114 protein-coding genes and 1 pseudogene (2 of these 115 running past the window's edge) are annotated in these 112972 nt (G+C 57.3%); 42 read left to right on the forward strand and 73 right to left on the reverse strand.

Features of this window, described 5'->3' with window-relative positions; genetic code table 11:
• Positions 1 to 1017: the end of an efflux RND transporter permease subunit gene (locus NI40_RS05290; protein WP_039264029.1), read on the forward strand. The gene continues 2139 nt to the left of window position 1, outside the view; only the last 1017 of its 3156 coding nucleotides appear in the window; the start codon falls outside the window, past its left edge; it ends in the stop codon at positions 1015 to 1017.
• On the opposite strand, the gene NI40_RS05295 is transcribed toward NI40_RS05290, so the two are convergent.
• On the reverse strand, positions 947 to 2068 hold the full coding sequence (locus NI40_RS05295; protein ID WP_039264031.1) for a YbdK family carboxylate-amine ligase: 1122 nt from the start codon (positions 2066 to 2068) through the stop codon (positions 947 to 949). The two genes, NI40_RS05290 and NI40_RS05295, sit on opposite strands and share 71 nt — an antisense overlap.
• A gap of 105 nt (positions 2069 to 2173) precedes the next feature.
• Here NI40_RS05295 and NI40_RS05300 point away from each other — a divergent pair, with 105 nt between their 5' ends.
• The gene (locus NI40_RS05300; RefSeq protein WP_039264032.1) at positions 2174 to 3064 is read left to right on the forward strand and encodes an oxidoreductase; all 891 of its coding nucleotides are present in this window, start codon (positions 2174 to 2176) and stop codon (positions 3062 to 3064) included.
• Here the strand turns inward: NI40_RS05300 and NI40_RS05305 are convergent.
• The gene (locus tag NI40_RS05305; protein ID WP_039264033.1) at positions 3061 to 3855 is read right to left on the reverse strand and encodes an AraC family transcriptional regulator; all 795 of its coding nucleotides are present in this window, start codon (positions 3853 to 3855) and stop codon (positions 3061 to 3063) included. The two genes, NI40_RS05300 and NI40_RS05305, sit on opposite strands and share 4 nt — an antisense overlap.
• A gap of 76 nt (positions 3856 to 3931) precedes the next feature.
• Here NI40_RS05305 and NI40_RS05310 point away from each other — a divergent pair, with 76 nt between their 5' ends.
• The 3 genes from NI40_RS05310 to NI40_RS05320 are packed head-to-tail and all read left to right on the forward strand — an operon-like array spanning position 3932 to position 6982.
• Complete coding sequence (locus NI40_RS05310) at positions 3932 to 5914, forward strand: FUSC family protein (protein ID WP_045142935.1); 1983 nt, start codon at positions 3932 to 3934, stop codon at positions 5912 to 5914.
• Positions 5907 to 6122 (forward strand): DUF1656 domain-containing protein, encoded by a 216-nt coding sequence (locus tag NI40_RS05315; protein ID WP_039264034.1) that lies wholly within the window; start codon positions 5907 to 5909, stop codon positions 6120 to 6122. The genes NI40_RS05310 and NI40_RS05315 overlap by 8 nt, the downstream gene beginning before the upstream one ends.
• A complete protein-coding gene (locus tag NI40_RS05320) occupies positions 6119 to 6982 on the forward strand; it encodes an efflux RND transporter periplasmic adaptor subunit (protein ID WP_039264035.1) in 864 nt (287 codons plus the stop codon). Before NI40_RS05315 ends, NI40_RS05320 begins: the two co-directional genes overlap by 4 nt.
• Before the next feature lie 16 nt (positions 6983 to 6998).
• Here the strand turns inward: NI40_RS05320 and NI40_RS05325 are convergent, their stop codons facing one another.
• The 9 genes from NI40_RS05325 to NI40_RS05355 form a co-directional block, all read right to left on the reverse strand.
• Complete coding sequence (locus tag NI40_RS05325) at positions 6999 to 7424, reverse strand: VOC family protein (RefSeq protein ID WP_039264037.1); 426 nt, start codon at positions 7422 to 7424, stop codon at positions 6999 to 7001.
• A gap of 1 nt (position 7425) precedes the next feature.
• Positions 7426 to 8019 carry a hypothetical protein gene (locus NI40_RS05330; RefSeq protein ID WP_039264038.1) on the reverse strand — a complete coding sequence of 198 codons (594 nt, stop codon included), beginning with the start codon at positions 8017 to 8019 and terminating at the stop codon, positions 7426 to 7428.
• A 111-nt stretch (positions 8020 to 8130) separates the two neighbouring features.
• Complete coding sequence (locus tag NI40_RS05335; RefSeq protein WP_039264103.1) at positions 8131 to 8541, reverse strand: Imm63 family immunity protein; 411 nt, start codon at positions 8539 to 8541, stop codon at positions 8131 to 8133.
• A 69-nt stretch (positions 8542 to 8610) separates the two neighbouring features.
• Positions 8611 to 9030, reverse strand: coding sequence for a helix-turn-helix domain-containing protein (locus tag NI40_RS05340; RefSeq protein ID WP_039264039.1), 420 nt, complete (start codon positions 9028 to 9030; stop codon positions 8611 to 8613).
• The gene (locus tag NI40_RS05345) at positions 9027 to 9338 is read right to left on the reverse strand and encodes a type II toxin-antitoxin system HigB family toxin (RefSeq protein ID WP_039264040.1); all 312 of its coding nucleotides are present in this window, start codon (positions 9336 to 9338) and stop codon (positions 9027 to 9029) included. The genes NI40_RS05340 and NI40_RS05345 overlap by 4 nt, the downstream gene beginning before the upstream one ends.
• A gap of 394 nt (positions 9339 to 9732) precedes the next feature.
• Positions 9733 to 11280, reverse strand: coding sequence for a hypothetical protein (locus NI40_RS22500; protein ID WP_071884814.1), 1548 nt, complete (start codon positions 11278 to 11280; stop codon positions 9733 to 9735).
• A 252-nt stretch (positions 11281 to 11532) separates the two neighbouring features.
• Positions 11533 to 11988, reverse strand: coding sequence for a hypothetical protein (locus tag NI40_RS05350; RefSeq protein WP_039264041.1), 456 nt, complete (start codon positions 11986 to 11988; stop codon positions 11533 to 11535).
• Between the two features lie 27 nt (positions 11989 to 12015).
• On the reverse strand, positions 12016 to 12123 hold the full coding sequence (locus NI40_RS24460; RefSeq protein ID WP_157843315.1) for an ash family protein: 108 nt from the start codon (positions 12121 to 12123) through the stop codon (positions 12016 to 12018).
• A 304-nt stretch (positions 12124 to 12427) separates the two neighbouring features.
• Positions 12428 to 13312 carry a LysR family transcriptional regulator gene (locus NI40_RS05355; protein WP_039264042.1) on the reverse strand — a complete coding sequence of 295 codons (885 nt, stop codon included), beginning with the start codon at positions 13310 to 13312 and terminating at the stop codon, positions 12428 to 12430.
• Between the two features lie 109 nt (positions 13313 to 13421).
• Here NI40_RS05355 and gstA point away from each other — a divergent pair, with 109 nt between their 5' ends.
• The gene (gene gstA / locus NI40_RS05360) at positions 13422 to 14057 is read left to right on the forward strand and encodes a glutathione transferase GstA (protein WP_039264044.1); all 636 of its coding nucleotides are present in this window, start codon (positions 13422 to 13424) and stop codon (positions 14055 to 14057) included.
• A 47-nt stretch (positions 14058 to 14104) separates the two neighbouring features.
• Here gstA and NI40_RS22510 read toward each other — a convergent pair whose 3' ends face one another.
• The gene (locus NI40_RS22510; protein WP_071884815.1) at positions 14105 to 14371 is read right to left on the reverse strand and encodes a hypothetical protein; all 267 of its coding nucleotides are present in this window, start codon (positions 14369 to 14371) and stop codon (positions 14105 to 14107) included.
• Positions 14372 to 14620: 249 nt separating this feature from the next.
• Entirely contained in the window at positions 14621 to 15502 is an 882-nt protein-coding gene (locus tag NI40_RS05365; protein ID WP_038417608.1) for a LysR family transcriptional regulator, read from the reverse strand.
• A gap of 105 nt (positions 15503 to 15607) precedes the next feature.
• Between NI40_RS05365 and budA the strand changes: the two genes are divergently transcribed.
• From budA to NI40_RS05385, 4 genes are all read left to right on the forward strand, one after another.
• A complete protein-coding gene (gene budA / locus NI40_RS05370) occupies positions 15608 to 16387 on the forward strand; it encodes an acetolactate decarboxylase (RefSeq protein ID WP_039264046.1) in 780 nt (259 codons plus the stop codon).
• Positions 16359 to 18080, forward strand: coding sequence for an acetolactate synthase AlsS (gene alsS / locus NI40_RS05375; protein ID WP_198922085.1), 1722 nt, complete (start codon positions 16359 to 16361; stop codon positions 18078 to 18080). Before budA ends, alsS begins: the two co-directional genes overlap by 29 nt.
• A gap of 20 nt (positions 18081 to 18100) precedes the next feature.
• Positions 18101 to 18871: a (S)-acetoin forming diacetyl reductase gene (locus NI40_RS05380; protein ID WP_024906954.1), complete on the forward strand. Its 771-nt coding sequence runs from the start codon at positions 18101 to 18103 to the stop codon at positions 18869 to 18871.
• Positions 18872 to 19127: 256 nt separating this feature from the next.
• A complete protein-coding gene (locus NI40_RS05385; RefSeq protein ID WP_023310683.1) occupies positions 19128 to 19601 on the forward strand; it encodes a cold-shock protein in 474 nt (157 codons plus the stop codon).
• Positions 19602 to 19671: 70 nt separating this feature from the next.
• Here NI40_RS05385 and NI40_RS05390 read toward each other — a convergent pair whose 3' ends face one another.
• The 5 genes from NI40_RS05390 to NI40_RS05410 form a co-directional block, all read right to left on the reverse strand.
• Complete coding sequence (locus NI40_RS05390; protein WP_039264047.1) at positions 19672 to 20376, reverse strand: ABC transporter ATP-binding protein; 705 nt, start codon at positions 20374 to 20376, stop codon at positions 19672 to 19674.
• Positions 20363 to 21199 (reverse strand): ABC transporter ATP-binding protein, encoded by an 837-nt coding sequence (locus NI40_RS05395; RefSeq protein ID WP_039264048.1) that lies wholly within the window; start codon positions 21197 to 21199, stop codon positions 20363 to 20365. The genes NI40_RS05390 and NI40_RS05395 overlap by 14 nt, the downstream gene beginning before the upstream one ends.
• A complete protein-coding gene (locus NI40_RS05400) occupies positions 21192 to 22025 on the reverse strand; it encodes an ABC transporter permease (protein WP_039264049.1) in 834 nt (277 codons plus the stop codon). Before NI40_RS05400 ends, NI40_RS05395 begins: the two co-directional genes overlap by 8 nt.
• Positions 22025 to 23038, reverse strand: a complete 1014-nt coding sequence (locus tag NI40_RS05405; protein WP_033144875.1) for an ABC transporter permease — start codon at positions 23036 to 23038, stop codon at positions 22025 to 22027. Before NI40_RS05405 ends, NI40_RS05400 begins: the two co-directional genes overlap by 1 nt.
• Before the next feature lie 150 nt (positions 23039 to 23188).
• On the reverse strand, positions 23189 to 24757 hold the full coding sequence (locus tag NI40_RS05410; RefSeq protein WP_039264050.1) for an ABC transporter substrate-binding protein: 1569 nt from the start codon (positions 24755 to 24757) through the stop codon (positions 23189 to 23191).
• A gap of 201 nt (positions 24758 to 24958) precedes the next feature.
• Here NI40_RS05410 and NI40_RS05415 point away from each other — a divergent pair, with 201 nt between their 5' ends.
• Positions 24959 to 25657: a GNAT family N-acetyltransferase gene (locus tag NI40_RS05415; protein ID WP_039264051.1), complete on the forward strand. Its 699-nt coding sequence runs from the start codon at positions 24959 to 24961 to the stop codon at positions 25655 to 25657.
• Between the two features lie 33 nt (positions 25658 to 25690).
• On the opposite strand, the gene NI40_RS05420 is transcribed toward NI40_RS05415, so the two are convergent.
• The 8 genes from NI40_RS05420 to betI all read right to left on the reverse strand — a co-directional run bounded on the left by NI40_RS05420 (position 25691) and on the right by betI (position 34583).
• Positions 25691 to 27385 (reverse strand): thiamine pyrophosphate-binding protein, encoded by a 1695-nt coding sequence (locus NI40_RS05420; RefSeq protein ID WP_039264052.1) that lies wholly within the window; start codon positions 27383 to 27385, stop codon positions 25691 to 25693.
• 33 nt (positions 27386 to 27418) lie between these two features.
• A complete protein-coding gene (locus tag NI40_RS05425; RefSeq protein ID WP_039264053.1) occupies positions 27419 to 28159 on the reverse strand; it encodes an SDR family oxidoreductase in 741 nt (246 codons plus the stop codon).
• Between the two features lie 276 nt (positions 28160 to 28435).
• Positions 28436 to 29083 (reverse strand): anti-sigma factor, encoded by a 648-nt coding sequence (locus NI40_RS05430; protein ID WP_039264054.1) that lies wholly within the window; start codon positions 29081 to 29083, stop codon positions 28436 to 28438.
• Complete coding sequence (locus NI40_RS05435) at positions 29080 to 29634, reverse strand: RNA polymerase sigma factor (RefSeq protein WP_039264055.1); 555 nt, start codon at positions 29632 to 29634, stop codon at positions 29080 to 29082. The genes NI40_RS05430 and NI40_RS05435 overlap by 4 nt, the downstream gene beginning before the upstream one ends.
• Positions 29635 to 29677: 43 nt before the next feature.
• The gene (locus NI40_RS05440; protein ID WP_023334833.1) at positions 29678 to 30241 is read right to left on the reverse strand and encodes a fasciclin domain-containing protein; all 564 of its coding nucleotides are present in this window, start codon (positions 30239 to 30241) and stop codon (positions 29678 to 29680) included.
• Positions 30242 to 30831: 590 nt separating this feature from the next.
• Positions 30832 to 32496, reverse strand: coding sequence for a choline dehydrogenase (gene betA / locus NI40_RS05445; RefSeq protein ID WP_039264056.1), 1665 nt, complete (start codon positions 32494 to 32496; stop codon positions 30832 to 30834).
• A gap of 13 nt (positions 32497 to 32509) precedes the next feature.
• Positions 32510 to 33982 carry a betaine-aldehyde dehydrogenase gene (betB, locus tag NI40_RS05450; protein ID WP_039264057.1) on the reverse strand — a complete coding sequence of 491 codons (1473 nt, stop codon included), beginning with the start codon at positions 33980 to 33982 and terminating at the stop codon, positions 32510 to 32512.
• A gap of 13 nt (positions 33983 to 33995) precedes the next feature.
• Entirely contained in the window at positions 33996 to 34583 is a 588-nt protein-coding gene (gene betI, locus NI40_RS05455; RefSeq protein ID WP_032662864.1) for a transcriptional regulator BetI, read from the reverse strand.
• A 128-nt stretch (positions 34584 to 34711) separates the two neighbouring features.
• On the opposite strand from betI, the gene betT reads away from it, so the two are divergent.
• Positions 34712 to 36745, forward strand: coding sequence for a choline BCCT transporter BetT (gene betT, locus NI40_RS05460; RefSeq protein ID WP_039264058.1), 2034 nt, complete (start codon positions 34712 to 34714; stop codon positions 36743 to 36745).
• A 114-nt stretch (positions 36746 to 36859) separates the two neighbouring features.
• Here the strand turns inward: betT and entD are convergent, their stop codons facing one another.
• Both entD and NI40_RS05470 read right to left on the reverse strand, forming a co-directional pair.
• Entirely contained in the window at positions 36860 to 37516 is a 657-nt protein-coding gene (entD, locus tag NI40_RS05465) for an enterobactin synthase subunit EntD (protein WP_039264059.1), read from the reverse strand.
• 81 nt (positions 37517 to 37597) lie between these two features.
• Positions 37598 to 39838: a TonB-dependent siderophore receptor gene (locus NI40_RS05470; RefSeq protein WP_039264060.1), complete on the reverse strand. Its 2241-nt coding sequence runs from the start codon at positions 39836 to 39838 to the stop codon at positions 37598 to 37600.
• Between the two features lie 146 nt (positions 39839 to 39984).
• On the opposite strand from NI40_RS05470, the gene fes reads away from it, so the two are divergent.
• The 3 genes from fes to entF are packed head-to-tail and all read left to right on the forward strand — an operon-like array spanning position 39985 to position 45258.
• Complete coding sequence (gene fes, locus NI40_RS05475) at positions 39985 to 41181, forward strand: enterochelin esterase (RefSeq protein WP_039264062.1); 1197 nt, start codon at positions 39985 to 39987, stop codon at positions 41179 to 41181.
• 10 nt (positions 41182 to 41191) lie between these two features.
• Complete coding sequence (locus NI40_RS05480; protein ID WP_039264064.1) at positions 41192 to 41404, forward strand: MbtH family protein; 213 nt, start codon at positions 41192 to 41194, stop codon at positions 41402 to 41404.
• Positions 41401 to 45258 carry an enterobactin non-ribosomal peptide synthetase EntF gene (entF, locus tag NI40_RS05485; RefSeq protein ID WP_039264065.1) on the forward strand — a complete coding sequence of 1286 codons (3858 nt, stop codon included), beginning with the start codon at positions 41401 to 41403 and terminating at the stop codon, positions 45256 to 45258. The genes NI40_RS05480 and entF overlap by 4 nt, the downstream gene beginning before the upstream one ends.
• Positions 45259 to 45346: 88 nt before the next feature.
• Here entF and fepC read toward each other — a convergent pair whose 3' ends face one another.
• From fepC to fepD, 3 genes are read right to left on the reverse strand one after another with little or no spacing between them, the layout of a single operon-like run.
• Positions 45347 to 46147, reverse strand: coding sequence for an iron-enterobactin ABC transporter ATP-binding protein (gene fepC, locus NI40_RS05490; protein WP_039264066.1), 801 nt, complete (start codon positions 46145 to 46147; stop codon positions 45347 to 45349).
• The gene (gene fepG / locus NI40_RS05495; protein WP_127353338.1) at positions 46144 to 47133 is read right to left on the reverse strand and encodes an iron-enterobactin ABC transporter permease; all 990 of its coding nucleotides are present in this window, start codon (positions 47131 to 47133) and stop codon (positions 46144 to 46146) included. Before fepG ends, fepC begins: the two co-directional genes overlap by 4 nt.
• Positions 47133 to 48137, reverse strand: coding sequence for a Fe(3+)-siderophore ABC transporter permease (fepD, locus tag NI40_RS05500; RefSeq protein ID WP_039264069.1), 1005 nt, complete (start codon positions 48135 to 48137; stop codon positions 47133 to 47135). Before fepD ends, fepG begins: the two co-directional genes overlap by 1 nt.
• Before the next feature lie 108 nt (positions 48138 to 48245).
• Between fepD and entS the strand changes: the two genes are divergently transcribed.
• Entirely contained in the window at positions 48246 to 49493 is a 1248-nt protein-coding gene (entS, locus tag NI40_RS05505) for an enterobactin transporter EntS (protein WP_039264070.1), read from the forward strand.
• Between the two features lie 45 nt (positions 49494 to 49538).
• Here entS and fepB read toward each other — a convergent pair whose 3' ends face one another.
• On the reverse strand, positions 49539 to 50498 hold the full coding sequence (gene fepB, locus NI40_RS05510) for a Fe2+-enterobactin ABC transporter substrate-binding protein (protein ID WP_039264072.1): 960 nt from the start codon (positions 50496 to 50498) through the stop codon (positions 49539 to 49541).
• A gap of 188 nt (positions 50499 to 50686) precedes the next feature.
• Between fepB and entC the strand changes: the two genes are divergently transcribed.
• From entC to NI40_RS05545, 7 genes are all read left to right on the forward strand, one after another.
• Positions 50687 to 51862 (forward strand): isochorismate synthase EntC, encoded by a 1176-nt coding sequence (entC, locus tag NI40_RS05515; protein ID WP_039264074.1) that lies wholly within the window; start codon positions 50687 to 50689, stop codon positions 51860 to 51862.
• A 9-nt stretch (positions 51863 to 51871) separates the two neighbouring features.
• Positions 51872 to 53482 (forward strand): (2,3-dihydroxybenzoyl)adenylate synthase EntE, encoded by a 1611-nt coding sequence (gene entE, locus NI40_RS05520; protein WP_039264076.1) that lies wholly within the window; start codon positions 51872 to 51874, stop codon positions 53480 to 53482.
• A gap of 10 nt (positions 53483 to 53492) precedes the next feature.
• Positions 53493 to 54347, forward strand: a complete 855-nt coding sequence (locus NI40_RS05525; protein WP_033144898.1) for an isochorismatase — start codon at positions 53493 to 53495, stop codon at positions 54345 to 54347.
• A complete protein-coding gene (gene entA / locus NI40_RS05530; RefSeq protein WP_039264077.1) occupies positions 54344 to 55099 on the forward strand; it encodes a 2,3-dihydro-2,3-dihydroxybenzoate dehydrogenase EntA in 756 nt (251 codons plus the stop codon). Before NI40_RS05525 ends, entA begins: the two co-directional genes overlap by 4 nt.
• A 1-nt stretch (position 55100) precedes the next feature.
• The gene (entH, locus tag NI40_RS05535) at positions 55101 to 55514 is read left to right on the forward strand and encodes a proofreading thioesterase EntH (protein WP_023310710.1); all 414 of its coding nucleotides are present in this window, start codon (positions 55101 to 55103) and stop codon (positions 55512 to 55514) included.
• 149 nt (positions 55515 to 55663) lie between these two features.
• A complete protein-coding gene (cstA, locus tag NI40_RS05540; RefSeq protein WP_033144900.1) occupies positions 55664 to 57769 on the forward strand; it encodes a pyruvate/proton symporter CstA in 2106 nt (701 codons plus the stop codon).
• 96 nt (positions 57770 to 57865) lie between these two features.
• Positions 57866 to 58063: a YbdD/YjiX family protein gene (locus NI40_RS05545; RefSeq protein WP_006809671.1), complete on the forward strand. Its 198-nt coding sequence runs from the start codon at positions 57866 to 57868 to the stop codon at positions 58061 to 58063.
• On the opposite strand, the gene NI40_RS05550 is transcribed toward NI40_RS05545, so the two are convergent.
• From NI40_RS05550 to NI40_RS05560, 4 genes are all read right to left on the reverse strand, one after another.
• Positions 58060 to 58464 (reverse strand): helix-turn-helix domain-containing protein, encoded by a 405-nt coding sequence (locus NI40_RS05550; RefSeq protein WP_039264079.1) that lies wholly within the window; start codon positions 58462 to 58464, stop codon positions 58060 to 58062. The genes NI40_RS05545 and NI40_RS05550 overlap by 4 nt on opposite strands.
• On the reverse strand, positions 58445 to 58741 hold the full coding sequence (locus NI40_RS22525; protein ID WP_039264080.1) for a type II toxin-antitoxin system RelE family toxin: 297 nt from the start codon (positions 58739 to 58741) through the stop codon (positions 58445 to 58447). Before NI40_RS22525 ends, NI40_RS05550 begins: the two co-directional genes overlap by 20 nt.
• A gap of 183 nt (positions 58742 to 58924) precedes the next feature.
• On the reverse strand, positions 58925 to 59668 hold the full coding sequence (locus NI40_RS05555) for an SDR family NAD(P)-dependent oxidoreductase (protein ID WP_039264081.1): 744 nt from the start codon (positions 59666 to 59668) through the stop codon (positions 58925 to 58927).
• 57 nt (positions 59669 to 59725) lie between these two features.
• Complete coding sequence (locus NI40_RS05560) at positions 59726 to 60814, reverse strand: oxidoreductase (RefSeq protein ID WP_039264082.1); 1089 nt, start codon at positions 60812 to 60814, stop codon at positions 59726 to 59728.
• Positions 60815 to 60973: 159 nt separating this feature from the next.
• Between NI40_RS05560 and NI40_RS05565 the strand changes: the two genes are divergently transcribed.
• The 4 genes from NI40_RS05565 (at position 60974) to NI40_RS05580 (ending at position 65884) form a co-directional block, all read left to right on the forward strand.
• Entirely contained in the window at positions 60974 to 62476 is a 1503-nt protein-coding gene (locus tag NI40_RS05565) for a sugar ABC transporter ATP-binding protein (protein WP_039264083.1), read from the forward strand.
• Positions 62473 to 63468, forward strand: coding sequence for an ABC transporter permease (locus NI40_RS05570; RefSeq protein ID WP_023334863.1), 996 nt, complete (start codon positions 62473 to 62475; stop codon positions 63466 to 63468). Before NI40_RS05565 ends, NI40_RS05570 begins: the two co-directional genes overlap by 4 nt.
• Positions 63469 to 63488: 20 nt before the next feature.
• Positions 63489 to 64553, forward strand: coding sequence for a sugar ABC transporter substrate-binding protein (locus NI40_RS05575; RefSeq protein ID WP_023310718.1), 1065 nt, complete (start codon positions 63489 to 63491; stop codon positions 64551 to 64553).
• Between the two features lie 89 nt (positions 64554 to 64642).
• Positions 64643 to 65884, forward strand: coding sequence for an LVIVD repeat-containing protein (locus tag NI40_RS05580; protein WP_039264084.1), 1242 nt, complete (start codon positions 64643 to 64645; stop codon positions 65882 to 65884).
• 103 nt (positions 65885 to 65987) lie between these two features.
• Here the strand turns inward: NI40_RS05580 and mtnK are convergent, their stop codons facing one another.
• Positions 65988 to 67187, reverse strand: coding sequence for an S-methyl-5-thioribose kinase (mtnK, locus tag NI40_RS05585; RefSeq protein ID WP_039264085.1), 1200 nt, complete (start codon positions 67185 to 67187; stop codon positions 65988 to 65990).
• Between the two features lie 104 nt (positions 67188 to 67291).
• Between mtnK and mtnA the strand changes: the two genes are divergently transcribed.
• Together mtnA and NI40_RS05595 are read left to right on the forward strand one after the other, a co-directional pair.
• On the forward strand, positions 67292 to 68308 hold the full coding sequence (gene mtnA, locus NI40_RS05590; RefSeq protein ID WP_039264086.1) for an S-methyl-5-thioribose-1-phosphate isomerase: 1017 nt from the start codon (positions 67292 to 67294) through the stop codon (positions 68306 to 68308).
• A gap of 42 nt (positions 68309 to 68350) precedes the next feature.
• The gene (locus NI40_RS05595; RefSeq protein WP_039264087.1) at positions 68351 to 68830 is read left to right on the forward strand and encodes an SRPBCC family protein; all 480 of its coding nucleotides are present in this window, start codon (positions 68351 to 68353) and stop codon (positions 68828 to 68830) included.
• 36 nt (positions 68831 to 68866) lie between these two features.
• On the opposite strand, the pseudogene NI40_RS22530 reads toward NI40_RS05595, so the two are convergent.
• A pseudogene (locus NI40_RS22530) lies at positions 68867 to 69128 on the reverse strand (helix-turn-helix domain-containing protein).
• Between the two features lie 106 nt (positions 69129 to 69234).
• Here NI40_RS22530 and NI40_RS05600 point away from each other — a divergent pair.
• The 3 genes from NI40_RS05600 to NI40_RS05605 all read left to right on the forward strand — a co-directional run bounded on the left by NI40_RS05600 (position 69235) and on the right by NI40_RS05605 (position 70630).
• Positions 69235 to 69462, forward strand: coding sequence for a helix-turn-helix domain-containing protein (locus NI40_RS05600; protein WP_039264088.1), 228 nt, complete (start codon positions 69235 to 69237; stop codon positions 69460 to 69462).
• 62 nt (positions 69463 to 69524) lie between these two features.
• Entirely contained in the window at positions 69525 to 69647 is a 123-nt protein-coding gene (locus tag NI40_RS24385) for a hypothetical protein (protein ID WP_257721157.1), read from the forward strand.
• A 131-nt stretch (positions 69648 to 69778) separates the two neighbouring features.
• Positions 69779 to 70630, forward strand: coding sequence for a hypothetical protein (locus NI40_RS05605; protein WP_039261211.1), 852 nt, complete (start codon positions 69779 to 69781; stop codon positions 70628 to 70630).
• 52 nt (positions 70631 to 70682) lie between these two features.
• On the opposite strand, the gene NI40_RS05610 is transcribed toward NI40_RS05605, so the two are convergent.
• From NI40_RS05610 to NI40_RS05620, 3 genes are read right to left on the reverse strand one after another with little or no spacing between them, the layout of a single operon-like run.
• Positions 70683 to 71225: a 1,2-dihydroxy-3-keto-5-methylthiopentene dioxygenase gene (locus NI40_RS05610; protein ID WP_015571163.1), complete on the reverse strand. Its 543-nt coding sequence runs from the start codon at positions 71223 to 71225 to the stop codon at positions 70683 to 70685.
• A complete protein-coding gene (mtnC, locus tag NI40_RS05615) occupies positions 71222 to 71911 on the reverse strand; it encodes an acireductone synthase (protein WP_033144912.1) in 690 nt (229 codons plus the stop codon). Before mtnC ends, NI40_RS05610 begins: the two co-directional genes overlap by 4 nt.
• A complete protein-coding gene (locus tag NI40_RS05620; RefSeq protein WP_039261214.1) occupies positions 71908 to 72522 on the reverse strand; it encodes a methylthioribulose 1-phosphate dehydratase in 615 nt (204 codons plus the stop codon). Before NI40_RS05620 ends, mtnC begins: the two co-directional genes overlap by 4 nt.
• A gap of 122 nt (positions 72523 to 72644) precedes the next feature.
• Between NI40_RS05620 and NI40_RS05625 the strand changes: the two genes are divergently transcribed.
• The gene (locus NI40_RS05625) at positions 72645 to 73805 is read left to right on the forward strand and encodes a pyridoxal phosphate-dependent aminotransferase (RefSeq protein ID WP_039261217.1); all 1161 of its coding nucleotides are present in this window, start codon (positions 72645 to 72647) and stop codon (positions 73803 to 73805) included.
• Here the strand turns inward: NI40_RS05625 and NI40_RS05630 are convergent, their stop codons facing one another.
• From NI40_RS05630 to citR, 3 genes are all read right to left on the reverse strand, one after another.
• Positions 73806 to 74432 carry an IbrB-like domain-containing protein gene (locus NI40_RS05630; protein ID WP_039261219.1) on the reverse strand — a complete coding sequence of 209 codons (627 nt, stop codon included), beginning with the start codon at positions 74430 to 74432 and terminating at the stop codon, positions 73806 to 73808.
• Positions 74417 to 75640 carry a phosphoadenosine phosphosulfate reductase gene (locus NI40_RS05635; RefSeq protein WP_039261221.1) on the reverse strand — a complete coding sequence of 408 codons (1224 nt, stop codon included), beginning with the start codon at positions 75638 to 75640 and terminating at the stop codon, positions 74417 to 74419. Before NI40_RS05635 ends, NI40_RS05630 begins: the two co-directional genes overlap by 16 nt.
• Before the next feature lie 172 nt (positions 75641 to 75812).
• Complete coding sequence (gene citR / locus NI40_RS05640) at positions 75813 to 76712, reverse strand: DNA-binding transcriptional repressor CitR (RefSeq protein ID WP_039261223.1); 900 nt, start codon at positions 76710 to 76712, stop codon at positions 75813 to 75815.
• Between the two features lie 622 nt (positions 76713 to 77334).
• On the opposite strand from citR, the gene ahpC reads away from it, so the two are divergent.
• Positions 77335 to 77898: an alkyl hydroperoxide reductase subunit C gene (gene ahpC, locus NI40_RS05645; RefSeq protein WP_008501015.1), complete on the forward strand. Its 564-nt coding sequence runs from the start codon at positions 77335 to 77337 to the stop codon at positions 77896 to 77898.
• Positions 77899 to 78025: 127 nt separating this feature from the next.
• Positions 78026 to 79591 carry an alkyl hydroperoxide reductase subunit F gene (gene ahpF, locus NI40_RS05650; RefSeq protein WP_039261227.1) on the forward strand — a complete coding sequence of 522 codons (1566 nt, stop codon included), beginning with the start codon at positions 78026 to 78028 and terminating at the stop codon, positions 79589 to 79591.
• A 60-nt stretch (positions 79592 to 79651) separates the two neighbouring features.
• On the opposite strand, the gene uspG is transcribed toward ahpF, so the two are convergent.
• The gene (uspG, locus tag NI40_RS05655) at positions 79652 to 80080 is read right to left on the reverse strand and encodes a universal stress protein UspG (protein WP_023310731.1); all 429 of its coding nucleotides are present in this window, start codon (positions 80078 to 80080) and stop codon (positions 79652 to 79654) included.
• A 180-nt stretch (positions 80081 to 80260) separates the two neighbouring features.
• Here uspG and NI40_RS05660 point away from each other — a divergent pair, with 180 nt between their 5' ends.
• On the forward strand, positions 80261 to 81499 hold the full coding sequence (locus tag NI40_RS05660) for a zinc-dependent alcohol dehydrogenase (RefSeq protein ID WP_032661072.1): 1239 nt from the start codon (positions 80261 to 80263) through the stop codon (positions 81497 to 81499).
• Between the two features lie 8 nt (positions 81500 to 81507).
• Here the strand turns inward: NI40_RS05660 and yldA are convergent, their stop codons facing one another.
• Both yldA and rnk read right to left on the reverse strand, forming a co-directional pair.
• A complete protein-coding gene (gene yldA, locus NI40_RS24420; protein WP_272481390.1) occupies positions 81508 to 81597 on the reverse strand; it encodes a small membrane protein YldA in 90 nt (29 codons plus the stop codon).
• A 139-nt stretch (positions 81598 to 81736) separates the two neighbouring features.
• On the reverse strand, positions 81737 to 82147 hold the full coding sequence (gene rnk / locus NI40_RS05665; RefSeq protein ID WP_023310734.1) for a nucleoside diphosphate kinase regulator: 411 nt from the start codon (positions 82145 to 82147) through the stop codon (positions 81737 to 81739).
• A gap of 267 nt (positions 82148 to 82414) precedes the next feature.
• Between rnk and NI40_RS05670 the strand changes: the two genes are divergently transcribed.
• Positions 82415 to 83032, forward strand: a complete 618-nt coding sequence (locus tag NI40_RS05670; RefSeq protein WP_039261229.1) for a flavin reductase family protein — start codon at positions 82415 to 82417, stop codon at positions 83030 to 83032.
• Here the strand turns inward: NI40_RS05670 and rna are convergent.
• Both rna and dcuC read right to left on the reverse strand, forming a co-directional pair.
• Positions 83026 to 83835 carry a ribonuclease I gene (gene rna, locus NI40_RS05675; protein ID WP_039261231.1) on the reverse strand — a complete coding sequence of 270 codons (810 nt, stop codon included), beginning with the start codon at positions 83833 to 83835 and terminating at the stop codon, positions 83026 to 83028. The genes NI40_RS05670 and rna overlap by 7 nt on opposite strands.
• 94 nt (positions 83836 to 83929) lie before the next feature.
• Entirely contained in the window at positions 83930 to 85297 is a 1368-nt protein-coding gene (gene dcuC / locus NI40_RS05680; protein ID WP_039261233.1) for an anaerobic C4-dicarboxylate transporter DcuC, read from the reverse strand.
• 392 nt (positions 85298 to 85689) lie between these two features.
• Here dcuC and pagP point away from each other — a divergent pair, with 392 nt between their 5' ends.
• Positions 85690 to 86307 carry a lipid IV(A) palmitoyltransferase PagP gene (pagP, locus tag NI40_RS05685; RefSeq protein WP_045142917.1) on the forward strand — a complete coding sequence of 206 codons (618 nt, stop codon included), beginning with the start codon at positions 85690 to 85692 and terminating at the stop codon, positions 86305 to 86307.
• A 190-nt stretch (positions 86308 to 86497) separates the two neighbouring features.
• The gene (gene cspE / locus NI40_RS05690; RefSeq protein WP_002439184.1) at positions 86498 to 86707 is read left to right on the forward strand and encodes a transcription antiterminator/RNA stability regulator CspE; all 210 of its coding nucleotides are present in this window, start codon (positions 86498 to 86500) and stop codon (positions 86705 to 86707) included.
• A 219-nt stretch (positions 86708 to 86926) separates the two neighbouring features.
• Here cspE and crcB read toward each other — a convergent pair whose 3' ends face one another.
• Entirely contained in the window at positions 86927 to 87310 is a 384-nt protein-coding gene (crcB, locus tag NI40_RS05695) for a fluoride efflux transporter CrcB (protein ID WP_033144922.1), read from the reverse strand.
• 67 nt (positions 87311 to 87377) lie between these two features.
• On the opposite strand from crcB, the gene NI40_RS05700 reads away from it, so the two are divergent.
• Positions 87378 to 88166, forward strand: coding sequence for a deaminated glutathione amidase (locus NI40_RS05700; protein WP_039261239.1), 789 nt, complete (start codon positions 87378 to 87380; stop codon positions 88164 to 88166).
• Positions 88167 to 88291: 125 nt separating this feature from the next.
• Entirely contained in the window at positions 88292 to 88495 is a 204-nt protein-coding gene (tatE, locus tag NI40_RS05705) for a twin-arginine translocase subunit TatE (protein WP_023310742.1), read from the forward strand.
• 81 nt (positions 88496 to 88576) lie between these two features.
• Here tatE and lipA read toward each other — a convergent pair whose 3' ends face one another.
• The 14 genes from lipA to leuS all read right to left on the reverse strand — a co-directional run bounded on the left by lipA (position 88577) and on the right by leuS (position 103540).
• Positions 88577 to 89542 (reverse strand): lipoyl synthase, encoded by a 966-nt coding sequence (gene lipA, locus NI40_RS05710; RefSeq protein WP_028019480.1) that lies wholly within the window; start codon positions 89540 to 89542, stop codon positions 88577 to 88579.
• A 207-nt stretch (positions 89543 to 89749) separates the two neighbouring features.
• Positions 89750 to 90703: a YbeF family transcriptional regulator gene (locus NI40_RS05715; protein WP_032665064.1), complete on the reverse strand. Its 954-nt coding sequence runs from the start codon at positions 90701 to 90703 to the stop codon at positions 89750 to 89752.
• 291 nt (positions 90704 to 90994) lie between these two features.
• Positions 90995 to 91636: a lipoyl(octanoyl) transferase LipB gene (lipB, locus tag NI40_RS05720; RefSeq protein WP_033144925.1), complete on the reverse strand. Its 642-nt coding sequence runs from the start codon at positions 91634 to 91636 to the stop codon at positions 90995 to 90997.
• A 95-nt stretch (positions 91637 to 91731) separates the two neighbouring features.
• Positions 91732 to 91995: a DUF493 family protein YbeD gene (ybeD, locus tag NI40_RS05725; protein ID WP_006177135.1), complete on the reverse strand. Its 264-nt coding sequence runs from the start codon at positions 91993 to 91995 to the stop codon at positions 91732 to 91734.
• Positions 91996 to 92101: 106 nt separating this feature from the next.
• Positions 92102 to 93313 (reverse strand): D-alanyl-D-alanine carboxypeptidase DacA, encoded by a 1212-nt coding sequence (gene dacA, locus NI40_RS05730; RefSeq protein ID WP_032638844.1) that lies wholly within the window; start codon positions 93311 to 93313, stop codon positions 92102 to 92104.
• Between the two features lie 139 nt (positions 93314 to 93452).
• On the reverse strand, positions 93453 to 94565 hold the full coding sequence (gene rlpA / locus NI40_RS05735) for an endolytic peptidoglycan transglycosylase RlpA (RefSeq protein WP_039261252.1): 1113 nt from the start codon (positions 94563 to 94565) through the stop codon (positions 93453 to 93455).
• A gap of 16 nt (positions 94566 to 94581) precedes the next feature.
• Positions 94582 to 95694, reverse strand: a complete 1113-nt coding sequence (gene mrdB / locus NI40_RS05740; RefSeq protein WP_023310746.1) for a peptidoglycan glycosyltransferase MrdB — start codon at positions 95692 to 95694, stop codon at positions 94582 to 94584.
• 2 nt (positions 95695 to 95696) lie between these two features.
• Positions 95697 to 97598 (reverse strand): peptidoglycan DD-transpeptidase MrdA, encoded by a 1902-nt coding sequence (gene mrdA, locus NI40_RS05745; protein WP_032638848.1) that lies wholly within the window; start codon positions 97596 to 97598, stop codon positions 95697 to 95699.
• A 28-nt stretch (positions 97599 to 97626) separates the two neighbouring features.
• Positions 97627 to 98094 (reverse strand): 23S rRNA (pseudouridine(1915)-N(3))-methyltransferase RlmH, encoded by a 468-nt coding sequence (gene rlmH / locus NI40_RS05750; protein ID WP_023310748.1) that lies wholly within the window; start codon positions 98092 to 98094, stop codon positions 97627 to 97629.
• A 3-nt stretch (positions 98095 to 98097) separates the two neighbouring features.
• Positions 98098 to 98415 carry a ribosome silencing factor gene (rsfS, locus tag NI40_RS05755; RefSeq protein ID WP_023334893.1) on the reverse strand — a complete coding sequence of 106 codons (318 nt, stop codon included), beginning with the start codon at positions 98413 to 98415 and terminating at the stop codon, positions 98098 to 98100.
• Between the two features lie 269 nt (positions 98416 to 98684).
• A complete protein-coding gene (nadD, locus tag NI40_RS05760; RefSeq protein ID WP_029740134.1) occupies positions 98685 to 99350 on the reverse strand; it encodes a nicotinate-nucleotide adenylyltransferase in 666 nt (221 codons plus the stop codon).
• Entirely contained in the window at positions 99343 to 100374 is a 1032-nt protein-coding gene (holA, locus tag NI40_RS05765) for a DNA polymerase III subunit delta (RefSeq protein ID WP_039261258.1), read from the reverse strand. The genes nadD and holA overlap by 8 nt, the downstream gene beginning before the upstream one ends.
• On the reverse strand, positions 100374 to 100943 hold the full coding sequence (gene lptE / locus NI40_RS05770) for an LPS assembly lipoprotein LptE (RefSeq protein ID WP_039261260.1): 570 nt from the start codon (positions 100941 to 100943) through the stop codon (positions 100374 to 100376). Before lptE ends, holA begins: the two co-directional genes overlap by 1 nt.
• 14 nt (positions 100944 to 100957) lie before the next feature.
• Complete coding sequence (leuS, locus tag NI40_RS05775) at positions 100958 to 103540, reverse strand: leucine--tRNA ligase (protein ID WP_033144930.1); 2583 nt, start codon at positions 103538 to 103540, stop codon at positions 100958 to 100960.
• Positions 103541 to 103754: 214 nt separating this feature from the next.
• Between leuS and NI40_RS05780 the strand changes: the two genes are divergently transcribed.
• Complete coding sequence (locus tag NI40_RS05780) at positions 103755 to 104237, forward strand: zinc ribbon-containing protein (RefSeq protein ID WP_032661386.1); 483 nt, start codon at positions 103755 to 103757, stop codon at positions 104235 to 104237.
• 149 nt (positions 104238 to 104386) lie between these two features.
• On the opposite strand, the gene rihA is transcribed toward NI40_RS05780, so the two are convergent.
• The 9 genes from rihA to NI40_RS05825 form a co-directional block, all read right to left on the reverse strand.
• The gene (gene rihA, locus NI40_RS05785) at positions 104387 to 105328 is read right to left on the reverse strand and encodes a pyrimidine-specific ribonucleoside hydrolase RihA (protein WP_039261262.1); all 942 of its coding nucleotides are present in this window, start codon (positions 105326 to 105328) and stop codon (positions 104387 to 104389) included.
• A gap of 120 nt (positions 105329 to 105448) precedes the next feature.
• The gene (locus NI40_RS05790) at positions 105449 to 106174 is read right to left on the reverse strand and encodes an amino acid ABC transporter ATP-binding protein (protein WP_029740140.1); all 726 of its coding nucleotides are present in this window, start codon (positions 106172 to 106174) and stop codon (positions 105449 to 105451) included.
• The gene (gene gltK / locus NI40_RS05795) at positions 106174 to 106848 is read right to left on the reverse strand and encodes a glutamate/aspartate ABC transporter permease GltK (protein ID WP_014883002.1); all 675 of its coding nucleotides are present in this window, start codon (positions 106846 to 106848) and stop codon (positions 106174 to 106176) included. Before gltK ends, NI40_RS05790 begins: the two co-directional genes overlap by 1 nt.
• Positions 106848 to 107588: an amino acid ABC transporter permease gene (locus NI40_RS05800; protein WP_023310756.1), complete on the reverse strand. Its 741-nt coding sequence runs from the start codon at positions 107586 to 107588 to the stop codon at positions 106848 to 106850. The genes gltK and NI40_RS05800 overlap by 1 nt, the downstream gene beginning before the upstream one ends.
• A 155-nt stretch (positions 107589 to 107743) precedes the next feature.
• Positions 107744 to 108649 carry an amino acid ABC transporter substrate-binding protein gene (locus NI40_RS05805; protein ID WP_008501049.1) on the reverse strand — a complete coding sequence of 302 codons (906 nt, stop codon included), beginning with the start codon at positions 108647 to 108649 and terminating at the stop codon, positions 107744 to 107746.
• A gap of 352 nt (positions 108650 to 109001) precedes the next feature.
• Positions 109002 to 110540, reverse strand: coding sequence for an apolipoprotein N-acyltransferase (gene lnt, locus NI40_RS05810; RefSeq protein ID WP_039261266.1), 1539 nt, complete (start codon positions 110538 to 110540; stop codon positions 109002 to 109004).
• A gap of 5 nt (positions 110541 to 110545) precedes the next feature.
• A complete protein-coding gene (gene corC / locus NI40_RS05815) occupies positions 110546 to 111424 on the reverse strand; it encodes a CNNM family magnesium/cobalt transport protein CorC (RefSeq protein WP_021242574.1) in 879 nt (292 codons plus the stop codon).
• Positions 111425 to 111513: 89 nt separating this feature from the next.
• A complete protein-coding gene (gene ybeY, locus NI40_RS05820; protein WP_008501052.1) occupies positions 111514 to 111981 on the reverse strand; it encodes an rRNA maturation RNase YbeY in 468 nt (155 codons plus the stop codon).
• A protein-coding gene (locus tag NI40_RS05825) for a PhoH family protein (protein WP_008501053.1) crosses the window boundary here: on the reverse strand, positions 111978 to 112972 show its 3' portion. It continues 52 nt past the right edge of the window; 995 of the gene's 1047 nt are visible here — the last part of the coding sequence; its start codon lies beyond the right edge, outside the window — the gene reads right to left on this strand; it ends in the stop codon at positions 111978 to 111980. Before NI40_RS05825 ends, ybeY begins: the two co-directional genes overlap by 4 nt.

The following is a 112972-nucleotide window of genomic DNA, read 5'->3' on the forward strand; positions in this document are numbered from 1 at the left end:
GTGCCGCAGCTGACGCTGACCGTTGACCGCGAGCGCGCCGCGCGCCTCGACGTGCCGGTGTCGCGCATTTTCAGCAGCCTGCAAACCGCCTTCGGCGGCACGCGCGCCGGGGATTTCAGCGTCAACAACCGCGTCTACCACGTGGTGATGCAGAACGAGATGCAGTGGCGCGAGCGCGCCGGGCAAATCAGCGAGCTGTTCGTGCGCAGCAACAGCGGCGAGCGGGTGCGCCTGAGCAACCTCGTCACCATCACGCCGACCGTCGGCGCGCCGTTCCTGCAGCAGTACAACCAGTTCCCGTCGGTGTCGGTGAGCGGCTCGGCGGCGGACGGGGTGAGCAGCAGCACTGCGATGGCGGCGATGGGCGAGCTTCTGGCGCAGAATCTGCCTGCCGGGTACGACTACGCCTGGAGCGGCATGTCGTACCAGGAGCAGCAGACCGGCAACCAGGCGATGTGGATCGTGCTGGCGGCGGTGGTGATGGCGTGGCTGTTCCTCGTTGCCCAGTATGAGAGCTGGACGCTCCCGGCGAGCGTGATGCTCTCGGTGCTGTTCGCCATCGGCGGGGCGCTGGTCTGGCTGTGGCTGGCGGGCTATGCCAACGACGTGTACGTGCAGATAGGTCTGGTGCTATTGATAGCCCTCGCCGCCAAGAACGCAATTCTTATCGTGGAGTTCGCCCGCGCGCGGCGCATGGACGGAATGGCGATTGTCGATGCCGCGCGGGAAGGGGCATCGCGCCGCTTCCGCGCGGTGATGATGACCGCCGTGTCGTTCATTATCGGCGTATTGCCGATGATGCTGGCGACCGGGGCGGGTGCCCAGAGCCGCCGCATCATCGGCACCACGGTGTTCAGCGGCATGCTGGTGGCGACCGTGGTGGGGATTGTGTTTATCCCCGCGCTGTTCGTGCTGTTCCAGCGCCTGCGCGAGTGGGGCCACGGCCTTACGGACTCGTCGCCCACAGCTCGCAGTGCTTCTGAACCAGAGAAATCAGCGAGCCGCCGTCGGCGATAAACTCCCGCATGCGCTGCGCCTCGCTCTTGCCCTGCTTTAACAGCAGGGCAATTTCATTGATTGCGCTCGTCGCGCCGAGCTTCTCGGCCGACGGCGCAACCTGCTCCAGCAGCCACGCAATGTCTTCCGCCACGGTTTTGTGCTCGCCGGTGTGCACGTCCGTCAGGATCCCCTCCAGCCCGTAGCGACAGGCCTGAAAACGGTTAAAGCGGTACAGCAGAAAATCTTTTTCCTGATGCTTATAGGGCCGCGCGGTCAGCAGCCAGTGCGACGTCGCCTGGATAAGCCCGGCGATGTTAATGGCGTGGCCGAGCGTCAGCGGCGTATCCATCACCCGCACCTCGACGGTGCCGAAGTGCGGGCTGGGGCGAATATCCCAGTGCAGATCCTTAATGCTGTCGATCATGCTGGTCGAACTCAGGCGGCGGAACAGCCCCTCGAACTCCTGCCAGCTGTTGACCCACGGCATCTGGCCGTTATCCGGAAATCCCGAGAAGATGTTGAGCCGCGACGAGGAGAACTTCGTGTCCGTGCCCTGCATGTACGGCGAGGCCGCCGCCAGGGCGATAAAGTGCGGCACGAATCGCGACAGCCCGTGCAGCAGGTAAATCGCGTCGTCCCCGGTTCGGCAGCCGACGTGCACGTGCTGGCCGAACACCGTCGCCTGCAAAATCAGGTAGCCAAAGCGCTCCAGCGTGACGTTATAGCGCTCGTCGTCGCACACCTCCTGCCGCTGCCACTTCTGGAACGGGTGAGTCCCGCCGCCGCAGATCTGGATATGCTGCTCCGCCGCCGCGCGCAGGATGCTCTGCTGCATCACCGAGAACTGCGCCGCCGCCTGGTCGATGTTCTGGCATACGCCGGTGGCGATTTCGAGCATGCTTTCGGTGATATCGTGTTTGACCTCGCCGCCTTTGATGTCGTCTTTGACGGCGGCGATGAGCGCGGAGGAGTCCTGGCTCAGATCGTAGCCCGGCGGGTTAACCACCTGCAGTTCGAGTTCGATGCCGAGGGTGAAAGGTTCAGAGGACTTAAAATAGGGTAAAGGCATGGCGCACTCCGTTGTCTGTAGTGTGTTGAGTATAGACAACGACGTGGCGCTCACTTTTCAGGGTGGTATAACTGTTAGCAGGCTTAGCGAAAAGGGGAGTTAACCATGTCTGACAATCCAGTGATTGCGCTGATTGGGCCTGGCGCAATTGGTACCACCATCGCCGCGGTGCTGCATGACGTTGGCCGCACGCCGCTGCTGTGCGGGCGCACCGCGCACGCGGAATTACGCCTGCGCCACGACGAGGGTGAAACCGTGGTGCCCGGTCCGGTATTAACCGATCCGGCCGTCATCAGGCAGCCAGTGGATCTGGTTTTCATCGCAGTGAAAACTACCCAGAACGCCGACAGCGCCGGGTGGCTGCGCGCCCTGTGCGATGAAAACACCGTGGTCTGCGCCCTGCAAAACGGCGTGGAGCAAAAAGCCCAGCTTGAGCCGTGGGTTAACGGCGCGACGGTGCTGCCGTCGGTGGTCTGGTTCCCGGCCCAGCGCGAGCCGGATGCCTCCGTCTGGCTGCGCGCCAAACCGCGCCTGACCCTGCCGGACGTGCCGCAGGCGCAGCGGGTGGTGGAGGCGCTTCGCGGTACGCGCTGCGCGGTTGAGCTCTCGACAGATTTCGCCTCCGTCGCCTGGCGCAAGCTGCTGCAAAACGCGGCCGCCGGGCTGATGGTGCTTTCTAACCGCCGCGCCGGGATGTTCAGGCGCGAGGATATCAGCGAGCTTGCGCTGGCCTACCTGCGCGAGGGGCTTACCGTCGCCCGCGCCGAAGGGGCGAAGCTGGATGATGACGTGGCGCAGGAGATCCTGGCGAACTTCCAGCGTGCGCCTGAGGACCTGGGCACGTCGATCCTGGCCGACCGCCAGGCCGATCGCCCGATGGAGTGGGATATCCGCAACGGCGTGATCCAGCGCTACGGCCGCAAGCACGGTATTGCGGTGCCCATCAGCGATGTGGTGGTGCCGCTGCTGGCGGCGGGGAGCGAGGGGCCGGGCTAACGGCCGCTGTTTTTCCGTTCGGCAAAATAATGGGCGGGCGTGCTGCCCATCGCTTTTCTGAACATGGTGATAAACGCATTCACCGATTCATACCCGAGCGTTGCCGCCACGTTCTGGACGGGCACGCCGCTTGCCAGCTCCCGCAGGGCAATAATCAAATGCAGCTGCTGACGCCATCGCCCGAAGCTCAGCCCGGTCTCGCGCTGCATCAGGCGGGCAAACGATCGCTCGCTGAGGGCGAGCCGTTTCGCCCAGTCCTTCAGGGTGCTTCTGTCCTCAGGACGGCTGACCAGCGCGTCCGCCATGGCGCGAATTTTCGGATCGGTTGAGACCGGCAGGCTTAGCTTCTGCTGCGGCATGCTGGCGAGCTCGTCAAGCGTGACCCGGGTCAATCTGGCGACGTGGCCGTCGGGGGGATAATCCACGCCCTCGCGCGTCAGACGATCGACCAGCTCCTTAATCAGCGGCGAGATCGCCAGCGTGCAGCATCTCTCCGGCAGCGCCGCCGCGCCGGGCTCAATAAACAGATAGTTGAGATGCGCGTTCCAGGTCGCTTTGGCGCTGTGCGGGATCCCGCCGGGGATCCAGACGGCGCAGTCCGGCGGCACGATCCAGATGTCATTTTCCGCGTAACAGCTGACCGCGCCGTATCGGGCAATAATCAGCTGGCCCTTGCGGTGGGTATGCACCGGCACTTCCGCGGCGTAGTCCACGAAGTCCAGATGACGCGCCACCGCCGGGCTGGCGGTAGAGTCGGGGTCATACAGCGTAGTAGCGGGTTGAGGATTCACGTTTCTGGCAACATTTAGGTATTTTTTGACAGAATAGAGTATTTAAGCGGGTCTGCAAGCCGGTAATAATCCCGGCATGAAAAACATCTTCTCTCATCCCGTGCGTCTCCCCGCCGCGCTGCGAAACGATGCGGGCGCGCTGATCTACTCTGCGAAGAGTTTTGCCGCGGCGATGCTGGCTTATTACATTGCGCTGTCGATCGGCCTCGAACGCCCCTCGTGGGCCATTATTACGGTTTACATCGTGTCGCAGACGTCAGTCGGCGCATCGCTGAGCAGAAGCCTCTACCGGCTGGCCGGTACCGTGGCGGGTGCCAGCGCGACCGTTGTGATTGTGCCTGCCTTCGCGAATACGCCAGTCCTTTGCAGCGCGGTGCTGACGGGCTGGATCGTATTCTGCCTGTGGCTCTCCCTGCAGGAACGCACGCCCCGGGCTTACGCGTTTGTGCTGGCGGGCTACACCGCGAGCCTGATTGGTTTTCCGGCGGTGTCCGATCCCGGCGGCATTTTTAACGTCGCCATCGTCCGCGTGCAGGAGATCGCGATTGGGATTTTCTGCGCGGCGCTGATCCACCGCTACGTGCTGCCCGCGCGCGTATCGGGCCAGTTCAACGCTAAGCTATCCCAGACGCTACAGGCCGCGCGCGGGCGGGTGGCGGATACCTTAGCAGGTAAACCTGACGCGGCTTCCGGCCCGCTGCATCTGGCCCTGGCGCTGCAGTTCCTGCAGGGCATCAGCCACCATATTCCGTACGATTTTGCCCTTTCAGCCCCGGTGCGGCAGGACAGAAAAGCGATCCACGACCGGCTGGCGCGGCTGGTTATCGTCAACTGTGAACTGCACGATCGCCTGCCAGCGAGCGGAACCCTGCCCGCCGACGTGCAGGCGTTGATGGGCGACGTTCAGGCCTGGCTTACCGCTGAAGGCGCTGATGCCGGCAGTACGGCAGAGTCGCTGCGGCTCCGCTGTGCGCTTCTCATCGATCGGTATGCCGCGCAGGCGCAGACCTTTGACGACGCGCTGCAGGTCAGTTTTATCCGCTACCTCTCGGAGGCGATCGCGCTTCTGCAGCAGTGCGAACGTCTTTCCGGGGCCATCCACCGTGCAAAACCCGTGTTTGGGGAGGTGCAAACCCGCGCGGTGAAAGGATACGTTTTCCACCGCGATCCTCTTACTGCCGCCCGCACGGCGCTGGGGGCTTTCGCCATCATCCTGAGCGGCTGTCTGGTCTGGATCTTCTCGGCGTGGCCGGATGGCGGTACGGCGGTTTCGATACTCGGCGTCTGCTGCACGCTGTTTGGCAGCTTCGACACCCCGGCGCCGCATATCGTGAAATACATCATTGGCTCATTCTGGGGCGTGGTCATTAGCCTGTTCTACAGCTTTGCGCTGCTGCCGCAGGTAAGCGATTTCCCGGTGCTGGTGGCGGTGCTTGCCCCGGCGTATCTGCTGGCCGGGTCGCTTCAGGCGCGCCCGCCCACCACGTTTATGGCGATGGGCATCACCCTGACGCTGCCCATTCTGTGCGAGCTGGGGGCGCACTACAGCGGAGACTTCGCCGTTGCGGCCAACACCGCCATCGCGCTCTTTGCCGCCACCGGCTTTGCCGTCGTCAGCATGAGCCTTCTGCAAACCGTGCGGGCGGACGGCGCCATCGCGCGTCTGCTGAACCTCTGCCAGCGCGACATTCGCCGCAGCGTGAAGGGCACGCTGCGGGTTGATGAAACGCACTGGATCAACCTGATGATGGACCGAACCGCCCTGTTACTGCCGCGCCTGCCGCGCAGCGCGCGCGCGCCGGAGCAGGCGCTGGATCGACTGTTACACGCGCTGCGTCTGGGGCTGGCGGTCATGCATTTACGCCGCAGTGACGCACCGCCCGGCAGGGAGGTTGACGCGCTTTTTCATCGGTTAAACGCCGCGGACCGCCACGCCTTACGCGAACGCATCGCTGCCCTTATCGCGCGCCATCTGCCTGCGGCAGATGAACACGCGCGCCAGTTGGTCTTCAGGCTGGTGGATCTGCACTGTGCATTACGGGGGCCAGACCATGGTTAACGATCTCAATATCGGCGGCGTTTTTATTCCGGGGCTGCTGATGGTCGCCCTCGCGGCGCTGGTCTGCACGCTGGGCCTCGTCGCGCTTTTCTCGCTCAGCAGGCTCTACCGGCGCTTGCCGTTTCGCCCGCTGATGGATATTTCAACCTGGATTGTCACCTTTTTCCTGCTGATGCAGGGTCTGATCGCGTTGGGGTTATTGTCATGAAATCACTGCTCTCTTTACTGGCTCGCTATGCGCTGACGTTGAGCGCCGTCGCGGCGGCCACGCTTCTGGCGTTTATGATGTGGAAACACTACGCACAAACGCCGTGGACCCGCGACGGCCGCGTGCGGGCGGACGTGGTGCAGATTGCGCCGGACGTCTCCGGGCCGGTCATCAGCGTGGCCGTGCGGGACAATCAGTGGGTGAACCGGGGCGATGTGCTTTACACCATCGATCCGCGCTGGCTTAAGCTGGCGGTGGTCAGCGCGCAGGCGGACGTCGAGTCGAAACGCCATGAGATGCTGATGCGCCAGGACGCGGCCCACCGACGCACGCTGATTAAAAACGCCATCTCGAGCGAGGATTTACAGCAAACCGGCAGCGCGGCGAACGTCGCGGCGGCCAATTATCACGGCGCGCTGGCCGCGCTGGATCTGGCAGAGCTGAATCTGGCGCACGCCACCGTGCGCGCGCCGGTCTCGGGGTACGTCACGCACCTGCGGCTTCGCCCCGGAGACTACGCGACGGCGGGGGAGACGAAGGTCGCCATTGTTGATGCCCACAGCTTCTGGGTAGTGGGGTACTTTGAGGAGACCAAGCTGCGCCATATTCGCGTCGGGGATGCCGCGCAGGTGGTGCTGATGGGTTACGAGCCTGTCATCACGGGCCATGTGGAGAGCATCGGGCATGGGATCGGGGACAGCAACGATGAGGCGGGCGGGCTGGGCCTGCCCGACGTCGAGCCCACCTTTAGCTGGGTGCGCCTGGCGCAGCGCGTGCCGGTGCGCATTCATATCGACAGGTTGCCGGAGGGGGTTGAGCTGGTGGCGGGGCTGTCGGCGAGCGTGGCGGTGGGGCGGTAGATAAGGATTGAAGCGACTATTCCTTTTCTACAAACTTATCGGCTTCAGGAGAGTAATGCTGATAAACGCATGCGAGCTTATGCCCGTCAGGATCGCGCAGATAGGCAACATAAAAGTCGGGGCCGTACGCGCTTCGCGTACCAGGCTCGCCTTCATCCGTTCCTCCCGCAAGGAGGCCAGCTGCATGGAACCGTCTGACAAGATCCGCGTTATCTGCACTGAATGCGAACATTGTCCCGTTTCCCGCCGTCGCGGGCTGCTGGTCAAAAGGAGGACAAAGACAGAAGCTGAAGCCCTCGCCGGGATTATTTTCATCTCCCCACATTGCCCAGCTTTCAGTCCATGCCGGCAGACGTGAATAGCCCAGAACGTTAAAAACTGCGTCATAAAAATTCACGGAGCGCTGAAAGTTGTTTGTACCTATTGTGATATAAGCCAGCATCTTATGACTCCCGTCCTTCAATATTCGATTTAACAGCCTTCAGCGTCCTTTTACGGATCCAGCCGCTTCCCGCCCGTATTATCAGCCAGTAAGCCGACATTTTTAGTCGAGTGCGTCTGTCCGGACAATAGATGAATGTTTCCGTAGAGAGCTCATGTTTGCCGGGCGCCAGCTCCGTTACCTTGTAGCGCAGCAACAGTTTCGCGCTGCCCGGCTCGGCTGGGGTCTGAAAAGCACTGGCATCCGGCACGTTTTCAAGACCGAAATCGGTACGCCAGAATTGCCCTCTTAAGCCATAGCAGAGCTCAGATGCAGAGTTCTTCAAAAGGGTAAAACTGTGCAAACCAAAGTTGCCGATCGACTGTGGCTTCTGGTTGCGCAGAAATTTTTGCGGTATTTGACGCAATGACATTAACCGCTGAATCACGGCATCTTGCCGGACGTCAAAGCTGGCAATCATCGGCAGAATATTTTCAGGGCGGCTAGTGTGAATGACCGTCAGGTGTTTTTCATGAAACTGGAACTGGGGGAGAAAAGCGGGAACATCCTTCCACTGAGCAAGCGCTTTGCGGGTAACGAATCCTGGGTTAAGCATCTCTCTTCCTTGTCATCCCTTGCGTCCTGCCAGAGTAACAGATGGTGTGTTGCAGGCAATTACCAGGAAAAGAGAGGGCAACAGGGAAGTAAATGTAACGAGCCGGTTGGGTTAACCACGTTCGCTTCTTTGCGAATGGAGGAGCTCAGTGATTTCTTTGCGCTTTCTTGTTGCCCATTCAGGTTTGATAGAGAGCATTAAACTGTATTGCCTTCTGAAATAAACCTCTCTAAATTCTCGTTCAGATGAATGGCTTGCTGCATAGGTTGAGGCCATCCCCGCCACAGCACTATCCACAAACCAATACAGAATTTCATCGTCACTGAGCGTTACTTTTCGCTGTATCTCAAGGCCTCTTTCACTGACGATAAAATGATATTCTTTGCCATGAATTTCAAGATAGGGAGTTGCAACCCCATCGGGTTGGTCAGGGATAAAGAAGTAATGGTTTGACCTTGTGCCTCCCCCTAGTTGCTCACCTATTTTTAGAAGCTCGTTTCGTAGTTCTTCAATTGTTTTCATAAACAGCTCTTTGTTCTTGTATGTAAACGACGCATTATCGCGGATTGGGTACAAAGCGCCTGCTCTCGATCACTTCCCGACAAACGCACTCACCGGCAAACCAAAACGCTTCGCCAGCGCACGCATATGATCCAGCGTTAACGTGCGCTGTCCATTAAGGATTCGACTCACCAGAGACTTCTTGCCAATTTCGTTCTCGAAGTCGCTCTGAGTGAGTTGGTATTGATCCATCAGCGTTCGCAATAACGCAACGCCTGACGGAATGCGGGCAACACGCGCGTTAAATTCCGCAAACTCCGGAGACTCGTTTTCGTACTTATCGATTTTTGCGGTGAGCATATCTACCAGCGGGCTATCGGGTTCGTGTTCGACCAGATACTCCACCAACGCCAGCGCATCCTCGTAATCATGCCGCGACGGGCTTGAGCCCAGGAAAGGGAGCGCGTTTGTCAGATCGTTTGCCGCTTTGATGGCTGTTGCATAATTCATTCTTTCGTTCTCCGGTAGAGGTCCGTGAGCTTGTCATATTCTGCGTGTGTGCTGATGTGTTTGATGAAAATCTTTCCTCGCTCAAAATCAGCAAAAAACATCACTCTTAAATGCCCGCCACCCACATCAATGACCCACCATTTCTCCCGGTACTTCATCCTGTCCAGGCTGGGGAAGCGTTTTCGCATATCGTCCGGTGACGGGTAATGCTCCTTTTTTAGTACCCGGTAAAGATCGTCCAGGGCTTGTGCTTGATTAGGAAATTGTCTGGTAGCCGCGTCGAAAGGCGCTCTTGAGACGACGTGCATCCTTGCCCCTTGTTTCCAGGATGGAAACATTATAGATGGTAGGTGGTGAGTTGACAATGTGGAAACTCCAATGGGCTGCAGTTTCAACATGCTCGTGATTACGGCGCTCATGTATTGAGTACGAACACTTTAAGAGGTGGTGGTGAGAGATTAAAGTGGATGGTATGGATCGGCTTTGGGTATTTGTTTGATTTGCGTAGCGTATTCAGGAATTGTTTGGTGAGAAGGATTTCTGCGGGTGATGGTTTTTCTTATAGCAGTGTATGGACGTGTGTGGAAGATGCGCCCGCTTTGTGCCAGAAGCAGACGCTTTATTATTGATGAAAAGATTATCTGACATAGATCTTATGTTGTTAGGATAATATATTTACTGCTGGCTTATTACCTCCTTTGATTAATTTTTTCGGAAGTAATTTAAATCACCTTTAAGCCAGCGTTTGTCAATAATGTTATTTCTAATTCTTTCAATATAATCACATTCAAATTTTGATAGTCTGAGTGAAATATTATCACTTACAACACCATCAACAATAGTAACATAGCAGCACTCATATAAATAATCGCACCCGTATTTACATAAAGGCATAACAATATGAGGATCCACTCGCTCATTGAAAGAACAAATCGATCTTGGTTTCTTGTGTGCGGCGACCAGAGAATTCACTGAAAATACATTCGAGCAAATAGCGCAAGTTTCACTTTCTTTATTTTCAAAAAGCCAACTTCTCAATAATCGCTGCTCTTTTCGCGATATGCTTGTAGTTTCAGTATCCGTTCCCTCGGCACATGCTGCTAATAATTTGCATTTATACTCCTCATATCTATCCAGGGCGATTTCACTTGCAAAATATTCATTTTGCAACAAGGTGTATGTGTAACTTTTCCGAATGGATTTATCAGCAAAAATAAGTGGTGAATTTAGTATTGCTTTATCTATGTTGGGTTTGCTATAACCCCTCCGCTCAAGAAAAGACTTGACCTCTACGAAACTAATGGCCTCTTTATTTTGCATGTAATTAATAATATCGATTTCTATATCTCTTAAGTTAGCAGCTGCTAATGTTAACTTTACAGCATAGCCATCAAACTCAGTGAACCGAGACGATTCAATATATTTTTTTAAAACATTTGCGGGAGGATATATAGCACCTTTAGGTGGGGTTCTTCGTTTAAAAGCATTCAATAGTACAATAGAAAGCGTGTCAATATTAACAACATCAGCGATGTTTTTAATTTTCCCTAAATTGTTAATTAGAGTGTTTTCTCTTTCTTCTACGATATACCAATAGTCGCCATTAATATTCGATAACCAAATGTCATCCCGAGAACGAATTATATCTAATAATATTTCTTTGTAAGTCACGCACTCTTCATTATTTTTAAGGAAAGTTGAAAAGTTTGATATGCCAACCAGCCCTGGGGAAGTTCTTATTTTACGTGTGGCTTTTTTTATATAAGGGAGTTCTGATGATTTTAATATATAAAGGTTTGTTTCAGAATCAATTGATTGCCTGCTTGAAGGAAGAAGTTTGTTAGTGTATATATTATATTCTTCACAGACGTTCAGGTGATGCAGTAAATTTAATATTCCCTTTATGCTAAATGAGGTTGGGACTAAATTTCTCTCCCTTAGTTTTATTGTTGTATCTTCTACAGTGGAACATCTGTTTGACTCAATTATTGTATAAACCTCATGCGTTATAGGTAGGTCAGATATAGTTACTTTACTTGTGAATTTTTCTTTGATTATTTGCCTTGGTCTTTCCGAACGACGTTTGTCAGAGTCGCCAACATTAAATCTGATTGCAGCATCATCTAATGTTGGCCACATTTCCTCTCGGAAACCAAAATAAAATAAAATTAACTCAATATCTCTATATTTAGTGTCATTGTCACGCATCGTCCGGTGTAAAAAATTCACCAATTCATCTTCAATGTTCATGGTTTATTACTATAATGTGTTGAAAATATAACTTTATCAAATATTTAGCCTGTGTCAACTCTAATGCTTTTATCGTGTAATGTTATCGACATTGTTAAAAAATGAACTATATAATTATCTGCGATAATACTTAAAATGTTTTTGCAGTCCATTCTTTGCTCTTAACGGAAATCCAACAAACAACATTGTATTTTGCACAAGGCCAAAATCCTGCTCTTTACGCAGCAGAACCCCGGCCTCCCATCACCCGCCTCAGTGCGCTGTGATATACGGCTCCTTCACAAACTCCGCCAACAGCCAGACCATATCATGCAGCAGTCCGGTGAGTTCTTTCGCCACGCTCACAGGCAACGTCCCGCCCATAACCGCCAACGTTAACGCTACGGCATAGTCCACCTGTAGCGTTGTCTCTTGCCAGCAGTCCGGCACGCAGGAGGCAATCTTTTCTCCCGCAATCAGTTGTTCAACCAGATGCGAAGGCAGTTCGACATTGCAGCACTCCCGCAGCCGCTTAAGCGCAGCCAGTAATCGCTTACAGAGTGTGGCAAACGTCACCGCGTCGTCAGTTTCCACCAGCACGCTGACATACGCAGTGCAGGCGTCAGCCAGTTCGAAGAGATTCGCAGAATCGGGAAGTTGCAGGTGGATAAGGTGATAAACAGCGCTTTCTTCAGTGAGCGCGTAAGAAAATCCAGGGATAGTAGCCATAAGGCATCCTCTTTATGCAAAAAAATATTAACCGCCCGATGAGTTCCTACGCTCAGAGGGGGTAGCGCTGACGGAGGTAGGAATACCGTGCATAAAGAAAAACGGCCAGCCTTTCGGCTGCTCCGTCAGCGCCACCGTGATTCTAACGGGATATGCGCTGTCGCGACAAAAAATATCGCTTTATGCTAACGGGTTCCTACGCCCGGTTACGGATGTGCCGCAACGCAGGCACTTTACGGCGGCGAAAAAGGGAAGGAAAGGGATCACCCTGAATTACATAAGGTTGCTTGAAAGTTTGCGAGGCGGCTTCCAGAAGGGCATTGCCGGGAGGCGGCTACGCCTTACCCGGCCGGCAAAACCGCCAACCAACCCGCGACACAACCCGTAGGCACGCGCAAGCGCAGCGCCGCCGGGCACAGTTTGCACCGCCGTTACTCCTTCACGCAGACCTTTTCATTTTGAGCAATCCTTCTAATAACGCCTGCGTCGCGCGGGAGGATTTGCCAGCCTGCGAACAAACCAGCCCAAACTCCCGGTACAGCGAAGGCGTCACGGGCACGACGCACAAGCCGCGTAATTCACCCGGCAGGGCGGATTCAGGTATCAGCGCGACGCCCATGCCTTCGCGTACCAGCAGGCAGGCGCTGATCCAGTCGCGGACGGTCACCCGCACGTCAGACAGCTGTAAGCCAGCCAGTTCCATCAGGCTTTTTCCATTGACGGCACAACCGCCCGTTGCGAGCACGAAGGGCTGGTCTGCCAGTTCCTCAAGGGTGATGCCGCGCGTACGTGCATAACGAGCCTGACGGTGGCTGGCTGGCAGCACCGCGACCCATGCATCCTGCCCTAAGATCGCTTCAGCACGCCCGGGAACAGGGTTCATGACCACGCCCACATCAGCCGTATCTGCTGCCAGCCACTCTTCGACCTCCTGGTCCGTCCCTTCCAGTACGATCACCTCGATTTCAGGATGCAGGCGCTTAAAATCCCGCAGCAGCCCGGGCAAAAATGTGGATGTCACCGAAGGAAAACTGGCAAGACGAATGCGTCCGCCGCTCAGCCCCCGGCTCTCATCCGCCAGTGCACGGATGGCATCCAGCCGTGCCAGCATACTCCTTGCTTCTTTGACAACCCGTTCACCCAGCGACGTTACGCCGATGTGGCGCCGCTCTCGCGTGAATACCGCAAATCCTAATGAGGCCTCTAACTGAGCGATCGCCTGGCTGGCGCCCGACTGCGTCATACCGACCTCTTCAGCGGCACGGGAAATATTACTGGCATCGGCCACTGCAACCAGCAAGCGCCAGTGTAAAAGATTCATCATGGATATCAGTAGCTCAGCTAATAGCTATTTTATGAATCATTAATTTTACAGTGAGAATGGCTTTAAGCACAGTGTATGTAAATCACACAACCGCATTAACGGAGAGATCATGAAACTCTATTACGCCCCGGACACCTGTTCACTCTCACCCCATATCGTGCTGCGCGAACTGGCGATTGAGTTTGAACTGGTTAAAGTGGACAACAGGAGCAAGCTTACCGCTGACGGGCGCGACTTCCTGACCATCAATCCTAAAGGTTATGTCGCTGCGCTTGAACTGGATGACGGGAAAATCCTGACCGAGGGGCCAGCCATTTTGCAGTACCTGGCAGACCTCAAGCCAGAAAGTGGGCTGGCACCGCGAGCAGACGGCTGGGAGCGGGTACGGCTTCAGGAATGGCTTAACTTTATCACCAGCGAAATACACGCGGGATCGGCACCTCTTTTTAATCGTGCGCTGCCCGAAGAGGCCAAATCGATTTTTCGTGAGAAGCTGTTCAGGCGGTTCGATTTTCTTCAGGAAACGTTCTCCGCAAGCGCTTATCTGACGGGAGCATCTTTCAGCGTGGCGGATGCCTATCTTTTCACCGTGCTGGGATGGTGCACGTTCTTCTCAATTGAACTCAACGACTGGCCCGCGCTACTGGCGTACAGGGATAAAATCAGTGCCCGACCCGCGGTGCAGGCCGCATTACGTGCGGAGGCGTCTAGGTCTGCGTATTCCGGCGCAGGTATTCATGCCTGAAGCTCGAGGCAAGTGAGGATGTGGAGCCAGGATGCGTTAGCATACTGTCACTCTGCATCTGATTGCCTGGCGCTTTTCACGGCATCCTGCTTCCCCGGATTGCATTGCTGTTTTGTTCCTGGAAGATAAAATTTTCCCGACGCGTCCGGATTTGTTCCGCCCGGACAACCCGCACGGCCCGGAGCTGAGACGGTGCCATCCGAACCGTTTCCTCCATCAGAACCGTTTCCGCCATCCCCACCATTGCCGCCATCGGCAGCATTTACAGCAAATGCGCCCAGTAGGAGCAAAAATGCAATAACTCGTGTAGTCATCAAAACCTCCATTGTTCAGGGTATTTCAAGGCATCTTGCCAGCCTGGATTCAGCATCTCTCTTCCTTGTCATCCCTTGAGTGCAGCCAGAGTAACAGATGGTTTGCGGCAAACAATTACCAGGAAAACGTAGTACCGAAGCGTGCATCAACATGACCTTTACCGTTCCAGGAACCGACAGAGGCTGGCATTGCCGGGTGGCGGCTGCGCTTTACCCGGCCTACAAAAAACCAAAACCCCTGTACTGCCGTCACCCCTCGCTCATCATCATCAAAAACCGCTTCACCGTCCGCGAGCGTTCAAAGCGTCGCCAGCAGAGCGCGATATCGGTATAAAGCTCCGGCGAGCTCAGCGCGTGATAGGTGACATTCGGCGGTGAAATGGCCGCCATGGATTTCGGCACCAGCGCGAACCCGCCGCCCGCGGAAACCATGCTCAGGGAGGAGGAAAGCTGCGACGACTGCAGCGCGTGCTGCACGTCAATCCCGGCCCGCTCGCAGCAGCCGTGAACCCGTTCGTACAGCCCCGGCGCGACCTCCTGCGGGAACAGCACCACCGGCGTATCCCTAAGCTGCTCTAACGCCAGCGAATCGCACGCCGCCAGCGGATGATCGCGATGCAGCGCCACCACCATCGGCTCCCGGTCGAGGATTTTTAACTCGAACGCCTTGCTGCTCTCGCACGGCAGGCGCACGAAGGCGATATCCAGTTCACCCTCCGCCAGCATCGTCGTCAGCGACGACATATTGGCTTCCACCTGGTGAACCTGCACCGCCATGTTCTGCACCTGAAACTGGCGGATCAGCGCGAAAATTTTGGGATGAAAAGCGTCGGAGCTGGTGATGCCAATCGACAGGTTGCCGTTCAGCCCGCGCGCGATGCCGCGGGCTTTTTCCAGCGCGGCATCGCTCAGCGCCAGAATTTTGCAGGCGTCCTCGTAGAAGGCTTCTCCCGCCTCGGTCAGCTCCACGCCCCGCGTCAGGCGTCTGAACAGCGGCGTGCCCACTTCCTCTTCGAGCCGTTTGATCTGCTGACTCAGAGGAGGCTGTGAAATACCCAGCGCTTCGGCCGCCCTGGTGAAGTGTCGCTCGCGTGCAACCGCGACAAAATACCGCAGATAACGAAGTTCCATATCTAAAACGTCTCAAACCAGCATGGTTTCTATATTGGAACTCTCTGCTGAATCGGGTCAACATTTATTTAACCTTTCTAAATAAAGTTGAAGAGGACGAGCACGATGATGCATTCATCTGCCTGCGACTGTGAGGCCAGCCTGTGCGAGACCCTGCGGGGGTTCTCCGCCCAGCATCCTGACAGCGTGATCTATCAGACATCGCTAATGAGCGCCCTGCTAAGCGGCGTGTACGAAGGAGAGACCACCATCGCCGATTTGCTGGCACATGGTGATTTTGGTCTGGGCACCTTCAACGAGCTGGACGGTGAAATGATTGCCTTCAGCAGCCAGGTGTACCAGCTGCGCGCCGACGGCAGCGCCCGGGCCGCGAAGCCGGAGCAGAAAACGCCGTTCGCGGTGATGACCTGGTTCCAGCCGCAGTACCGCAAAACCTTCGATGCACCGGTCAGCCGTCAGCAGATCCACGACGTCATCGACCAGCAGATCCCCTCCGACAATCTGTTCTGCGCGCTGCGCATTGACGGCAACTTCCGCCACGCCCATACCCGCACGGTACCGCGCCAGAAGCCGCCGTACCGCGCGATGACCGACGTGCTGGACGACCAGCCGGTGTTCCGCTTTAACCAGCGCGAAGGGGTGCTGGTCGGGTTCCGCACGCCGCAGCACATGCAGGGCATCAACGTGGCGGGTTATCACGAGCATTTCATCACCGACGACCGTCAGGGCGGGGGCCATCTGCTCGACTACCAGCTGGAGAATGGCGTGCTCACCTTCGGTGAAATTCACAAGCTGATGATTGACCTGCCCGCCGACAGCGCGTTCTTACAGGCCAACCTTCACCCCAGCAATCTTGATGCAGCGATCCGTTCCGTCGAAAACTAACAGGAGAACTACCGTGAACAGTGAGAAACAGTCACGTCAGTGGGCGCACGGCGCCGATATGGTTGTCGGCCAGCTGGAAGCGCAGGGCGTGAAGCAGGTGTTCGGGATCCCGGGTGCGAAAATCGACAAGGTCTTTGACTCCCTGCTGGACTCCTCCATTGAGATCATCCCGGTACGCCACGAGGCCAACGCGGCGTTTATGGCGGCGGCGGTCGGGCGGCTGACCGGCAAGGCCGGGGTGGCGCTGGTCACCTCCGGGCCGGGCTGTTCTAACCTGATCACCGGCATCGCCACCGCCAACAGCGAAGGCGACCCGGTGGTGGCGTTGGGCGGGGCGGTGAAGCGGGCGGATAAAGCCAAGCTGGTGCACCAGAGCATGGACACCGTCGCCATGTTCAGCCCTGTCACTAAATACGCCGTGGAGGTCAGCTCACCGGACGCGATTGCCGAGGTGGTATCGAACGCGTTTCGCGCCGCCGAGCACGGCAGGCCGGGGGGCGCGTTCGTCAGCCTGCCGCAGGATATCGTCGACCAGCCCGCCACGGGGGCGATTTTACCCGCCAGCGGCCCGGCGCTGATGGGCCCGGCACCGGAGTCAGCGATTAACGACGTGGCGAAGCTTATCGAAAACGCCAAAAATCCGGTCATTTTACTCGGCCTGATGGCCAGCCAGCCCGCGAACAGCGCCGCGCTGCGCAAGCTGCTGGAGAAAAGCCGCATTCCGGTCACCAGCACCTATCAGGCCGCCGGGGCGGTAAACCAGGAGCACTTCACCCGCTTTGCCGGACGCGTCGGCCTGTTCAATAACCAGGCGGGCGACCGGCTGCTGCATCTGGCGGACCTGATTATCTGCATCGGCTACAGCCCGGTGGAGTACGAGCCGTCCATGTGGAACAGCGGTGACGCGACGCTGGTGCATATCGACGTGCTGCCCGCCTATGAAGAGCGTAACTACGTGCCGGATCTGGAGCTGGTGGGGGATATCGCCGAAACGCTGAACCTGCTTGCTAACCGGATCGACCGTAAGCTCGAGCTGAGCCAGCGGGCCTCCGAAATTCTGGTCGATCGCCAGCATCAGCGGGATCTGCTCGACCGCCGCGGCGCCTCGCTCAACCAGTTTGCCCTGCACCCGCTGCGCATCGTGCGCGCCATGCAGGACATTGTGAACAACGACGTGACGCTCACCGTCGACATGGGCAGCTTCCACATCTGGATCGCCCGCTACCTCTACAGCTTCCGGGCGCGTCAGGTGATGATCTCCAACGGTCAGCAGACCATGGGCGTTGCCCTGCCGTGGGCGATTGGCGCGTGGCTGGTGAACCCGGGCCGCAAGGTGGTTTCAGTCTCCGGTGACGGCGGCTTCCTGCAGTCGAGCATGGAGCTGGAAACCGCGGTGCGCCTCAACGCCAACGTGCTGCACATCATCTGGGTGGATAACGCCTACAACATGGTGGCGATTCAGGAAGAGAAAAAATACCAGCGGCTTTCCGGCGTCGAGTTCGGCCCGGTCGATTTCAAAGCGTATGCCGACGCCTTCGGTGCGAAAGGCTTTGCCGTAGAGAGCGCCGAGGCGCTTGAGCCGACGCTGCGTGCGGCGATGGATGTGGATGGCCCGGCCGTGGTGGCCATTCCCGTCGACTACAGCGATAACCCGCTGCTGATGGGCCAGCTCCATCTCAGCCAGATTTTGTGACTCAATATAAGGACAGAGAAATGCAAAAAGTTGCTCTCGTAACAGGCTCAGGCCAGGGGATTGGTAAAGCGATCGCGCTTCGCCTGGTGAAAGATGGCTTTGCCGTCGCCATCGCCGACTATAACGTTGAGACGGCAAGAGCCGTCGCCGATGAAATCATCCGTAACGGCGGCAACGCCGTCGCCGTGAAGGTCGATGTCTCTGACCGCGAACAGGTATTTGCGGCGGTGGAGAAAGCGCGCACCGCGCTGGGCGGCTTTAACGTTATCGTGAATAACGCCGGGATTGCGCCGTCTACCCCTATCGAATCCATCACGCCGGACATTGTCGACAAGGTCTACAACATCAACGTGAAAGGGGTGATCTGGGGGATCCAGGCCGCGATTGACGCCTTCCGCAAAGAGGGGCACGGCGGCAAGATCATCAACGCCTGCTCCCAGGCGGGCCACACCGGCAACCCGGAACTGGCGGTCTACAGTTCCAGCAAGTTCGCGGTGCGCGGCTTAACCCAGACCGCCGCACGGGATCTCGCGCCGCTGGGGATCACCGTTAACGCCTACTGCCCGGGCATCGTCAAAACGCCGATGTGGGCGGAAATCGACCGTCAGGTCTCCGAGGCGGCGGGTAAACCGCTCGGCTACGGGACCGAAACCTTTGCCAAACGCATTACGCTTGGCCGCCTGTCCGAGCCGGAAGATGTCGCCGCCTGCGTCTCATACCTGGCAGGCCCGGATTCCGACTACATGACCGGTCAGTCGCTCTTAATCGATGGAGGGATGGTGTTCAACTAAATACTAATATACCCGTCATACTTCAAGTTGCCTGTGCGTTGGCTTTCCTCGCTCACCCCAGTCACGTACTGATGTACGCTCCCGGGGATTCGCTGCGTCGCCGCCTTCATGCAACTCGAATTATTTAGGGTAAAAGCTCTGACATGAGTTTTCCCCTGCACCCGTGCAGGGGCTTTTTTTTGTCTCCTCCGTCATTGTGCATTACACTGCGCGCTGCAAAACTTTAGTCATTACGATCTGACAGGCGGTAAGAGCGATGAACGGTACAATCACAACGTGGTTTAAAGATAAAGGCTTTGGATTTATCAAAGATGAAAACGGCGACAACCGCTATTTTCATGTGATTAAGGTCGCGAACCCCGATCTGATTAAGAAAGATGCCGCGGTGACCTTTGAGCCAACCACCAACAACAAAGGCCTTTCCGCCTATGCGGTGAAGGTGATCCCTGAAAGCAAACATCTGTTTATTGCCGGCGAGCGCGTGAAGCTCTCCTCTATCAAATCTTTCGTGGTGTTTAACGAAGAAGAGCCGGCTGATACCAAAATCGACAAAGAGAACGCGGTGCTGTCGGTTGGGCTGCTGATGAACAGCATCAAGCCGAAATCCGAGAAAAAGCCGGGCGAAATGCGCACGGTGAAGAAGCTGGCGATCACCACCTTCCAGAACACGACGCTGATCTTCACCGAAGATGAGATCGACATCGACGCCACGGTGAAGCTGCTGAAGTGATTTTTTTGCCGGGTGGCGGCGACGCCTTACCCGGCCTGGAAAACCCGCGCGGCGCTCGCCGCCACGCGGTTTACCCCATCCTGTGCTCACCCCGCAACATCGCTTCACGGTCAAACACTTTCTGGATCTCCCCGTGCGCCATAAACGCCGCCCGGTCGGACATATGGGCAATCACGTCCGCGTCGTGGCTCACCAGCAGGTAGGTCATGCCGTGCTCGGCCTTCAGGCTGTTGAGCAGGTTCAGAATTTCCGCCTGCACCGACATATCCAGCGCCGAAGTCGGCTCGTCCAGCAGCAGAAGCTGCGGGCGCAGCAGCAGCGCGCGGGCTATGGCAACGCGCTGACGCTGCCCGCCGGAAAGCTGGTGCGGATAACGCCTGCCCGCGTCGGCGGAAAGCCCCACCTGCTGCAGCGCATCCGCTACCTTTTCGGCAATCCGCGTTTCGCCGTGGATGTTTAACGGCTCCGACAGGGTGCGCGCAACGGTGTGGTTTGGATGCAGAGACGCCCACGGATCCTGAAACACCATCTGCACGTTGCGGCGAAGCTCGCCTTCAAAACGCCGTCCTGGCCGTAGCGCGTCTCCCAGGATCGAAATACGGCCGTTCCACTCGCGCTGCAATCCCGCCAGCACGCGCAGAATAGTCGATTTCCCGCAGCCGGATTCGCCGATCAGGCTGAAGGTTTCACCTTTCTCGATGCCAAAGCTGGCGGCGGACACCGCCGTTTTCTCTCCGAATCTCACCTGGAGATCCTTAACCTCAACGAGCGCCATTATCGGCCTCCTTCCACGGCTGCGTGCGGTCCAGCGTCGGCAGCATCTGGCCGAACGTTTCCGCATTGGGTCGGCAGGTCCACAGGGTGCGGGTGTACGGATGCGTCGCCTGCGGAAGTCGGCTTGCCGCCATCTCATCGACCTTCTCGCCCTGATACATCACCAGCACGCGGTCGCAGTGCTCCGCCACCAGCGGCAGATCGTGGCTGATTAACAGCATCGCCATCTGGCGTTCTTCGCTCTGCTGCACCAGCAGTTCGAGGATCTGGTTGCGCAGGCGGGCGTCCAGCGCGGAGGTGGGTTCGTCGGCAATCAGCACCTGCGGGTTGTTGATCAGCGCAATGGCGATCATCACCCGCTGGCCCATGCCCCCGGAGAGCTCGCCAGGGTAGCGCTGGAGGACGTGTTCGTTGAGCCCGACGGCGCGGATGATGTCGTGAATGCGCGCCAGGCGCTCGGCGCGGGGCAGGTGCTGGTGCAGGGTCAGCGCTTCATCGAGCTGAGCGGCGACGTTTTTCGCCGGATTCAGCGCGTAGCGCGGGTCCTGCAGGACCATCGCAATCCCGTTGCCGCGCAGCGCCTGCCAGCGGCGGGTGCTCAGGGTCAGCAGGTCGTTGCCGAGCACGTTAAGCCGGTTCGCGCTCACGATGCCGGGCTTACGCACCAGCCCCATCAGGGCGCGGGCGGACATTGATTTGCCCGAGCCGGATTCCCCCACCAGCGCCAGCCGCTCGTTGCCCAGCGTGAAGCTCAGGTTATTGACCACGCGCGCGGCGGGGTAGTCGATGTTCAGCGCATCGACGATGACGCGTTGTTCAGTCATGCTGTGGCTCCAGTACGTCGCGCAGGCCGTCGCCCAGCAGGTTAAAGGCCAGGCTGGCAAACAGAATCGCCCCGCCCGGAATGGCGGCAATCCACCACTGGTCGAAAATCACCTGCATGCCGTCGGCGATCATCGCGCCCCATTCGGCCATCGGCGGACGCGCGCCAAGGCCGAGGAAGCCCAGACCGGCAGCCGCCAGAATAATCCCCGCCAGATCCAGCGCCAGCCGCACAATCGCGGACGGCAGGCACAGGGGCAGGATATGGCCGACCAGCAGGCGCGGGCCGCGAATGCCCATCATCTCGGCGGCGGCCAGATAATCGCTGTGGCGCAGCCGCTGAATTTCACTCCGCGCCTGACGCGCGTAGGCGGGCCAGGTGGTTAAGGCCAGCGCCAGCGCGCCGTTGACCAGCCCCGGGCCAAGCATCGCCACAAACGCGAAGGCGAGGATCAGGCGCGGCATCGACATCACCACGTCGGTAAAACGCATCAGGATGCGCTCCAGCCAGCCGCCGTAGTAGCCGGACAAAATCCCCACCAGCAGCCCGGCGGGCAGGGTGATTACGGTAACTAATGCCACCAGCCCGAGCGCCGGACGGGTGCCGTAAATCAGGCGCGAAAGCAGGTCCCGTCCGTAGCTGTCGGTGCCCAGCCAGTGCTGGCTGTTCGGTGCCTGCAGGCGCGCGGCGGCGTCCTGCCAGTTCGGGTCAAGCGGCGCGAGCCACGGCGCGAACAGGGCGATAACCACCAGCAGCGCGATGGCAGCCAGCCCGCAAAACGCGGCGGGGGAGCGGCGCAGGCGGCGTAAGAAAAGATAAAACGGCATCAGCGCACCCTGGGATCGGTCGCCCGCACAAGCAGGTCGGTAAGGTTATTGATCAGCACAAAGCAGACGCCAATCAGCAGCGTGCCGCCCATGACGGCGGTGGTGTCTCCGGCGAACAGGGCGGTGGTGAGGTAGCGCCCGATCCCCGGCCAGGAGAAGACGGTTTCGGTCAGTACCGCGCCTTCCAGCATGCTGGTGTAGGCGAGGGCGATCACCGTCAGCAGGGTGCCGCGAATGTTCGGCAGCACGTGGCGCAGCAGGATGGTCATCTCCCCGGCGCCCTTGGCGCGGGCAAGCAGGATGTACTCTTTGTTCATTTCGCTCAGGCAGGCGGATCGCGTCAGGCGGGTGATGCTCGCCAGCGAATAATAGGCCAGCAGCAGCACCGGCAGCACCAGGTGGCTGAGGGCGTTGCGGAACGCCTCGCGATCGCCGGAAAGCCAGGTATCCACCAGCGCAAAGCCGGTACGCGGCTCGACGGTGAACTGCCAGATATCATCCAGCCTGCCGGGACCCGCGCTCCACTGCAGCTTCGCGTAGAACAGGGCCAGCATCAGCAGGCCGAGCCAGAAAATCGGTACCGAGTTGCCGAGCAGGGTGAGCGTTCTGATGGCGAGATCGAGCGGCGAACCGGCGTAGCGGGCGCACAGCACCCCGGCAATCACGCCGAGCACGGCGCCGATGATCAACGCCAAAGTCGCCAGCTCCAGCGTGGCGGGAAACGCGTGCAGCAGATCCTGCAGCACCGGCTGCCCGGTGGCGCTGGCGGTGCCTAAATCCCCGTGGGCAAGGTTTTGCAGGTAGTGCCAGAACTGCACGGGCAGAGGCCGATCCAGCCCAAGCTGATGGCGAACCTGATCGTAGGTTGACTGGCTGGCGTGATCGCCGACGATCTGCAGCACGCGATCGACCGGTGAAAACGCCGAGAGCGCAAACGTGACGAGCAGCAGCCCGAGGAGCGTGAGCAGCAGGGTCAGCAGCCCCTGGAGAACGCGGGTGGAAAGATGTGGCATGGGTAAATCGTTATCCTGAAAATATGCACGGACGACCCCCTCTCCCTGTGGGAGAGGGCGGGGGTGAGGGGGAACAGGCGGCTCTGTTGCACGATGTTGCCCTCACCCCAACCCTCTCCCACGGGAGAGGGAGAAGGAGAAGGAGAAGGGCTACTTCGTGACGCGATCGTACCAGACCATATCCGCGTTCAGCCCCTGCTGATACCCCTTCACGTTATCGCGCACCACGATCTGGGTTTTCCCCTGATCGACGAACACGTACGGCGAATTCTGCTGCAGCTGTTCCTGCATCTTTTTGTAGAGATCCAGACGCTTCGCCGGATCCGGCTCGGCTACCGCCGCCAGCGTGGCTTTGTTCAGCTCCGGAATTTTCCAACCGTTAAGCCCGGCCACGGTGCTGGATTTACCGTCGTTCCACGCGAAGGCGCTGGCGTTAGAGTGCGCGTCGAAGTAGTCCGGGATCCACAGACGGATCGCCGCCTGATGCTGCTTTGCGCGCACGCGGGCATAGACCTGGCTCCCGGCGGCAGGCAGCAGATCGACCTTCACGCCGCCCTGGGCAAAGCTCGCCTGCATCGACTGGGCGATGGTGATAAACGGCGGCTTGTTCTCCACGTCCAGCGTGAAGTGCGCGTCTTTAATGCCCGCTTTGGCGAGAATGGCTTTCGCTTTTGCCGGGTCAAATTTAAACGGGTTGTCTTCCAGCGCGCCCGGCAGGCCGACCGGCAGGAAGCTCTGATGAACAAAGTACTGGCCTTTCAGCAGATTTTTGGTGATGCCTTCATAATCGACCAGCCAGCGCGAGGCTTCCCAGAACGCCGGGTTGTTCAGCAGCGGGTTGGCGCTGTTGCCGGTGTTAAACACCAGGTAATTTTGCTCGGCGGACGGAATGCTCAGCACCTTCACGCCCGGCTTGCCGTCCAGGGCGCTTATCTGATCTGCACCGAGATCGCGCGCCACGTCCGCATCACCCTGCTGGATCAGCAGGCGGCGTGAAGCCGGATCGGGGACGTTTTTAATGATGATGCTTTTGAGCTTCGGCGCGCCGCCGGGTGCAGATTCGTTAGCTTCCAGCACGATGGCTTGATGCGGCTGATAGACGCGCATTTTGAACGCGCCGCTGCCCGCCGAGTGCATTTTCAGCCAGGCGTTACCGAAGTCATTATCCTTCACGTTCGCCGCAACCTGCTTTTCATCAACGATGGAGGCAATCGGCGTGGAGAGAATATTCAGCGTCACCGACGGGCTAACGTCCGCCGTCCAGTGAAGCTGGAGGGTATGGTCGTCCACCTTTTTCAGCTGGCTGGCGATGTTGCTCGCGTCCCAGCCCAGCACGTTGAGGATAAAGGCCGGGGATTTGTTCAGCGTCACGGCGCGGGTGTAAGAGAAAATCACGTCTTCCGGGCGCAGCGGGTTACCGGAGGCGAATTTGGCATCGGGCTTAAGCTTAATCGTCAGGGTTTTTGCTGCCGCGTCCGCTTCCCAGCTTTCTGCCAGAATCGGGGTGATTTTTTCCGGGTTATTGCGGTCCGGCTGTACCAGACGCTGATACAGGCTCGGCACGGTCTGGATGCTGGAAAGCTCGTTGGCTTCGGCCGGGTCGAGGCTCACGATGTCATCCAGCCCCTGGGCAACAACCAGCGTGTTGGGCGGAGTAGCGGCGTGGACAGCGCCTGAGAGCGCAGCCAGCACCAGTAACGGCAACAGTTTTTTCGTCATAGCGATCCCTGAGAAGAATATATTGTGATTGTTTTATGCTCCGCTACGTTAGGGCGACTCTGACATTCCGCAAAGTCGAAATTCAGCTTTGCTTATGCCTTCCAGGAATATCGCATGCGTTCGGGCTATTAAAATACGCTGCTTTTCGCCCGCTTTTTAACCTGCTATAACAAACTCCTTACCTTTCAGGGAGTCACCGCCGTGCCCGAAATCAATCAACATGGTCAAACCGTTAACGATATCGTTCCCGACTGGAGAGGCGCGCGCGTATTAACCCGCACGCCGCTGTTCGGCCAGTATTGCCGCCTGGAGCCGCTGGATGCCGATCGCCACGCGGCCGATCTCTACGAGGCCTATGCCCTGGGCGACGACAGCGACTGGACGTGGCTTGCCAGCACGCAGCCAGCGAGCGTGGAAGCCACCGCACACTGGATCGTGGGAAAGGTTATGGACGATGAGCTGGTGCCGTTTGCCGTCATTGATTTACGCACCGAACGCGCGGTGGGGCTGGTGAGCTATATGGCTAACGAGCGGCTGCTGGGGTCGGTGGAGATCGGGCACGTGACCTGGTCGCGCAGGATGAAAGGAACCCGGATGGGCACCGAAACGGTGTGGCTGCTGCTGAAAAATGCGTTTGAGCACGGCTACCGGCGCGTCGAGTGGAAGTGCGATTCCATGAACGTTGCGTCACGAAATGCGGCGGAGCGGCTGGGGTTTGTCTGGGAAGGACGCCTGCGCCAGAAGCTGGTGCGCAAAGGGCGCAACCGCGACAGCGATATGCTTTCTATTATTGACGGCGAGTGGCCGCAGCGCGATGCCGAACTGCGCGCCTGGCTGGCGGCGGAGAATTTTGACGGAGAAGGGCGGCAGATTAAGCGGCTTGAGGCGTTTCGGTTATAAGTGTTTTATGTAGGGTACATCTGAAACGGTCGATCAATCTGCGGAAATGGCAATTTCAATCAAATTGGTTTTTCCTGACTGTAGCCCCTGCGTCACCGCCGTGGCGATATCCGCGGCCTGGGTCACCCGGCAGCAGCGGATACCCATCGCGGTGCCCAGCGACTGGAAATCAATTCGCGGGTTAATCAGATCCATCCCGATAAAACGACCCAGCTTTGTCGAACTGTAGCCCGGCTGTCCTTTCATGAAGTTTTTCAGGATGTTGTACTCCAGGTTATTCATCACGATAAAGGTGACGGGCAGATTTTCGTGCGCCGCCGTCCAGAGCGCCTGCGGCGAGTACAGGGAGGCGCCGTCGCCAACCAGACACACAACCGGCTCGCGCCCCAGCCCCAGCGAGTGACCTACTGCTGCAGGCATTCCCCAGCCCAGACCGCCGCCGCGCATAAAGTAGTAGCGCGGGTGCTGCTGGTCGGAGATAAACCGGCGAACGTGTCTGGCCGTTGCAATCGCCTCGTCGACAATCGTTATGCCCGGTGGAACAGACTTTATCACCTCGTAGGCCGCGACCATCGGCGAAATCGCCGGGCGCAGCCGCTCGGCTGCCAGACGTTCTTCCTGCAGTTGCCACTCTTTTTCACGTTCAGCGCGTGCCGCTTTGAGCAGCCGCTGATGCGTCAATTTGCTTGCCACCCGGCGCTGCTCAAGCTTCGGCAACAGTTCCTTCAGGGAGAGTGTGATATCCCCCATCACCGAGAGGCGGGTGGCGTAGGTGCGTCCCAGCTCGTTCATATCCGCCGAGAGCTGATACACCGCGCAGGTTTCCGGAATCGCCTCGCCCTCGCTATACAAAATGGTAATCAGGCTTCTGCCGCCGATGATAAACACCGCATCGTAGGCATTAACGACGCTGGCGATTTCCTTTGCGGTGGTGGGCATATTCCCTCGCCAGAGCGCGTGCTGCGTGGGGAAGGGTAAATTCAGCGGCCAGGAGGAGCCGTAGACGTGGGCGCCCAGGGCTTCAGCAAGCTGGACGATCTCCTGCGTCGAGCCGCTGGAGTGAACTTCATCCCCCGCCACAATCATGATCCTCCCGGGGGTGACTTCGCTTAGCGCCTGCGCCAGCTCGTCCAGAGAGCCCGCCACGGTGTGGTAGTTCACTTTAGAGGCCGTTTGTATCCCGGCGTCGCTGAGCTCTTCCATCACGTTCATTGGCAGGGATAGCAGCACCGGACCCGCGGGAGGGTAGCTGGCGGCATGAAACGCCCGGCGCACCAGCACCGGAAGCTGGTCGGCGCTGGTGACCTCCTGCGCCCATTTCACCACCGGCGATCCAATGGAGACAATGTCATCATACAGGAGCGGGTCGCGCACGTAGTGGCGGGTATCCTGTTGCCCGACGGTGACAACCAGCGGCGTTTTCATGATCCGCGAATTAATGAGATTCCCCATGCCATGCCCAAGACCGCTGGCGGTATGCAAATTGATAAAACCGGTCTTGCCGGAGGCTTTCGCGTAGCCGTCGGCAATGGCGACCACGCTGCTCTCCTGGAGTGCCAGAATATAGTGAATATTTTCATGGCGAAGAAGGGCATCAATGAGCGGGAGTTCGGTGGTGCCGGGGTTGCCAAAAATATATTCCACACCTTCACTCTCCAGCACTTCAAGGAGAATATCGGCACCCGAACGCATATTTAAGTCTGACAGGGACGTTAATGATTTAATCATAATGACACCTCATTCAGCGTTATTTAACTCATGCTAAAATTCTTCCTGCGTAGGACGGACAATTATTTCATTTACATCAACGTCGCCAGGCTGTTCGATAGCAAATAATACGGCTCTGGCAATCGACTCTGCCGGAATAGCCTGCTTATAAAATTCATGCAGGAACTGTTTGCTCGGGGCATCAGAGCTGCCAAACTGCAGCTCGCTTTCAACGGCGCCGGGGGAAATAAGGGTCGTCCGAACGGTTTTCCCCGCTTCCTGACGTAAGCCTTCACTCAGGGCGCGGACGGCGAATTTCGTGGCGCTGTACACCACGCCGCCGGGGGCAAGGACCTTGATACCCGCCACGGAGGCCACGTTAATAAAGTGTCCGCTCCCCTGGCGCTGGAATACCGGAAATGCCGCTGCGATACCGTACAGCACGCCTTTAATATTGGTATCGATCATCCGGTCCCACTCGTCGGTTTTCAGCTCGCTGAGGGGGGCAATCGCCATAAAGCCCGCGTTGTTGATCAGCACGTCGACGCGCTGGTATGCGGCAACGGCAGCGTCAATCGCGCGCTGAACCTCCTCCTGTCGGGTCACGTCCGCCTTCACGGCAATCGCCTGGCCGCCCTGCTGAATAATGCTATCTACCAGGGCGTTAATTCTCTCCAGACGACGGGCAACCAGAACCAGAGAAAACGGTTTATTTGCCAGATGAAGGGCAATGGCCTCACCAATACCGCTGCTGGCACCGGTGATAACAACAACTTTGTTTGCACTATTATTCATGATCTTATCTCACTGTTGTATGATTCAAAATAAATAAAAATAAGGGAGCGGTTTAAGAATTTTTGAAAATTCTTAAACCGCTCGTTTTTGATATATTCTGTATCTGGAATGAAATAATGCTCGCTTAAAACTTAATGGAGTGCGGAAGAAAATGTCAATGACGTTTTTTAATAATTAAATTAATTGCAAGCTTAATATTTAATTCTTATATGTAACAATCATATGAACAGAATAAAATTTGGTGACCCCCGCGGCCCTGCGAACAAGGCCGGAGGATTAAATCTTGCCGCTGTACAGCACGGGGCCGGTGGGTTGACCGGTGGGAGATCCCCCTTTAGGTTCAAGGCTTATGGCTATCATCGCGTCAGGGGTAAGGGTGTTGTTACTGAGGGCAACATCAGTCGGTATATCACTTTGCAGCAGCCCAAGGGATATCGGGGCCTTCCCGGCAGGAATAAGCCAAAGCTGCAGGCTGTTTTGCGCCGCGACAGCGTTCGGTCTGAGAGGGGTGATGCTCAGATACTGGCGGCGGCTGTCCGCACTGACGATCCATTGCCCGTGCTGTTGGGCATCGTTGAGCACCATCAGCGGTGCGAGTTCCGGCGTTCGGGTGGAATACCAGGTCACGACGGTAACGGCGGCGAGGCCGGCCGCGACCACCCAGCCGAGATAGGGCCGGCTTTGGCGCAAAGGCTTTTTCGGTGGCAGATCGAGGGCGATCCTCTTCCACACCGTCTCGGGTGGGTGAACGGGCGTAAGGTGATTATCGAGCGTGCTAAACATTTCCTGCCAGTACGCCACGCGCGCTGTCAGGCCGGGCTCAGCGGCAAGCCTTTTCTGGAACTGAAGCCGCGCCCCTCCGCGCAGCGTGCCGAGGGCATATTCCGCAGCCAGCATGTCATCGCGTTTTTCGCTGTCATTCATAGGCCCACGCACTCCCGAAGATGATCCATCGCGCGGCGGATCCAGCTTTTTACCGAGCCCACGGGCTGCTGGAGCCAGTCGGCAATGTCGCTGTGGGACATGCCCTGATAGTAGGCGAGCGTAATGCTCTGGCGCTGTTCCTGACTCAGATGATCCAGACAATGCCTGAGTCGTGCTGCCTGCGCGTTATCGTACCAGTTGTTTTGCTCATCGTTTTCGCTAAGCAGACTCTCTTCGGAATACGACTCCTCGCGGGCGGCAGCGCGGGTTTGCCCGCTGCGCAGCCAGTCAATACAGCGGTTGCGAACAATATGCGTAAGCCAGGTCATCGGAGAGCTCAGGGCGGCGTTATAGGTGTCGGCTTTACTCCAGACGGTGACAAAACAGTCGTGAAGGATCTCTTCTGCCCAGGCGCGATGATGAAGCATGCGCAGCGCGACGGCAAACAGATGCGGTGAAGTGAGTCGGTAAAGCTGTTCAAATGCGCGGCGATCGCCGTTTGCGACCGCCTGCATTAATTTCAACTGCTGTTCAGCCAGCGCGTTATCCATGTTTTTCCCGGAAGGCAACGTCACACTTCCGAAGTATAGACAACTACTTAGGCATCAGGACGGTATCAATCACATCGATCACGCCATTTTTCTGATGGACGTCATAGGTGCTGATGTTCGCCACGTTACCTTTACCATCCTTGAGCTGAATATTGTGCGGGCCGTTACTCATGATCCACAGCGGTTGACCGTTAACGGTTTTCAGCTCCGCGTGGCCGCCGCCCTGTTTAATTTTCTGCTCCAGCGCTTTCATATCGTAATTACCCGCAACCACGTGATAGGTCAGGATACTGGTGAGCAGCGCTTTATTTTCCGGCTTCACCAGATTGTCGACCGTACCCGCAGGCAATTTCGCAAACGCCGCATCGGTGGGCGCAAAGACGGTAAATGGCCCTTTACTCTGCAGCGTATCCACCAGCCCGGCCGCTTTAACCGCCGCCACCAGCGTGGTGTGATCTTTAGAATTCACGGCGTTTTCAACAATGTTTTTGCTCGGGAACATTTCCGCTCCGCCCACCATCACGGAGCCTGACGTCATGGCTGCTGATGCGCCTGCACAGAAGAGTAAAGCGCTGGATACGAATGCAACACTGAGTAGCTTTTTCATCATTTATCCTCGGATTAGGGAGCAAAGGCGTTGCTCACGTACTCACATACGAGGGCAGGGTGGAAACTGGATGCAGGCAAATGAAAATAAATTTTGGGCGGGAAGATAAACTCCCTCTCCCGTATGGAGTGAGAGATCCCCAGTCATTTTTTAACCTGAAGCGATGCATGTGGTTTCAGGAAAATGAACGCCTTACAGCGATGTCCTGGTCCGGCTGTAAATCGCCGAAGCGTTTCCGTAAGGCCGGGGCGAGGCGCAGGGATGCGCCGAGAGGGCGTGGCCTGCAGGGATGCAGGCTCATGCCCGACCCGATAGCCTGAAGGAATAAGCTGAGGGCACCGCGAAGCGGCGATTTACCGCCGGGAGCCCGGGTTGCCAGGGCGGTGGCGATTGAGCCGCCCTGGCACGTTCACAAGTTACGTCGTTACAGAGTGGCAAGGAACGTCAAGTGAACGGAATGACCACCGCAGCCGTATGTTCCCCCTCACCCCAGCCCTCTCCCTCAAGGGAGAGGGAGTCGTCCGTACAGGCATTGTTTTGTGGGGATCCCTCCCCCGTATGGAAGAGGGTTAAGAGGAGGGGAAATACCCTCAGCGTCGAACCGGTGCCCCGTTCGCCACATAATACGCCGCCGTGCTCTTCGCCAGCGGCTCGCGCCCGCGGATCGCGTCGGCAATCTTCTCGCCAATCATAATAGTGGTGGCGTTCAGGTTGCCGGTGATGATCTGCGGCATGATCGACGCATCCACCACGCGCAGCCCTTCCAGCCCGTGAACGCGGCCTTCGCCGTCGACCACCGCCATCTCGTCGTAACCCATCTTGCAGGTGCCGCACGGGTGGAAGGCGGTTTCGGCGTGGTTACGCACGAATTCGTCCAGCTGCTCGTCGGTCTGGCATTCGACGCCCGGGCTGATTTCGCGACCGCGATATTTGTCCAGCGCGGGCTGGTGCATGATCTCGCGGGTGATGCGGATAGCGTCGCGGAACTCCTGCCAGTCCTGCTCGTGAGACATATAGTTGAACAGGATCGCCGGATGCTGGTGCGGATCGCGCGACTTGATGCGCACGTGCCCGCGGCTCGGGGAGCGCATGGAGCCAACGTGGCACTGGAAGCCGTGCTCTTTAACCGCGTTCGAGCCGTTGTAGTTAATCGCTACCGGCAGGAAGTGGTACTGAATGTTCGGCCACTCGAACTCTTCGCGGCTGCGGATAAAACCGCCCGCTTCGAAGTGGTTGCTCGCGCCCACGCCGGTGCCGCCAAACAGCCACTCGGCGCCAATCTTCGGCTGGTTCCACCACTGCAGGGCAGGGTAGAGGGAGACCGGCTCTTTGCATTCGTACTGGAGGTACATCTCCAGGTGATCCTGCAGGTTTTCGCCCACGCCGGGCAGGTCGTGCACCAGCGGAATATCGAACTGCTTCAGCAGCTCCGCGTTGCCCACGCCGGAGCGCTGGAGGATCTGCGGGGAGGCAATCGCGCCCGCGCACAGCAGCACCTCTTTATTCGCCGTCGCTCTGGACGGGATAGTGCTTTCGCCCTCCAGCCACTCGACGCCCGCCGCGCGCTTGCCGTCAAAAATAATATGATCGGTCATGGCGTGAGTGCGGATGGTCAGGTTCGGGCGCTTTTTGGCCTGGTCAAGATAGCCGCGCGCGGTGCTGGCGCGTCGGCCCTGCGGCGTGACCGTGCGGTCCATCGGGCCGAAGCCTTCCTGCTGATAGCCGTTGAGATCGTCTGTGCGCGGGTAGCCCGCCTGCACGCCCGCTTCCACCATCGCCTCAAACAGCGGGTTCACGCCCGGTTTCGAGGTGGTAACGCTCACCGGGCCGTCGCCGCCGTGGTAGTCGTTCGGCCCCACGTCGCGCGTCTCCGCCTTGCGGTAGTAGGGCAGGCAGTTGAGGTAGCTCCAGTGCTCAAGGCCAGATTCTTTCGCCCAGTTGTCGAGGTCCATCGCGTTACCGCGGATGTAGCACATGCCGTTGATCAGCGACGAGCCGCCCAGACCTTTGCCGCGTCCGCACTCCATGCGGCGGTTGTTCATGTACGGCTCTGGCTCGGTTTCATACGCCCAGTTGTAGCGCTTGCCCTGCAGCGGGAACGCCAGCGCGGCGGGCATTTGGGTGCGGAAGTCAAAGCGGTAGTCCGGCCCGCCTGCCTCAAGCAGCAGAACGGTGGTATTCGGATCTTCAGTCAGTCGCGTTGCCAGTACGTTGCCGGCAGAGCCGGCCCCGATAATGATGTAGTCAAATTGCAAATAAACCTCCCGGTTAAAATATGGACTGGAATTTACCCATCTCAACCTGGATGGACTTCACCTGGGTGTAGCTCTGCAGCGTCATGACGCCGTTCTCGCGGCCAATGCCGGAGTGTTTGTAGCCGCCAACCGGCATCTCTGCGGCGGATTCACCCCAGGTGTTGATCCAGCAGATGCCCGCTTCGAACTGATGAATAGCGCCGTGCGCGCGGTTCAGGTCGGCAGTGACGATGCCCGCCGCCAGGCCGTAGTCGGTGTCGTTGGCGCGGCGGATCGCTTCTTCTTCGCTTTCATAGGTGAGGATGGACATCACCGGGCCGAAGATCTCTTCGCGCACGATGGTCATCTCGTCGGTGCAGTCGGTGAACACGGTCGGGGCAACCCACGCGCCGTTGTCGAAACCTTCGCCCTTCAGCGCGTCGCCGCCGCACAGCACGCGCGCACCTTCCTCTTTGCCTTTGGCGATGTAGCGCAGCACGCTGTCGCGGTGCGGGAAGCTGACCATCGGGCCAAAGTTGGTGCGTTCATCGAAGAGATCGCCCGCGCGGATGCGGCCCACGCGCTCAACGATTTTCTGCTCAAACGCGGCCTTGAATTTCTCGGGTACAAACACGCGGGTGCCGTTGGTGCACACCTGGCCGGAGCTGAAGAAGTTCGCCATCATGGCGATGTCTGCCGCGAGATCCAGATCGGCGTCGTCGAAAATAATCAGCGGGGATTTACCGCCCAGCTCCATCGTTACCTCTTTCAGGGACGAGGCCGCCGAGTTGGCCATCACCTTCTTGCCGCTGGTGACGCCGCCGGTGAAGGAGACTTTGGCGATGCCCGGATGCTCGGTGAGGTACTGGCCGGTCTCCGCGCCCACGCCCGGCAGGACGTTAAACACGCCGTCCGGAACGCCCGCTTCGGTGTAGATCTCTGCAAGCTTCAGGGCGGTGAGCGGCGTCACTTCGCTCGGCTTGAAGATCATCGCGTTGCCCACCGCCAGCGCCGGAGCGGATTTCCAGAGGGCGATCTGGATCGGGTAGTTCCACGCGCCGATGCCCGCCACCACTCCCAGCGGCTCGCGGCGGGTGTAGACGAATGAGGTCTCACGCAGCGGGATCTGGCTGCCTTCCAGCGCCGGGATCAGCCCCGCGTAGTACTCCAGCACGTCCGCGCCGGTGACGATGTCGACGGTGGAGGTTTCGGAATACGCTTTACCGGTGTCGAGGGTTTCCAGCTTCGCCAGCTCATCGTTGCGCTCGCGCAGGATATCGACGGCGCGACGCAGAACGCGCGACCGCTCCATGGCGGTCATCGCCGCCCATATTTTTTGCCCGCGTTTTGCGCTTTCCACGGCGCGGTCGACGTCTTCTCTCCCGGCGGCCTGTACGCTCGCCAGAACTTCACCGTTGGCCGGGTTGATGGTCTCGAAGGTGCGACCGCTGGTGGCGGAGGTATAACCACCATTGATATAAAGCTGCTGTTCTGCCATTCGGGACATAAATTCTCCTCGGTTATTCGGTCGGTAAATGCTGGCTGATAAAGTGGCTGGTGAGCGACTGCGCCAGGGTCTTATCCAGCGGCTTGCCGCTCAGCGCGGCGCGCAGCCACAGCCCGTCGATCAGGGCCGCCAGGCCGTAGCCCGCCTCTTCAGCCTGTTCGCGCGGCAGCTCACGGCGGAACTCGTACACCAGGTTTGACAACAAGCGACGGCTGCTCACCTGCTGCAGGCGGTAGAGCATCGGCTGGTGCATGCTGCTCGCCCAGAAGGCCAGCCAGGCCTTCATTGCCGCGCCGCTGGTCTGGGTTTCATCAAAATTGCCGCCGACAATGGCCTGCAGGCGCTGCTCCGCGCTGCCGTCCGGCAGAGCGCGTAAGCGGCTCAAAACCGCGTCGCGCAGCTGGCCGGTAATGTCGCGCATGGTCGCTTCCAGCAGACCGTTTTTGTCTTTGAAGTAGTGACTGATGATCCCCGTGGAAACGCCCGCCCGACGGGCGATCTGCGCGATCGTCGCGTCGTGCATTCCCACTTCATTTATTGCTTCCAGCGTGGCGTCGATAAGCTGCCTGCGCCGGATCGGCTGCATCCCCACTTTGGGCATTTTTGCCACTCCATTCATCAGCGTTGGTAATACATTAAAGCGGTTTTTGATTGGACGTTCAATATAAAATGTGTCTTAATTGTTGCGGATTTGGATTTTAATAGTTACAAAAACAGTGGGGATACTGGATGACAGACCTTTCACAAGACAGAGAAAAAGACAAAATCAACCCGGTCGTTTTTTATACGTCCGCCGGGCTGATTTTGTTGTTTTCCCTGACGACCATCTTCTTTCGTGATTTTTCTGCCGAGTGGATTGGGCGCACCCTGAACTGGGTGTCGAAGACCTTCGGCTGGTACTATCTGCTGGCCGCGACGCTCTATATCGTCTTCGTGGTCTGCATTGCCTGCTCGCGCTTTGGCTCGGTGAAGCTCGGGCCTGAGCAGTCCAAGCCCGAGTTCAGCCTGCTGAGCTGGGCCGCGATGCTGTTTGCCGCGGGCATCGGCATTGACCTGATGTTCTTCTCCGTGGCGGAACCGGTCACGCAGTATATGCAGCCGCCGGAAGGGGCAGGGCAGACGATGGAGGCCGCGCGCCAGGCGATGGTCTGGACGCTGTTCCACTACGGCCTGACGGGCTGGTCGATGTACGCCCTGATGGGCATGGCGCTCGGATACTTTAGCTATCGTTATAATTTGCCCCTCACCATCCGCTCCGCGCTGTACCCGATCTTCGGTAAAAAGATTAACGGCCCGATTGGCCACAGCGTCGATATCGCGGCGGTGATCGGCACCATTTTTGGTATCGCGACGACGCTCGGGATTGGCGTGGTGCAGCTCAACTACGGGCTGAGCGTGCTGTTTGATATCCCGGATTCGATGGCGGCCAAGGCGGCGCTGATTGCGCTCTCCGTCATTATCGCCACCATCTCGGTGACGTCGGGCGTGGATAAGGGCATCCGCGTGCTCTCCGAGCTGAACGTGGCGCTGGCGCTGGGTCTGATCCTGTTCGTGCTGTTTATGGGCGATACCTCGTTCCTGCTCAATGCCCTGGTGCTCAACGTGGGCGACTACGTAAACCGCTTTATGGGCATGACGCTGAACAGCTTCGCCTTTGACCGTCCGGTGGAGTGGATGAACAACTGGACGCTGTTCTTCTGGGCGTGGTGGGTCGCGTGGTCGCCGTTTGTCGGCCTGTTCCTGGCGCGTATTTCGCGTGGCCGCACCATCCGCCAGTTTGTGATGGGCACGCTGATTATCCCGTTCACCTTTACCCTGCTGTGGCTGTCGATTTTCGGCAACAGCGCGCTGCATGAGATCATCCACGGCAATGCCACCTTCGCGCAGGAAGCGATGGCGCACCCGGAGCGCGGCTTCTACAGCCTGCTGGCGCAGTACCCGGCGTTTACCTTTAGCGCCTCCGTGGCGACCATCACCGGCCTGCTATTCTACGTCACCTCGGCGGATTCCGGCGCGCTGGTGCTGGGTAACTTCACCTCGAAGCTCAAAGATATCAACAGCGATGCGCCGAACTGGCTGCGCATCTTCTGGTCCGTCGCCATCGGCCTGCTGACGCTCGGCATGCTGATGACCAACGGCATTTCGGCGTTGCAGAACACCACGGTGATCATGGGCCTGCCGTTCAGCTTCGTCATCTTCTTCGTGATGGCCGGGCTGTATAAATCGCTCAAGGTGGAAGACTATCGCCGCGTCAGCGCCAGCCGCGACACCGCGCCGCGTCCGATGGGCGCGCAGGACAGGCTGAGCTGGAAGAAACGTCTCTCGCGCCTGATGAACTACCCGGGCACGCGCTACACCAAACAGATGATGGAGACGGTCTGCTTCCCGGCAATGGAAGAGGTTGCGCAGGAGCTGAAGCTGCGTGGAGCCTACGTGGAGCTGAAAAAACTGCCGCCGGAGGAGGGCGAGACCCTGGGGCACCTGGATCTGCTGGTGCACATGGGCGACGAGCAAAACTTTGTTTATCAGATCTGGCCGCAGCAGTATTCAGTACCCGGGTTTACCTACCGGGCGCGCAGCGGGAAATCGACCTACTACCGGCTTGAGACCTTCCTGCTGGAAGGGAGCCAGGGGAATGATTTGATGGACTACAGCAAGGAGCAGGTGATTACGGACATTCTGGACCAGTATGAACGGCATCTGAACTTTATCCATCTGCACAGGGAAGCGCCGGGAAATAGCGTGATGTTCCCGGATGTTTGATCCTTGATCTTAAAAACGTATAAAGGCATCACCGCTGCCCTCATGCCGGGTGGCGGCGATGCCTTACCCGGCCTACAACACCGCTTTACCGAAGACCTGATAAGCGTAGCGCCATCAGGCTTTTAGCAGCGTAAACACGCTCGTATCATTATTCTGCCAGATGAGGATGAAGCGTTTACCCTCAGGATAGTCTCCAGCCGGGTTCGAAAGCGCCAGCGTGATTGTTTTTTCCGTTAACTCTGTGACTCTCGCCCACTCAAACCCCATGTAAGTATTTGCCTTTGGAAAGAGCGCCTTAAACAAACTCTCTTTGGCGCTAAATGCCAGCGTCAGCGCCAGCGCAAAAGGGTAGCCCGAGTGCGTCAGGTACATCGCTTCCTGCGCATCAACGATGCCGTCCTGGATTTCGCGGGCTTCGCGGTCTGGAAGAATGGCTTCGCAATCAATACCTAAGAGCGCATCTTGATGACGGACGACAACCGCCATCGCCTGCGCGCCGCTGTGGGTAATGCTCCCCGAAACTCCTTCCGGCCAGAGCGGTTCGCCGCTGGGGCCGATGCCGGGGATCGCGCGTTCATTTATCGCGCCGAGCGCATGCGCGGCGGCGATGCGGCCTGCAAGATGCTCGGCTTTGCGTTTGCGTCCGGCGTTTAAAAGCTCAGCGTAGTGGGGGAGCCAGAGAAGGTCGGCGTCGGTGAAGGTGGTGGGGGCGAAGGTGACGTGGTGGACGGTGTGGCCGGCAATAATGAACGTGGTGTGGGTTGTGTGCATGTTTTTCCCTTCAGAATTGTGCGGCCTGATGCCCTCACCCCGGCCCTCTCCCACGGGGAGAGGGGGGAGTTACTGCCTGAATCAGAAACGCGTATTCACGCTCATGTACCAGGTACGGCCCGGCTCATTATACGTATACGCTCCCGCACCGTACATATACGCACCGGTGGTGGCGTTGCCCGTGGTCTGGGCATTACCCGCGCGCCACTGACGCTTGTCGAAGACGTTATCCACGCCGCCGGTCAGGCTGACGTTTTTGGTCATGTCCCAGGTCGCGCTCAGGCCAACGATGCTGTACGGACTGATTTCGTCTTTCTCAGACCCGGTCACCGGCTGACCTTTGTAGTTGTACTTCTTCGGCTGCTGCTTGCCGTACCAGGTAAAGGTCGACTGGAGCGACACGTCCTGATGGACCTGCCAGCTCAGGGTCGAGTTCAGCGTGTACTCCGGAATGATCGACAGACGGTCGCCGGTCTCCTTGTTCTTGCTCTGCAGCATCCAGGTGATGTTGTTGGTCCAGTTGATCGTGTCGCTGACCGGCACGTTCAGGGAGCCTTCCAGCCCTTCGACGACCGCTTTCGGAACGTTTTCCCACTGGTAGATATCCGTCTGCACTTTACCGGAAGAGGTATGGCCAATCGGCGCGTAGCCCGCTTCAATCTTGTCGCGATAGTCGTTGCGGAACCAGGTCACGCCTGCCAGCCAGCCGTCGCGTTTCCACTCCAGACCAATCTCTTTATTGATGCTGGTTTCCGCTTTCAGGTCGTCGTTGCCCATCATGTAGCAGCCCACGCCGTCCGAGCTGGCGTAGCAGCCCTGGCCTTTGCTGTAGAGCAGGTAGTTCGGGTTGGTCTGGTACAGGCTCGGCGCTTTATAGGCGCGCGCGATCCCCATCTTCAGCGTGAAGTCATTCCCCAGACCTTGCGACAGGTTCAGGGACGGGCTCCAGTTGTTGCCGACGATGGTGTGGTGATCGAAGCGCAGGGCAGGGGTTAGCATGGTGCTGTCGGTCAGCTCCATGTTGTTTTCGGCGAACAGGGAGAAAATCTCCGCCGAGGTGTACGGGCTGCGGTCGTTGCTCATGCCCGGAATGGTGCCGCCCTGCAGGGTTTGCGTAAAGGAGGTGGAGTCCTTCATGCGCTGCTGGTTCCACTCGGTGCCCAGCGTCAGGTTCTGGTTGACGAGGAAATCAATCGGCAGGTTGATCTCGCTGTGCAGCATCACGTCGGCCAGGTCGGTGTCGGTGAATTTATTGCTGTTGAACAAGCCTTCCGTACCGCCCGCCAGACCTTCGCCCAGGCGGGAGTTGCGGGTGTGTTCGTACTGTGCCCAGCTGCTGGTGGTGATGCCGTTATCCCAGCCGCCGTTCCAGGTCACCGCGAAGTTCTGGCGGTAGATACGGTTAGTCTCTTTCCCGTAATTCTTCTTCACCAGCGCGCTGTCGTTGTTGGTGTTCTGCGTGTCGCCCGCGTAGAGGTTGTTCTGGCGGCTGTAGCCCGCTTCGAACTCCAGGGACTGCATGGGCGCGAAGTCCCAGCGCACCACGCCGTTGATGTCTTTGTTTTCCACGCCCTCGCGGCCAGCCGGCAGGGTGTTGGCGTAGGCACCGGTACGATCGGACTGGTGGCCCTGGTTGATGTCCCACGCGTCGGCCTGGGTTTTATCGAGGTTACCGAACATGCGGAAGCTGAAGTCGCCGCCCAGGGGGCCGCTCAGGCTGAAGTTGGTGCGCCTGGTGGAACCTTCGTCCTTATGTTCTGGCGCGTTCAGGTAGGTGTTCCAGGAGCCGTGCCACTGGTCGTCGAATTTTTTGGTGATGATGTTCACCACGCCGCCTGCCGCGCCGTTGCCGTAGCGCGCGGCGGCCGGACCGCGGATCACTTCGATACGCTCGATCATCTCCGGCGGCACCCAGCCGGTATCGCCGCGGGTGTCGCGCTCGCCGCGCCAGCCTAGACGAATAGAGTTGCGGCTGGTGACCGGCTTGCCGTCGATCAGGATCAGGGTGTTTTCCGGGCCCATGCCGCGAATGTCAATCTGACGGTTGTTTCCGCGCTGCCCGCTGGTGGAGTTCCCGGTCAGGTTAACGCCCGGCATGGTGCGGATGATTTCCGCCACGTCGCGCGCGGGCGGGTTTTTGCGGATCTCGTCGGCGGTGATGGTCGACACGCCCGGCGCCTGTAAATTCTGCTCGGCGGCGGTGATCACCATCGTATCTTCGTGCTGCGCAGAGGCGGTGTTGTCGTCTGCCATGGCGGGCAGCGCGACACCATAAATCCCTAAATTGACCAGCAAGGCCAGAGAGTGAATCTTCTTATTCATTGTACGTCCCGCTTTTATGGTTATTTAATGAGCGCGCTTCCCACAGCGCGGGCATTACGCTATTGCAAATGCAAATAGTTATCAATAATATTATCAATAAAATTTACTCTGAAACAAAAAAGACTGTGAAACATGGGGTTATAAGGGTGACGACGTTAACAACCGGAAGTGAAGCGTGGTGGCAGTCGAAAAACGGACCTGAATGGGAACGTCAGAAGGAGAACTGTCGCGTCACCTTCTGGTGGCGGGATCCGGCAGGAACGCAGAAAACCTCATTGGTCAAACGCGTCTGGCTCTACGTTACCGGCGTGACCGATCACCATCAAAATACCCGCCCGCAGTCCCTCGAGCGCATTCCGGATACCGACGTCTGGCAGTGGCAGGGCGAATTCAGCCCCGAGTGGCGCGGGAGCTACTGTTTTATCCCTTCTGTAAATGAAAACGATTTTGCCGATACCGTGTTTGAAGGCGAGCTGCCGGACCGCTTGGCGCTGCGCGAAGGCTGGCGCAGGCTGCTGCCGCACGCGGTTTCCGACCCGCTGAATCGGCAGAGCTGGCGCGGCGGGCGCGGTCATGCCGTCTCGGCGCTTGAGATGCCGGACGCGCCCGTTCAGCCCGGCTGGGACCGTCCCGATACGCCGTATCAACAGCCGGTCTGCATTGAGTGGAACAGCGAGCGTCTCAACAACCGTCGCCGCGTGTGGATTTTTACCACCGGGGACGACGGCACCGAGCGCCCGCTGGCGGTGCTGCTCGACGGGCAGTTCTGGGCCGAAAGCATGCCCGTCTGGCCTGCGCTGACGTCGCTCACCACCGGGCGCCAACTGCCCCCTGCGGTCTACGTATTAATCGATGCGATCGACATGGAACACCGCAACCGCGAATTGCCCTGTAACCCCGATTTCTGGCTGGCGGTACAGGAAGAACTTCTCCCTCTTGTAAAACATCTCGCCCCCTTCAGCGACCGCGCCGACCGCACCGTGGTGGCGGGCCAGAGCTTTGGCGGACTCTCTTCGCTTTATGCTGGCCTCAGCTGGCCGCAGCGGTTTGGCTGCGTGCTGAGCCAGTCCGGCTCGTACTGGTGGCCGCACCGCGGTGGGCAGCAGGAAGGGCGCCTCATCGAACAGCTCAGAGCCGGTGAGCTGACCGCGAGCGGGCTGCGTATCGTCCTCGAAGCCGGGCGCAACGAGCCGCTGATTTTCAATGCCAATCAGGCGATTTACGCCGAACTACGCGCGCAGCAGGTTACCTGGCGTCAGGTTGACGGTGGACACGACGCGCTTTGCTGGCGCGGTGGACTGACGCAGGGGCTGATGACCCTCTGGCAGCCGCTCATTCAATAACGGAGTCTGTATGGAATTCAGCAATCCTTTCGATAATCCGCAGGGACAGTTCGCCATTTTGCAAAACGACCGTGGGCAGTACAGCCTGTGGCCGCAGCAGTGTGAACTGCCGGCGGGGTGGCGCGTGGTGTGCGAAGCGCAGTCTCAGGAGGCGTGCCAGCAGTGGCTGGCCGGGCACTGGCGCACGCTTGAACCGTCTCATTTTGCGGGGGAGAACCCATGAACCGTCTTCCCCTCGTCGCCGCCCAGCCGGGTATCTGGATGGCGGAGCAGCTGTCCACGCTGCCAAACGCCTGGAGCGTGGCGCACTACACCGAGCTAAAAGGCGACATCGACGCGCCGCTGCTGGCAAAAGCGATTGCTGAAGGCATGATGCAGGCCGATACCCTGCGGATGCGTTTTGCCGAGGAGAACGGCGAGGTGTGGCAGTGGGTGGATGACACTCTCATTCTGCCGGAGCCGTCCATCGTTCGCGTTGACGACCACGCCGCCGCCGTGGCGCTGATGGAGGCCGATCTCCACCAGAACCTGCGCGTCGACAGCGGACAGCCGCTGGCGTTTCACCAGCTGATTCAGGTGGGGAAAAGCCACTGGTACTGGTATCAACGCTATCACCATCTGGTGGTGGATGGCTTCAGCTTCCCGGCCATTACCCGCCAGATCGCCGCGATTTACGCCGCGTGGAAAAAGGATGAACCGACTCCTGACTCCCCGTTTACGCCATTTGCTGAAGTGGTGGAGGAGTATCAGCGCTATCGCGACAGCGAGGCGTATCAGCGCGACGGCGCCTTCTGGGCGGAGCAGCGCAGGCAGCTTCCTTCTCCGGTCTCGCTCTCTTCCGCGCCGCTGCCGGGACGCGCCGCTACTACCGATATTCTGCGCCTCAAAATCGCCGCCGACGGTCGCGCCTTTAGCCAGCTTGCACAGGCGGCAGGGCAGGCGCAGCGTACCGATCTGGCCCTTGCGCTGGTGGCGCTGTGGCTGGGCCGCCTGACCGGAAGGCTGGACTACGCCGCCGGGTTTATCTTTATGCGACGCATGGGCTCCGCCGCGCTGACCGCGACCGGGCCGGTGCTCAACGTCCTGCCGCTGGCGGTGAATATCAACCCGCAGGAGAGCCTGCCGGAGCTGGCGCTGCGCCTGGCCAACCAGCTGAAAAAAATGCGCCGCCACCAGCGCTACGACGCCGAGCAGATCGTGCGCGACAGCGGGCGTGCCGCAGGCGAAGAAGCCCTGTTTGGCCCGGTGCTGAACGTGAAGGTGTTCGATTATCAGCTGGATATCGACGGCGTGGAGGCCATCACCCACACGCTGGCCACCGGCCCGGTGAACGACCTTGAGCTGGCGCTGTTCCCGGACGAACAGGGCGGATTGAGCATTGAGATCCTCGCCAGTAAGCAGCGTTACGATGAGGCGACGCTTTCCCGTCACGTCGCGCGCCTGAACGCGATGCTGCTGCAGTTTGCGGCTAATCCGGACCTGCGCTGCGGCGACGTGGAAACCGTTTCTGAGCAGGAATACGCGCAGCTGGCGCGCATCAACGATACCGGGCTGGCGCTGCCGGCCACCACGCTGGCGGATCTGGTGGCGGAGCAGGCGAGCAAAACGCCGGACGCCCCCGCGCTGGCTGACGCGCATATTGAGCTCAGCTATCGTCAGATGCGCGAGCAGGTGGTCGCGCTGGCAAACCTGCTGCGCGCGCGCGGCGTGAAGCCGGGCGACAGCGTGGCGGTGGCCCTGCCGCGATCGGTGTTCCTGACGCTGGCGCTGCACGGCATCGTCGAGGCCGGTGCCGCCTGGCTGCCGCTCGACACCGGCTACCCGGACGACCGCCTGAGGATGATGCTGGAAGACGCGAAGCCGTCCCTGCTCATTACCACCGACGAGCAGCTTCCGCGCTTTAGCGATCTGCCGATTAGTGCATTTAGTTACAACACACTTTTACCGGCTGCGGATGCAAAACCGCTGCGCCTGGCGAAGCCGGAGCAGACGGCGTATATCATCTTTACCTCCGGTTCGACGGGGCGTCCGAAAGGGGTGATGGTCGGCCATACCGCCATCGTTAACCGCCTGAAGTGGATGCAGGACCACTACCCGCTGGACGCGACGGACGTGGTGGCGCAGAAAACGCCGTGCAGCTTTGACGTGTCGGTGTGGGAGTTCTGGTGGCCGTTTATCTCCGGGGCGAAGCTGGTGATGGCCGAGCCGGACGCGCACCGCGACCCGCAGGCGATGCAGAGCTTCTTCGCGCAGTACGGCGTGACTACTACCCACTTCGTGCCGTCGATGCTGGCGGCGTTTGTCGCCTCGCTGACGCCGGAAAACGTCGACTGCTGCAGGACGCTTAAGCAGGTGTTCTGCAGCGGCGAAGCGCTGCCGACCGAACTGTGCCGCGAGTGGGAGCAGCTCACCCGTGCGCCGCTGCACAACCTCTATGGCCCAACCGAAGCGGCGGTGGACGTCAGCTGGTATCCGGCGTTTGGCCCCGAGCTGGCGGCGGTGGAAGGCAACAGCGTGCCGATCGGCTTCCCGGTGTGGAACACGGGGCTGCGCATTCTGGATGCGATGATGCGCCCGGTGCCGTTCGGCGTGGCGGGGGACCTTTATCTCACCGGCATTCAGCTGGCGCAGGGGTATCTGGGCCGTCCGGACCTCACCGCCATCCGCTTTATTGCCGACCCGTTCGCCCCGGGCGAGCGGATGTACCGCACCGGCGACGTTGCCCGCTGGCTGGACAACGGCGCGGTGGAATATCTCGGCCGCAGCGATGACCAGTTAAAAATCCGCGGACAGCGCATCGAGCTGGGCGAAATCGACCGGGCGATGCTGTCGCTGCCGGACGTGGCCCAGGCCGTGGCGCACGCCTGCGTGTTCAACCAGGCGGCAGCCACCGGCGGCGATGCCCGCCAGCTGGTGGGGTATGTGGTTTCCGAATCCGGCTTACCGCTGGATCGCGACGCGCTGATGGAAGCACTAAAAGCACAGCTGCCGCCGCACATGGTGCCGGTGGTGCTGCTGCAAATCAGCGCGCTGCCGCTCAGCGCGAACGGCAAGCTTGACCGCAAGGCGCTGCCGCTGCCGGAGCTGACGAGTAAATCCTCCGGCCGTGCGCCGGAGACGGAAACCGAAGTCGCCGTCGCGCAGGCGTTTTCCGCCCTGCTGGGCTGCGAGGTCAACGACATCGACGCCGACTTCTTTGCCCTCGGCGGACACTCGCTGCTGGCGATGCGCCTGGCGGCACAGCTTAGCCGCGAGTTCGAGCGCAAGGTTACGCCGGGGCAGATTATGGTCGCCTCCACGGTGAGCAAGCTCAGCGCGCTGCTGGACTCGCAGATGAGCGACGAGCAGGCGCAGCGACTGGGGTATGAAACACTTCTTCCGCTGCGCGAAAGCGACGGCCCGACGCTGTTCTGTTTCCATCCGGCGTCCGGCTTTGCCTGGCAGTTTAGCGTCCTGGCACGCTACCTCAGCCCGCGCTGGTCCATCGTCGGCATTCAGTCGCCGCGTCCGGACGGTCCAATGCAGCAGCGTGCGGATCTGGATGGGGTGATTGAGCATCACCTGGCTACGCTGCGTAAGCAGCAGCCGCAGGGGCCGTATTACCTGTTCGGCTATTCCCTCGGCGGCACGCTGGCGCAGGGTATTGCCGCCCGTCTGCGCGAGCAGGGTGAAGCGGTGGCCTTCCTCGGCCTGCTGGACACCTGGCCGCCGGAAACCCAGAACTGGTCGGAGAAAGAGGCCAACGGCCTCGACCCCGAGGTGCTGGCGGAAATCGAGCGCGAGCGTCAGGCGTTTATCGCCGCCCAGCAGGGGCAGGGCTCCAGCGAGCTGTTTAACGCTATCGAGGGCAACTACGCCGACGCGGTGCGGCTGCTCACCACGGCGCGCAGCGCACGCTTTGACGGCAAAGCGACGCTGTTTGTCGCCGAGCGCACGCGAACGATGGATCCGCAGGTCGCCTGGGCGCCGTGGGTGGCGGAGCTTGAGGTGTACAGCCAGGACTGCGCCCACGTGGATATCATTTCACCGCAGGCGTTTGAGAAGATAGGGCCGGTGTTGAGGGAGATATTGGGGTAGTGATTTCCCCTCACCCTAACCCTCTCCCCAACGGGGCGAGGGGATGCTTTGCTCCCTCTCCCTGTGGGAGAGGGCCGGGGTGAGGGCATCAGACCGCACGCTTGCCCAGCGGCACCACCAGCGGCGTACCCGCCACCGGATCGTCAATAATCATGCAGCGCATGCCGTAGATCCGCTCGATCAGATCCGGCGTCACAATCTCTTTCGGCGCGCCCTGCGCCACAATCTCACCGTCGCGAAGCGCAATCAGATGCGTGGCGTAGCGGCACGCCTGGTTTAAGTCGTGCAGCACCGCCGCCAGGGTATACCCCTGCGTGCGGTTCAGCTCGCTCAGCAGCTCCAGCAGGTCAATCTGATGGCTGATGTCGAGCCAGGTTGTCGGCTCGTCCAGCAGCATGATCGACGTTTCCTGTGCCAGCACCATCGCGATCCACGCCCGCTGACGCTGCCCGCCGGAGAGGGTGTCCACGCTCTGCTGGGCAAGATCGGTGATGCCCGTCGCCTGCATCGCGCGGTTCACCGCCTCGTCATCCTCTTTGCGCCAGCGGGTAAACAGCGGCTGATGCGGATAGCGTCCGCGCGAGACCAGCTCCTGCACCGTGATGTCTCCCGGCGTGGTGGCGTTTTGCGCCAGCAGCCCGATGCGCCGTGCCACCTCTTTGCTGACGAAGCGCTGGATCTGCTCCCCGTCGAGGAACACGCTGCCCTCAGCCGGCGTCATCAGGCGGCTCAGGGTGCGCAGCAGGGTCGATTTGCCGCAGCCGTTCGGGCCGATAATCGCGGTGAAATGGCCGTCCGGAATGGCGACGGATAAGTCACGGGCAATGATTTTTTTGCCGTAGCCGAGGGTTAAGTTTTCGCCGCGCAAGCGGGTGGTTGAATCAGTCATTTCCTGCGTGACTCCTGAACGAGCAAGACGATGAGGTAAATCCCGCCGAGGCTGACGGTCACCACGCCCACCGGCAGTTGATAAGGCATAAACAGCCGCTGGGCGCAGAGATCGGCGGCCAATAGCAGCAGCGCGCCGCACAGCGCCGCCTGGGTTAATCCCCAGCGCGCCGTGCCGCTAAGTCGCCGGGCGATGTGCGGTGCCACGAGGGCTATAAACGAGATTGGCCCGGCAATCGCGGTGGAGGCGGCGGTCAGCAGTACGGCGACCAGCATCAGCATCAGGCGCGAGCGCTCGACGCCCACGCCCAGCGCGCAGGCGCTGTCGTCGCCCATCTCCAGCAGACGCATGCGCCGCACCAGCAGCAGCGCGCCGATAAACATCAGCAAAATCAGCGGCGCGGCGGGCCAGGTTTTGCCCCACGTCAGGCCGTTGAGCGATCCGGCGTACCACAGCCCGGCGGAGAGCGCGGTTTCCAGCGAGGCCTGCAGTAAAAGCCAGGTGTTAAAGGCCATCAGCATGGCGCGGATGCCGATCCCGATGATGATCAGGCGAAAGGTGTCGATACCGTTGCGCCAGGCCAGCGCCCAGATCAGTAATGACGTCAGAATGCCGCCCGCCATCGCCGTGAAGGTAATGGCCGTCAGGTGCTGACCAAACAGCACCATCGCCACCAGCACGCCGCTCCAGGCCCCGGTGTTAAGGCCCATCACGTCCGGGCTGCCGAGCGGGTTGCGCATCAGCGACTGGAATATCGCACCGCTCACGCCGAGCGCCGCGCCGACCAGAATCGCCATCGCCACGCGCGGGAGACGCCACTCCGTCACCACCATGGTGATGTTGCGCGGCGCGCTGCCGAGCAGGGCGTTAAGCACCTGCGCAAAATCGAGCGTCACCGCGCCGCTGCGCAGGCTCCAGACCGCCAGCAGCAGAATGGCAATACAAAGCAGGCATACGCTGGTGAGTAAACGACGGGACGGGGCCATCATGCGCCACCTCCGCGTTTACGGCGTACCAGGAAGATCAGCACCGGCGCGCCGATAAAGGCGCTGACCACCGAGACGCGCAGCTCGCCGGGCACCAGCAGGCGACCCAGCACGTCGGCAAACAGCAGCAGGGCAGGGGTTGCCAGCAGCGTGACCGGCAGCGACCAGCGGTGATCCGCTCCCACCAGCCAGCGCGCCATGTGCGGCATCATCAGGCCGATAAAGGCGATCGGACCGACCACGGCGGTCGCGCTGCCGCACAGCACGGTGATGGCGAACAGACCAATCAGCTGCGTGCGCGCCACCCGGTTGCCGAGGGCGGTCGCGGTGTCGCTGCCGAGGCTCAGGCTGTTGAGCGACCGGCTTAAAAACAGCGCCACGGCGGCGGCGATAATGACCGGGATCGCCACAACTTTTAAGGTTTCGAGGGTGCGGATATCCAGCGAGCCGGCCTGCCAGAAGCGCAGCTGGTCGTAGACGTCCGGGTTGAGCAGGGCGATGCCGTTGGACAAGCCCTCCAGCACCGCCGCGAGCGCTACGCCCGCAAGCGTCAGGCGTACCGGGCTCAGCTGCCCGCCGCCCTGGCTGCCGGTAAAGGCGACCACCAGCGAGGCGGCCAGCGCGCCGCAGAAGGCCATCACCAGCTGCTCGGAAGGAGATGTCAACCCGAACAGCGCCGCGCCGAGCACGATGGCAAAGCTGGCGCCGGAGTTAACGCCGAGAATACCGGGATCTGCCAGCGGGTTACGGGTAAGGGTTTGCATCAGGGCACCGGCAAGGCCGAGCGCGCCACCGGCCAGCAGTCCGGCAAGCGTGCGGGGCAGTCGGGCGTCGAGCACGATGACGCAGTCGGCGCTCTGGCAGGTGCCGGAGAGCGCATCAACGATAACGGACGCGGGCAGCGGCTTCGCGCCAACCAGCAGGCTGAGTGAAGTCGCAAGGATCAACAGCAGCAATAAAACGGGCACGGCAACGGCGCGCACCGCGGAAGAGGAAAACGACATAGCAACATCCATGATTTGATAATGATAGTGATTATCGTTATCTATCTTATTTGGCTATGTTAGCATGTGCGCCCATGGAATGGGTAGAAATAGACTCAAGGCTTTGTCATGAATCAAAAATCCTGGCTGCTCAACCTCAGCCTGCTGAAAACGCACCCGGCGTATCGCGCCGTTTTTATCGCTCGCTTTATCTCCATTTTGTCCCTCGGGCTGCTTGGCGTCGCCGTGCCGGTCCAGATCCAGACCATGACGCACTCCAGCTGGCTGGTGGGGTTATCCGTCACCTTAACCGGCGGGGCGATGTTCATCGGCCTGATGGTCGGCGGCGTGCTGGCGGACCGCTACGAGCGTAAAAAGCTGATCCTGCTGGCGCGCGGCACCTGCGGCGTGGGCTTTATTGGGCTGTGTCTGAACGCGATGCTGCCGGAGCCGTCGCTGCTCGCGATTTATGCCCTGGGGCTGTGGGACGGTTTCTTCGCCTCGCTGGGCGTGACGGCGCTGCTGGCGGCGACGCCCGCGCTGGTCGGGCGCGAGAACCTGATGCAGGCGGGGGCGATCACCATGCTCACCGTGCGTCTGGGCTCGGTGATTTCGCCGATGGTGGGCGGCCTGCTGCTGGCGACCGGCAACGTGGCCTGGAACTATGGACTTGCGGCGGCGGGAACCTTTATCACCACGCTGACGCTGCTGCGCCTGCCGCTGCTGCCGCCTCCGCCGCAGCCGCGCGAGCATCCGCTGAAATCGCTGATGGCCGCGATTCGTTTCCTGTTCAGCAACCCGCTGATTGGCGGGATTGCGCTGCTCGGCGGCCTGCTGACCATGGCGAGCGCCGTGCGCGTGCTCTACCCGGCGCTGGCGGGAGAGTGGCAGATGAGCGCCTCGGAGATTGGCATTCTCTACGCTGCCATTCCGCTCGGCGCGGCGTGCGGGGCGCTGACCAGCGGCAACCTGGCGCAGAACGCGCGTCCGGGGCTGATTATGCTGCTTGCCACGCTGGCCTCGTTTATCGCCATCGGCTTCTTCAGCCTGATGCCGGTGTGGGCGCTCGGGGTGCTGTGTCTGGTGATTTTCGGCTGGCTGAGCGCCATCAGCTCGCTTTTGCAGTACACCCTGATCCAGACCCAGACGCCGGAAGGGATGCTCGGGCGCATTAACGGTCTGTGGACGGCTCAGAACGTGACGGGGGATGCGATTGGCGCGGCGATCCTCGGCGGGCTGGGGGCGATGATGACCCCGGTGGCCTCGGCGAGCTGCGGCGGGTTTGTACTGGCAATTATTGGCGTTATTTTGTTAGTGGCGCTGGTGGAATTGCGGCGGTTCAGACAGGAGAGTGAGTTGAACGACGGTACGGCCTGATGCCCTCACCCCGGCCCTCTCCCACAGGGAGAGGGAGGGAAATGCCTACTTAAACAACGTATTCAATCTGTCTAACACCAACACCGCGCTGTAGTAATCCAGGCGGAACGTCTCGGTTCCCAATGCCCAGACCCGTTTGTTTTTCACCGACGGCAAATGCGCCAGCAGCGGGTTGGCGTAAATCGCATCCACGTCTTTCCGATCGCCGGCAAACACAAACAGCCCTTCGCCGTTCAGCCCCGTCGCCAGATTTTCACCGCCCAGCTGAATGATGTCGTGGCGTTTGCCCTGGCTTTTTGAGGTGTGCAGCCCGGCGGGTAGATCCGCCAGCGTAAAGCCCAGCTGGTGCAGCAGCTTGCCCTGAGCGGATTCCGCAGTCCACAGGTTGGCGCTGTGCGCGGCGGCGGTGTAGACGATGGCGTTCACCGGCTGCGGCGGCAGCTTCATCTGCTGTTTCACCTGCGCGAGCTGTTTATCAAACGCGGCAATGCGCTCTGCGGCCTGTTTTTCCTGCCCGGTGAGGCTGCCCAGCTGCGTCAGCAGTTCCTGCCAGCTTTTGTCGTCGTAGTTGATGATAAGCGTTGGGGCGATGGCGGAGAGCTGATCGTACAGCGCCAGCGCGGAATCCCCGCCGGTGGCGCTGATCAAAATCAGATCCGGCATTTGCGCGGCGACCGCTTCGGCGCTCGGCTCGCCAATGTACAGCCGCGCAACCTTGCGCTGTTTCGCAATATCGCCCCACTGACGCAAAAAGCCCTGCGCATCCGCCACGCGGTTGTTCGGCGTGGTCGCGCCGCTGGCAACGACCGGCGCGTCAATCGCCAGCAGGGAGCCGGTTAAGGTCACGCTGGTGGAGACAATGCGCGTCGGTTTGCTCTCAAGCGTGTGAACGCCTCGGCTGTCGGTCACCTGACGCGGCCAGTCGGCGGCAACGGCTGAGGCAAGTCCTAAAACAAAAAGTCCAGATAAAAGCAGGGTATTACGGAATAGGGCAGGGAATTTCACAGCGCGACATCCTGTTTTTGTTGAAGATAATGCTTCTCATTTTCATGGTTGCCGCGAAGGGATGCAAGCTTTTGTCGCATAAGTTATTTGTCCGACGGTTGACAGCGAAGCGATGTGGGATTAGGTTAGCCGACGAAAATATAAATGATAATCATTATTGCTTCTTTTATCATTTTGAGGAGGATGATATGGACACGTCCCTGGCTGAGGAAGTTCAGCACACCGCGACCACGCTGCAATCAGACAGCTTTTTCTTTATGTCGCCTTACCGCAGTTTTACTACCTCAGGCTGTTTTACCCGCTTCAGTGAACCCGCCGTCGGCGGTGACGATCCGGCCGGGCAATTCCAGCAAAAATTAGCCCAGGCCTTCCGGAATGCGAAAGCTAACGGTATCGCTCATCCGGTGATGGTAGGGGCTATCCCGTTCGATACCCGCAAGCCATCTTCTCTGTTTATTCCACAGCGCTGGCAGACCTTTTCCCGTCCGGCACGTCAGCAGTCCGCACGCTATTTTTCCGGCTCGCAGGCGCTGAAGGTGGAACAACGCACCGAGATACCGCCGCAGACCGTGTTCGAAGAGATGGTTGCTCGCGCCGCGTCGCTCACCGCCACGCCGCAGGTGAACAAGGTGGTGCTGTCGCGTCTGATTGATATCGCGACCGACAAATACATGGACAGCGGTGCGCTGATGGAGCGGCTGATCGCCCAGAACCCGGCGAGCTTTAACTTCCACGTGCCGTTGGAAGACGGCGGCGTGCTGCTCGGCGCCAGCCCCGAACTGCTGCTGCGTAAAGAGGGCGCGCACTTTAGCTCGCTGCCGCTGGCAGGCTCCGCACGCCGTCAGCCGGACGACGTGCTGGATCGCGAAGCGGGCAATAAGCTGCTGGCCTCCGAAAAAGACCGTCACGAGCACGATCTCGTAACCCAGGCGATGAAGGCCATTCTGGCACCGCGAAGCCACCACCTGAGCATGCCGTCTTCCCCGCAGCTCATCACCACGCCGACGCTGTGGCATCTGGCGACGCCGGTTGAAGGTGACGCGCGTGAAAACGAAAACGCCCTGACTCTGGCCTGCCTGCTGCACCCGACCCCGGCGCTGAGCGGCTTCCCGCATGAGGCGGCAAAAGAGCTGATCGCCGAGCTGGAGCCGTTCGACCGCGAGCTGTTCGGCGGCATCGTCGGCTGGTGCGACAGCGAAGGCAACGGCGAGTGGGTGGTGACCATCCGCTGCGCGCGTCTTCGCGAAAATAGCGTTCGCCTGTTTGCCGGCGCGGGCATTGTGCCTGCCTCTTCGCCGGTGGGCGAATGGCGCGAAACGGGCGTGAAGCTCTCCACCATGCTCAACGTGTTTGGCTTGCACTAAGGATCGCTCATGACCATTCCTTTTACCCGCTGGCCTGAGGAATTCGCCCGCCGCTACCGCGAAAAAGGCTACTGGCAGGATCTGCCGCTGACCCACATCCTGACGGATAGCGCTGAAAGCGATGCCATGGCGATTATCGACGGCGAGCGGCACATCACCTACCGCGCGTTTAATCGGGCGGTGAACAACCTGGCGTCCGCTCTTCAGGCGCGCGGGCTACAGCGCGGCGAGACGGCGCTGGTGCAGCTCGGTAACGTGGCCGAGTTCTACATCACTTTCTTCGCGCTGCTGCAAATCGGCGTCGCGCCGGTGAACGCGCTCTTTAGCCATCAGCGCAGCGAGCTGAACGCCTACGCCCTGCAAATCAAACCCGCCGCGCTGATTGCCGATCGCGACCACGCGTTGTTTGCGGGCGATGATTTTCTTAACGCCTTTGTGGATGCGCACCGCTCGGTTCGCGTCGTGCTGCTGCGCGGCGATAAGGACGAACACGCCCTGGAAGCGGCAATTGCGCGTCCTGCGGACAACTTCATCCCGAACCCGACGCCCGCCGACGAAGTGGCGTTTTTCCAGCTTTCCGGCGGCAGCACCGGCACGCCGAAGCTGATCCCGCGCACGCATAACGACTACGACTACAGCATCCGCCGCAGCAACGAGATCTGCGGAATCAATGCATACACCCGTTACCTGAACGCGCTGCCCGCGGCGCATAACTACGCCATGAGCTCGCCGGGATCGTTAGGCGTCTTCACCGCCGGCGGCTGCGTGGTGCTGGCGAACGATCCAAGCGCCACGCTCTGCTTCCCGCTGATTGAACGGCATCAGATTAACGTCACCTCGCTGGTTCCTCCGGCGGTGAGCCTGTGGCTGCAGGCGATTGCCGACGGCGTGGGCAACGCGCAGCTTAAGTCCCTCAGGCTGCTGCAGGTGGGGGGCGCACGCCTCTCCGCCACGCTTGCCGCGCGCATTCCGGCGGAAATCGGCTGCCAGCTTCAGCAGGTGTTCGGCATGGCGGAAGGGCTGGTGAACTACACCGCGCTCGACGACTTGCCGGAGCGCATCATCAACACCCAGGGCCGCCCGATGTGCCCGGACGACGAAGTGTGGGTGGCGGACGAGCATGGCAATCCGCTGCCGCGCGGTGAGGTCGGGCGTCTGATGACGCGCGGGCCGTATACCTTCCGCGGCTATTTCAACAGCCCGGAACACAACGCCAGCGCCTTTGACGCCGACGGCTTTTACTGCTCTGGCGATCTGATCGCCATCGACGAGCAGGGCTACATCACCGTGCAGGGGCGCGAGAAGGATCAGATCAACCGCGGCGGCGAGAAGATCGCCGCTGAAGAGATTGAAAACCTGCTGCTGCGCCACGAGGCGGTGATCCACGCCGCGCTGGTGAGCATGGAGGACAGCCTGCTGGGCGAAAAAAGCTGCGCGTATCTGGTGGTGAAACAGCCCCTGCGCGCGGTCGAGGTGCGCCGCTTCCTGCGCGAGCAGGGCGTTGCCGAATTCAAGCTGCCGGACCGCGTGGAGAGCGTGGATGCGCTCCCGCTGACGCCGGTCGGCAAAGTCGATAAGAAACAGTTGCGCCTGTGGCTTGCTGAACGCGCCCGGGGCTGAGGAACAGAGTATGGCCATTCCAAAATTAACCGCTTACGCGCTGCCGACCGCCGCAGAACTGCCGACCAGTAAAGTGAACTGGGCGTTTGAGCCTGAACGTGCCGCGCTGTTGATCCACGATATGCAGGAGTATTTCCTGAACTTCTGGGGCGAAAACAGCGCGATGATGCAGCAGGTGGTGGCGAATATCGCCAGACTGCGCGCTTACTGCAAAGCGCACAATATTCCCGTGTACTACACCGCTCAGCCGAAAGAGCAGAGCGACGAAGACCGCGCCCTGCTGAACGACATGTGGGGGCCGGGCCTGACCCGCTCGCCGGAGCAGCAGCGCATTGTCCGCGAACTGACCCCGGACGAAGCGGACACGGTGCTGGTGAAGTGGCGCTACAGCGCGTTTCACCGCTCGCCGCTGGAGCAGATGCTGAAAGAAACCGGCCGCAACCAGCTGCTGATTACCGGCGTTTACGCCCATATCGGCTGTATGACCACCGCCACCGATGCCTTTATGCGCGACATCAAACCGTTCTTTATCGCCGACGCGCTGGCGGATTTCACCCGTGACGAGCACCTGATGTCGCTGAACTATGTGGCTGGACGCTCGGGCCGCGTGGTGATGACCGACGAGCTGCTGCCGTCCGTTCCGGCGACCAAAGCCGCGCTGCGTGAGCTGATCCTGCCGCTGCTGGACGAGTCCGACGAGCCGATGGATGACGAAAACCTGATCGACTACGGCCTGGACTCGGTGCGCATGATGGCGCTGGCCGCCCGCTGGCGCAAAGTGCACGGCGACATTGACTTCGTGATGCTGGCCAAAAATCCAACCATCGACGCCTGGTGGGCGCTGCTGTCCCGCGAGGTGAAGTGATGGGGCTGGATTTCACCGGTAAAACCGTCTGGGTGACGGGCGCGGGTAAGGGGATTGGCTACGCGACGGCGCTGGCGTTTGTGGAGGCGGGCGCACGTGTGACCGGCTTCGATCTGGCGTTTCCGCTGGGGGATTATCCGTTCGCCACTGAAACCCTGGACGTGGCGGATGCCGCGCAGGTGCATGAGGTGTGCGGGCGCGCGCTGGCGTCGCTTGAACGGCTGGATGTGCTGGTCAACGCGGCGGGCATTCTGCGCATGGGGGCGACGGACCAGCTTTCGCAAGAGGACTGGCAGCAGACCTTCGCGGTCAACGTCGGCGGCGCGTTCAACCTGTTCCAGCAGACGATGGGCCAGTTCCGCCGTCAGCAGGGCGGGGCGATAGTCACCGTGGCGTCCGACGCGGCGCATACGCCGCGCATCGGCATGAGCGCCTACGGCGCGTCGAAGGCGGCGCTGAAAAGCCTGGCCCTGACCGTCGGGCTGGAGCTGGCGGGCAGCGGCGTGCGCTGTAACCTGGTGTCGCCGGGCTCAACGGATACCGATATGCAGCGCACCCTGTGGAAAAGCGACGACGCGGAGCAGCAGCGTATTCGCGGCTTTGGCGAACAGTTCAAGCTCGGCATTCCGCTGGGCAAAATCGCTCGTCCGCAGGAGATAGCCAGCACGGTGCTGTTCCTTGCTTCCGATGCCGCCAGCCATATCACCCTGCAGGATATCGTGGTGGACGGCGGCTCCACGCTGGGGGCGTAAGATGATCTGGAAACGTCATTTACCGCTCGAGGAGCTGAACGCGACCAGCCTGAATACGCTGGTGGCGCATCTCGGTATCGTCTATACCCGCCTCGGCGACGACACGCTGGAAGCGGAGATGCCGGTGGATGCGCGTACCCATCAGCCGTTTGGCCTGCTGCACGGCGGCGCGTCGGCGGCGCTGGCGGAAACCCTGGGGTCGATGGCCGGCTTTCTGATGACCCGTGACGGGCAGAGCGTGGTGGGGACGGAGCTTAACGCCACGCACCATCGTGCGGTCTCTCACGGCAAAGTGCGCGGCGTTTGCCAGCCGCTGCATCTGGGGCGTTCGAGCCAGAGCTGGGAGATTGTGGTATTCGACGAGCAGGGGCGGCGGTGCTGTACCTGTCGGTTGAGTACGATGGTGTTGGGCTAAGCCAGGGAGATCAAAGTGATCGGCTTAACACTGTGGTGTAAATCTCTGGTTTGACCACGCATTATTGCGTTTCAAAGTTGTTAAATTTTTCCGGTTGTTCTAGAAACAAAATGTAACATCTCACTGTTTCACAACAACGGACAACAACTATGAACAACTCAGGGAAATACCTTATATGGGCAGGGCTCTCCGTTGTGGGAGCCTTTGCCCTGGGCTATATCGCCCTCAACCGGGGGGAACAGATCAATGCGCTCTGGATCGTCGTCGCCTCCGTCTGCATTTATCTGATCGCGTACCGTTTTTATGGCCGCTATATCGCGAAGAACGTTCTGGGCGTTGACGCGACGCGCATGACGCCTGCCGTCCGCCATAACGACGGGCTGGACTACGTGCCGACCGACAAAAAAGTGCTGTTCGGTCACCATTTTGCGGCGATTGCCGGAGCGGGTCCGCTGGTGGGGCCGGTGCTGGCGGCGCAGATGGGCTACCTGCCGGGGATGATCTGGATCCTCGCGGGCGTGGTGCTGGCGGGCGCGGTGCAGGACTTTATGGTGCTGTTCGTCTCGACCCGCCGCGACGGGCGTTCTCTGGGTGAACTGGTGAAAGAGGAGATGGGGGCAACCGCCGGGGTGATTGCGCTGGTGGCGACCTTTATGATCATGGTGATCATCCTCGCGGTGCTGGCGATGATCGTGGTGAAAGCGCTGACCCACAGCCCGTGGGGGACCTATACCGTTGCCTTCACCATTCCGCTGGCGCTGTTTATGGGGATTTATATTCGCTACCTGCGCCCGGGCCGCATTGGTGAGGTGTCGGTAATTGGCCTGGTATTCCTGGTGTTCGCCATTATCTCCGGCGGCTGGGTGGCGGAAAGCCCGACCTGGGCGCCGTTCTTCGACTTTACCGGCGTCCAGCTGACCTGGATGCTGGTGGGCTACGGCTTTGTGGCGGCGGTGCTGCCGGTATGGCTGCTGCTGGCTCCGCGTGACTATCTCTCTACGTTCCTGAAAATCGGCACCATCGTCGGGCTGGCGATTGGCATTCTGATTATGCGTCCGACCCTGACCATGCCTGCGTTAACCAAATTCATCGACGGTACCGGCCCGGTCTGGACCGGTAACCTGTTCCCGTTCCTGTTTATCACCATCGCCTGCGGCGCGGTGTCGGGCTTCCACGCGCTGATCGCTTCCGGAACCACACCGAAGATGCTGGCGAATGAAAATCAGGCCTGCCTGATCGGTTACGGCGGTATGCTGATGGAATCCTTTGTCGCCATCATGGCGCTGGTCTCTGCCTGTATTATCGACCCGGGCGTGTACTTCGCGATGAACAGCCCGATGGCGGTACTGGCACCGGCTGGCACCGTTGACGTGGTGGCGTCCGCCGCGCAGGTGGTGAGCGGCTGGGGCTTTGCGATTACCCCTGATACGTTGACGAGCATCGCCAGTGAGGTGGGCGAGCAGTCGATTATCTCCCGTGCGGGCGGGGCGCCGACGCTGGCGGTCGGCATGGCGTATATTCTTCACGGCGCGCTGGGCGGGCTGATGGACGTGTCGTTCTGGTATCACTTCGCCATCCTGTTCGAGGCGCTGTTTATCCTGACGGCGGTGGATGCGGGAACCCGTGCGGCGCGCTTTATGCTGCAGGACCTGCTGGGGGTGATCTCCCCGAACCTGAAGCGTACCGATTCGCTCCCGGCTAACCTGCTGGCGACGGCGCTGTGCGTGCTGGCGTGGGGCTACTTCCTGCACCAGGGCGTGGTCGATCCGCTCGGCGGGATTAACACCCTGTGGCCGCTGTTTGGTATCGCCAACCAGATGCTGGCAGGCATGGCGCTGATGCTCTGCGCGGTGGTGTTGTTCAAGATGAAGCGCCAGCGTTACGCGTGGGTGGCACTGGTGCCAACCGCGTGGCTGCTGATCTGTACCCTGACGGCGGGCTGGCAGAAAGCCTTCAGCCCGGACAACAAGGTGGGCTTCCTGGCGATCGCCAACAAGTTCCAGGCGATGATCGACAGCGGCAAGATCCCGGCGCAGTACACCGAGTCGCAGCTGTCCCAGCTGGTGTTTAACAACCGTCTGGATGCCGGGCTGACTATCTTCTTTATGGTGGTGGTCGTGGTGCTGGCGTTGTATTCTCTCAAGACCGCGCTGGCGGCGTTGAAAAACGATCAGCCAACGGCGAAAGAGACGCCGTACGAGCCGATGCCTGAAAACCTGGAAGAGATTGTGACCCAGGCGAAAGGGGCGCACTAACCTGTTTGCCGGGTGGCGGCTTCGCCTTACCCGGCCTACATTTCTTCTCCGCCCTCACCCTCCGGGAGAGGGCCGGAAACAAACGAGAAACTGATTATGTTCGACACTCTATCCAAAGCAGGTAAATACCTGGGCCAGGCCGCCAAAATGATGATTGGCGTGCCGGACTACGACAACTACGTCGAGCATATGCGCGTCAACCATCCGGACCAGACGCCCATGACCTACGAAGAATTTTTCCGCGACCGCCAGGACGCCCGCTACGGCGGCAAGGGCGGGGCGAAGTGCTGTTAACCCTCTTTCGGTAAATAGAGGCTGATCTGTTCCTGCTTGCAGCCGTAGATAGCAGCCAGCTTTTCACGGGTGCGCTTTTGCGGACGTGAGTCCAGCGCTTCCAGTTGTGACACGGCGGACTGGGTGATGCCGAGTTTCTCAGCCACCTCCTGCTGGGACATGCCGCGCAGGATACGCCACGCGGCCTGCAGGCTGACGTTCTGCCAGGTCATGATGCTGCACACTTCTCCGGGCAATTCCACGTCATCATAGCAATCGTGTTCGACTTCAATATCCTCCAAATCATCGTCGGTTTCGTCGTCAATCTCTGCCATCTGTAAGCACATACGGAAGTATTCGTCATAGGGCATGACCACGAACTGTGTTTTCCCATTATTGTCCTTAATCAGCTGAACAGCCATAGGGAGCTCTTTCCTCATGCAGGTAAGTGGTTGATGTTCTGCGTTTAACGTCCACAACATAACAATCGTTATCGGGATCGTCCCGCAGCGTAATAAGGATGCGGTAATCGCCTACGCGTAACCGGTAATGATTTTCTAAAACCGATATTTTTATGATATCGGGCCGGGAAGCCGAGCGGTCATCCAGTTCAGCCAGTTTTGTTTCAATGCGTTGTCGATAGCGACTATCAATTCGGGACAACGACTTCTTTGCTACCTTTGACCACACAATCTTCATCCGTACCTCCACTGTACGCCCACACAAAGTATAAGGAAATAATAAGGCTATTAGATAAATTCCGAATTTCTAATGGGGTACTTTAGAGCGGGGAAATAACCGGAGAAAGCGGCAAAACGCGAACCGTCGAGGGCGCTCGGAAACGCCTCTGCCGGGCGACAGAGGCTTGCAGGGAGATTGCGATCAGGCGTTCAAACCGCCGTCCACGTCCAGGCCGGTACCGGAGATCTGCCCGGCCGCCGGACTGGCAAGAAACGTGACCGCCGCCGCGACGTCTTCCGGCTGACCGTAATGACCCAAAGCAATAAGCTGACGCTGAGAGTCAGCCTGTTCCCCGTCTTCCGGGTTCATATCGCTGTTGGTGGGGCCGGGGTGCACCAGGTTAACGGTTATGCCGCGTGGCCCTAAATCACGGGCCAGCCCGCGGGTGAGGGAATTCAGCGCCGATTTGGTCATCGAGTAAACGGCAATGCCCGGCTGCGCCACGCGGTTTGCCAGACAGCTTCCGATGTTGATAATGCGCCCGCCGTCGGACATGTGCACCAGCGCTTCCTGAATGGCGATCACCACGCCGCGGATGTTGACGTTGATAAGGGCGTCAATGTCCGCCAGCGTCATGGACTCCAGCGGGCCGCCGCGCGCGATCCCGGCGTTGTTGACCAGAATGTCCAGCCCGCCAAGGGAACGCGCCGCATGGGTGACGGCATCCTGAATCGCCTGCGCGCTGGCGCTGTCGGCCTGCACGGCTTCGCTGTGTCGCCCCAGCGCCTTAATCTCATCGGCGACCGCCTGGGCTTTATCGGCAGCTTTTTCATACGTAATAATCACATCCGCACCGGCGCGCGCCAGCGACAGGGCAATCGCGCGACCCAATCCGCGGCTGGCACCGGTAACCAACGCCTTTTTACCTGTTAAATCGATCTGCATGATGACCTCGTTACGAGAGTGGTAAGAATCATCATTAGGTATAGTCGGTCAGGGCAATTAACGGCTGAAGGATTCCACTTTCTCAAACGCGGCGCGCAGAACGTCAGGCGTTAACGTAACAGGTAAATAGTGAATCGACTCCACCGGGCGCAGGGTGTGGGCGATGACCCGATCCAGCTCGTCGCGGTTATTGATGTCGACGTCCAGCTCGCGAAGCGTGGTCGGCAGGTTAAAACGCTGGTACGCCGCGACCAGCTGCGCCAGCACGTCGTCCTGACCGAGCAGGGCGCTCTGCACCAGAATGCCGTAGGCAACCTTGGTGCCGTGCAGGTATTTCTCCGTCTGCGGCAGCACGGTTAAGCCGTTGTGTACCGCATGCGCCGCCGCCACGCGCGTATAGCGTTCGCCCAGGCCGCCGACCATCCCGCCGCCGGCGATGATTGCATCGACCACGTCCCGGAACGCCTGCGTCTGTTCGCCGCGCTGCTGGTCGGCCAGCGCCTCTTCGCTGCGCGCCAGCAGCACGTCGCGGATCGCCAGCGCGCCGTTGATGCCCAGCCGCACGGTCAGCGGCAGGTTCTCCGGCTCTGGTGCCAATACCACCGCTTCGTACCACTTCGCCAGCGTATCGCCGATGCCCGCCAGCAGATACTCCGCCGGGGCGTTAAGGACGATCTGCGGCTCCACCAGCACCAGGAAGTTGGCGTCGTCGAAGATCTCAAAATGCAGCGCCTGACCGGCATCGTTGTACCAGACGGAGAGCGGGGTCCACGCCGCGCAGGTGGCGGCAATGGTGGGGATGCCCACAAACGGCACCCCTAAGCGGCGCGCCACGGCCTTGACGGTATCCATCACCGCGCCGCCGCCGACGGCAATCACCACGCTGGCGTCGCTGCCGGATTCATTCACCAGATGGGTGACGTCGCGCTCGCTGCAGTGGCCTTTAAACAGCAGATGTTTCGCTCCCGGCGCGTTAAAGCTCGCCGGCAGGAAAGGGCGCGCGCCTTCGATAGCGCGCTCGCCGTAAATCCACACCGCGCGGGAAAGCTGTTCCGGGGTAAAGAAGTTATCCAGCTGCGCAAGGCTTCCGGGATGAGAGAAGTAGTTCGCCGGGCCAGGCACGACGCGGATATCGGTGTTGCTCATGATGGTGTCCTTTTTGCGGAAGCGCTAACCCGATGTTATGTCTGGACATCCGGATGGCTAATAATATTTCGCTTTAACTTATGCCTTTTCCGTCGTTGTCAGTCAACCAGAGCTGTGAAAAATTCGATAAATCAGAAGAGTAATGAAGGATTTACGCGGATGGTTTCCAGTCGCCTTGAGATGCGCGGTATCAGCCTGGCCTTTTCCGGCTTTCAGGCGCTGTCGCGCGTGAATTTCACCTTAACCGGCGGATCCGTACACGCGCTGACCGGTGCCAACGGCGCGGGAAAATCGACCCTGATGGCGGTGCTGTGCGGGACGCACGACCACTATGAGGGCGAGATCAGCATCAACAACCAGCCGGTGAGCATCCGCGAACCGCTTGATGCCAAACGGCTGGGGATCCACCTCGTTCAGCAGGAAGTGGACGTAGCGCTAATCCCGGGGTTAAGCATTGCCGAAAACATCATGCTCGACCAGCTGGCGCAGCCGGGGCATCGCTTCAGTTGGCGCGCTATCCGCCAGCAGGCGAGACAGGCGCTGGCGCAGCTCGACGTGACGCTGGACGTTCGCCGTTCCATCGACGGCTGTTCGCTGGCCGAAAAGCAGCAGATTTTGCTGGCGCGGGCGCTGTCCCATCACTGCCGTTTTTTGATTCTTGATGAACCCACCGCGCCGCTGGACGCGCACGAGAGCGAGCGCCTGTTTGCGGTAGTGAGACGTTTAAAGCAGCAGGGCATCGGCGTGGTATTTATCTCTCACCGCATTCACGAGCTGAAGGCCATCTGCGACACCCTGACGGTGCTGCGCGACGGCAAGCTGATCGAGTCCGGCCCGATGGCAGATCTTAGCGGCGAAGCGATCGTCGAGAAGATGCTCGGCCACGTGCTGAGCGATATCTATCCGCCCGCGCGGCCGCCGCACGGCAACGAAACGCTGTTACGCGTTGAGGGGCTTCACGACGACGCGCTGCTGAAAGATATCTCCCTGCACCTGCGCAAAGGCGAAATTCTCGGGATTGCCGGGCTGGCGGGCGCGGGAAAAACCGAACTCTGCAAGGCGCTGTTTGGCGCCAGCAAAAGCCGCGTGACGCGCGGTGAGCTAAATCATCAATCCTGGCAGCCGCGCGACCCGGCCGACTCCGTGCTGCGCGGTCTGGCGCTGGTGCCGGAGGAGCGGCGGAAAGAGGGCATTTTTATCGACGAGCCGGTGAGCATGAACCTTGCCGTGTGCGCCGATAACAGCTTTTCGCGCTGGAGCCTGTTTGGCCATCGTCAGGCGTGGCGCTGGGCGGAAGAGGTCATCGCCCGCGTCGGCGTGCGCGCGCGTGGGCCGGGGCAGGTGCTGCGCCGTCTCTCCGGCGGCAACCAGCAGAAGGTCGCCATCGGTAAATGGCTGCGCAATGACGCCAGCGTGCTGATATTCGACGAGCCGACCAAAGGCGTGGACGTGAAGGCCAAAACCGACCTGTTCCAGCTGATTGACGGCCTGGCGCGCGAGGGCAAAGGGGTGATTTACGCCTCGGGCGAATTTGCCGAACTGGTCGGGCTGTGCGACCGCATCTGCGTGCTGTGGGACGGGCGCATCGTGGCGGAAATCGCCGGGGCCGAGGCCCGCGAAGAGACACTACTTTATTATTCAACCGGAGGAACGGCGTCGTGAGCAAGGCCCTTTCAGTGAACGCGGCGGCGTCTGGCCGCCAGCAGATTTTCGATTTTCTCTACAGGTGGGGCATGCTGTTAACCGTCGTCGCGCTGGTGGCCGTCTTTGGCCTGGCGTCGGACAGCTTCCTCGATCCGAACAACATCATCAATATTCTGCGCTCGATTGCCATCGTGACGGTGATTGCCATTGGCGTGTCGATCTCGTTGACCATCGGCGGGTTCGATCTCTCCGTGGGATCCACCGCCTCGCTGGCGAACGCGCTGGTGATTTCGCTTTTCGTCTGGCACGGTTTTGGCACCACCGAGTCGATTTTGATCACCCTCGCGCTCTGCACGCTGGTGGGTCTGTTTAACGCCTTCCTGATCGTCATCCTGCGCATTCCGGACATGCTGGCGACGCTTGCCAGCCTGTTTGTGATCCAGGGCGTGGCGATGACCTACAGCTACGGCGGGTCGATTACCGAGAACATGGTGCTGCCGAGCGGCGACATGGCGGAAGGGACCATTCCGGCGGCGTTCAGCCTGCTGGGGCAGGTGCCGACCATCGTGATCGTCATGCTGGTGGTGACCGTGCTGGCGCAGCTGGGCCTGTCGCTCACTACGCATGGCCGACGCATGTACGCCATCGGCGGTAACCCCGAAGCGGCGCGCCTCTCCGGCATTCGCACCACGCGCTACAAGGTGGCGGCCTACGTGATTGCCTCGCTGCTGGCGGGTCTGGGCGGGATTTTGCTGGCTTCACGCATCGGCTCGTCGCAGGTGAATGCGGGCGGCGGATACCTGATGGATGCGGTGGCGGCGGCGTGGATTGGCTTCTCGCTGGCCGGATCCGGCAAGCCGAACGCGCTGGGCACGCTGGTCGGGGCGGTCATTCTCGGCGTGCTGTCGAACGGGCTGGTGATGCTCTCCGTGCCGTACTACGCCATGGACATTATAAAAGGGCTGGTGCTCGCGGTAGCGCTGGCGATTACCTACATACAAAAACGCTGACAACACAACGGGATAAAAAAATGAAAAAGATTGCACTCTCTTTGGTGGCACTTGGGTTGCTCACGGCTCTGCCAGGCTTCGCGGCCACGCCCGCGCCGCTTCCGGCAGCCATTGCGAACCATGACGGCCCGATCCGCATCGCGGTGATCCGTAACCTCGGCTCAGATGACAACACCACGCAGTTTATTGCTGGCGCAATTCAGGAAGGGAAGAAGCTCGGCTTTAAGGTCAGCACCTTTTTAAGCAACGGGGACGACGCCAAATTCCAGGACTTTGTGAACCAGGCCATCAGCCAGAAGTACGACGGGATTATTCTCTCTCAGGGGCGCGATCCGTACTCCACCGCGCTGGTGAAGAAAGCGGTGGATGCCGGGATCAAAGTCTCCGTCTTTGATACGGCGGTTAACGGCGAGATCCCTGGCGTGACCGTCACCCAGCAGGACGATGCCTCCCTGACGAACCTCTCCTTCGGCCAGCTGGCGAAAGATTTCAACGGCAAGGCCAATATCGTCAAGCTGTGGGTAGCGGGCTTCCCGCCGATGGAGCGTCGTCAGGCGGCCTATAAAGAGCTGCAAAAGCAGTATCCGGACATCAAAGAGCTGGAGTCTATCGGCGCCGTGTCCTCTGACGTGCAGGGCGATACCGCCAACAAGGTGGGCGCGATCCTGGCGAAATACCCGAAAGGCAAAATCGACGCCATCTGGGGAACCTGGGACGCCTTCAGCCAGGGCGCGTATAAGGCGCTGAAAGAGAACGGCCGCACCGAGATTAAGCTCTACAGCATCGACATCTCTAACCAGGATCTGCAGCTGATGCGCGAGCCGGGCAGCGCGTGGAAGGTGAGCGTGGCGGTGGATCCGAAGCTGATTGGCGCAACTAACGTGCGTCTGGTGGCGAACAAGATTGCCGGGGAAGCCACGCCTGCGACCTACGATTTCAAAGCGGCGGCCATTCCTCAGGCGCTGCTGACCGCCCAGCCGGGCCCGGTGAACGTGGCGTCGCTGGGGAAAATCATTCCGGGCTGGGGCCAGACGGAAGATTTTATCGCGCCGTGGTTTGCGACGCTGGAAGCGAAAAATAAATAAAACCAGGCCGGGTGGCGTCAGGTGCGGCCTGATGCCCTCACCCCGGCCCTCTCCCGCAGGGAGAGGGGGAAAACCCAAAGGAGCTAACGGTGACGCAAGTACCCCTTCCAGAATACAGCCGCAATATGCGGCTGATTGGCCATAGCGATCAGGGCGGTCGCCCGGACGGCGTGCAGCTGATGGTCCATCGCGGTTTCGCCTATATCGGCCATATGGTGTCGCAGGGCTTTTCGATTGTCGACGTGCGCGACCCGAAGAACCCGAAAGCGGCGGGCTACGTGCCCGCGCCGCCCGGCACCTGGAACGTGCACCTGCAGGCGCATGACGACCTGCTGCTGGTGATCAACGCCCGGGATCTGTTTGCCGATGCCCGCTTTGCCGACGAGAAGGTCTACTACACCCGCCAGGTGGGGGAGACCGTCAGCGACGTGCAGGACAAAGGCTGGAGCGCCGGGCTGCGGGTGTTTGATATCTCCACGCCCGACAGGCCGCGCGAAATCGGCTTTCTGTCGCTGAGCGGCATCGGCATCCACCGCATCTGGTACGTCGGCGGCCGCTGGGCGTATGTGTCAGCGCTGATCGACGGCTTTACCGACTACATTTTCCTGACCATCGATCTGGCCGATCCGCGTAAGCCTGAAGTGGCGGGGCGCTGGTGGCTGCCGGGGATGAACCAGGCCGAAGGGGAGACGCCGAACTGGCCGGAAGGGAAACGCTACGCGCTGCATCACGCGATTATCGCGGGCGATACCGCCTACGGCAGCTGGCGCGACGGCGGCCTGACGCTGCTGGACGTGAAGGACCGCACCCGGCCGAAGCTGATTAGCCACCGCAACTGGAGTCCGCCGTTTGGCGGCGGGACGCACACCGCGCTGCCGCTGCCGGACCGCGATTTGCTGGTGGTGCTGGACGAAGCGGTGCTGGATAACCAGGAGGACGGCGAAAAGCTGATCTGGCTGTTTGATATCCGCGAGCCGTCGAACCCGGTCAGCATCTCGACCTTCCCACAGCCGGATGAAACCGACTACGTGGCGAAAGGGGCGCATTTTGGCCCGCATAACCTGCACGAGAACCGGCCGGGGAGCTTTGTCAGCTCGACGCTGATTTTTGCGACCTATCAGAACGCGGGCGTGCGCGCATATGACATTTCCAATCCGTATCGACCGGTGGAAACGGGGGCGCTGGTGCCCGCCGCGCCGGAGAGAATGATGGACACGCGGCCAAATCGCCCGCAGGTGATCCAGTCGTGCGACGTGTTTGTGGATGCGCAGGGGATAATTTACAGCACGGATTATAACGGCGGGCTGTCGGTGATTGAGTATCTGGGATGAGTGCGGTTTGATGCCCTCATCCCGGCCCTCTCCCACAGGGAGAGGGAGAAAACCAGAATCGTAGGCCCGATAAGCGCAGCGCCACCGGGCACAAAGCCGGCACTCAGCTGTACTGCCGCACCCGTGCCACCAGATCTTCGGCGCTGTCGATGCGGTCGGCAATGACTATCAGCGCTTTACCGAGCGTTATCGCGTGGCGCAGGCACTCGTGGCGCATCGCCTCGTTCTGAATGGTGTCGATATCCGCTACGTGGGAAAGCCCGACGCTGCGGCGAATGAGCTCGGTGCCGCAGAAGCCGATGGCGTCATGCCAGACCTTTTTCAGGAACGCGGAGGCATAGCCCGGCGCGCCGAGCGCGGCGTCGCGCGTTTTCTCGTTTGCCAGCGCCTGGAAGCGTTCCGCGAAGGTGTTCCACAGCTCCTGAATATCGGTCAGGCGCTGCTCGCGCGCGGCGGCGGCATCGCGAATGCCCAGATGCCCCGGCAGGCCGCAGAAGTTCAGCAGCAGGTTGCCGATGGCGGTACCGACGTCAAAGCCAATCGGGCCAAAGTAGCCGAACTCGGCGTCGATGGCCTTCAGGCTGCCGTCGGCCACAAAAATCGAGCCGCTGTGAATATCGCCGTGCAGGAGCGCTTCGGCGTGCGAGAAGAAGCGGTGCTTCAGGGAAGCTACGGCAATTTTAAGCTGAGCGTCGTCGCGCAGGGCCGCGACGTCATTTTCCAGCTCGACCGGGTAGCTGTTGCGTTCGTGGATCTGGTACGGATCGTTGAAGAACAGATCTTCGGTGATCTCGCACATCTCCGGGTTGATGAATTTCGCCACCTGCGCTTTTTTCGCGTGCGGGTGCAGGTAGAAATCGCTGGTGTGGAACAGCGCGTGCGCGAGGTATTCGCCCAGCTGACGGGCCGCCTGCGGGTAGTAGATGTTTTTAATCAGCTCGCCGCGCCAGATGCGATGGCTGGAGAGATCTTCCATCACCATCACCGCCAGCTCCGGGTCAAAGTGGTGGATTTTCACGGTGTGCTGCGGGCTGTGCTGGTAGTGCTCGACCAGCGTTTGCGCTTCAAGGCGGGCGCGGTCCAGGGTCAGCGGCCAGGATTCGCCGACGCAGCGCACGTAGGGCAGCGCCTGCTTAACGACGATGCGGCTCACGCCCGCGCCGTCGAAAATTTTGAATACCAGATTGAGGTTGCCGTCGCCTACTTCCTGCGCCTCTACCAGCGATGAAGGATCGTCAAGTCCGCCAAACTGCCTGGCATACTCCACGGCGTCCTGAGCGGTAAAGGTACGGTATTGCGACATGGCCTGCTCCTCACGAGTTTTCTAATTAAGACATGTAGACGTCTATACATCTGGATTTCATCCTGACACAATGTGCTACAACAACGCAACAGGGAATTAACGACATGCAGACATTACAGACGACCAGCCTGCGGGTGGCGGATAATCAGCTCTTTATTCTCGATCAGCAGGCGCTTCCGCAGGAGAAACGCTGGCTGGATGCCTCGACGGTAGAGGCGCTGGTCGGGCATATCCACGCCCTGCGCGTGCGCGGCGCGCCGCTGATTGGTCTCTCCGCAAGCCTGCTGCTGGCGCTGCTGGCGGAAAACGGCAAAAGCCGCGACGAGCTGGCGTCGGCGCTGGAAACCCTGCGCGCCTCCCGCCCGACGGCGGTGAACCTCATGAACAATCTTGACCGCATGAAGCTCGCCCTGTGGCAGGAAGATTTTGTACCGGCGCTGGTGGCCGAAGCGCTGCGCCTGATTGACGAAGACAAACGTCTTTGCGACGCGATCGCCAAAGCCGGCAGCGCGCTGGTGAAGCCCGGCAGCCGTCTGCTGACCCACTGCAACACCGGCGGGCTGGCAACGGCGGGCGTTGGCACCGCATTGGGCGTGATTGCCCGCGCGCATCAGGAGGGTAACGTCAGCAACGTCTGGGTGGATGAAACCCGTCCGCTGCTGCAGGGCGGCAGATTGACCGCGTGGGAGCTTGGCGAGCTGGGCGTGCCGTATCAGCTGATTACCGATTCCATGGCCGCCAGCCTGATGGCAAAAGGGCTGGTGGACGCCGTGTGGGTGGGCGCAGACCGCATTGCCGCCAACGGCGACGTGGCGAACAAGATCGGCACCTATTCCCTGGCGGTGCTGGCGAAATTCCACGGCATTCCGTTTTACGTTGCCGCGCCGCAAACGACCCTCGATCCGGACTGCCCGAACGGGGACGCGATCCCGATTGAGCAGCGCGCCGCCAGCGAGGTGACGGGGGTGGCCGGAAGCTTTGGCGCGGTGCAGTGGGCGCCGGAAAATGCGCAGGTCTATAACCCGGCGTTTGACGTTACGCCTGCCTCGCTGATTAGCGGCTGGGTGCTGGATACGGGCGTAGTCACGCCGGAAGCGGTGGCAAACGGGAAATTCGCCTGAGTCCGGCTATCCTTTAAGGGGTTCCCCTGAGAGGACAATATCGTGACGCTGGATCCTGAAACTGACTTAAAACTGGAGCGCGTGGTGGATGCACCGCGCGACCTGCTGTGGCTGTGCTGGACCACGCCGGAACACATCAAAAACTTCTTCATTCCTGCTCCCCATAAGGTGACCGAATGCGACCTCGACCTGCGCGTGGGCGGGCGGTTCAACACCGTGTTTGAGGTGGACGGGCAGCGGATGGATAACCGGGGCGTCTTTCTGGAAATCGATCCCGGTCAAAAGCTGGTCTTTACCGACGGCTATACCGAAGGCTGGAAACCGGCCGAGAAGCCGTTTATGACGGCGATCCTGCTGCTGGAGGATGTGGGCGAGGGCAAGACCCGCTACACGGCGATTGCGCGTCATCCGACGAAGGAAATCCGCGAGCAGCATGAACAGATGGGCTTCCACGAAGGATGGGGGATTGTGCTGGATCAGCTGGTGGGGTATGTGAAGTCTCTTCAACCCCCTCTCCCTTGAGGGAGAGGGTTGGGGGGAGGGGGGAGAAATCATTGATCAAGTCGAAGAAAGGTTTCTCTTTTTGGTATTCCTCATCTGACGAAATATTGGCTCTCCCTTTTCATCAAAATATCTTTCCGGCCATATCACGTCGGGCGGAATTTCTAGCGCCTGTGCGATAAGCAATTCACCTTTGGGCCATGGTCGGGTAAGCGCGTTTGCCAGTGTGGATGAGGAAAGGCCAGCCTTTCGGGACAACGCAGCCATGTTTCTTTAGTGCGGCGATGATGTCGGCATGATGCCAGTTCTGATGACGCATTGTGTCCTCCTTACATGTATTTGTTACGCACTTAATTATCCTATTTTGGGATAAAAACACAATAGGAGGATATTCGATTTCAGGATATTTGTATGGAATCGGAACAATGGCATCAGTTTACTCGGACGAATACCAGCGTGTTATCAGTGCGTTGAAGAAAGCTCGTAAGGAGAAGGGGATTACTCAGGCACAGCTTGCTGAGGCTTTGGGTAAACCGCAATCGTTTATTGCTAAAGTGGAAAGCGGTGAACGCAGGTTAGATGTGGTGGAGTTTGTGCATCTAGCGAGGCTGGTTGGTGTGAATATATCGTTAATTTTGAATGAAATAATATAGATAAGAAAATATCAAAGTTAATAATAAGGTAAATGATAAAACATGGTGCTCAAGGGGCTAAAATGAATGATAAATTACAAGTTTATGCTGAAAATATTAAAAGTACTGGTTTTATTTTAGAAAGTAAAGTCTCTGATTTTTTAAATAATCATGGCTGGGGGTTATTAATAATAAATATTATATAGATGATGTTCAAAGTGTTGCGCGAGAAATAGATATTATTGCTTACAAAGCGACAAAAGTTAGAGATGTATTAGTTTATACAACTCTCATAATTAGTTGTAAGAAAAATGAAGAAAATGTTTGGGCGTTATTAGTGAAAAAAATTAAGCCCAATGATCCTAATATTGATTATGAGCCATTGAAAAACTGGAGTAATCACCCAATACTAAACTATGAATTAAATTTTAATAACAAAGAGAAAATCGGCGTGCCGGATGGTATTGTTTATGAAAAAATTTTCAACGTGACAAAAAATGTTTTTGCTTTTCAAGAAATGAGTAAGAAAAGTGGAAGATCAAATAATGATAAAAATATATTCAATTCAATAACGTCATTGATGAAAGCGCAGTCTTATGAGTTAACCTCTTTATCTTCCAGAAAAAAAGAACGTAGTGTTTATTTTTTCCATCTAATGTCATTAATTGATAGTGAGATGATACTACTGGATTGTGAAGGAGATGAAATACATCCAAGCGAAACGGAATCGCATACTATCATAAGTAATTATATTATAAATGGTGAATCGACTGCTTCAAAAATAAATTTCATGACACTTAATGGTTTTTTAAATAATGAAATTTATTATCAAAAACTTCACGAGCATTATGTAACTTATATCAATAAATGCTTTTCGAGTTTTTACAATGATGCTTTTTCTAATATTGATAAACGTAAGATTTTAACAAAAGAGCTATGGCATAAGTATGGGGCAAAGTTATCGCTCCAAGTAATGAGGGGTTTTAAAGTATATGATCGTTTTAGCATAGATGACATCTGGCCTTCTGATGATTCGCTAATAGTTGAGATAACTACTAAGAGTTCGCAGCTTAACGAGCTGTTGGAGGGTAGCGAAAAGATAAAAGAACAACTTCGACTTTATATTGAAGATGTTTTTAACATTAAAGTGAATAAAAAAATAACTTTTATAGATGATATTCCATTTTGATTCAGTTAAAAGTGCCATTGATTAACGTTAATGGCACTAGAAGTGTAAATACCTATGCGAGGCGTGGATACGCATCCGCGATGGCATCGCCCGTAAACTGCGCCACCCAGCCTTCCGGATTGTCGAAAATACGAATGGCGGTAAAATTCGGCTCGGAGCCCATATCAAACCAGTGTGGCGTGCCCGCGGGAACGGAAATCAGGTCGTTTTTCTCGCACAGCACCTGATACACCTCATCGCCAATGTGCAGGCAGAACAGCCCCGCGCCTTCTACGAAGAAGCGCACTTCGTCTTCGCCGTGGGTGTGTTCGTTCAGGAACTTCGCGCGCAGCGCCTCTTTCTGCGGGTTGTCGGCGCGCAGGCTGATCACGTCCCAGCTTTGGTAGCCTTTTTCCGCCACCAGCTTGTCGATCGCATGCTGATACGCCTCGATCACGGCTTCAGGTGCGGGATCGTGTCCTAAATCGCGATCCGCCGCCCAGCGTTCAAACCGCACGCCTTTGGCGTTGAGCTGCTGGGCGATCTCGGCGGCGTCGGTGCTGTGCCACTGGTGTTGACTGGCGTCTTTATCGGAATAAATGGTCAATGCGCTCATGAAGGGATCTGCTCCGGATTAATCTCGTCAAACTGGTGGACCTGATGGTGATGGCTTGCGCCGTCATCATCACCGCGAATCAGCTGCAGTGTGCGAAAACCTGCCTGTTCAGCCGCGTCCAGCTCCTGATGAATATCGGACAGGAACAGGATCTGCGACGGTGCGATGCCCGTTTGTGCCGCAATGTTCTGATAGGACTGCACCTCGCGCTTGGCGCCGATGTGGGTATCAAAATAGCCGCTGAACAGATGAGTAATATCACCTTCGTCGCTGTAGCCAAATAACAGTTTCTGCGCGGCGACGGAGCCAGAGGAATAAACATAGAGATCAATCCCTTGCGCTTTCCACTTTTCCAGCGCAGGCAGTACGTCCGGGTAGAGGTGGCCGGTAAAGTCGCCGTTCACGTAGCCGTCATGCCAGATGATCCCCTGCAGGGCTTTGAGCGCCGTGGATTTGCGGTCCTCATCCATAAAGGCAAACAGGGCGTCGATAAGCTCGCTGACGCTGGCGTGCGGGTTACCGATTTCATCACGCAGGTTGTCCAGAATGGATTTGACCGGCTCGGCGTACTGCTGCGCGGTCACGAAGGCCGCCAGCCGCTCACGCGCGTAGGGGAACAAAACGTCATGGACAAAACGGATATCGCTGGTGGTCCCTTCAATATCCGTCACAATCGCGCGAATCATACTCTCTCCAGTTGTCGTAAACGCATTTCGCATTCAAATAAGAATTCTAGTCCTTCCAGATGACGGCGGGCCTCGGCCACGTCGCGTCCCCAGCAGGTTAAGCCATGACCGCGCAGAAGAAAACCATAATTAAGCGGGCGTTCCTGTGCGTAATGGGCGATTCGGGAGGCGAGGGCGTCAATATCCTGGTCGTTATCGAAGACCGGGATAGCCACCGTATCCAGATGCGTGGTCTGCCCGGTGAGGGATTTTTGCATCTCAAAGCCGCTGATGTTGAGCTCGGCTTCTTTGACCAGACGCGACAGCACCGTGGCGTTGACGGTATGAACGTGCAGGACGGCGTTGGCTTCCGGGTACAGGCGATAAATCAGCGTGTGAAGACCGGTTTCCGCCGACGGCCTGCGGCCAGACGGCGCGCGGTTGGTGGCGATTTCAACCTGCAGAAAATCCGCCGTTGTCAGGCTGCCTTTGTCTTTACCGGATTCGCTGAGCCAGCAGAGGCGCTCGTCCTGACGCACCGACATGTTGCCCCCGGTGGCGGGTGCCCAGCCTTTGGCGCCAATCCAGCGGCAGGCGTCGACAAGATGTGTGAGTTGCAGGTTGTCTGTCATTTCCTTTTACCCTCGCGGCCAGGAATATTCATATGGTTTAGACGTCTAAGCGTCTTGATTGCCAAAGACTAACATCGTGTTATAGTGGCAGCAACATAAGTATTACAAGCAGGCACGACACAATGAGCAATAACGCATTGATTCCTCAGAGTAAACTTCCCAATCTCGGTACTACCATCTTTACGCAGATGAGCGCTCTGGCGCAGCAGCACAACGCCATTAATCTTTCACAGGGATTCCCGGATTTCGACGGCCCGACCTATCTGCAGGATCGCCTGGCGTACCACGTGGCGCAGGGGGCGAATCAGTATGCGCCGATGACGGGCGTGCAGGCGCTGCGGGAGGCCATTGCGGATAAAACGGCGGAGCTGTACGGCCATAAGCCCGATGCGAACAGCGACATTACGGTGACGGCAGGGGCGACCGAAGCGCTCTATGCGGCCATCACCGCGCTGGTGCGTACGGGCGATGAAGTTATCTGCTTTGATCCGAGCTACGACAGCTATGCGCCTGCGGTTGAACTCTCCGGCGGCGTGGTGAAACGCGTGGCGCTCCAGCCGCCGCATTTTCGCCCTGACTGGCAGGCGTTTGCTGCGCTGCTGAGCGACAAAACCCGCCTGGTGATCCTGAATACCCCGCACAACCCGTCGGCGACGGTGTGGCAAAAGGCCGATTTCGCCGCGCTGTGGCAGGCGATTGCGGAACGTGAAATTTACGTGCTGAGCGATGAAGTCTACGAGCACATCTGCTTTGCAGAAGAAGGACACGCCAGCGTGCTGGCCCATCCGCAGCTTCGCGAGCGTGCTATCGCCGTCTCGTCATTCGGTAAGACTTACCATATGACCGGCTGGAAAGTGGGCTACTGCGTCGCACCGGCGGCTATCAGCGCCGAGCTGCGCAAGGTGCACCAGTACCTGACCTTTGCCGTGAACACGCCGGCTCAGCTGGCGCTGGCGGATATGCTGCGCGCCGAGCCGGAGCACTATCGCGAGCTGCCGCACTTCTATCGTGAACGTCGGGATCTGTTTGTGACGGCGCTCAGCAAAAGTCGTCTGGAAATTTTGCCCTCAGAAGGGACCTATTTCCTGCTCGCCGACTACAGCGCGATATCGGATCTGGACGACGTGAGTTTCTGCCAGTGGCTGACGAAAGAGGTGGGCGTAGCCGCCATTCCGCTGTCTGTATTCTGCGCCGATCCCTTCCCGCATAAGCTGATTCGTCTTTGCTTTGCGAAGCAGGAATCGACGCTGCTGGCGGCGGCAGAGCGTCTTAACACGCTCTGATTATTTCACCGTCCAGGCTTCTGAATAACGACGGTCTGCAAACAGCTCCAGCAGACCGTTGATTTGCTTGAGGCGCAAGACTTCATCGCTGTCCATTCCCAGCTCCTTGCTTATTCTCTCGTCATTCCAGCCAAGCTGCACCAGCTCGCGAACGATCTCCGACATAGCGTTAATCTGGTGTCGACCCCGCGCCCGGTTGTGACGAATAGTGGCAGCCATACGGTCATGTTTATCCTGTCGGTCCTGGCGCAGGAAGGTCACAGGGAGATAACCCTTGAGCTGGTGCTTCAGTGCCGCCCGATTTGTACCGATTTCATGGCGATGAAAACCATCCACAATTTCGTAGTGTTGCGGTTCACTTTCTGTCACAACGATAGGTTGGGTGAATCCATCGAGTTCCAGCGACTTACTGAGCAGCCGTTTTTCTGGCGGGGCAACATTATTGGGGTTGTAGTCGTTAGCGGTAATAGCGTCCTGTCTGATCCAGAGGACGCAGTCTATCGGTTGCGCACGAAACGGACTGTGTTTATGGATCGCTTCACGAAAGGCATTTATGGCGTTAATGCGTTCCTCTTCGGGAAGTGACTGAAGGTACGTTTCCATCTCGTTGATTAGTTTTTGTCGCATAATATGCCCCACTCCTTGCGTTTCGCCTTCACTCTGTCGCTGTAGCGCTGATAATGTTTGGGTTTATTTGGGCTGAACGATAGCGCCCTGCACCAGTAGTCGTTATTCAGGAGAACCTTACAAATACGGCGCCATGAGGGAACATCTTTGGCACCGATATCACCGTCCTGCGTATCGGGAATATCCTCTGCGCCTCTCTTCTGATACCAGTGCAGATAAATGGCGATTTTATTGCGGTAATGCTCAGCCGTATTTTGCGGCATGCTGTCGAGGAGCAGCATGGCATATTCGCGCCAGCACAGGTGTTCGGGTTTCAGAATTTTTCGGTGACCATAAAAATGGTTATCGTGTCCGGCGTACATCCCCCCGCTGCGCGCACCGCTCACGCGCTCACACATGGCCGCCCAGCGATCGGGTTCAACAACGTGGTAGAGCCATAATCCCTGGCGCTGCTCCGGACCAAAGGGTTCACAAATCCGCATGTAGCGTAGCGGTACGCCGGCCTGAAACATCAGGTCATAGAGTGGGTTATAGCAACACCCTGATTTGGCGAACCAGGTCCATATATCGGCGGTTTTCCAGTCGTAGAGAGGGTAGATATACCAGGCATGTCCTCCAGGTGCGACGGTTGTCCAGGGTTTATCGTCGGCAAACCGCTGTTTACGCGCCGACGCGACAGCCAGAAAACGGTTGTAAGACTCATCGGCGCGGATGCCAATCAGTACCGCCGCCGGGCGATTGCGAGAGAACCAGTCGGAGAAACCGCGGACAAAGGTTTCAAACGTCATGCCTGGCTGGTAGAAGGGAAAAAAAGCGGGATCGGTTATCGCATCGTCAGGAGGCTGGCGGACCCATTGGGTGCCGGGTTCCCAGCATTGCCATTCCGGCTGGAATTGCGACAGTGAATTTTGCGTTGTCAGGGGGAGCGCGACCCACCAGAAATGGTCGATGACATCGCTGTACAACTCGCGCATATGTTCCACATGGATAATGGTGTGGGAAAACTGCGCTTCCCAGTCGATAAAGAGCACATCTATTTTGAGGTTCATCAGTCGCGCCTGTTGGGCAACGAGATGCAGCATGACGGTGGAGTCTTTACCTCCTGAAAAAGAAACACAGATTCTGGGTAAGTTTTCGAGCGTCCATTTTATTCGCTCCCGAGCAGCAGTAAGAACATCCTGGTCTAAAGGGTATTTATAAATTGACATGCTTATTCTCATCCTGAGGAATAAATACCTGGCTGTAGCGTCAATATTAATGAGAGGATTATATCAGTCAATAATTAATTGGATATGTAACGGTTATGCTGCGTAATTATATAACGGTGGTGTATGTTTTAACGGTGTGGTTCCCATTTTGTGCGAGAACCACAGCCATATCTCACGGTAAGGATATTTCTTCAATAAAACTCGCGAATGCCGAGCTATTGAGCGCGGAACGATTGTACATCATGTAAATATCAATGCTGGGGAATTGAATGTCAGTTTCCACTTTTCGCAGGTTGAGGGCTGGCCCATATTGTTCGAAGGCCGGTGCGGGCACTAATCCTATGAGGTCGGACGAACCTATCACCGACAGAAGGGATATAAAAGAGTCGCTACGATAGACGATATTTCTTTCGGTTAACAGGTTTTCGGCCTTTTCCTGATAGTCTTTGAAGCTGTTTTCATCGTTCAGGTAGGCGGTGAAGTTTTCATTCAGAATCTCTTCACGCGTGGGATTTTCACTGAGACGGGGATGGCCCTCCCGACAAACGAGAACGAAAGGAAGTTTATGGTAGAGGCTACAGGCGACAGAATGATTGTTAGAAGAAGAAAACGAAAATATCAGGTCGGCTCTTCTGTAGGCTAAGAGATCTTCTGCTGAATCAGAAGAAAGAAAAACATCATGTAATTCAATTGAATAGTTATGGTTTTCCATCAGCAGTTTTATAGGGTCAAGCGTTGCTTTCGTACTCATAAAATGCGGGCAATAAATGACAAAGTTCTTCTTCAACCCGCTGCTGTGCATGATATTGATAGTCTGCTCCAGCTGGTTCAGGTTCTGTTCCAGATGATGATGCAGATTGACGCCGACGGTCGTGGGCGTGATCCCTTTACCGGAACGGATAAACAGAGGATCGTTGAGTTGTCCTCTCAGACGCTGCAGTGACTGGCTCACGGCAGAGGGGGTGATATACAGCGTCTCGGCGGCTTTACTGATACTAAGGTGCTGGTAAATGCACTCGAAAATGACTAACAGATTAAGATCGAATTTTTTAAGGTCATACAGGTTTGCCATGTTTCGTCCTGAGGGTACTGCGTTTGCTGTGGTTATCATATAACTGATAACAATAGTTTAAGGCTAACCATTTATAACTCTTTCGGTTAGCTCTCTTAGTTTTAAATTAAATCATCTTAATATATCACGGTGGCAGATTATTGAAATAGCGCTTCAAAAGCGATTAAGACAATTTTATCTTAAGAAAGGGAACAATGATTTTAAATAACAACTGTCATTTATATATTGCGATAGTTTTATAATAAAAATAAATTTATAACGCACCGTAATGATGTTCGGCACAACCTATCACAGCCATAGGCAGGAATGCCTCTCTTATGGATTGCTCAATCCCTGTGCGGGTGGTGTAATCAAACGGCTGTTACCGCCTTGATATAAAGGGTTGTAGAGCGCAACGCAACGCCAGTTTCGGCTGGCACTGAATGTACCTGCGGGGAATTCAGGTATCAGGGCCGCCCGTTGAGGCGGCCTTTTTACTTTCAGGCTTTCCTGTAAAAGGTTCACCTTGTTGTCTTGTCGACGTTGTAAGGTTTGGCTGATTGATTTGATAAAGCATACGCATTAGCCCCGATGAATAAAGTTGGTTACCTTACATCTCAACGAAAACACGGAGGAAGTACAGATGTCTTTGATTAACACCAAAATTAAACCTTTCAAAAACCAGGCGTTCAAAAACGGTGAGTTCATCGAAGTTACCGAGAAAGATACCGAAGGCCGCTGGAGCGTCTTCTTCTTCTATCCGGCTGACTTTACCTTCGTTTGCCCGACTGAACTGGGTGACGTTGCAGACCATTACGACGAACTGCAGAAGCTGGGCGTAGACGTTTACTCCGTCTCTACCGATACCCACTTCACCCACAAAGCATGGCACAGCAGCTCTGAAACTATCGCGAAAATCAAATACGCGATGATCGGCGACCCGACTGGCGCCCTGACCCGTAACTTCGACAACATGCGTGAAGATGAAGGCCTGGCTGACCGCGCCACCTTCGTTGTTGACCCGCAGGGCATTATCCAGGCTATCGAAGTTACCGCTGAAGGTATCGGCCGTGATGCTTCTGACCTGCTGCGTAAAGTGAAAGCCGCTCAGTACGTGGCTTCTCACCCAGGCGAAGTATGCCCGGCGAAATGGAAAGAAGGCGAAGCGACGCTGGCTCCATCCTTAGATCTGGTTGGTAAAATCTAAGTTTTGCCCATTCGGTAATCAATGGGCGCACCCGCGCCCATTTCATTCCAGCACCATGATGCAAGTTGCATTCAGGCCGCCCGTATAAGGCAGCTTGCATGATGACGTCTTAAGAGAGGGAAGAACAATGCTCGACACTAACATGAAAACCCAGCTCAAGGCCTACCTTGAGAAACTGACCAAACCCGTTGAGCTGATTGCCACGCTGGACGACAGCGCCAAATCGGCAGAAATCAAGGAACTGCTGGCGGAGATCGCCGAGCTGTCGCCGAAAGTGACCTTCAAAGAAGACAACGCGCTGCCGGTCCGTAAGCCCTCTTTCCTGATTACCAACCCAGGCTCCGACCAGGGACCGCGCTTTGCCGGCTCGCCGCTGGGTCACGAATTTACCTCACTGGTGCTGGCGCTGCTGTGGACCGGTGGTCATCCGTCAAAAGAAGCGCAGGCGCTGCTGGAGCAGATCCGCGATATCGACGGTGATTTCGAATTTGAAACCTATTACTCGCTCTCCTGCCACAACTGCCCGGACGTGGTGCAGGCGCTGAACCTGATGTCGGTTCTGAACCCGCGCATCAAGCACACGGCGATTGACGGCGGTACCTTCCAGAATGAAATCACCGATCGCAACGTGATGGGCGTTCCGGCGGTCTATATGAACGGCAAAGAGTTCGGCCAGGGCCGCATGACGCTGACTGAAATCGTTGCCAAAGTGGATACCGGTGCTGAAAAACGTGCGGCGGAAGAGCTGAACAAACGCGATGCCTACGACGTGCTGATCGTCGGTTCCGGCCCTGCGGGCGCGGCGGCAGCGGTGTACTCTGCGCGTAAAGGTATTCGTACCGGCCTGATGGGCGAACGTTTTGGCGGCCAGGTGCTCGATACCGTGGACATCGAAAACTACATCTCCGTGCCGAAGACCGAAGGCCAGAAGCTGGCGGGGGCGCTGAAGGCGCACGTCAGCGACTACGACGTGGACGTGATTGACAGCCAGAGCGCCAGCAAGCTGGTTCCGGCAGCGGTCGAGGGTGGTTTACACCAGATTGAAACCGCGTCCGGCGCGGTGCTGAAAGCGCGCAGCATTATCATTGCCACCGGCGCGAAATGGCGCAACATGAACGTTCCGGGCGAAGATCAATACCGTACCAAAGGCGTGACCTACTGTCCGCACTGCGACGGCCCGCTGTTTAAAGGTAAATGCGTGGCGGTGATCGGCGGCGGTAACTCCGGCGTGGAAGCGGCTATCGACCTGGCGGGGATTGTTGAGCACGTTACCCTTCTGGAGTTCGCTCCAGAGATGAAGGCCGACCAGGTTCTGCAGGATAAAGTTCGCAGCCTGAAAAACGTCGACATCGTACTGAACGCGCAGACCACGGAAGTGAAGGGCGACGGCAGCAAAGTGACCGGCCTGGAATACCGCGACCGCGTGAGCGGCGACGTGCACAGCGTTCAGCTGTCAGGGATCTTCGTGCAGATTGGTCTGCTGCCAAATACCACCTGGCTGGAAGGCGCGATTGAGCGCAACCGCATGGGCGAAATCATCATCGATGCGAAATGTGAAACCAGCGTGAAAGGCGTGTTTGCGGCGGGCGACTGCACCACCGTGCCGTATAAACAGATCATTATCGCCACGGGCGAAGGGGCGAAGGCGTCTCTGAGTTCCTTTGACTACCTGATTCGCACCAAAACCGCATAACAAAAGAAAGTAAGGCTACACCTGCAATAGTGAGAGGCCACCGAAAGGTGGCCTCTTTTTTTATCTTACGACCATCACCGGTATGTGGGTGTGGCGGATCACGCTGGAGGCGTTAGAGCCCAGCAGATGCGTGGTAATGGAAGGGTTGCGCGAACCGATGACCACCACGTCTGCTTTCAGTTCGTTCGCCAGTTCGTTTACCGCATCGCGTACGCTGCCGAATCTGACGTGCGTTTTGATGCGCGAAGGGTCGATGCTGAAGTGGCTGACCATGGTTTGCAGGCGAGTTTCCGCTTCATGCTGCAAATGCTCCTCGAAGCGACGCACGTCGGCGGCAAAGCGGTGCAGGCTCAGGCTGGCGGAGCCCGGCAGTACGTGCAAAAGATGGATAACACCGTCCTGCTGCGCCAGGAACTCCGCATGGCGTACGGCCTTGTCGCTCAGCTCCATCTCAAAAACATCAACCGGCATAATGATTCTCTGATACATACCCGTTTCTCCTTGTTTATAAACGCTGAACTCATTCAACCATAAAATAGATATGGTTTCTGTAAGCGCCCCGTCAGTTTTCTTAAGTTGCCAGGATAAATCTCAAAAGGCCCGTATTCCAGGGCAGACCTTCAGGGGTAGCTACCCTTATACACTTACCTGGAACCTTTCGGAGGTCGCATGAAAGCACTTACGTATCACGGTCCGCACCATGTACGCGTCGAGAATGTCCCCGATCCCATTATCGAACAGCCCGACGATATCATTTTGCGCGTCACGGCCACGGCTATCTGCGGCTCCGATTTGCATCTCTATCGCGGAAAGATCCCGAAGGTGCAGCACGGCGATATTTTTGGCCATGAGTTTATGGGGGAAATCGTCGAGTGCGGCGCAGAGGTGAAAAATTTGCAAAAAGGCGATCGCGTGGTGATCCCCTTTGTCATTGCCTGTGGGGACTGTTTCTTCTGTCGGTTGCAGCAATACGCGGCCTGTGAGAATACCAATGCCGGGCAGGGCGCCGCGCTGAACAAAAAGCAAATCCCCGCCCCGGCCGCGCTGTTTGGCTACAGCCATCTCTACGGCGGCGTGCCGGGGGGACAGGCGGAATATGTCCGCGTGCCAAAAGGCAACGTCGGGCCGTTTAAGGTCCCGCAACTCCTCTCCGATGATAAGGCGCTGTTCTTGTCAGATATTTTGCCCACGGCCTGGCAGGCGGCAAAAAATGCGCAGATTGAAAAAGGCTCAAGCGTTGCGGTTTTCGGCGCCGGGCCGGTGGGGCTCCTGACCATTGCCTGCGCGCGGCTGTTAGGGGCCGAGCAGATCTTTGTTATCGATCACCACCCGTACCGTTTGCGATTTGCCGAAGCGCGTTACGGCGCAATCCCCATCAACTTTGATGATGATAACGACGCGGCGGAAAAAATCATCGAGCAGACCGCTGGCCAGCGCGGCGTTGACGCCGTGATTGATGCGGTTGGGTTCGAAGCGAAAGGCAGCACCACGGAAACGATCCTCAGCAATCTTAAAATTGAAGGCAGCAGCGGCAAAGCGCTGCGGCAGTGCATTGCTGCCGTTCGACGCGGTGGCGTGGTTAGCGTACCCGGCGTGTACGCCGGGTTTATTCATGGCTTCCTGTTTGGCGATGCCTTTGATAAGGGTCTGACGTTTAAGATGGGCCAGACGCACGTCCATGCCTGGCTGGGTGAGCTGCTGCCGCTGATCGAAAAAGGGCTGCTTACCCCGGAAGAGATCGTGACCCATTATCTTCCCCTTGCCGATGCGGAACGCGCCTATAAGGTATTCGAAAAACGGGAGGAGGAGTGCCGGAAGGTGATTCTGGTCCCTGGCGCAGAAACGCCCGAGGCCGCAGAGCAAAAAGTTAAGGGCCTGGTGAACGCTTTCCCGGGTGGGGTTGCATAAGTACTCGCCTAGCTGTGGCGTTCAAGATAAAGCACGGCCATGACGATAATCGCCGCAATAATCAGAAAAATAAGTGTGATAACCAGTATCTCACTCATGACCGTCCCCACGGCACCAAAACAGATTAAGCGTGGATTAAGGGCTTTTTGCGCGATATAAGAAAATGGGGTGAATTTACGGAAAGAGGATGCGGCTGCATCCTCTGTGCAAAGCGGGTGGGCGCTTGTTCAGAAGTGGTTAACGCAGGTAATCGCCCGCGGCTTCTGGCTGGTAGAGCAACGCCAGCACTTCAAGATGGGCAGAGGCGCCGCCCGGCAATTCCCAGTGGATGGTATCGCCCGTGCGCAGGCCCAGCAGTGCGGCACCCACAGGCGCAAGAACAGAAAGCTGTGCGCTGCTGTCGGTCATCTGAGCCGGGTAAACCAGCGTGCGGGTCAGCTCTTCACCGGTGGTCAGGTTGCGGAATTTTACCTGGCTGTTCATGGTGACCACGTCATGCGGCATCGTCTCAGGCGTGCACATCTGCGCCCGGTCGAGCTCCTCATTCAGGGCGTCGGCCACGGGAAGTGAGGCAAACTCCGCTTTTTCCAGCAGCCTGTCGATACGTTCTGCGTCGAGCTCGTTGATGATAATTGTAGGTCTGGACATTTTTACTCCATGTCGTTAATGCTGCGCGTAACGCAGAAACCAATCCAAAAGAAAACCCTCGCCGTCTGGCAGCGAGGGTTTAACTCTCCCGATGATACTGGCTGAGCGCGCAAGTTTGAAGTGATGAAGGTCACATTCATGGTCCATATGAATTTTCGCTGAAATTTATTCAGTCTTCATTCCCGGCAGAATACGTTACGCTGAGTGTCCTGAACCCGGGCGTTGCGTGAAGCGCAATTCGCGTCCGCCCACCAACGAGAGAGAACTATGTACTTCTACCAACCGTCTCATGGGCACGGCCTGCCGCACGATCCGCTGAACGCCATTATTGGTCCACGTCCGATCGGCTGGATCTCCTCATGCGACAAGGCCGGTCAGCTCAACCTCGCACCGTATAGCTTCTTTAACTGCTTTAACTATCGCCCGCCGATCATCGGCTTTTCCAGCAACGGCTGGAAGGACAGCGTGCGTAATATTACCGAAACAAAGGAATTTGTCTGGAACCTGGCGACGCGCGATCTCGCGCAAGCGATGAACCAAACCTCTGCGATGCTTCCGCACGATCGGGATGAATTCAGCTTTGCCGGACTTACGCCAGCGGCGAGCCAGCTGGTCAACGCGCCCCGCGTCGCAGAAAGCCCGGTGAACTTTGAGTGCCGCCTGTCGCAGTGCATTCAGCTTACCGGTGCTGACGGCACACCGGTCGATACCTGGCTGGTGCTGGGGGAGGTGGTCGGTATCCATATTGCCGAAACGCTGCTGGAAGAGGGGATTTACCAGACGGCGAAAGCGCAGCCCATCCTGCGTGCGGGAGGGCCGACGGCGTATTATGGCATCAGTGACGACAACCGGTTTGATATGGTGCGCCCGGGCGCGGATCAGTAGCCGGCTTTATCAATCACGAACTGTTTTCCGCAGTTACCCGGATGTGGCTGCGGGGCAAATGACGCCGCAGAAAGCGGGTTGTTAATGGTGTCCGCCTTCAGCGAAACCTGCATCTCGGTCAGATACGCCGGATTGCCGTTGCAGGTCAGCTTGATCGCTTTGATGTTTTCTTTTCCCCAGCTTTTGGCAACGGCACCGTCAAAGTCGCTGCGATTGACGGTTTTCCCGTAATTATCGGCGAGGAATTTACCGACCGCGCTGTTTTTAACTTCCTGATTCATCCGCACCATCGTGCCGAAATAGGCATCTGGATCGAAACCAAAGCAGACGCCATGTTTGGCATATTCATAACGTTCCAGGCAGGAATTACCGCCCGCGCCCGGCATCACGTCGTTGAGCTTTGCGGCTGCGGAAAGCGACAGTCCGGTTTCGGCGGCATCGCATTTGCGGCTGGCCTTGACTTCCGGCATGTTCGGAATGGGGCGCGTGGCGCAGCCAAAACGCATCCACCGACGTTCATCCACGCCGCGTGCGGCAATAGATTTCGGCAGGCCAGGCCATAGACCGTGAACGGTCAGAAAATCGGCTTTATTATCGCGCTCTTTTTGCAGGCGACATTCGTCAGGTTCATTGCGGTTGCGTTCGATCATGCTCTGGCAAAACCCGGTTTGCCAGGACAGAGCCAGCACATAGCGATCGAAATCGCCATACTGTGTTGCCTTCAGCGGTTCCGCCTGTGCGGAGAAGAGACAGAGAGCAAGCGCGATTGCGCCAGACGGGATGACGATATCCTTCCTGAACATATGATTTCCTGATCGAATGAGTACTATTAATTTCTGGAAGTTATTAAAGCACAAAAAGCGCCCGCAGGCGCTTTTTGGATATCCCTAATTTAGCTTAGGCTGCGCCGGGTACCAGCACTTCCGTGGCGATAATCACGATAATCAGACCAACTATAACGGGCACTGAGGTGCGTTTGACGACTTCGAATGGCGAGATTTTCGCCATCCCGGCAACGGCGACGACCACACCCGACACCGGCGAAATGGTACGGCCCAGGTTTGACGCCTGCAGCATGGGAATGGAAAGGTAGGCCGGGTTAATACCGGAGGAGTGAGCCAGTTTCGGGATCATCTCAACGAAAGCGTAAAAAGGCGCATTACCGGAACCGGTGGTCATCGCCGCCAGCATGGTGAGCACCACCAGAACCAGCATCAGGATAATACTGGCCGAGCCGAACGAGGTGGCGATAGAAATCAGGCTCTGGATAAAGCCGATCGTGCTCAGACCCTGGGCAAAAACGCCCGCTGCAACCAGCAGCATCACCACGCCAGCGAAGGCATCCGCCATACCGCGATACGCAACTTCCAGACCCGAGAAGACTTTTTGCGTGTTAAAACCGCGCACAAACTCCAGCACGGCGGCCAGCAGCATGCAGATAACCAGAATGGTGATGATGTGCAGCTGTGGACCCCATTTTCCGTCAAAAATCAGCACTCCGACGATCGGGGTGAACGGCAGAATGGCATAGAACGCGGGAGCGGTCGTGGTGATTTCACTCACGTCCATCATTTCATGGCTGATGTTTTCTTTCTTATCGAGATAGCGCTGCCAGAAGAAATGCGCGATCCCCATGCCCACGATGGCAACAATCGAGATCGGTAACGTGGTTTTAAAGGCGAAGTCGATGAGTGACATCTCCGCCGCCTTTGCCGCCAGCACAACGTCGCCGGAGGTCGGGGAGAGAATTATCGCTGCCGGAGACGCGCAAATTGCCGCGGCCGCGCCACGGCTGATACCGACGTTCACCATCACCGGGAACAGCGTCGCCATGAGCAGTACGCCAAGCCCGGTAGCCGACGAAACGGCCAGTGACATCAGGCAGGCGAGGAAATAGGCGGCGACCATTAGCAGATACGGCGAGTTGATGTATTGCAGGGGTTTAGAAGCAAGCTTAACGACCATGTCGTTGGCGCCAATATGGGTCATGTAGGCTGCGAAACCGCACAGCATCATGATCATCATACCCAGGTCACCGCCGCGGCTCATGAGCAATATTTTAATGTATTCAACAATATCTGTAGCCGTGTAACCGGTGCTGGTCGCGCTGGCAGGTAACACCTGGTGCCCCATTATTGCGCTGATAATCAGCAGCGTTAGACCGCCGACAAATAATACGCCCGTGGCCGAGTAGCCTTTAATGATGTAGCGTGCGACGCCGACAATGACGACGACTCCAATAAGGAGTTCGAATAACGTAAGCATGATTTCCCCTGTATCTCTGCTGCAATGGAGCACAAAAAATCAAAAAAAAGAAGGATGAAAATGTGCCGAATAATTGGCCTGTTCTTGCTGATTAAAATCAATAAACAGACGACTAAAGAACAGAACAACCGTCTTTTTGCCATGGCCCATACATTTATGTCATGAGGGCCTTGACCGTCAGAAATAGCGCAACATGTCCTAATAATGATAACAAATTGTTAATGTTTTGTGTGGTTTTACATGTCACTGATTCAGAACATTAAATGGGTAAAGTCACACCCCTTGTAGGTTTATTTTGAACGCATCGCCGCCTTTCCTTAAGAATATTCCCGAAAAGAAGCTGAATAATTAGGAATAACGCCGATGTCGTTAAGCTTTGATTCAACTACTTTATGGTAAACTTTGCCTCGAATACTAAGAATGGTAATTGCATTGTGATTGTACGTAATACATTTTTCTCTATTTTGCTGTTTATTTTTGGGCAGTTAACGTTTTGTTCTGTTGCACAGGCAGAAGGCAACGCGACGGATAAAGGCTGGTTCTCAACCTTTACGGATAATGTTTCCCAGACATGGACGGCACCTGAACATTATGATCTCTATGTCCCGGCAATAACGTGGCATGCGCGTTTTGCTTATGACAAAGAGAAAACCGATAAATACAACGAGCGTCCGTGGGGCGCGGGTTTTGGCCAGTCGCGCTGGGATGAAAAGGGAAACTGGCATGGCATCTATCTGATGGCCTTCAAAGACTCGTTTAATAAATGGGAGCCGATTGGTGGGTATGGCTGGGAAAAAACCTGGCGCCCCCTAGCGGACGAGAACTTCCACGTCGGTTTGGGCTATACCGCCGGGGTTACTGCACGTGACAACTGGAAATACATTCCAATCCCGGTGCTGCTGCCTTTGGCCTCTATTGGCTATGGCCCCGCAACGTTCCAGATGACCTACATTCCGGGTACGTACAACAACGGTAACGTTTACTTCGCCTGGATGCGTTTTCAGTTTTAACTGACAAAACGTTACATGCTGGTGAAAAAACGCGCAGGCGTTGATTCATAAGCGATAAAAATCTGTCAGTGAAAATTAACGCGACTTTAGTCACTTTTTATCAAAGATCCGCTGGACAAAAGGTCCCACAATTGATGTACTGATAACCGACACAGCATTTGTGTCGTTTTTTAATGTAAAGGTAATTTTGATGTCTAAGATTAAAGGTAACGTTAAGTGGTTTAATGAGTCCAAAGGATTCGGTTTCATTACTCCTGAAGATGGCAGCAAAGACGTGTTCGTACACTTCTCTGCAATCCAGTCTAATGGTTTCAAAACTCTGGCTGAAGGTCAGCGTGTAGAGTTCGAAATCACTAACGGTGCCAAAGGCCCTTCTGCTGCTAACGTAATCGCTCTGTAATTCAGACGCGTCAGCAAGAATTTCAAAACCCGCTCACTGAGCGGGTTTTTTTCGTTTTGAATCAGCCAAGCAGATACATTTTCAGGAAGCTGGCAACGATCAGCACGCTCAACAACACCATTCCTGCGCTCATCAGACTCTGTTTCATTCTGTCACCCTCGTTCAGTATTACATTCAGAGTGACAGAGAAAAATTAAGCCAACATTAACGGTTCGGCTGTTAATGCGCGCTTGCGGAAGAAAATAGCCAAAATGCGATCCCCGTCATCGCAAAGGAGCCGAGCATATTGATCGCCACATTCATCAGCGCCCAGCCGATACGGCCTTCCTGAAAGAGAAAAACCGTCTCCGCAGAAAAGGTTGAGAAGGTGGTCAAACCGCCGCAGAATCCGGTGGTAATCAACACCTTCCACATTGGGTCGATGTGCGTCATTCGGTTAAACCAGGCCAGCCCCATACCAATGATAAAGGCACCAATCAGGTTTGCGGCAAGTGTTCCCATAGGAATCGCCTGATGCAGGGGGTTAAACCGCATACTCAGAAACCATCGCGCAACGCTACCCGTTCCCCCACCAATAAAAACGGCTAAAAGTAGTTGTAACACGCTAAATACCTGCTATTTGATGTGTAAGAGAAGCGAGTTTAACGCCGTTTATGATGAGGGGACAAATATGTATGTAGCGGTAGGGCAGTTTGCCGTCACGCCTGACTGGCGTGAAAATGCGAGAACATGCGTCAACCTGATGATGCAGGCCCGGCAGAAAGGCGCGTCGCTGTTGGTTCTCCCTGAGGCGCTGCTGGCCAGAGATGATAACGACCCGGATTTATCCGTGAAGTCCGCGCAGCCGCTGGATGGTGAATTCTTACAGCAATTGCTCGCCCAGAGCGCGGGCAATACGATGACGACGATCTTAACGATCCATGTTCCCTCCACGCCGGGTCGCGCGGTGAATACGCTCGTGGCGATTCGTGACGGGGCTATCGTGGCACGTTACGCCAAGCTTCACCTCTATGATGCGTTCAGCATCCAGGAGTCGCGACGCGTTGACCCCGGAGACAATATCCCTCCGCTGCTGGAGATTGACGGATTTAAGATCGGACTGATGACCTGCTATGACCTGCGTTTTCCCGAGCTGGCGCTCCATCTGGCGCTGCAGGGGGCTGACGTGCTGGTACTGCCTGCCGCGTGGGTCAAAGGGCCGTTAAAAGAGCATCACTGGGCAACGCTGCTTGCGGCACGCGCGCTGGATACAACCTGCTATGTCGTTGCCGCAGGGGAATGTGGCACGAAAAACATCGGGCAAAGCAGGGTGGTTGATCCGCTGGGGGTGACGATCGCCGCCGCCGCTGAAGCCCCGCATGTGCTGGTGGCGGAGATAAACTTAGAGAGAATTGCGCTTGCGCGTCAGCAATTACCCGTTCTTCGCAATCGTCGGTTTGCGCCACCGCAATTATTGTGATGTTTTTTTCAACAATGCTTGATTCACCTTGTTACAGATTGCTATTGTGTGCACGCGCAAAATGACCGTTAATACAGTCAGGTTTTGGCGCTGAATGCAGCCTGTTTTAAGTCAAGAAGGTATCTATGGGTGAGATTAGTATTACCAAACTGCTGGTGGTTGCCGCACTGGTCGTCCTGCTGTTTGGTACCAAGAAGTTACGCACGCTGGGTGGTGACCTGGGGGCTGCCATCAAAGGCTTTAAGAAAGCGATGAACGATGATGATGCAGCGGCGAAGAAAAGCGCCGAGGATGACGTCCCGGCAGACAAGCTTTCTCACAAAGAGTGACAGCAACGCCTGAGGGCTTGCGAAAAAAAACCGGCTCATGAGGCCGGTTTTTTTGTATTACTGTAAATGAATATTACAGCATTATTTAACTTCTTCGCCTTTAGCCTGCATATCGGCATGGTATGAGGAGCGAACGAATGGGCCGCAGGCAGCGTGGGTGAAGCCCATCGCCATCGCTTCGGCTTTCATTTCATCGAACTCGTCCGGGCTCACGTAGCGCTGTACCGGCAGGTGGTGACGGCTTGGCTGCAGATACTGTCCCAGGGTCAGCATGGTCACACCGTGGCGGCGAAGATCGCGCATCACCTCGATGATTTCATCATTGGTTTCACCCAGACCCACCATCAGACCAGACTTGGTCGGAATATGCGGATGCGCTTCTTTGAAACGCTCCAGCAGCTTCAGGGACCAGTTGTAGTCTGCGCCTGGACGCACCTGACGGTAGATACGCGGCACGTTCTCCAGGTTGTGGTTAAACACATCTGGCGGCGTCGCGGTCAGGATATCCAGCGCGCGGTCCATACGGCCGCGGAAGTCAGGCACCAGCGTCTCGATTTTGATGTTAGGGCTTTTCTCGCGAATGGCCGTAATGCAGTCGGCGAAGTGCTGAGCACCACCATCACGCAGGTCGTCACGGTCAACGGATGTGATAACCACATAACGCAGCGCCATGTCGGCGATGGTCTGTGCCAGTTTCTGGGGTTCGTTAGCATCAGGCGCGACTGGACGGCCATGAGCAACATCGCAGAACGGGCAGCGGCGGGTACAGATAGCACCCAGAATCATAAACGTCGCGGTACCGTGATTGAAACATTCAGCAAGGTTCGGACAAGAGGCTTCTTCACAGACGGAGTGAAGGCCATTCTTGCGCATCGCCGCTTTGATCCCCTGGATACGCGAAGAGTCGGCCGGAAGTTTGATTTTCATCCATTCCGGTTTTCTTAACAGCGCCTCGCGCTCTGTAGCCACGTTTTTAACCGGGATAAGGGCCATTTTATCGGCATCGCGGTATTTAACACCGCGTTCCATCACAATGGGTTTACTCATAGCGTGCGTGTTCCAGTTGCGAATATCGAAGGAAAGCGTTTCAATTCAAGGGAATGTTGTATTTATCAACTATTTTTGAACGAACGACAGGCAGTATATCATTGAAACGGTCGTTAAAGCAGCCTGCCAGATCGCCAATTTGTAAAATAGTTGTTGTTTTGTGCCTTTTGCCCTGCGGGTTGCAGGGGCTTGTGCTGGCTAAACCTGTCAGAAGGCCTGACGGATGATGCGGATGACGTTTTCCAGGACCGGATCGCGCAAACTCAGCTTGTTGTAATGCAGTGAAATCTCGATAGATTCCGCATTAAGCTGGCTGAGCGGGATGCTTTCCAGCGGCCAGCATTTTTGTAGCAGGCTGTACAGGCGTGATGGCATAACGCACAGCATATCGCTGCTGCCGATCAGGGATGCGGTGGTAAACATATTGTAACTGCTGAAGCTGATCTGACGTTCCGGGAAAATTTCATCAATACGCTGACGAAGCGCATGATTAGATTGCCCTTCGGTCATGAAAGACGAGTGGTCGTAGTTGCGCAGGTTTTCGATGGTTAACGGCTCGCTAAGAGCAGGATGCTGCTGGCGGCAAACCAGTACCAGGTTATCCGCATAAAGCACATTTTGCCCCAGCGCTCTTGCACTGAAGCTGCCGCTTTCAATAATCAGGTCCGTCTGGAACTGGGCAAGCTGAATGTCAGGTTCATTGAGAGGCACATTGCGAAGCAGGAGCTGCGGAGCATGCTCTTTTACGGCCTGGAAGATCGCTGGCATCACCAGCACCCCGACAGAAGGGGAACAGCCGATGGTGATGGTTCGCTGCTTATCATAGCTCCCGGTTAAATCCAGTGCGCCCAGAATCGACTCCAGCCCCTGGCTGATGTACTCGTGGAGATGCGTGGCGTAAGCCGTCGGCGTTACCCCCTGGCCCTTACGGATAAATAACGGGTCGGGAAATATAGCGCGTAGCTTTTGGATTGACTGGCTTATTGCTGATGGCGTGAGATTAAGAATTTTCGCAGCGTTAACGATACCCTTATGGACATATACCGCCTCAAAAATAGTCAGTAAATTGAGATCAATATTACGTAAAGTCCGAAAAATTTGCGGCTTGTCTTCGCCACCGGGTTCATTCAGTCGTTTGGCTGGTAAATTATTATACTCCACGCTTTCACTCCGTATACATTCACAATATGAATGATAGTTGAATTTATTTATTATGCTTGTAGAGATTCGTAAAGTGTTGGTTTTGTTTCACTTGTTTATCAAGGGCAAACGGTTGTGTGATAATTGCTCACCTTACTTATGCCGTGTTTGCCATGCTTGCTGGAGGCTAAATAATATGTGGCGGTAATATTCGGGCGCTTCGAAAATATAGAATCTGTGGATTATTGTAAAGTGCAAAAGCTGTAAATAAACAGTGGCCCGCCAAATTATCGAGCCATGTTGTATGATATATTAAGCAGGGATATATTCGTATGGGGGATTGTTAAGTAGCGCTAACATCTGCTTTAAAAGTACGGGACGAATATGTTCTGGCGTAGCGGTTTCAACCCACTGACGCATTTGCGTCATTTCCATGCCGGCGTAGCCGCAGGGGTTAATGCGCTGGAAGGGCGCAAGGTCCATATTAATATTCAAGGCCAGGCCATGGAATGAGCAACCTTTACGAATACGCAGCCCTAGTGAGCAGATCTTCATTTCCCCAACGTAGACGCCCGGCGCATCGGCGCGTGGATGCGCGTCAATACCATATTCCGCCAGCGTGTTGACGACAGTTTGTTCCAGTAAGGTAACCAGTTCACGCACGCCCAGCTTTCTGCGCTTCAGATTGAGCAGGACGTACATCACCTGCTGACCGGGCCCATGATAAGTGACCTGACCGCCGCGATCGCTCTGAATAACCGGGATATCTCCCGTCATTAACAAATGCTCTGCTTTACCCGCCTGGCCCTGCGTAAATACCGGCAGGTGTTCGACCAGCCAGATCTCATCCGGGGTGCTGTCATCGCGTGAATCGGTGAAGTCATGCATAGCCTGGGAGACAGGCTCATAAGGTTGCAGCCCGAGGTGACGGACCAGAATTTTATCCTGATACAAAACTGCGTCTCCGAAGACGAGGGACAAAAGGTGTGGAGGAGTATATCACAGCGGGGGAGAGGGGTTACCCGGCAAACCGGGTAACCGCAAAGGGACTACAGCACCATACGAACAATTTCGATATTGCCGAGCTCTTCGTACAGCGTTTCAACCTGCTCAATGTGTGTCGCAGTGATGGTAATAGAAACCGAGTGGTAGTTGCCCTTGCTGCTTGGTTTTACTGACGGAGAGTAGTCACCCGGCGCATGGCGCTGTACCACTTCAACCACCTGATCAACCAGCTCAGGTTTCGCCAGACCCATTACTTTGTAGGTAAATGAGGTTGGGAATTCAAGCAGTTCGTTAAGTTTGGTTTTCATGTCAGCTCCGGCGTAACGTCAAAAAATAATAACTCCCACGTCAGGTGGGAGTTATCAGGATACTTAGTATATGGGGATCAAAATCACACTTTCAAGTGTTCAATTTTTAACCAAACCAGTGGTGGAACATCAATTTAATGTAATCAATGATTTTGCCGAAGAAATTGCCTTCAGGTATTTCTTGCAGGACAACCAGCGGACGCTGATCGATCGTTTTTCCATCCAGCTGGAAGTTGATCGTACCCACAACCTGGTTTTTCTGCAGCGGGGCATGCAGCTCGGTGCTGTTCAGCACGTAGCTGGCTTTCAGATCCTTCATGCGACCGCGTGGAATGGTCAGGTAGAGATCTTTATCAACGCCGAGAGAAGCACGGTCGTTGTCGCCGAACCAGACGGGTTCAGACGCAAACTCTTTCCCTGCTTTCAGTGGGTTCACGGTTTCGAAGAAGCGGAAGCCCCAGGTCAGCAGTTTCTTGCTTTCTGTTTCACGACCTTTAAAGGTGCGGCCGCCCATCACGGCAGAGATCAGACGCATCTGACCTTCAGTGGCAGAGGCCACCAGGTTGTAGCCCGCTTTATCGGTGTGGCCAGTTTTGATGCCGTCAACGTTCAGGCTGTTATCCCACAGCAGGCCGTTACGGTTGGTCTGACGAATACCGTTGAAGGTGAACTCTTTTTCTTTATAGATAGAGTATTCATTCGGTACATCGCGGATCAGCGCCTGACCAATCAGGGCCATGTCACGTGCGGAGCTGTACTGACCGTCTGCGTCCAGTCCGTGTACGGTCTGGAAATGGCTGTTTTTCAGACCCAGCGCGTTAACGTAGCTGTTCATCAGGCCCACGAAGGCATCCTGGCTCCCGGCGGCGAAGTCGGCCATCGCCACGCAGGCATCGTTACCAGACTGCAGGTTGATACCGCGAATCAGCTGGGAAACAGGAACCTGCATACCCGGCTTCAGGAACATCAGAGAGGAACCTTTGAAAACAGGGTTCCCGGTTGCCCACGCATCGTTACCGATGGTGACCAGATCCGATTCTTTGAATTTACCTGCCTTCATCGCCTGGCCGATAACGTAGCTGGTCATCATTTTGGTCAGACTGGCCGGGTCACGGCGGGCATCGGCATTCTGTTCTGCCAGCACTTTGCCAGAGTTGTAATCGATCAGGATGTAGGATTCCGCGTCGATTTGCGGAACGCCAGGGATCATGGTCTTGATATTCAGGTCATCGGCGTGAGCTGCAGAGAGCGCAGCAGCGCAAAGGGCCGTGGTCAGCGCCATGCGCTGCACAAAACGAGCAGAAAAAGTGGTCTTCATGGTCAGAACTACGACATCCGTGATGGAATTAAAAAAAGTGCCTTACTATAGCAAATGCTATTCAGGCAGGCATCCGACTTTAAGCATGAGTTTGTGAATGTGTTTTACACTAACTGACAATTCGGATACCGCCGGTTAATTATTTCGCAACAGCGATAAATGACTGAAGTTGAGCTTCATTCTGCAGACGCTGCTGCAGGGACGCGGCCTGCGATTTGCTGGCAAACGGCCCCATCTGAATGCGCCAGACCGCGCCGTTCTGCTCAACGCGTCCCGGTACGCCAAACTGCTGGCTCAGACGCTGTTGATACTGCCTGGCCCGGGCCTGATCGCTTACTGCGCCTACCTGAACCACATAGCTGCCGCTTGCCGCTGCTGGAGCCGTCACCGCCGCACTTTGCGTGGCCGCTGGCGCCGTTACGGGAGCCGGCTGGGTTACTGGTGCCGCAACGGGAGCAGGGGCTGGAGTCGGCTCACTGCCTTCCAGCACGCCCGAGGCTAAGGTCGTCGGTGCGCCAAGAAAGCCGCTACTCTTTACCGGCGCGCCGGTAGAATCCTCGCTTTGCAGCGTGTCATTGCTGATCGGGCGTATTTCTCCCCCCGGCTGAGCAGGCTCTGCCGGAGACGAGACGCTTCCCATTCCGCCGTCAAGATTTGGGCGGTCAGGAAGGGCATAGGTCTGTTTTGCCACCGTCGTACACGCGGTACCCGGCCCGGAGAGCGAACCATCCTGTGCGACGATAATCGGGTCAATACGGACTTTAGTGTTGTTTGAGGTGTTCAGGCGATCGGCAGACGCGCGCGAGAGGGAAATCACCCGGTCATTCCCGTAAGGACCACGGTCGTTGATACGCACGACGATCATACGGCCATTCGCCAGGTTGGTGATACGGGCGTAGCTCGGGATCGGCAGCGTCGGGTGTGCTGCCGTCAGCTGCATTGGGTCGAACGCTTCCCCGGAAGCCGTCAGGTTACTGCCTGGCTCGGCATCATAGATGGCGGCAAAGCCCGCCTGACTGAAACGGGAAGGATCCTGAACAATTTTATAGCTTTTGCCGTCGCGCTGGTAATCCTGATTGGCACTGGCATTCAGCGGTTCATAAACGGGATCGGCACCGCTGATTTCAACGATCGGGCCATTACACACCGCAGGCTGCGGCGGCGCGACGGTTGCCTGTTGCTGACCATCATCACTTGTGCAGGCCGCAAGTAAACTTGCCGCGATGCAGATCCCGAGCCACTGCTTACGCATTCCGATCCCCTTATTTTTATACGCTTTTTGACAACATTTTTCTGTGGGTATGGATCGACATCACGATACCAAACCCGGCCATCAACACGATAAGTGCCGAGCCTCCGTAACTCACCAGCGGCAGCGGTACGCCTACCACCGGCAGAATACCACTCACCATACCAATATTTACGAAGACATAAACGAATAAAATCAGCATCAACCCGCCAGCCATGACGCGACCAAAGGTGGTTTGTGCGCGTGCTGCAATCCACAATCCCCGCATGATCAGCAGTACGTACAGCGCCAGCAATATTAAGATGCCAACCAGCCCCAGCTCTTCCGCCAGTACGGCGAAGATAAAGTCGGTGTGGCGTTCCGGTAAAAATTCCAGCTGTGACTGCGTGCCGTGCAGCCAGCCTTTACCGCGCAGGCCGCCGGAGCCAATCGCAATCTTGGACTGAATAATATGATAGCCCGCGCCCAGCGGATCGGTTTCCGGATCGAGCAGCATCATGACGCGCTGGCGCTGGTAATCATGCATCAGGAAGAACCAGAGGATAGGAATGAACGCTGCAATCAGCACCACCGCGATACCAATCAGGCGCCAGCTCAGTCCCGACAGGAAAAGGACAAACAGGCCGGAAAGGGCGATAAGAATTGAGGTGCCAAGGTCAGGCTGCGCCGCAACCAGCAGCGTCGGCAGAAAAATCAGCACCAGCGCGATGGCGGTGTTTTTCAGAGACGGCGGACAGACGTCGCGGTTGATAAAGCGTGCCACCATCAATGGAACGGCGATTTTGGCAATTTCCGAGGGCTGGAAGCGGACAACGCCCAGATCCAGCCAGCGCTGCGCCCCTTTTGAAATTGCGCCAAACGCATCTACCGCAACCAGCAAAATAATACAGAAGATGTAAAGATAGGGCGCCCAGCCTTCGTAGACGCGCGGCGGGATTTGCGCCATCACCACCATGATGATCAGACCCATGGCGATCTGGCCGATTTTGCGCTCCATCATGCCGATGTCCTGGCCGCTGGCGCTCCAGATAACCAGGGCGCTGTATACCAGCAGAGCCAGCAGGATCAGCAGCATGGCTGGGTCGATGTGGATTTTATCCCACAGCGATTTTTTATTTGGATTATCCGTCATGATTATTGGTCCTCCGCCGCAGCGGCGGCCGGGTTTTCAGCCGGCAGTTCGGTGTTGTTATCACCCAGCATAATGTGGTCAAGGATCTGGCGCATGATGGTCCCTACTGCTGGTCCGGCACCGCCGTTCTCCAGAATCATCGCCACCGCGACCTGCGGGTTATCATAAGGGGCAAACGCCGTCATCAGCTTATGGTCACGCAGACGTTCAGCAATGCGGTGCGCGTTATAGGTTTCGTTGGCTTTCAGACCAAACACCTGCGCAGTACCGGATTTCGCGGCCACTTTGTACGGCGTACCGGCGAAGTACTTATGCGCGGTACCGTTCGGGCGGTTTGCCACGCCGTACATACCGTCTTTCGCAATTTCCCAGAAGCCGGAATGGATGTCACCCACCGGGGCCTCGTGCGGCTGGTTCCACGGTACTTTTTTGCCGTCTTCAACCGTGCTCTGTAGCAGATGCGGCACTTTTACCACGCCGTCATTGATGAGGATCATCATGGCTTTGTTCATCTGAAGCGGCGTTGCCGTCCAGTAGCCCTGACCGATACCCACCGGAATGGTGTCACCCTGATACCACGGTTTTTTAAAGCGCTTCAGCTTCCATTCACGCGTTGGCATGTTGCCAGAACGTTCTTCTGAAAGGTCCACGCCGGTGTAATGCCCGTAGCCGAATTTGCTCATCCACTCTGACAGGCGATCGATACCCATGTCATACGCCACCTGATAGAAGAAGGTATCCGCAGATTCTTCCAGCGATTTGGTGACGTTGAGATGACCGTGGCCCCATTTTTTCCAGTCACGATAGCGCTTATCTGAACCCGGCAGCTGCCACCAGCCCGGGTCAAACAGGCTGGTATTACGGTTGATGACGCCGGCACTCAGCGCAGAGACCGCCACGTACGGTTTAACCGTGGATGCCGGCGGGTAAACCCCTTGCGTCGCGCGGTTCACCAGCGGCGTGTTCGGGTCATTCAGCAGACCGGAATAGTCTTTACTGGAAATGCCGTCAACAAAGAGGTTCGGGTCATAGCTAGGCATGGAGACCATTGCCAGGATGCCGCCGGTACGAGGATCGGTGACCACAACGGCTGCACGGCTACCCGCCAGCAGGGTTTCGATATACTGCTGAAGTTTGAGGTCGAGCGTCAGATAGACGTCATGCCCCGCCTGAGGCGGCACTTCTTTCAGCTGGCGGATCACGCGTCCACGGTTGTTAACCTCAACCTCTTCATAGCCGGTTTGCCCGTGCAGAACGTCTTCGTAGTAACGTTCGATCCCCAGCTTACCGATATCGTGCGTAGCAGCGTAGTTGGCCAGCTTGCCGTCTTTATCAAGGCGGTCGACGTCTTTGTCGTTAATCTTGGAAACGTAGCCAATCACATGCGTCAGCGCGGAGCCGTAGGGATAGTAGCGACGCTTATATCCCTTCACTTCCACGCCGGGGAAACGGTACTGATTCACCGCAAAGCGGGCCACCTGGACTTCCGTAAGATTGGTTTTAACCGGAATCGAGGTGAAGCGGTGAGAGCGGGCGCGCTCTTTTTTGAACGCCGCGATATCGTCATCGTTAAGGTCGACAACGCTTTTCAGCGCTTCCAGCGTATCCTGAACATTATCGACTTTTTCCGGCATCATCTCGATTTGATAGATGGTGCGGTTCAACGCCAGCGGGGTGCCGTTACGATCGTAAATAATGCCGCGGCTGGGTGCGATAGGCACCAGCTTAATGCGGTTTTCGTTTGAACGCGTCTGGTAATCGGTAAAGCGGACAATTTGCAGATTATAGAGGTTGGCGATCAGCACGCCGGTAAGCAGCAAAATCCCGGTAAAGGCGACCAGCGCCCGGCGCACAAACAGCGCGGACTCAGCCGTATAGTCGCGAAAAGAATTCTGTAGTTTCATCCGCTGCTTAATCTACCCTGGTCAGTCATTACTCGCGGTGATAGGGGTGGTTGGTAGTAATGCTCCACGCGCGATACAGGCTTTCTGCCACCAGTACCCGAACGAGCGGGTGGGGAAGCGTCAGCGCGGAGAGGGACCAACTTTGTTCAGCCGCTGCTTTGCAGGCAGGGGATAACCCTTCTGGTCCGCCAATCAACAGACTGACGTCACGACCATCCTGCTTCCAGCGCTCCAGTTCTTGCGCCAGCTGCGGCGTATCCCAGGGTTTACCTGGAATATCGAGGGTGACGATGCGGTTTTTGCCTGCGGCAGCCAGCATCAGTTCGCCCTCTTTATCGAGAATGCGTTTGATATCAGCGTTCTTGCCGCGCTTCCCGGCGGGAATTTCCACCAGTTCGAACGGCATGTCTTTTGGAAAACGACGCAAATATTCAGTAAAACCGGTTTGTACCCAGTCCGGCATTTTGGTGCCGACGGCGACCAGCTGTAACTTCACGCATTAACCCCAGAGTTTTTCCAGCTCATACAGGCGACGGCTCTCGTCCTGCATGACGTGGACAATCACATCGCCGAGGTCGACTACCACCCAGTCAGCCGTCGCTTCACCTTCAACACCCAGCGGCAACAGCCCTGCTGCACGCGATTCCTGAACCACGTGATCGGCAATTGAAACAACATGACGCGTCGATGTACCGGTGCAGATGATCATGCAGTCGGTAATACTGGATTTACCCTTAACGTCGATAGCGATGATGTCCTGACCTTTCAGGTCATCAATTTTGTCAATAACAAAATCCTGGAGTGCTTTACCCTGCAAGTTTTCCCCCTGGGGTGAATGAGATTGTAAAACTTTGAATTCGTAGCCAGACAGTATACCTGAACTCACGCCTGCGTCGGGACAAATGTCTCCGGCCGGGCTTTTGAAGGCGGGTATCATCCCACCCTCCGCCTGAGATTGCATTGCCATTTTTGTAAAACAATTTCTGTAAAGCAATGATCGGCGGGAAAGTCTGGCAGCGGAGAATAACAGTATGGCTTACCCTGTCAAGGCAGGATAAACAATAAGCCGCTTTTTATGCTCTCCGGCTATTCATCTGCGCTTTTCTGATACAAACCGTGCGCATGGATATAGGCCAGCACCGGGGTCGGCAGCAGATCGTCACACGCTAAACCCTGCTGTAAACGCTCGCGAATGAGGGTTGCAGAGATATCAAACCACGGCGTTTCCGCCAGATAGATCTTCCCGGCAGGCTGGTTGTGAAGATCTTCAACATTATCGGTGAGGTGGTCTTCCAGCCACTGCTGGTACTGCTCTTCGCGCATGGTCAGCGGATAGCCGGGACGGCGGCAGACGAGCAGGTGGCTGTTCTCCAGGATGGTTTCATACTGATGCCACGTAGGGAAATTCAGCAGAGAATCCTGGCCGATGATAAAAGCCAGCGGCTGGTCTGGTCCTTGTTCGGCGCGCCACTCCTGAAGCGTCTGAGACGTCCAGGAGGGCGTGTCGCGACGCAGCTCACGCTCGTCAAGTCGGAATAGCGGTTTATCTGCGATGGCAAGGGCAAGCATCTCTTTTCGCTGCTCGCTGGTCGCCTCGGGCTGTGGACGATGGGGCGGGACATTGTTGGGCATGATGGTGACGCGCTGAAGGCCGATCAGATTCGCCAGAATTTCAACCGGCTTCAGATGCCCGTAATGTACCGGGTCGAAGGTGCCGCCATATAAGGCCTGTAAAGAATGCATGCTATCCATCAATAAAAACGTCTGCCAGCGCCTTGTGGCAGAGCAGCAGAGAAAGGCTTTCCAGCTCCGCCCAGACCGACTGGCCATAATCTTGTTTTAACGTGAGCTCAGCGCGCATCAGAAGCTGCACAGCCTGACGAAGCTGTTCATGACTCAGGCGGTTGACGGCTTCGGTGATCAAAGCCCGGCGATTTTGCCACACGCGGTGTTTATCAAACAGCGAACGCAGCGGCGTATGGGCAGACTGACGCTTGAGCGTAATCAGCAGCAATAATTCGCGCTGCAGCGTACGCAGCAGAATAACCGGTTCGCTCCCTTCGAGACGCAGCTGTTGCAGAATATGCAGGGCGCGTTTGCTTTTCGCCGACAGCAGCGCGTCCACCCAGTGGAACGGCGTGAAGTGTGCCGCGTCGTTAACGGCCTGCTCGACGCGCGGCAAGGTCAGCTTGCCATCCGGCCAGAGCAGGGAGAGTCTGTCCAGCGCCTGCGCCAGGGCCAGCAGGTTACCTTCATAGCAGTAGCAGAGCAGTTGGTTCGCCGCATCATCCAGCTGAAGGTTGTTCTGCTTCGCTCTCGCTGCCACCCATTTTGGCAGATGCGCCTGTTCAGGCGTCTGACAGGTAACCTGTACCGCGCGGGCTGCGAGTTGGGTGAACCACGCCGCATTTTCCTGCGCTTTGGTGAGCTTGTTGCCGCGTACAATCAGCAGCAGATCGCTGTGAAGCAGGCTGACCAGCGTCGCCAGCTGTTCATTGATGGCCGCGTTAGGGCCGTTCTCCGGCAGCAGGATCTGAATAGTCTGGCGCGACGCAAAAAGGCTCATCGCCTGACAGAGTGAGAAGAGGGCATTCCAGTCGGTGTTGTTATCCAGCTGGACGGTGTGGTGTTCATCGAAGCCCTGAGAGGCGGCTTCATGCCGCACGGCATCCAGACTTTCCTGAAGCAATAACGGATCGTTTCCAAGAAGCAGATACGCCGCGCGCAGCCCTTCTTTGAGCTGCGCGCGGAGTTGTTCAGGATACAGCCTGATCATCATTTACCCAGAGAGTTAGCAGCAGGAAGCGTGCCAGCAACCGGTTTTTCAACAATGTCAGAGCCTTGTCGGGTAGACGCTGCAATACCTGGCAGTTTACGGATCAGCTGTTCCGCCGCCTTGTCGTACATTTCGTTGATGATAATCTGCTGTTCGGCATCTTTTGCCAATGCCGTCTGCGGGTTATCGAAGAACGAACGGAACACTTTCGTGCTGATCGGATAGATGTCTTTACCCGGGATCAGGACCGCTGCGTTGACCGTCAGCACCATCTGATATTCAGCTGTACGACCGTCCTGGAAGATAGAGGCCGTATCTCTCGACAGACCTCCTCCGATGATACGCAGAGACGGTACATCCTGGCGCAGCGTTTGTTTCTCAACAAGCTCAACGCCGTTCAGACGCAGCTGATTACGAACTGCCCGGCTGAGTGGACCATTCGGATCCGATGAGTCGAAAATCATCGTTTTCATCTCAGCAGGCACCGCCGTGGTATTGCGCAGGTGCCAGCCACAGCCGGCGGTGACAAGCACCGCCAGTGATAAGAGTATTGTTGCCAGTTGTCGCACGTTTCCTCCCGCGCTTAGCCAACGACCAGATTGAGCAGTTTACCCGGTACGTAGATCACTTTACGTACGGTAACGCCCTCAAGATATTTTGCGACCAGAGGTTCCTGGCCCGCGCGCTCGCGAACCTGTTCTTCGGTTGCATCGACCGCCACGGTAATTTTACCGCGGACTTTGCCGTTTACCTGGACCACAACCAGCGTCGTGTTTTCCACCATTGCGGCTTCGTCAGCCTGCGGCCACGGCGCGTTGTCAATATCGCCTTCGCCTTTCAGCTCCTGCCACAGGGTGAAGCTGACGTGCGGAGTGAACGGGTTCAGCATGCGAACGACGGCCAGCAGCGCTTCACGCATTAAGGCACGATCCTGCTCACCGTCCTGCGGGGCTTTCGCCAGCTTGTTCATCAGTTCCATAATAGCCGCAATTGCGGTATTGAAGGTCTGACGACGACCAATATCATCGGTCACTTTCGCAATCGTTTTATGAACATCGCGACGCAGCGCCTGCTGATCTTCAGTCAGTGCGGCGGCGTTCAGCGCCGGGGCATCGCCCAGTGCAGTGTGTTCGTAAACCAGTTTCCAGACGCGTTTCAGGAAGCGGTTCGCGCCTTCCACGCCGGACTCCTGCCATTCCAGAGTCATGTCCGCCGGAGAGGCAAACATCATGAACAGACGCACGGTGTCCGCACCGTAACGCTCAACCATCACCTGCGGATCGATGCCGTTGTTTTTCGACTTGGACATCTTGCTCATGCCGGTATAGACCAGTTCATGACCTTCGGCGTCTTTCGCCTTAACGATACGGCCCTTCTCGTCGCGCTCGACGATCGCATCAACCGGAGAAACCCAGTTACGCTCGCCGTTGGCACCGACGTAATAGAACGCATCTGCCAGTACCATGCCCTGACACAGCAGCTGTTTTGCTGGTTCGTCAGAGTTCACCATGCCTGCATCGCGCATCAGTTTGTGGAAGAAGCGGAAGTAGAGCAGGTGCATGATGGCGTGTTCGATGCCGCCGATATAGATATCAACCGGCAGCCAGTAGTTTGCCGCATCGGAATCGAGCATACCGTCCTGATACTGCGGGCAGGTGTAGCGCGCATAGTACCAGGATGACTCCATAAAGGTGTCAAAGGTGTCGGTTTCACGCAGCGCAGGCTGACCGTTGACGGTGGTTTTTGCCCACTCAGGATCGGCTTTGATCGGGCTGGTGATACCGTCCATGACCACGTCTTCCGGCAGGATCACCGGGAGCTGATCTTCCGGCGTTGGCATCACGGTGCCATCTTCCAGCGTCACCATTGGGATTGGCGCGCCCCAGTAACGCTGACGGGACACGCCCCAGTCGCGCAGACGGAAGTTAACTTTACGCTCGCCCACGCCCAGAGAGGCCAGCTTATCGGCGATGGCGTTGAAGCCCTCTTCGAAGCTCAGGCCGCTGAATTCACCAGAGTTGAACAGAGTGCCTTTTTCGGTCAGCGCTTGTTCGGACAGATCGGGTTCAGAACCATCTGCGGCCAGAATAACGGCTTTAATCGGCAGGCTGTATTTGGTGGCAAACTCGTAGTCGCGCTGATCGTGTCCCGGAACGGCCATTACCGCGCCTGTACCGTACTCCATCAGCACGAAGTTCGCTGCCCAGACAGGGATCGCTTCGCCAGTCAGCGGATGCTTCGCATAGAAGCCTGTCGCGACGCCTTTTTTCTCCATCGTCGCCATGTCGGCTTCGGCCACTTTGGTGTTGCGGCACTCGTCGATGAAGGTGGCCAGCTCCGGGTTGTTCTCTGCCGCTTTCTGCGCCAGCGGGTGACCTGCGGCTACGGCCAGGTAGGTCGCGCCCATGAAGGTGTCCGGGCGGGTGGTGTAGACAGTCAGGGTCTGGTCATAGTTCTCAACGTTGAAGGTAATCTCCACGCCTTCAGAACGGCCGATCCAGTTGCGCTGCATGGTCTTAACGGTATCTGGCCAGTGGTCGAGGTTATCCAGATCGTTCAGCAGCTCATCAGCGTAAGCGGTGATTTTGATAAACCACTGTGGGATCTCTTTACGCTCAACTTTGGTGTCACAGCGCCAGCAGCAGCCGTCGATAACCTGTTCGTTCGCGAGAACGGTCTGGTCGTTCGGACACCAGTTAACGGCAGAGGTCTTCTTATATACCAGGCCTTTTTTATACAGCTCGGTGAAGAACTTCTGCTCCCAGCGATAGTATTCCGGGGTACAGGTTGCCAGCTCGCGGCTCCAGTCATAGCCAAAGCCCAGCATTTTGAGCTGGTTTTTCATGTACGCGATGTTGTCGTACGTCCACGGCGCCGGTGCGGTGTTGTTTTTGACCGCCGCGCCTTCCGCAGGCAGACCGAACGCATCCCAGCCGATAGGCTGCAGAACGTTTTTACCCAGCATGCGCTGGTAGCGTGCAATCACATCGCCGATGGTGTAGTTACGCACATGGCCCATGTGTAGTCGACCAGAAGGATAGGGAAGCATCGACAGGCAGTAATACTTCTCTTTGCTCTCGTCTTCGGTTACTTCAAAGGTGCGCTTCTCGTCCCAGTGTTGCTGGACTTTTGATTCTATCTCTTCCGGGCGGTATTGCTCTTGCATGGCAGCCAGTGGTCCTGTTTTCAATACAGCTACAAATGTAGCCAATGGATGTGGTAATTCAGATCCGCATAGCATAGCCCAAACGCCCGCGTCAAAACAGCCTTTCGCACAAATGCGCTTTGCAGGAATTTACCGGGTCTGTGCTTCACCTGACAAAGCGGCGATGAAATAAGGTCTATTATTAGAAATAGTTACTTACCCGGGAGGCAAAATGATGAACAAGGTTGCTCAATTTTACCGCGAACTGGTGGCGACACTGACGGAACGGCTGCGTAACGGCGAGCGAGATATCGACGCGCTGGTTGAGCAAGCGCGTGCCCGCGTGACGCAAACGGGTGAGTTAACGCGAACCGAAGTGGAAGAGGTGACGCGCGCCGTGCGTCGCGATCTGGAAGAGTTCGCGCGCAGCTACCAGGAGAGCCAGGAGGAGGTCACGGACAGCGTTTTTATGCGGGTGATTAAAGAGAGCCTGTGGCAAGAGCTGGCCGACATCACGGATAAAACGCAGCTGGAGTGGCGCGAGGTCTTTCAGGATTTGAACCATCACGGTGTGTATCACAGTGGTGAGGTGGTCGGCTTGGGAAATCTGGTATGTGAGAATTGCCACCATCATATTGCGGTATATACGCCGGATGTCCTGCCTCTGTGTCCGAAATGCGGCCACGATCAGTTCCAGCGTCGGCCGTTTGAGCCCTAAATAAAAGCAAAACTCTCTGCTCCCTCTCCCAGTGGGAGAGGGGTGGGGTGAGGGCATCAGGCTGCACATGGTAAAAGCAAAACGGCAACCACGTTGCCGTTTTTAGTGTTTGCCCCCTCTCCCCGTGGGAGAGGGTTGGGGTGAGGGCATCAGACCGCACAATAGTAAGCCAGTCTCTCCGCCAGCAAATCCACAAACGCCTCGCGGTCGATGTCCACCATCACCGTGGTATTCGGTTTATTCCCCGTCAGCGAGTAGTAATCCACCACCGTCATTCCCTGGGTGTATTTTCCCTGCGTCTCAACACCAACCCATCTGTCCACCGTAGTGAACATCTCCGGCTTCAGTAGCCAGGCAATGGTGCACGGGTCATGCAGCGGCGCGCCGTGGAAGCCCCATCTCTCTGCTTTGTGATACTCCATAAAGAAGTCGAGCAGCTCGGCCACGGTTGTCGCGACCGTATTACCCACGGAGCGGAATCGCTCAATATCGTCCGCCATAATCTGCGCGCGGTGGGTAACGTCCAGCCCCGCCATTACAATTGGTAAGCCGGACTGGAAGACGATTTCCGCGGCTTCCGGGTCGACAAAGATGTTGAACTCCGCCGCAGGCGTCCAGTTCCCCAGCCCCATGGCCCCGCCCATAATCACAATTCGGGCAATTTTATTATGCAGCTCAGGATGGCTGTTCAGCAGCAGCGCAACGTTGGTTTGCGGTCCGGTTGCCACCAGCGTTACCGGTTCTGCACTCTCACGTAGAACCTTCGCCATCAGCTCCACGGCGGTACAGTTTTGCGGCGTGAAACCCGGCTCCGGCAGTGCCGGACCGTCCAGCCCGCTTTCACCATGAACGTTGTCGGCAATAATCAGCTCGCGCATCAGCGGCTTCACGGCCCCGCCGGCGACAGGAATGTCGGTGCGTTTGAGCAGCGTGAGCATGCGCAGCACGTTGCGCAGGGTTTTGTCCGGCGTCTGGTTTCCGGCGGACGAGGTGACGGCTTTTACCTCAAGTTCAGGGGAGGCAAGAGCGAGGACGAGCGCGATCGCGTCGTCATGACCCGGATCGCAATCGAGAATAATAGGCTGTGCCATAGCGTTCTCCATACGTAGCGTTATTTTGTGACAAGGTTAACGCTGCAATGTGACGCCGACGAGAGGAACTGAGTGAAAGCGTGAAGCAGTGCGCAATCCGCAGATTGCGCACCGGGAAGGTTAGTGCAGGATTTTCGCGAGGAAATCTTTCGCACGCTCTGATTTCGGGTTAGCGAAGAACTCTTCTTTCGGTGAGTCTTCGACAATTTTCCCTTCGTCCATAAAGATCACGCGGTTGGCCACTTTACGGGCAAAGCCCATTTCGTGGGTCACCACCATCATGGTCATCCCTTCGTGCGCCAGCTCGACCATTACGTCCAGCACTTCATTGATCATCTCTGGATCGAGCGCCGACGTTGGCTCATCAAACAGCATTGCCACCGGATCCATACACAGCGCGCGGGCGATCGCCACACGCTGCTGTTGGCCGCCAGAAAGCTGTGCCGGGAACTTATCGGCATGCGCCGAGAGCCCAACGCGTTCCAGGAGCTTCAGACCTTTCTCGCGCGACGCTTTTTTATCCCGCTTCAGCACTTTTACCTGCGCCAGCGTCAGGTTCTCAATAATGGAGAGGTGAGGGAACAGCTCAAAATGCTGGAACACCATGCCAACGTGAGAGCGAAGCTGAGCGAGGTTGGTTTTCTTGTCGTTGACCCTGGTGCCGTTGACAACGATCTCACCTTGCTGCACCGGCTCCAGTCCGTTGACGGTTTTAATTAGCGTCGATTTACCGGAGCCGGACGGCCCGCATACCACCACTACATCGCCTTTTTTGACTTCGGTGGAGCAGTCGGTCAGCACCTGAAAGTGCCCATACCATTTAGAAACATTTTTCAGGGAAATCATTATACCGTCCTTTTCTTCAGCCAGCTGACCAACAGCGACGCGCTTAAACTAATCACAAAATAGACCGCACCCGCAAAGAGCACCATCTCGACCTGCGTACCATCACGTTCACCGATGGTTGACGCGGTACGGAAGAAGTCTGCCAGACTCAGAACGTAGACCAGCGAGGTATCCTGGAACAGCACGATGCCCTGGGTTAGCAGGAGCGGAACCATGGCGCGAAACGCCTGCGGCAGAATAATGAGCTGCATGGACTGCCAGTGCGTCATTCCCAGCGCCAGCGCGGCGCTGGATTGCCCGCGGGAGATACTCTGAATGCCCGCGCGGATAATCTCTGAGTAGTAAGCGGCCTCGAACATTGAGAACGCCACCATGGCGGAGATCAGACGGATATCGGTTTTCGGCGACAGCCCCAGCACGTTCTGCAGGAAGCCGGGCACAATCAGGTAAAACCACAGCAGCACCATCACCAGCGGGATGGAGCGGAACACGTTAACGTAGGCGGTCGCAAACCAGGCGAGCGGCTTAAAGCTCGACAGGCGCATGACGGCCAGCAGGGTGCCCCAGACGATACCAATGATGATGGCGATAACGGTGATTTTTAAGGTAATCACCAGGCCATCAAGCAGGTAAGGCATGGATGGAACGATAGAACTCCAGTCAAATTCGTACATTATTTGCCCCCCAGATTACCCGGCAGGCGGATTTTGCGTTCAACCAGGTTCATCACCAGCATGATGAAAGCGTTAATCAGAACATACGCGAGCGTGATCGCGGTGAAGGATTCCCACGCGTGAGCGGAATAATCCAGCAGCTTGCCCGCCTGCGCGGCCATATCCACCAGGCCGATGGTTGAGGCGATGGCCGAGTTTTTCACCAGGTTCATCATCTCGGAGGTCATCGGTGGAACGATAACCCGGTAGGCGTTAGGCAGCAGCACGTAGCGGTAGGTTTGGGGCAGCGTCAGGCCCATCGCCAGGCCCGCGTTTTTTTGTCCGCGCGGCAATGACTGAATGGCGGCACGCACCTGCTCGCAAACGCGCGCAGCGGTAAACAGCCCCAGACACATCATGGAGGAGACAAAGAACTGCACGTTCGGATCCAGCTCCGACTTGAACCACATGCCAATATTTTCCGGCAGCAGTTCCGGGATGACCAGATACCAGGTAAAGAATTGCACGATCAGCGGAACGTTACGGAACAGTTCCACATACAGGGTGCCAAGCGTTGAAAGAAAACGGTTAGGGACGGTGCGCAGAATACCGAACAAAGAACCGACAAGAAACGCGATAATCCACGCCGTTATCGATAGTGCCACGGTAACCTGAAAGCCGCTCCACAGCCAGCCAAGATAGGTGGTGTTGCCGAACGGGGCTTGTTGCAGGAATATGCCCCAGTTCCAGTCTATTGACATAATAAACTCCAGAAAAAAAAGGGTAGCAGCGCTACCCTCGAAGATTGGTGAGAAGCTCATTTTTCGCGCTGAGTGGGGAACGACCACTCAACGTATAGTCTGTCCATGCTTCCCGACAATCGAGAGGGCAGGAGATCCCGCCCCTGTTGTTCTAATTAGTTAAGAGCCTTGTCATTTGGAGATTTGAACAGCGCTTTCATGTCGTCAGACAGTTCAAAATTCATGTTCAGGTTTTTTGGTGGAATCGGGTTCTTGAACCATTTGTCGAACCATTTTTCCGCTTCGCCGGAGGTCTGCACCTGAGCGATGGTGTCATCGATCAGCTTTTTGAACTGCGGATCGTCTTTACGCAGCATACAGCCGTAGGCTTCTTTGGACTGCGCGGTACCAACGATATCCCAGTTGTCTGGTTTCTTCGCTTTCGCACGTTCGCCCGCCAGCAGGGCGTCATCCATCATAAACGCGACGGCACGACCGCTTTCCAGGGTACGGAAGGAGTCGCCATGGTCTTTCGCGCTGATGATGCGCATATCCATTTTCTTCTCGTCGTTCAGCTTGTGCAGCAGCACTTCTGACGTGGTACCGGAGGTCACAACAACCGCTTTGCCTTTCAGGTCAGCGAAGTCTTTGATCTCACCGCCTTTCTTCGTCAGCAGACGGGTGCCCACGACAAAGATGGTGTCAGAGAAGGCAGCCTGTTTCTGACGCTCGAGGTTGTTGGTGGTGGAGCCACACTCGAAGTCAAAGGTGCCGTTTTGCAGCAGTGGAATACGGTTCTGTGAAGTGATTGGGATCAGCTTCACCTGCAGGTCAGGTTTGTTCAGCTTTTTCTTCACAGCTTCAACGATGGCGTTGGAGTAGTCCTGTGAATAGCCCACGACTTTTTGCGTGTTGTCGTAGTAAGAGAACGGGACTGAAGATTCACGGTGGCCGACCACGATGACGCCGTTTTTGGCAATCTTGTCGAGAGTGCTGCCTGCTGCCGGAGCATCTTCAGCGTGAACCACGCCTGCAGACATTCCCATAACCAGCATTGCTGTGGCCAGTTTACGTAATTGCATACCCAACTCCTTTTTTATCAGCGCCAGCGACGCATTGATACCCATTGTGATGTTGTTATATCTCGCGCAGTGCGAGTGCAGTGTTATGCAAGCTTGTTAACATTTAGTCTGGCTTAATGTAAAGATTTTGCTGCGTTATTGTTTATTTTTGCGAAGCGCGCCGCACCATTCAGAGGCAAATATCTCCCGTTGCACCGTTTCGGTGCTACCGATGATCTACGCTGGTGCGACAAAGTTGCACGTTAAGCCAAACTGCGTTTACCTGAATAAACAAAGCAATAGGCGTGCCAGAATGGGAGTCTGGAGAAAATTGTCGGGTGGCGGCTACGCCACCCGGCAACAGAAGGGAAGGTTATTTCCGACGCTGACGCAGGCTCATCAGCACCGCGCCAAAGCCGAACAGCACGGTCAGTATCCACAGCGGCCAGTTGCCGGTGCGCGCGTATGGCGTCAGCCCCGTGGTTGGCGTGACTTTAGTGGTCAGTACCTCACGGGTAAACTGCGGGATCATCGCCTGAATCTCGCCCTGCGGACCAATCACAGCCGTGATGCCGTTGTTGGTGCTGCGCAGCAGCGGACGCGCCAGCTCCAGAGAGCGCATACGTGCCATCTGGAAGTGCTGCCACGGGCCGATTGACTTACCAAACCAGGCGTCGTTGGAGATGGTCAGCAGATAGTCAGTATCCGGGCGGAAGTTATCGCGTACCTGCTCGCCGAGAATGATTTCGTAGCAGATGGCCGCCGTCAGGGCCAGGCCGTGCGCGTGCAGCTGAGGCTGTACGTACGGGCCGCGGCTGAAAGAGGACATCGGCAGGTCAAAGAACGGGGCCAGCGGGCGCAGAATCGACTCCAGCGGGACAAATTCACCAAACGGCACCAGGTGGTTCTTGTTGTACCGGTCAGTGGAGTGGTAGCTGTACTCGCTATCTTTCCCGAGCGTAATGATGCTGTTGTAGGTGTCGTAGCGGTTCTGCTGATTCAGACGCGCATCGACAATCCCGGTGATCAGCGTGCTGCCGCGTGCCAGCAGCAGGTCGTTCATCATGTTGAGGAACGGCTGCTGGTTAATTTCCAGATCGGGGATTGCAGACTCCGGCCAGATAATCAGCTGGGATTTACCCATCACCTCTTCGGTGGCGTTGGCGTAGATCTTCAGCGTATTCAGCAGTTCTTTCTCATCCCACTTCATGGACTGCGGAATATTCCCCTGCACCATGGACACCTGCATGGCGCGCTCTGGCTCGGGCGTGAACCACTGGATATAGCGCAGCGGGAAGGGCAGGGCAAACAGCACCAGCGCCACAGCCAGGGGTTTCCAGCAGCGCTGGACCAGCGCCAGGACCAGCAGACCGCTGACCACCATCAGCAGGAAGTTGATGGCCTCAACGCCCATTACCGGCGCCAGACCCTTCAGGGGGCCGTCAATCTGGCTGTAGCCGAACTGTAGCCACGGGAAGCCCGTCAGCACCCAGCCGCGCAGGAACTCGGTTATTTGCCAGACCACCGGCGCGGCAATGGCGACGCGCAGCCAGGTGGTTTTTGGCCACAGGCGAGAAAGGATGCCGGCGAACAGACCGGTATAGAGCGAGAGATACGCGGCGAGCAATACCACCAGGAAGACGTTGACCGGGCCTGGCATACCGCCAAACTGGGCGATGCTGACATAGACCCAGTTGATGCCTGAGCCAAACAGCCCCAGTCCCCAGAAGTAACCGATGGCCGCAGCCTGTACCGGACGACGATTCAGGGTCAGGCCCTGAAGCCCCATCAGGGAGAGAATGGCGGCGGGCCAGATATCGTAAGGAGAAAAAGCCAGCGTACCGCTGGCTCCGAGTAACAGCGCCAGCAGCAAACGGATGCGCTGGCGTTCAAGCAGTGGGGCAAATGCCATTTACATTAATCTTCCAGTTTTGGCACCGGTGAGTCGTCCGGCGTTCTGACGTGAACCTGTATAATACGTCGGCTGTCGGCCATTGCCACTTTGAACTGGTAACCGTCAATGTCAACGGTCTCACCGCGCGCCGGGAGGTGGCCAAAGGCCTGCATCACCAGCCCGCCAATGGTATCGACCTCTTCATCGCTGAAGTGGGTACCGAAGGCGTCGTTAAAGTCCTCAATCGAGGCCAGCGCGCGTACGGTCCAGGTGTGGCGGCTAAGCTGACGGAAGTCGATATCTTCTTCTTCGTCGTACTCGTCTTCGATTTCGCCCACGATCAGCTCAAGAATATCCTCGATCGTGACCAGACCGGAAACGCCACCAAACTCATCAATAACAATCGCCATGTGGTAACGCTGAGAGCGGAACTCTTTCAGCATCCGATCCACACGTTTACTTTCCGGCACAACCACGGCCTGGCGTAACACTTTTTCCATGCTGAAGGCTTCGGCATCGCTGCGCATAAACGGCAGCAGATCTTTGGCCATCAAAATCCCTTCGATGTGATCTTTGTCTTCGCTGATGACCGGGAAACGCGAGTGGGCGGATTCGATGATCACATCGAGGCACTCGTCCAGGGTCTGGTTACGTTTCAGGGTGATCATCTGCGAGCGGGGGATCATGATATCGCGAACGCGCTGGTCGGCGATGTCCATAACCCCTTCGAGCATTTCGCGCGTATCTTCGTCGATAAGGTCGTTCTGCCCGGAATCACGAATCAGCTCCAGCAGTTCATCACGGTTTTTGGGTTCGCCATGGAAAAGCTGGTTCAGAATGAGGGAGAAAAATCCCTTTTTACTGGTTGTCGTGTCGCTACTGTGTGAATTGTCGTCGCTCATGGCGTTTGTTAAGGGTTCTCTTGTTAGTTCAACGTTTACCGCCACGCGATGTCCTTTCGTGGCGGCATGTGAGTCCGTCAGGTGACGGACTATTCTTTCTCGGCAATGTACGGATCCTCATAGCCCAGAGCAAGCATTATCTCTGTCTCGAGGGACTCCATCTCTTCCGCTTCGTCATCTTCAATGTGATCGTAGCCCAGCAGGTGCAGGCTGCCGTGTACCACCATATGCGCCCAGTGGGCCTCAAGCGGCTTTTGCTGCTCTTTGGCTTCCTGTTCAACCACCTGACGGCAGATGATCAGATCGCCCAGCAGCGGCATCTCAATGCCCGGAGGCGCTTCGAACGGGAAAGAGAGCACGTTGGTCGGCTTATCTTTCCCGCGATAGGTCAGGTTAAGCTCATGGCTTTCTGCTTCATCCACCAGGCGAATCGTGACTTCTGATTCTTCCTGAAACTGAGGAATAACGGCATCCAGCCATTTCTGAAACTGTGCCTCATCTGGCATGCCGGAATTGTCTTCACAGGCCAGCTGTAAATCGAGGATCACCTGACTCATTTCTGTTCTTGCTCCTGCGCTTCGCGCTTACGTTCTGCGGCCAGTTCGGCCTTACGCTTCTGATCCGCCTCTTCCCAGGCTTCATAGGCGTTAACGATACGCGCGACCACCGGGTGGCGTACCACGTCTTCACTGTGGAAGAAGTTAAAGCTGATTTCGTCGACCTCGGCCAGCACCTCAATGGCGTGGCGCAGGCCGGATTTGGTGCTGCGCGGCAGGTCGATCTGGGTGACGTCACCGGTAATGACCGCTTTCGAGTTAAAGCCGATACGCGTCAGGAACATCTTCATCTGTTCGATGGTGGTGTTCTGGCTCTCATCGAGAATAATGAACGCATCGTTCAGCGTACGACCGCGCATGTAGGCGAGCGGGGCCACTTCGATAACGTTACGCTCAATGAGCTTCTCAACCTTCTCAAATCCGAGCATCTCGAACAGCGCATCGTATAACGGGCGCAGATACGGGTCGACCTTCTGGCTCAGATCGCCCGGCAGGAAGCCCAGCTTTTCGCCCGCTTCAACGGCCGGACGGGTCAGCAGAATACGACGGATCTCCTGGCGTTCCAGCGCATCTACCGCAGCGGCAACGGCCAGATAGGTTTTACCCGTACCCGCAGGGCCCACCCCGAAGGTGATGTCGTGGTCGAGGATATTGGCGATGTACTGCGCCTGGTTTGGCGTACGCGGCTTAATAACGCCACGTTTGGTCTTGATGTTAATGGCCTTGCCGTAGTCCGGCACGCTTTCCGCGCTCTGCTCAAGCACGCGCGCCTCTTTAATGGCGAGGTGAATTTGTTCCGGTTCGATATCCTGAATTTCGCCGCGCATGGGTGATGTATCCACATACAGGCTACGCAGAATGTCCGCAGCGGCGTTGACGCAGATAGGGCGTCCGGTAAGTTTGAAATGATTATCGCGACGATTGATTTCGATACCCAGACGTCGCTCCAGTTGTTTGATGTTGTCATCAAACGGCCCGCACAGGCTCAGCA

This window comes from Enterobacter sp. E20 (genome assembly GCF_000801755.2).
In the GTDB taxonomy this organism is placed as follows: Bacteria; Pseudomonadota; Gammaproteobacteria; order Enterobacterales; family Enterobacteriaceae; genus Enterobacter; species Enterobacter asburiae_B.

Bases quoted from the DNA above. Each gene is read 5' to 3' on its own strand.
- NI40_RS05295 (WP_039264031.1), bottom strand. From the start codon at position 2,068: ATGCCTTTACCCTATTTTAAGTCCTCTGAACCTTTCACCCTCGGCATC.
- NI40_RS05300 (WP_039264032.1), top strand. From the start codon at position 2,174: ATGTCTGACAATCCAGTGATTGCGCTGATTGGGCCTGGCGCAATTGGT.
- NI40_RS05310 (WP_045142935.1), top strand. From the start codon at position 3,932: ATGAAAAACATCTTCTCTCATCCCGTGCGTCTCCCCGCCGCGCTGCGA.
- NI40_RS05315 (WP_039264034.1), top strand. From the start codon at position 5,907: ATGGTTAACGATCTCAATATCGGCGGCGTTTTTATTCCGGGGCTGCTG.
- NI40_RS05320 (WP_039264035.1), top strand. From the start codon at position 6,119: ATGAAATCACTGCTCTCTTTACTGGCTCGCTATGCGCTGACGTTGAGC.
- NI40_RS05325 (WP_039264037.1), bottom strand. From the start codon at position 7,424: ATGCTGGCTTATATCACAATAGGTACAAACAACTTTCAGCGCTCCGTG.
- NI40_RS05330 (WP_039264038.1), bottom strand. From the start codon at position 8,019: ATGCTTAACCCAGGATTCGTTACCCGCAAAGCGCTTGCTCAGTGGAAG.
- NI40_RS05335 (WP_039264103.1), bottom strand. From the start codon at position 8,541: ATGAAAACAATTGAAGAACTACGAAACGAGCTTCTAAAAATAGGTGAG.
- NI40_RS05340 (WP_039264039.1), bottom strand. From the start codon at position 9,030: ATGAATTATGCAACAGCCATCAAAGCGGCAAACGATCTGACAAACGCG.
- NI40_RS05345 (WP_039264040.1), bottom strand. From the start codon at position 9,338: ATGCACGTCGTCTCAAGAGCGCCTTTCGACGCGGCTACCAGACAATTT.
- NI40_RS22500 (WP_071884814.1), bottom strand. From the start codon at position 11,280: ATGAACATTGAAGATGAATTGGTGAATTTTTTACACCGGACGATGCGT.
- NI40_RS05350 (WP_039264041.1), bottom strand. From the start codon at position 11,988: ATGGCTACTATCCCTGGATTTTCTTACGCGCTCACTGAAGAAAGCGCT.
- NI40_RS05355 (WP_039264042.1), bottom strand. From the start codon at position 13,312: ATGATGAATCTTTTACACTGGCGCTTGCTGGTTGCAGTGGCCGATGCC.
- gstA (WP_039264044.1), top strand. From the start codon at position 13,422: ATGAAACTCTATTACGCCCCGGACACCTGTTCACTCTCACCCCATATC.
- NI40_RS22510 (WP_071884815.1), bottom strand. From the start codon at position 14,371: ATGACTACACGAGTTATTGCATTTTTGCTCCTACTGGGCGCATTTGCT.
- NI40_RS05365 (WP_038417608.1), bottom strand. From the start codon at position 15,502: ATGGAACTTCGTTATCTGCGGTATTTTGTCGCGGTTGCACGCGAGCGA.
- budA (WP_039264046.1), top strand. From the start codon at position 15,608: ATGATGCATTCATCTGCCTGCGACTGTGAGGCCAGCCTGTGCGAGACC.
- alsS (WP_198922085.1), top strand. From the start codon at position 16,359: ATGCAGCGATCCGTTCCGTCGAAAACTAACAGGAGAACTACCGTGAAC.
- NI40_RS05380 (WP_024906954.1), top strand. From the start codon at position 18,101: ATGCAAAAAGTTGCTCTCGTAACAGGCTCAGGCCAGGGGATTGGTAAA.
- NI40_RS05385 (WP_023310683.1), top strand. From the start codon at position 19,128: ATGAACGGTACAATCACAACGTGGTTTAAAGATAAAGGCTTTGGATTT.
- NI40_RS05390 (WP_039264047.1), bottom strand. From the start codon at position 20,376: ATGGCGCTCGTTGAGGTTAAGGATCTCCAGGTGAGATTCGGAGAGAAA.
- NI40_RS05395 (WP_039264048.1), bottom strand. From the start codon at position 21,199: ATGACTGAACAACGCGTCATCGTCGATGCGCTGAACATCGACTACCCC.
- NI40_RS05400 (WP_039264049.1), bottom strand. From the start codon at position 22,025: ATGCCGTTTTATCTTTTCTTACGCCGCCTGCGCCGCTCCCCCGCCGCG.
- NI40_RS05405 (WP_033144875.1), bottom strand. From the start codon at position 23,038: ATGCCACATCTTTCCACCCGCGTTCTCCAGGGGCTGCTGACCCTGCTG.
- NI40_RS05410 (WP_039264050.1), bottom strand. From the start codon at position 24,757: ATGACGAAAAAACTGTTGCCGTTACTGGTGCTGGCTGCGCTCTCAGGC.
- NI40_RS05420 (WP_039264052.1), bottom strand. From the start codon at position 27,385: ATGATTAAATCATTAACGTCCCTGTCAGACTTAAATATGCGTTCGGGT.
- NI40_RS05425 (WP_039264053.1), bottom strand. From the start codon at position 28,159: ATGAATAATAGTGCAAACAAAGTTGTTGTTATCACCGGTGCCAGCAGC.
- NI40_RS05430 (WP_039264054.1), bottom strand. From the start codon at position 29,083: ATGAATGACAGCGAAAAACGCGATGACATGCTGGCTGCGGAATATGCC.
- NI40_RS05435 (WP_039264055.1), bottom strand. From the start codon at position 29,634: ATGGATAACGCGCTGGCTGAACAGCAGTTGAAATTAATGCAGGCGGTC.
- NI40_RS05440 (WP_023334833.1), bottom strand. From the start codon at position 30,241: ATGAAAAAGCTACTCAGTGTTGCATTCGTATCCAGCGCTTTACTCTTC.
- betB (WP_039264057.1), bottom strand. From the start codon at position 33,982: ATGTCCCGAATGGCAGAACAGCAGCTTTATATCAATGGTGGTTATACC.
- betI (WP_032662864.1), bottom strand. From the start codon at position 34,583: ATGCCCAAAGTGGGGATGCAGCCGATCCGGCGCAGGCAGCTTATCGAC.
- betT (WP_039264058.1), top strand. From the start codon at position 34,712: ATGACAGACCTTTCACAAGACAGAGAAAAAGACAAAATCAACCCGGTC.
- entD (WP_039264059.1), bottom strand. From the start codon at position 37,516: ATGCACACAACCCACACCACGTTCATTATTGCCGGCCACACCGTCCAC.
- NI40_RS05470 (WP_039264060.1), bottom strand. From the start codon at position 39,838: ATGAATAAGAAGATTCACTCTCTGGCCTTGCTGGTCAATTTAGGGATT.
- NI40_RS05480 (WP_039264064.1), top strand. From the start codon at position 41,192: ATGGAATTCAGCAATCCTTTCGATAATCCGCAGGGACAGTTCGCCATT.
- entF (WP_039264065.1), top strand. From the start codon at position 41,401: ATGAACCGTCTTCCCCTCGTCGCCGCCCAGCCGGGTATCTGGATGGCG.
- fepC (WP_039264066.1), bottom strand. From the start codon at position 46,147: ATGACTGATTCAACCACCCGCTTGCGCGGCGAAAACTTAACCCTCGGC.
- fepG (WP_127353338.1), bottom strand. From the start codon at position 47,133: ATGGCCCCGTCCCGTCGTTTACTCACCAGCGTATGCCTGCTTTGTATT.
- fepD (WP_039264069.1), bottom strand. From the start codon at position 48,137: ATGTCGTTTTCCTCTTCCGCGGTGCGCGCCGTTGCCGTGCCCGTTTTA.
- entS (WP_039264070.1), top strand. From the start codon at position 48,246: ATGAATCAAAAATCCTGGCTGCTCAACCTCAGCCTGCTGAAAACGCAC.
- entC (WP_039264074.1), top strand. From the start codon at position 50,687: ATGGACACGTCCCTGGCTGAGGAAGTTCAGCACACCGCGACCACGCTG.
- entE (WP_039264076.1), top strand. From the start codon at position 51,872: ATGACCATTCCTTTTACCCGCTGGCCTGAGGAATTCGCCCGCCGCTAC.
- NI40_RS05525 (WP_033144898.1), top strand. From the start codon at position 53,493: ATGGCCATTCCAAAATTAACCGCTTACGCGCTGCCGACCGCCGCAGAA.
- entH (WP_023310710.1), top strand. From the start codon at position 55,101: ATGATCTGGAAACGTCATTTACCGCTCGAGGAGCTGAACGCGACCAGC.
- cstA (WP_033144900.1), top strand. From the start codon at position 55,664: ATGAACAACTCAGGGAAATACCTTATATGGGCAGGGCTCTCCGTTGTG.
- NI40_RS05545 (WP_006809671.1), top strand. From the start codon at position 57,866: ATGTTCGACACTCTATCCAAAGCAGGTAAATACCTGGGCCAGGCCGCC.
- NI40_RS05550 (WP_039264079.1), bottom strand. From the start codon at position 58,464: ATGGCTGTTCAGCTGATTAAGGACAATAATGGGAAAACACAGTTCGTG.
- NI40_RS22525 (WP_039264080.1), bottom strand. From the start codon at position 58,741: ATGAAGATTGTGTGGTCAAAGGTAGCAAAGAAGTCGTTGTCCCGAATT.
- NI40_RS05555 (WP_039264081.1), bottom strand. From the start codon at position 59,668: ATGCAGATCGATTTAACAGGTAAAAAGGCGTTGGTTACCGGTGCCAGC.
- NI40_RS05560 (WP_039264082.1), bottom strand. From the start codon at position 60,814: ATGAGCAACACCGATATCCGCGTCGTGCCTGGCCCGGCGAACTACTTC.
- NI40_RS05565 (WP_039264083.1), top strand. From the start codon at position 60,974: ATGGTTTCCAGTCGCCTTGAGATGCGCGGTATCAGCCTGGCCTTTTCC.
- NI40_RS05575 (WP_023310718.1), top strand. From the start codon at position 63,489: ATGAAAAAGATTGCACTCTCTTTGGTGGCACTTGGGTTGCTCACGGCT.
- mtnK (WP_039264085.1), bottom strand. From the start codon at position 67,187: ATGTCGCAATACCGTACCTTTACCGCTCAGGACGCCGTGGAGTATGCC.
- mtnA (WP_039264086.1), top strand. From the start codon at position 67,292: ATGCAGACATTACAGACGACCAGCCTGCGGGTGGCGGATAATCAGCTC.
- NI40_RS05600 (WP_039264088.1), top strand. From the start codon at position 69,235: ATGGCATCAGTTTACTCGGACGAATACCAGCGTGTTATCAGTGCGTTG.
- NI40_RS24385 (WP_257721157.1), top strand. From the start codon at position 69,525: ATGAATGATAAATTACAAGTTTATGCTGAAAATATTAAAAGTACTGGT.
- NI40_RS05610 (WP_015571163.1), bottom strand. From the start codon at position 71,225: ATGAGCGCATTGACCATTTATTCCGATAAAGACGCCAGTCAACACCAG.
- mtnC (WP_033144912.1), bottom strand. From the start codon at position 71,911: ATGATTCGCGCGATTGTGACGGATATTGAAGGGACCACCAGCGATATC.
- NI40_RS05620 (WP_039261214.1), bottom strand. From the start codon at position 72,522: ATGACAGACAACCTGCAACTCACACATCTTGTCGACGCCTGCCGCTGG.
- NI40_RS05625 (WP_039261217.1), top strand. From the start codon at position 72,645: ATGAGCAATAACGCATTGATTCCTCAGAGTAAACTTCCCAATCTCGGT.
- NI40_RS05630 (WP_039261219.1), bottom strand. From the start codon at position 74,432: ATGCGACAAAAACTAATCAACGAGATGGAAACGTACCTTCAGTCACTT.
- NI40_RS05635 (WP_039261221.1), bottom strand. From the start codon at position 75,640: ATGTCAATTTATAAATACCCTTTAGACCAGGATGTTCTTACTGCTGCT.
- citR (WP_039261223.1), bottom strand. From the start codon at position 76,712: ATGGCAAACCTGTATGACCTTAAAAAATTCGATCTTAATCTGTTAGTC.
- ahpC (WP_008501015.1), top strand. From the start codon at position 77,335: ATGTCTTTGATTAACACCAAAATTAAACCTTTCAAAAACCAGGCGTTC.
- ahpF (WP_039261227.1), top strand. From the start codon at position 78,026: ATGCTCGACACTAACATGAAAACCCAGCTCAAGGCCTACCTTGAGAAA.
- uspG (WP_023310731.1), bottom strand. From the start codon at position 80,080: ATGTATCAGAGAATCATTATGCCGGTTGATGTTTTTGAGATGGAGCTG.
- NI40_RS05660 (WP_032661072.1), top strand. From the start codon at position 80,261: ATGAAAGCACTTACGTATCACGGTCCGCACCATGTACGCGTCGAGAAT.
- yldA (WP_272481390.1), bottom strand. From the start codon at position 81,597: ATGAGTGAGATACTGGTTATCACACTTATTTTTCTGATTATTGCGGCG.
- rnk (WP_023310734.1), bottom strand. From the start codon at position 82,147: ATGTCCAGACCTACAATTATCATCAACGAGCTCGACGCAGAACGTATC.
- NI40_RS05670 (WP_039261229.1), top strand. From the start codon at position 82,415: ATGTACTTCTACCAACCGTCTCATGGGCACGGCCTGCCGCACGATCCG.
- rna (WP_039261231.1), bottom strand. From the start codon at position 83,835: ATGTTCAGGAAGGATATCGTCATCCCGTCTGGCGCAATCGCGCTTGCT.
- dcuC (WP_039261233.1), bottom strand. From the start codon at position 85,297: ATGCTTACGTTATTCGAACTCCTTATTGGAGTCGTCGTCATTGTCGGC.
- pagP (WP_045142917.1), top strand. From the start codon at position 85,690: ATGGTAAACTTTGCCTCGAATACTAAGAATGGTAATTGCATTGTGATT.
- cspE (WP_002439184.1), top strand. From the start codon at position 86,498: ATGTCTAAGATTAAAGGTAACGTTAAGTGGTTTAATGAGTCCAAAGGA.
- NI40_RS05700 (WP_039261239.1), top strand. From the start codon at position 87,378: ATGTATGTAGCGGTAGGGCAGTTTGCCGTCACGCCTGACTGGCGTGAA.
- tatE (WP_023310742.1), top strand. From the start codon at position 88,292: ATGGGTGAGATTAGTATTACCAAACTGCTGGTGGTTGCCGCACTGGTC.
- lipA (WP_028019480.1), bottom strand. From the start codon at position 89,542: ATGAGTAAACCCATTGTGATGGAACGCGGTGTTAAATACCGCGATGCC.
- ybeD (WP_006177135.1), bottom strand. From the start codon at position 91,995: ATGAAAACCAAACTTAACGAACTGCTTGAATTCCCAACCTCATTTACC.
- dacA (WP_032638844.1), bottom strand. From the start codon at position 93,313: ATGAAGACCACTTTTTCTGCTCGTTTTGTGCAGCGCATGGCGCTGACC.
- rlpA (WP_039261252.1), bottom strand. From the start codon at position 94,565: ATGCGTAAGCAGTGGCTCGGGATCTGCATCGCGGCAAGTTTACTTGCG.
- mrdB (WP_023310746.1), bottom strand. From the start codon at position 95,694: ATGACGGATAATCCAAATAAAAAATCGCTGTGGGATAAAATCCACATC.
- mrdA (WP_032638848.1), bottom strand. From the start codon at position 97,598: ATGAAACTACAGAATTCTTTTCGCGACTATACGGCTGAGTCCGCGCTG.
- nadD (WP_029740134.1), bottom strand. From the start codon at position 99,350: ATGGATAGCATGCATTCTTTACAGGCCTTATATGGCGGCACCTTCGAC.
- holA (WP_039261258.1), bottom strand. From the start codon at position 100,374: ATGATCAGGCTGTATCCTGAACAACTCCGCGCGCAGCTCAAAGAAGGG.
- leuS (WP_033144930.1), bottom strand. From the start codon at position 103,540: ATGCAAGAGCAATACCGCCCGGAAGAGATAGAATCAAAAGTCCAGCAA.
- NI40_RS05780 (WP_032661386.1), top strand. From the start codon at position 103,755: ATGAACAAGGTTGCTCAATTTTACCGCGAACTGGTGGCGACACTGACG.
- rihA (WP_039261262.1), bottom strand. From the start codon at position 105,328: ATGGCACAGCCTATTATTCTCGATTGCGATCCGGGTCATGACGACGCG.
- NI40_RS05790 (WP_029740140.1), bottom strand. From the start codon at position 106,174: ATGATTTCCCTGAAAAATGTTTCTAAATGGTATGGGCACTTTCAGGTG.
- gltK (WP_014883002.1), bottom strand. From the start codon at position 106,848: ATGTACGAATTTGACTGGAGTTCTATCGTTCCATCCATGCCTTACCTG.
- NI40_RS05800 (WP_023310756.1), bottom strand. From the start codon at position 107,588: ATGTCAATAGACTGGAACTGGGGCATATTCCTGCAACAAGCCCCGTTC.
- NI40_RS05805 (WP_008501049.1), bottom strand. From the start codon at position 108,649: ATGCAATTACGTAAACTGGCCACAGCAATGCTGGTTATGGGAATGTCT.
- lnt (WP_039261266.1), bottom strand. From the start codon at position 110,540: ATGGCATTTGCCCCACTGCTTGAACGCCAGCGCATCCGTTTGCTGCTG.
- corC (WP_021242574.1), bottom strand. From the start codon at position 111,424: ATGAGCGACGACAATTCACACAGTAGCGACACGACAACCAGTAAAAAG.
- ybeY (WP_008501052.1), bottom strand. From the start codon at position 111,981: ATGAGTCAGGTGATCCTCGATTTACAGCTGGCCTGTGAAGACAATTCC.